This is a genomic window from Chryseobacterium gleum (assembly GCF_900636535.1).
GTDB classification, from domain to species: domain Bacteria; phylum Bacteroidota; class Bacteroidia; order Flavobacteriales; family Weeksellaceae; genus Chryseobacterium; species Chryseobacterium gleum.
In genome coordinates this window covers 5,083,530-5,198,872 of record NZ_LR134289.1, presented here as the reverse complement: position 1 = coordinate 5,198,872, position 115,343 = coordinate 5,083,530, and the positions used below count along the sequence as shown (strand labels likewise).

General features: G+C 36.6%; 103 protein-coding genes, 2 tRNA genes and 1 pseudogene (2 of these 106 cut by a window edge). 23 read left to right on the top strand and 83 right to left on the bottom strand.

Features of this window, described 5'->3' with window-relative positions; all coding sequences use genetic code 11:
- The 7 genes from EL165_RS23940 to queG all read right to left on the bottom strand — a co-directional run.
- Positions 1-2,476 carry the 5' portion of an efflux RND transporter permease subunit gene (locus EL165_RS23940; RefSeq protein ID WP_002981007.1) on the bottom strand. The gene continues 647 nt to the left of window position 1, outside the view, so only the first 2,476 of its 3,123 coding nucleotides appear in the window; its start codon is at positions 2,474-2,476; the stop codon falls past the left edge of the window.
- Between the two features lie 21 nt (positions 2,477-2,497).
- Positions 2,498-3,586 carry an efflux RND transporter periplasmic adaptor subunit gene (locus EL165_RS23935; protein WP_002981008.1) on the bottom strand — a complete coding sequence of 363 codons (1,089 nt, stop codon included), beginning with the start codon at positions 3,584-3,586 and terminating at the stop codon, positions 2,498-2,500.
- A 61-nt stretch (positions 3,587-3,647) separates the two neighbouring features.
- Positions 3,648-3,980, bottom strand: coding sequence for a hypothetical protein (locus EL165_RS23930; RefSeq protein ID WP_002981009.1), 333 nt, complete (start codon positions 3,978-3,980; stop codon positions 3,648-3,650).
- Positions 3,981-4,295: 315 nt separating this feature from the next.
- On the bottom strand, positions 4,296-4,748 hold the full coding sequence (locus EL165_RS23925) for an SRPBCC family protein (protein WP_002981010.1): 453 nt from the start codon (positions 4,746-4,748) through the stop codon (positions 4,296-4,298).
- Positions 4,749-4,799: 51 nt separating this feature from the next.
- Entirely contained in the window at positions 4,800-5,447 is a 648-nt protein-coding gene (locus EL165_RS23920; RefSeq protein WP_002981011.1) for a murein L,D-transpeptidase catalytic domain-containing protein, read from the bottom strand.
- A 3-nt stretch (positions 5,448-5,450) separates the two neighbouring features.
- Positions 5,451-6,128: a TIGR02117 family protein gene (locus EL165_RS23915; RefSeq protein ID WP_376746457.1), complete on the bottom strand. Its 678-nt coding sequence runs from the start codon at positions 6,126-6,128 to the stop codon at positions 5,451-5,453.
- A gap of 366 nt (positions 6,129-6,494) precedes the next feature.
- On the bottom strand, positions 6,495-7,433 hold the full coding sequence (queG, locus tag EL165_RS23910; RefSeq protein WP_002981013.1) for a tRNA epoxyqueuosine(34) reductase QueG: 939 nt from the start codon (positions 7,431-7,433) through the stop codon (positions 6,495-6,497).
- Positions 7,434-7,602: 169 nt separating this feature from the next.
- Between queG and EL165_RS23905 the strand changes: the two genes are divergently transcribed.
- Both EL165_RS23905 and EL165_RS23900 read left to right on the top strand, forming a co-directional pair.
- Complete coding sequence (locus EL165_RS23905; protein ID WP_002981014.1) at positions 7,603-7,902, top strand: rhodanese-like domain-containing protein; 300 nt, start codon at positions 7,603-7,605, stop codon at positions 7,900-7,902.
- Positions 7,903-7,930: 28 nt separating this feature from the next.
- Complete coding sequence (locus EL165_RS23900) at positions 7,931-8,548, top strand: HD domain-containing protein (protein WP_002981015.1); 618 nt, start codon at positions 7,931-7,933, stop codon at positions 8,546-8,548.
- Between the two features lie 79 nt (positions 8,549-8,627).
- Here the strand turns inward: EL165_RS23900 and EL165_RS23895 are convergent, their stop codons facing one another.
- The 9 genes from EL165_RS23895 to EL165_RS23855 form a co-directional block, all read right to left on the bottom strand.
- Positions 8,628-9,398, bottom strand: a complete 771-nt coding sequence (locus EL165_RS23895) for an alpha/beta fold hydrolase (RefSeq protein ID WP_002981016.1) — start codon at positions 9,396-9,398, stop codon at positions 8,628-8,630.
- Between the two features lie 15 nt (positions 9,399-9,413).
- On the bottom strand, positions 9,414-10,403 hold the full coding sequence (locus EL165_RS23890) for an NAD(P)H-dependent flavin oxidoreductase (protein ID WP_002981017.1): 990 nt from the start codon (positions 10,401-10,403) through the stop codon (positions 9,414-9,416).
- A gap of 123 nt (positions 10,404-10,526) precedes the next feature.
- Positions 10,527-11,894, bottom strand: a complete 1,368-nt coding sequence (locus EL165_RS23885; protein ID WP_002981018.1) for a peptidylprolyl isomerase — start codon at positions 11,892-11,894, stop codon at positions 10,527-10,529.
- Between the two features lie 86 nt (positions 11,895-11,980).
- Positions 11,981-12,904 carry a PfkB family carbohydrate kinase gene (locus tag EL165_RS23880; protein WP_041461541.1) on the bottom strand — a complete coding sequence of 308 codons (924 nt, stop codon included), beginning with the start codon at positions 12,902-12,904 and terminating at the stop codon, positions 11,981-11,983.
- Positions 12,905-12,932: 28 nt separating this feature from the next.
- Positions 12,933-13,490, bottom strand: a complete 558-nt coding sequence (gldD, locus tag EL165_RS23875) for a gliding motility lipoprotein GldD (RefSeq protein ID WP_002981020.1) — start codon at positions 13,488-13,490, stop codon at positions 12,933-12,935.
- 44 nt (positions 13,491-13,534) lie between these two features.
- The gene (mutY, locus tag EL165_RS23870; RefSeq protein WP_002981021.1) at positions 13,535-14,614 is read right to left on the bottom strand and encodes an A/G-specific adenine glycosylase; all 1,080 of its coding nucleotides are present in this window, start codon (positions 14,612-14,614) and stop codon (positions 13,535-13,537) included.
- Positions 14,615-14,646: 32 nt separating this feature from the next.
- Positions 14,647-15,105, bottom strand: coding sequence for a hypothetical protein (locus tag EL165_RS23865; protein ID WP_232529151.1), 459 nt, complete (start codon positions 15,103-15,105; stop codon positions 14,647-14,649).
- A gap of 79 nt (positions 15,106-15,184) precedes the next feature.
- Positions 15,185-16,546 (bottom strand): DUF5458 family protein, encoded by a 1,362-nt coding sequence (locus EL165_RS23860; protein WP_002981023.1) that lies wholly within the window; start codon positions 16,544-16,546, stop codon positions 15,185-15,187.
- Positions 16,547-16,566: 20 nt separating this feature from the next.
- On the bottom strand, positions 16,567-17,013 hold the full coding sequence (locus EL165_RS23855; RefSeq protein WP_041461881.1) for a type VI secretion system contractile sheath small subunit: 447 nt from the start codon (positions 17,011-17,013) through the stop codon (positions 16,567-16,569).
- Positions 17,014-17,365: 352 nt separating this feature from the next.
- Here EL165_RS23855 and EL165_RS23850 point away from each other — a divergent pair, with 352 nt between their 5' ends.
- On the top strand, positions 17,366-18,412 hold the full coding sequence (locus EL165_RS23850) for a hypothetical protein (protein ID WP_002981025.1): 1,047 nt from the start codon (positions 17,366-17,368) through the stop codon (positions 18,410-18,412).
- 61 nt (positions 18,413-18,473) lie between these two features.
- Here EL165_RS23850 and EL165_RS23845 read toward each other — a convergent pair whose 3' ends face one another.
- The 4 genes from EL165_RS23845 to EL165_RS23830 all read right to left on the bottom strand — a co-directional run bounded on the left by EL165_RS23845 (position 18,474) and on the right by EL165_RS23830 (position 27,815).
- Positions 18,474-20,570, bottom strand: a complete 2,097-nt coding sequence (locus tag EL165_RS23845; protein ID WP_002981026.1) for a M13 family metallopeptidase — start codon at positions 20,568-20,570, stop codon at positions 18,474-18,476.
- Between the two features lie 269 nt (positions 20,571-20,839).
- Entirely contained in the window at positions 20,840-22,897 is a 2,058-nt protein-coding gene (locus EL165_RS23840; RefSeq protein WP_002981027.1) for a M13 family metallopeptidase, read from the bottom strand.
- Between the two features lie 181 nt (positions 22,898-23,078).
- Complete coding sequence (locus EL165_RS23835; RefSeq protein WP_002981028.1) at positions 23,079-26,477, bottom strand: trifunctional glycoside hydrolase family 18/polysaccharide deacetylase/glycosyltransferase family 2 protein; 3,399 nt, start codon at positions 26,475-26,477, stop codon at positions 23,079-23,081.
- Positions 26,478-26,564: 87 nt separating this feature from the next.
- Complete coding sequence (locus EL165_RS23830) at positions 26,565-27,815, bottom strand: CinA family nicotinamide mononucleotide deamidase-related protein (protein ID WP_002981029.1); 1,251 nt, start codon at positions 27,813-27,815, stop codon at positions 26,565-26,567.
- Positions 27,816-27,929: 114 nt separating this feature from the next.
- Between EL165_RS23830 and EL165_RS23825 the strand changes: the two genes are divergently transcribed.
- The gene (locus EL165_RS23825; protein WP_002981030.1) at positions 27,930-28,403 is read left to right on the top strand and encodes a DUF7832 domain-containing protein; all 474 of its coding nucleotides are present in this window, start codon (positions 27,930-27,932) and stop codon (positions 28,401-28,403) included.
- Positions 28,404-28,493: 90 nt separating this feature from the next.
- On the opposite strand, the gene EL165_RS23820 is transcribed toward EL165_RS23825, so the two are convergent.
- Complete coding sequence (locus tag EL165_RS23820; protein WP_002981031.1) at positions 28,494-29,036, bottom strand: lipocalin family protein; 543 nt, start codon at positions 29,034-29,036, stop codon at positions 28,494-28,496.
- 72 nt (positions 29,037-29,108) lie between these two features.
- Complete coding sequence (locus EL165_RS23815) at positions 29,109-29,843, bottom strand: LytR/AlgR family response regulator transcription factor (RefSeq protein ID WP_002981032.1); 735 nt, start codon at positions 29,841-29,843, stop codon at positions 29,109-29,111.
- A 173-nt stretch (positions 29,844-30,016) separates the two neighbouring features.
- On the opposite strand from EL165_RS23815, the gene EL165_RS23810 reads away from it, so the two are divergent.
- Positions 30,017-30,370: a WG repeat-containing protein gene (locus tag EL165_RS23810; RefSeq protein ID WP_041461543.1), complete on the top strand. Its 354-nt coding sequence runs from the start codon at positions 30,017-30,019 to the stop codon at positions 30,368-30,370.
- A 25-nt stretch (positions 30,371-30,395) separates the two neighbouring features.
- Here EL165_RS23810 and EL165_RS23805 read toward each other — a convergent pair whose 3' ends face one another.
- A complete protein-coding gene (locus EL165_RS23805; protein WP_002981034.1) occupies positions 30,396-32,189 on the bottom strand; it encodes a histidine kinase in 1,794 nt (597 codons plus the stop codon).
- Between the two features lie 138 nt (positions 32,190-32,327).
- On the opposite strand from EL165_RS23805, the gene EL165_RS23800 reads away from it, so the two are divergent.
- Positions 32,328-33,002 carry an SIMPL domain-containing protein gene (locus EL165_RS23800; protein ID WP_002981035.1) on the top strand — a complete coding sequence of 225 codons (675 nt, stop codon included), beginning with the start codon at positions 32,328-32,330 and terminating at the stop codon, positions 33,000-33,002.
- Between the two features lie 199 nt (positions 33,003-33,201).
- Positions 33,202-34,392, top strand: coding sequence for a vWA domain-containing protein (locus EL165_RS23795; protein ID WP_002981037.1), 1,191 nt, complete (start codon positions 33,202-33,204; stop codon positions 34,390-34,392).
- 277 nt (positions 34,393-34,669) lie between these two features.
- Here EL165_RS23795 and EL165_RS23790 read toward each other — a convergent pair whose 3' ends face one another.
- Entirely contained in the window at positions 34,670-35,875 is a 1,206-nt protein-coding gene (locus EL165_RS23790) for an NAD(P)/FAD-dependent oxidoreductase (RefSeq protein ID WP_002981038.1), read from the bottom strand.
- A gap of 114 nt (positions 35,876-35,989) precedes the next feature.
- Between EL165_RS23790 and EL165_RS23785 the strand changes: the two genes are divergently transcribed.
- Entirely contained in the window at positions 35,990-36,370 is a 381-nt protein-coding gene (locus EL165_RS23785; protein WP_002981039.1) for a SpoIIAA family protein, read from the top strand.
- 76 nt (positions 36,371-36,446) lie between these two features.
- Here the strand turns inward: EL165_RS23785 and EL165_RS23780 are convergent, their stop codons facing one another.
- Positions 36,447-37,649: an MFS transporter gene (locus EL165_RS23780; RefSeq protein WP_002981040.1), complete on the bottom strand. Its 1,203-nt coding sequence runs from the start codon at positions 37,647-37,649 to the stop codon at positions 36,447-36,449.
- A gap of 172 nt (positions 37,650-37,821) precedes the next feature.
- Between EL165_RS23780 and EL165_RS23775 the strand changes: the two genes are divergently transcribed.
- Positions 37,822-38,721, top strand: a complete 900-nt coding sequence (locus EL165_RS23775; RefSeq protein WP_002981041.1) for an AraC family transcriptional regulator — start codon at positions 37,822-37,824, stop codon at positions 38,719-38,721.
- A 153-nt stretch (positions 38,722-38,874) separates the two neighbouring features.
- On the opposite strand, the gene lipA is transcribed toward EL165_RS23775, so the two are convergent.
- Entirely contained in the window at positions 38,875-39,741 is an 867-nt protein-coding gene (gene lipA, locus EL165_RS23770) for a lipoyl synthase (protein ID WP_002981042.1), read from the bottom strand.
- Positions 39,742-39,856: 115 nt separating this feature from the next.
- Between lipA and EL165_RS23765 the strand changes: the two genes are divergently transcribed.
- Entirely contained in the window at positions 39,857-40,489 is a 633-nt protein-coding gene (locus tag EL165_RS23765; protein WP_041461884.1) for a hypothetical protein, read from the top strand.
- Between the two features lie 107 nt (positions 40,490-40,596).
- Here the strand turns inward: EL165_RS23765 and EL165_RS23760 are convergent, their stop codons facing one another.
- Positions 40,597-41,157: an RNA polymerase sigma factor gene (locus EL165_RS23760; protein WP_002981044.1), complete on the bottom strand. Its 561-nt coding sequence runs from the start codon at positions 41,155-41,157 to the stop codon at positions 40,597-40,599.
- Positions 41,158-41,430: 273 nt separating this feature from the next.
- Between EL165_RS23760 and tyrS the strand changes: the two genes are divergently transcribed.
- Positions 41,431-42,726 carry a tyrosine--tRNA ligase gene (gene tyrS / locus EL165_RS23755; protein ID WP_002981045.1) on the top strand — a complete coding sequence of 432 codons (1,296 nt, stop codon included), beginning with the start codon at positions 41,431-41,433 and terminating at the stop codon, positions 42,724-42,726.
- Positions 42,727-42,799: 73 nt separating this feature from the next.
- Here the strand turns inward: tyrS and EL165_RS23750 are convergent, their stop codons facing one another.
- The gene (locus EL165_RS23750) at positions 42,800-43,216 is read right to left on the bottom strand and encodes a hypothetical protein (protein WP_002981046.1); all 417 of its coding nucleotides are present in this window, start codon (positions 43,214-43,216) and stop codon (positions 42,800-42,802) included.
- A gap of 198 nt (positions 43,217-43,414) precedes the next feature.
- Between EL165_RS23750 and EL165_RS23745 the strand changes: the two genes are divergently transcribed.
- Together EL165_RS23745 and EL165_RS23740 are read left to right on the top strand one after the other, a co-directional pair.
- Positions 43,415-45,388: a tetratricopeptide repeat-containing sensor histidine kinase gene (locus EL165_RS23745; RefSeq protein WP_002981047.1), complete on the top strand. Its 1,974-nt coding sequence runs from the start codon at positions 43,415-43,417 to the stop codon at positions 45,386-45,388.
- Positions 45,378-46,016, top strand: a complete 639-nt coding sequence (locus EL165_RS23740; RefSeq protein WP_002981048.1) for a response regulator transcription factor — start codon at positions 45,378-45,380, stop codon at positions 46,014-46,016. Before EL165_RS23745 ends, EL165_RS23740 begins: the two co-directional genes overlap by 11 nt.
- 46 nt (positions 46,017-46,062) lie before the next feature.
- On the opposite strand, the gene EL165_RS23735 is transcribed toward EL165_RS23740, so the two are convergent.
- Positions 46,063-46,494, bottom strand: a complete 432-nt coding sequence (locus EL165_RS23735) for a hypothetical protein (RefSeq protein ID WP_126358705.1) — start codon at positions 46,492-46,494, stop codon at positions 46,063-46,065.
- Between the two features lie 245 nt (positions 46,495-46,739).
- Here EL165_RS23735 and EL165_RS23730 point away from each other — a divergent pair, with 245 nt between their 5' ends.
- The 3 genes from EL165_RS23730 to EL165_RS23720 all read left to right on the top strand — a co-directional run bounded on the left by EL165_RS23730 (position 46,740) and on the right by EL165_RS23720 (position 49,346).
- Entirely contained in the window at positions 46,740-47,378 is a 639-nt protein-coding gene (locus EL165_RS23730) for an alpha/beta hydrolase (RefSeq protein ID WP_002981050.1), read from the top strand.
- Positions 47,379-47,494: 116 nt separating this feature from the next.
- On the top strand, positions 47,495-48,814 hold the full coding sequence (locus tag EL165_RS23725) for a PDZ domain-containing protein (RefSeq protein WP_002981051.1): 1,320 nt from the start codon (positions 47,495-47,497) through the stop codon (positions 48,812-48,814).
- A gap of 4 nt (positions 48,815-48,818) precedes the next feature.
- Positions 48,819-49,346: a hypothetical protein gene (locus EL165_RS23720; RefSeq protein ID WP_002981052.1), complete on the top strand. Its 528-nt coding sequence runs from the start codon at positions 48,819-48,821 to the stop codon at positions 49,344-49,346.
- Here the strand turns inward: EL165_RS23720 and EL165_RS23715 are convergent.
- Complete coding sequence (locus tag EL165_RS23715) at positions 49,339-50,382, bottom strand: L,D-transpeptidase (protein ID WP_126358704.1); 1,044 nt, start codon at positions 50,380-50,382, stop codon at positions 49,339-49,341. The two genes, EL165_RS23720 and EL165_RS23715, sit on opposite strands and share 8 nt — an antisense overlap.
- Positions 50,383-50,644: 262 nt before the next feature.
- Here EL165_RS23715 and EL165_RS23710 point away from each other — a divergent pair, with 262 nt between their 5' ends.
- From EL165_RS23710 to EL165_RS23700, 3 genes are all read left to right on the top strand, one after another.
- Entirely contained in the window at positions 50,645-51,691 is a 1,047-nt protein-coding gene (locus EL165_RS23710) for an AraC family transcriptional regulator (protein ID WP_041461544.1), read from the top strand.
- A 135-nt stretch (positions 51,692-51,826) separates the two neighbouring features.
- Positions 51,827-54,673, top strand: a complete 2,847-nt coding sequence (locus tag EL165_RS23705; RefSeq protein WP_002981055.1) for a TonB-dependent receptor — start codon at positions 51,827-51,829, stop codon at positions 54,671-54,673.
- 18 nt (positions 54,674-54,691) lie between these two features.
- The gene (locus EL165_RS23700) at positions 54,692-55,873 is read left to right on the top strand and encodes a phosphatidylinositol-specific phospholipase C domain-containing protein (RefSeq protein ID WP_002981056.1); all 1,182 of its coding nucleotides are present in this window, start codon (positions 54,692-54,694) and stop codon (positions 55,871-55,873) included.
- Between the two features lie 60 nt (positions 55,874-55,933).
- Here the strand turns inward: EL165_RS23700 and EL165_RS23695 are convergent.
- The 24 genes and pseudogenes from EL165_RS23695 to EL165_RS25985 all read right to left on the bottom strand — a co-directional run bounded on the left by EL165_RS23695 (position 55,934) and on the right by EL165_RS25985 (position 80,266).
- Positions 55,934-56,007, bottom strand: a tRNA-Asp gene (locus EL165_RS23695).
- 272 nt (positions 56,008-56,279) lie between these two features.
- Positions 56,280-57,441: pseudogene (locus tag EL165_RS23690) on the bottom strand (DegT/DnrJ/EryC1/StrS family aminotransferase).
- 3 nt (positions 57,442-57,444) lie between these two features.
- The gene (locus EL165_RS23685; protein ID WP_002981059.1) at positions 57,445-58,047 is read right to left on the bottom strand and encodes an acetyltransferase; all 603 of its coding nucleotides are present in this window, start codon (positions 58,045-58,047) and stop codon (positions 57,445-57,447) included.
- Positions 58,048-58,065: 18 nt separating this feature from the next.
- On the bottom strand, positions 58,066-58,671 hold the full coding sequence (locus EL165_RS23680) for a sugar transferase (RefSeq protein ID WP_002981060.1): 606 nt from the start codon (positions 58,669-58,671) through the stop codon (positions 58,066-58,068).
- Complete coding sequence (locus EL165_RS23675) at positions 58,664-59,764, bottom strand: glycosyltransferase family 4 protein (RefSeq protein WP_002981061.1); 1,101 nt, start codon at positions 59,762-59,764, stop codon at positions 58,664-58,666. Before EL165_RS23675 ends, EL165_RS23680 begins: the two co-directional genes overlap by 8 nt.
- A 452-nt stretch (positions 59,765-60,216) precedes the next feature.
- Complete coding sequence (locus EL165_RS23670) at positions 60,217-61,353, bottom strand: glycoside hydrolase family protein (protein ID WP_002981062.1); 1,137 nt, start codon at positions 61,351-61,353, stop codon at positions 60,217-60,219.
- On the bottom strand, positions 61,350-62,729 hold the full coding sequence (locus tag EL165_RS23665) for a phenylacetate--CoA ligase family protein (RefSeq protein ID WP_002981063.1): 1,380 nt from the start codon (positions 62,727-62,729) through the stop codon (positions 61,350-61,352). The genes EL165_RS23670 and EL165_RS23665 overlap by 4 nt, the downstream gene beginning before the upstream one ends.
- Positions 62,730-63,533 carry a glycosyltransferase family 2 protein gene (locus EL165_RS23660; RefSeq protein ID WP_002981064.1) on the bottom strand — a complete coding sequence of 268 codons (804 nt, stop codon included), beginning with the start codon at positions 63,531-63,533 and terminating at the stop codon, positions 62,730-62,732. It abuts the gene before it with no gap.
- Positions 63,533-64,618: an EpsG family protein gene (locus EL165_RS23655; RefSeq protein WP_002981065.1), complete on the bottom strand. Its 1,086-nt coding sequence runs from the start codon at positions 64,616-64,618 to the stop codon at positions 63,533-63,535. The genes EL165_RS23660 and EL165_RS23655 overlap by 1 nt, the downstream gene beginning before the upstream one ends.
- Positions 64,619-64,628: 10 nt before the next feature.
- Positions 64,629-65,711 (bottom strand): glycosyltransferase family protein, encoded by a 1,083-nt coding sequence (locus tag EL165_RS23650; protein ID WP_002981066.1) that lies wholly within the window; start codon positions 65,709-65,711, stop codon positions 64,629-64,631.
- Positions 65,701-66,783 carry a polysaccharide pyruvyl transferase family protein gene (locus EL165_RS23645; RefSeq protein WP_002981067.1) on the bottom strand — a complete coding sequence of 361 codons (1,083 nt, stop codon included), beginning with the start codon at positions 66,781-66,783 and terminating at the stop codon, positions 65,701-65,703. The genes EL165_RS23650 and EL165_RS23645 overlap by 11 nt, the downstream gene beginning before the upstream one ends.
- Positions 66,783-67,334, bottom strand: a complete 552-nt coding sequence (locus tag EL165_RS23640) for an acyltransferase (protein WP_002981068.1) — start codon at positions 67,332-67,334, stop codon at positions 66,783-66,785. Before EL165_RS23640 ends, EL165_RS23645 begins: the two co-directional genes overlap by 1 nt.
- Positions 67,325-68,635, bottom strand: coding sequence for a lipopolysaccharide biosynthesis protein (locus EL165_RS23635; RefSeq protein WP_002981069.1), 1,311 nt, complete (start codon positions 68,633-68,635; stop codon positions 67,325-67,327). The genes EL165_RS23640 and EL165_RS23635 overlap by 10 nt, the downstream gene beginning before the upstream one ends.
- The gene (wecB, locus tag EL165_RS23630; protein ID WP_002981070.1) at positions 68,636-69,754 is read right to left on the bottom strand and encodes a non-hydrolyzing UDP-N-acetylglucosamine 2-epimerase; all 1,119 of its coding nucleotides are present in this window, start codon (positions 69,752-69,754) and stop codon (positions 68,636-68,638) included.
- A 21-nt stretch (positions 69,755-69,775) separates the two neighbouring features.
- Positions 69,776-71,068, bottom strand: coding sequence for a nucleotide sugar dehydrogenase (locus tag EL165_RS23625; protein ID WP_041461888.1), 1,293 nt, complete (start codon positions 71,066-71,068; stop codon positions 69,776-69,778).
- A gap of 23 nt (positions 71,069-71,091) precedes the next feature.
- Positions 71,092-72,060 carry an SDR family oxidoreductase gene (locus tag EL165_RS23620; RefSeq protein WP_002981072.1) on the bottom strand — a complete coding sequence of 323 codons (969 nt, stop codon included), beginning with the start codon at positions 72,058-72,060 and terminating at the stop codon, positions 71,092-71,094.
- A 2-nt stretch (positions 72,061-72,062) separates the two neighbouring features.
- Positions 72,063-74,399 carry a GumC family protein gene (locus EL165_RS23615; protein ID WP_002981073.1) on the bottom strand — a complete coding sequence of 779 codons (2,337 nt, stop codon included), beginning with the start codon at positions 74,397-74,399 and terminating at the stop codon, positions 72,063-72,065.
- A gap of 3 nt (positions 74,400-74,402) precedes the next feature.
- On the bottom strand, positions 74,403-75,113 hold the full coding sequence (locus tag EL165_RS23610) for a polysaccharide biosynthesis/export family protein (protein ID WP_228370543.1): 711 nt from the start codon (positions 75,111-75,113) through the stop codon (positions 74,403-74,405).
- Positions 75,114-76,081: 968 nt separating this feature from the next.
- Positions 76,082-76,155: transfer RNA gene (locus EL165_RS23605), tRNA-Asp, on the bottom strand.
- A 463-nt stretch (positions 76,156-76,618) separates the two neighbouring features.
- Entirely contained in the window at positions 76,619-77,440 is an 822-nt protein-coding gene (locus EL165_RS23600; RefSeq protein ID WP_002981076.1) for an SMODS-associated NUDIX domain-containing protein, read from the bottom strand.
- A complete protein-coding gene (locus tag EL165_RS23595) occupies positions 77,437-78,321 on the bottom strand; it encodes an AAA family ATPase (protein ID WP_002981077.1) in 885 nt (294 codons plus the stop codon). Before EL165_RS23595 ends, EL165_RS23600 begins: the two co-directional genes overlap by 4 nt.
- Positions 78,322-78,323: 2 nt before the next feature.
- The gene (locus EL165_RS23590) at positions 78,324-78,833 is read right to left on the bottom strand and encodes an HORMA-1 domain-containing protein (RefSeq protein ID WP_002981078.1); all 510 of its coding nucleotides are present in this window, start codon (positions 78,831-78,833) and stop codon (positions 78,324-78,326) included.
- Between the two features lie 8 nt (positions 78,834-78,841).
- Positions 78,842-79,828, bottom strand: a complete 987-nt coding sequence (locus tag EL165_RS23585) for a CBASS oligonucleotide cyclase (RefSeq protein ID WP_002981079.1) — start codon at positions 79,826-79,828, stop codon at positions 78,842-78,844.
- A 261-nt stretch (positions 79,829-80,089) separates the two neighbouring features.
- Complete coding sequence (locus tag EL165_RS25985) at positions 80,090-80,266, bottom strand: hypothetical protein (protein ID WP_002981080.1); 177 nt, start codon at positions 80,264-80,266, stop codon at positions 80,090-80,092.
- Positions 80,267-80,432: 166 nt separating this feature from the next.
- On the opposite strand from EL165_RS25985, the gene EL165_RS23580 reads away from it, so the two are divergent.
- From EL165_RS23580 to EL165_RS23565, 4 genes are all read left to right on the top strand, one after another.
- Positions 80,433-81,128 (top strand): hypothetical protein, encoded by a 696-nt coding sequence (locus EL165_RS23580; RefSeq protein ID WP_002981081.1) that lies wholly within the window; start codon positions 80,433-80,435, stop codon positions 81,126-81,128.
- A complete protein-coding gene (locus EL165_RS23575) occupies positions 81,115-81,459 on the top strand; it encodes a hypothetical protein (RefSeq protein ID WP_002981082.1) in 345 nt (114 codons plus the stop codon). The genes EL165_RS23580 and EL165_RS23575 overlap by 14 nt, the downstream gene beginning before the upstream one ends.
- Entirely contained in the window at positions 81,452-82,252 is an 801-nt protein-coding gene (locus EL165_RS23570) for an ImmA/IrrE family metallo-endopeptidase (protein WP_002981083.1), read from the top strand. Before EL165_RS23575 ends, EL165_RS23570 begins: the two co-directional genes overlap by 8 nt.
- 354 nt (positions 82,253-82,606) lie before the next feature.
- Complete coding sequence (locus tag EL165_RS23565; protein ID WP_002981084.1) at positions 82,607-82,828, top strand: hypothetical protein; 222 nt, start codon at positions 82,607-82,609, stop codon at positions 82,826-82,828.
- A gap of 302 nt (positions 82,829-83,130) precedes the next feature.
- On the opposite strand, the gene EL165_RS23560 is transcribed toward EL165_RS23565, so the two are convergent.
- From EL165_RS23560 to EL165_RS23425, 29 genes are all read right to left on the bottom strand, one after another.
- Positions 83,131-85,401 carry a multicopper oxidase family protein gene (locus EL165_RS23560; protein WP_027374967.1) on the bottom strand — a complete coding sequence of 757 codons (2,271 nt, stop codon included), beginning with the start codon at positions 85,399-85,401 and terminating at the stop codon, positions 83,131-83,133.
- A gap of 13 nt (positions 85,402-85,414) precedes the next feature.
- Complete coding sequence (locus EL165_RS23555) at positions 85,415-85,891, bottom strand: heme-binding domain-containing protein (RefSeq protein ID WP_002981086.1); 477 nt, start codon at positions 85,889-85,891, stop codon at positions 85,415-85,417.
- Positions 85,892-85,902: 11 nt separating this feature from the next.
- The gene (locus EL165_RS23550; protein ID WP_002981087.1) at positions 85,903-87,120 is read right to left on the bottom strand and encodes an efflux RND transporter periplasmic adaptor subunit; all 1,218 of its coding nucleotides are present in this window, start codon (positions 87,118-87,120) and stop codon (positions 85,903-85,905) included.
- 3 nt (positions 87,121-87,123) lie between these two features.
- Positions 87,124-88,386: a heavy metal-binding domain-containing protein gene (locus EL165_RS23545; RefSeq protein ID WP_105603046.1), complete on the bottom strand. Its 1,263-nt coding sequence runs from the start codon at positions 88,384-88,386 to the stop codon at positions 87,124-87,126.
- Entirely contained in the window at positions 88,383-89,630 is a 1,248-nt protein-coding gene (locus tag EL165_RS23540) for a TolC family protein (RefSeq protein ID WP_108721186.1), read from the bottom strand. The genes EL165_RS23545 and EL165_RS23540 overlap by 4 nt, the downstream gene beginning before the upstream one ends.
- Before the next feature lie 16 nt (positions 89,631-89,646).
- The gene (locus EL165_RS26525) at positions 89,647-91,593 is read right to left on the bottom strand and encodes an efflux RND transporter permease subunit (RefSeq protein WP_002981090.1); all 1,947 of its coding nucleotides are present in this window, start codon (positions 91,591-91,593) and stop codon (positions 89,647-89,649) included.
- Positions 91,590-92,882: an efflux RND transporter permease subunit gene (locus EL165_RS26520; protein WP_002981091.1), complete on the bottom strand. Its 1,293-nt coding sequence runs from the start codon at positions 92,880-92,882 to the stop codon at positions 91,590-91,592. The genes EL165_RS26525 and EL165_RS26520 overlap by 4 nt, the downstream gene beginning before the upstream one ends.
- Positions 92,883-92,897: 15 nt before the next feature.
- Complete coding sequence (locus tag EL165_RS23525; protein ID WP_002981092.1) at positions 92,898-93,548, bottom strand: DUF3347 domain-containing protein; 651 nt, start codon at positions 93,546-93,548, stop codon at positions 92,898-92,900.
- A 6-nt stretch (positions 93,549-93,554) separates the two neighbouring features.
- Positions 93,555-95,654 (bottom strand): heavy metal translocating P-type ATPase, encoded by a 2,100-nt coding sequence (locus tag EL165_RS23520; RefSeq protein WP_002981093.1) that lies wholly within the window; start codon positions 95,652-95,654, stop codon positions 93,555-93,557.
- A 39-nt stretch (positions 95,655-95,693) separates the two neighbouring features.
- Positions 95,694-95,999, bottom strand: a complete 306-nt coding sequence (locus tag EL165_RS23515) for a hypothetical protein (protein WP_002981094.1) — start codon at positions 95,997-95,999, stop codon at positions 95,694-95,696.
- 14 nt (positions 96,000-96,013) lie between these two features.
- Positions 96,014-96,889: a DUF3347 domain-containing protein gene (locus EL165_RS23510; RefSeq protein WP_002981095.1), complete on the bottom strand. Its 876-nt coding sequence runs from the start codon at positions 96,887-96,889 to the stop codon at positions 96,014-96,016.
- 268 nt (positions 96,890-97,157) lie between these two features.
- A complete protein-coding gene (locus EL165_RS23505; protein ID WP_002981096.1) occupies positions 97,158-97,337 on the bottom strand; it encodes a hypothetical protein in 180 nt (59 codons plus the stop codon).
- 264 nt (positions 97,338-97,601) lie between these two features.
- The gene (locus EL165_RS23500; RefSeq protein ID WP_002981097.1) at positions 97,602-97,823 is read right to left on the bottom strand and encodes a heavy-metal-associated domain-containing protein; all 222 of its coding nucleotides are present in this window, start codon (positions 97,821-97,823) and stop codon (positions 97,602-97,604) included.
- A 99-nt stretch (positions 97,824-97,922) separates the two neighbouring features.
- Complete coding sequence (locus tag EL165_RS23495; protein ID WP_002981099.1) at positions 97,923-100,334, bottom strand: heavy metal translocating P-type ATPase; 2,412 nt, start codon at positions 100,332-100,334, stop codon at positions 97,923-97,925.
- 88 nt (positions 100,335-100,422) lie between these two features.
- Positions 100,423-100,986 (bottom strand): helix-turn-helix domain-containing protein, encoded by a 564-nt coding sequence (locus tag EL165_RS23490; protein WP_024566623.1) that lies wholly within the window; start codon positions 100,984-100,986, stop codon positions 100,423-100,425.
- A gap of 115 nt (positions 100,987-101,101) precedes the next feature.
- Complete coding sequence (locus EL165_RS23485; protein ID WP_002981101.1) at positions 101,102-101,926, bottom strand: RteC domain-containing protein; 825 nt, start codon at positions 101,924-101,926, stop codon at positions 101,102-101,104.
- A 335-nt stretch (positions 101,927-102,261) separates the two neighbouring features.
- Entirely contained in the window at positions 102,262-104,307 is a 2,046-nt protein-coding gene (locus EL165_RS23480) for a heavy metal translocating P-type ATPase (RefSeq protein WP_002981102.1), read from the bottom strand.
- A gap of 17 nt (positions 104,308-104,324) precedes the next feature.
- A complete protein-coding gene (locus EL165_RS23475; protein ID WP_002981103.1) occupies positions 104,325-105,602 on the bottom strand; it encodes an efflux RND transporter periplasmic adaptor subunit in 1,278 nt (425 codons plus the stop codon).
- A 7-nt stretch (positions 105,603-105,609) separates the two neighbouring features.
- Entirely contained in the window at positions 105,610-109,977 is a 4,368-nt protein-coding gene (locus EL165_RS23470) for a CusA/CzcA family heavy metal efflux RND transporter (protein ID WP_002981104.1), read from the bottom strand.
- A gap of 152 nt (positions 109,978-110,129) precedes the next feature.
- Entirely contained in the window at positions 110,130-110,405 is a 276-nt protein-coding gene (locus tag EL165_RS26685) for a hypothetical protein (protein ID WP_394343426.1), read from the bottom strand.
- Between the two features lie 108 nt (positions 110,406-110,513).
- Entirely contained in the window at positions 110,514-110,921 is a 408-nt protein-coding gene (locus tag EL165_RS23465) for a Fur family transcriptional regulator (protein WP_002981106.1), read from the bottom strand.
- Positions 110,922-110,927: 6 nt separating this feature from the next.
- Positions 110,928-111,266 (bottom strand): hypothetical protein, encoded by a 339-nt coding sequence (locus EL165_RS23460; RefSeq protein WP_002981107.1) that lies wholly within the window; start codon positions 111,264-111,266, stop codon positions 110,928-110,930.
- A gap of 79 nt (positions 111,267-111,345) precedes the next feature.
- Positions 111,346-111,552 (bottom strand): GDCCVxC domain-containing (seleno)protein, encoded by a 207-nt coding sequence (locus EL165_RS26410; protein WP_081457773.1) that lies wholly within the window; start codon positions 111,550-111,552, stop codon positions 111,346-111,348.
- The gene (gene merTP / locus EL165_RS23450) at positions 111,552-112,154 is read right to left on the bottom strand and encodes a mercuric transport protein MerTP (RefSeq protein WP_002981108.1); all 603 of its coding nucleotides are present in this window, start codon (positions 112,152-112,154) and stop codon (positions 111,552-111,554) included. Before merTP ends, EL165_RS26410 begins: the two co-directional genes overlap by 1 nt.
- Positions 112,151-112,525, bottom strand: coding sequence for an ArsR/SmtB family transcription factor (locus tag EL165_RS23445; protein WP_002981109.1), 375 nt, complete (start codon positions 112,523-112,525; stop codon positions 112,151-112,153). The genes merTP and EL165_RS23445 overlap by 4 nt, the downstream gene beginning before the upstream one ends.
- 263 nt (positions 112,526-112,788) lie before the next feature.
- Positions 112,789-113,067, bottom strand: a complete 279-nt coding sequence (locus tag EL165_RS23440) for a VOC family protein (protein ID WP_002981110.1) — start codon at positions 113,065-113,067, stop codon at positions 112,789-112,791.
- 89 nt (positions 113,068-113,156) lie between these two features.
- Positions 113,157-114,188: an ACR3 family arsenite efflux transporter gene (gene arsB, locus EL165_RS23435; protein WP_002981111.1), complete on the bottom strand. Its 1,032-nt coding sequence runs from the start codon at positions 114,186-114,188 to the stop codon at positions 113,157-113,159.
- 7 nt (positions 114,189-114,195) lie between these two features.
- Positions 114,196-114,573: a glycine cleavage system protein GcvH gene (gene gcvH / locus EL165_RS23430; RefSeq protein WP_002981112.1), complete on the bottom strand. Its 378-nt coding sequence runs from the start codon at positions 114,571-114,573 to the stop codon at positions 114,196-114,198.
- 17 nt (positions 114,574-114,590) lie between these two features.
- Positions 114,591-115,343, bottom strand: the 3' portion of a protein-coding gene (locus EL165_RS23425; protein ID WP_002981113.1) for a metallophosphoesterase family protein. The gene runs 21 nt beyond the window's last position; the window shows 753 of its 774 coding nt (coding positions 22-774); its start codon lies off the right edge, out of view; its stop codon occupies positions 114,591-114,593.

Below are 115,343 nucleotides of genomic sequence, written 5' to 3'. Positions count from 1 at the left end.
CATTGATCATAGCAGACATATACATATTATACCTTGTAAGTACTTCAGGGCCGTAGACCTTCTCAATAGTAATGAAAGTTGAAAAAGGTACCATTTCACCTTTGTCATTTTTTAAATATAAATTCAAAATGCTTTCAGGAGTATCCCTGTGCTCCGGACTTGCCTGCACCATCACTTTATACATCTGGCTGAAACGGATAAAATTCGTAGCGTAATAAGATCCCAGCATGGTCTGCAGCGTAGACATGGCATTGTCCACCGATACTCCTTTTTTTGCTGCCATATCATAATCTATATTGATCATATATTGCGGGAAAGTAGCATCAAAACTGGTAAAACTGTTCTGCAGTTCGGGCGCTTCATTGAGTTTTTTAACAAAATCCTTAGTGATCTTGTCTGTATTTTCAATAGTTCCTCCGGTTCTGTCCAGCAGACGCAATTCAAAACCACTGGTATTTCCGAATCCGGGAACGGTTGGTGGTGCAAAGATCTCAATCTGGGCATCTGCTATGCCCTTTGTTTTATCTGAAAGTTCTGAAATCAGATCATTTACTGAAATATTTCTTTCTTTCCAGTCTTTAAGGTTGATCATCGCCATTCCGTAAGATGAACCTGCGATCTCTGTTACGATACTGTAACCTGCAAGCGTGGTCACGTTTTCGACTCCTTTGATCTTCTTGGCGATCACTGTCACTTCGTCCAGTACTTTTTCTGTTCTTTCTACGGTTGCTCCCTGCGGAGTGGTTACACTTACATAAACCATCCCCTGGTCTTCCATCGGGATAAACCCTGTTGGCAGGAATTTACTGGTCACAAAGGTCAGTCCGATGAATAAGAACAACAGTCCGAAAGTCACTGTAGTTCTTGTAGCAAATTTTGACAAAATGCCTACATAACCATTCGTCAGTCTTTCAAATCCTGTATTGAAACTCTGGAAAGCCCTGTCAATGATTGTCTTCTTCTTATGATGGTCATGAGGTTTTAAAATAATTGCACAAAGCGCCGGAGTAAGCGTCAACGCATTCACCCCTGAAATCACAATACTGATAGCCAATGTTAATGAAAACTGACGGTAAAATACTCCAACAGGCCCATCCAGGAATGCAACAGGAATAAATACGGCAGACATTACGATCGTAATCGCTACTACGGCTCCTGCAATTTCTTTGGTGGCACTGATGGTGGCATCCAGAGCATTCATTCCTTCTTCCATTTTCACATGGACAGCTTCAACGACGACAATGGCATTGTCAACCACAATACCGATCGCAAGAACTAATGCAAACAGCGTTAAAAGATTGACAGAGAAATCAAGCATATCCATGAATGCAAATGTTCCTACCAACGCCACTGGCACAGCCAGCACAGGAATTAATGTGGAACGCCAGTCCTGCAGGAAGATAAATACCACAATTCCTACCAGAATAAAAGCTTCAATAAGGGTTGTCAATACCGCACTGATGGAAGCATCAAGGAATCGGGAAACATCATAAGCCATGTTATATTCCATTCCCGGCGGGAAGGAGGTGACTTTCAATTCTTCCATTTTTGCCTTTACACTTTCAATAACTTCAGAAGCGTTGGAACCTGGACGCTGTTTCATCATGATGGATGCAGAGGGTCTTCCGTCTGTTTTGGAAACCATCCCGTAGTTCATCGCCCCGAATTCAACTTTGGCAATATCTTTAAGCTTTAAAATGGTTCCGTCCACATCAGACCGGATCGGAACTTCTTCATATTGTTTTGGCTCAAAAAACTTTCCTTTATATTTGATAACATACTGAAGCTGGCTTGAGGTTTTACCAGAGGTTTCACCTACTTTTCCGGGTGCTGCGGAAATATTCTGCTTTTGCAGGGAAGTAATTACTTCGTCAGCTGAAATATTATAGGCAGCCATTTTCTGCGGATCCAGCCATACTCTCATCGAGTATTCTTTCTGTCCCATGATCTCTGCACGTCCTACTCCATCAATACGTTTCAACTCCTGAAGGACGTTAATATCCGTAAAGTTATAGATGAACTGCTCATCCTGGCTGGGATCTGTACTGGTGATATTAAGGTACATCAGCATACTGTTCACCTCTTTTTCAGTAGTTACTCCGGCTCTGATCACCTCTTCAGGAAGCTCATCCAGAATAGTTGTTACCCTGTTCTGAACGTTTACTGCTGCCACATCAGGATCTGTTCCTACTTCAAAGAACACCTGAATAAGGGTAAGTCCGTCATTGGAGGTTACCGTAGACATATATGTCATCCCCGGCACTCCGTTGATCGCTCGTTCCAGAGGAAGAGCTACCGCATTGGCAGACACTTCAGCGTTCGCTCCTGTATATTTTGCTGTAACGGTTACAGAAGGCGGTACAATATCGGGAAACTGGGTGATCGGCATTTTCAGCAGCGCCATGATTCCCAGCAGTACAAATAATATGGAAATAACCAACGAAAGAACCTTTCGTCTTATAAACATTTCTACCATTGATTTAAAGATTATGAAAGGTTAATACTTCTTTTTGATTTTGATAATATCACCGTCTTTCAAAGACTGTGTTCCTTCATAAATGATTAAATCTCCTTTTTTAAGACCGCTTTCCACCATATAAGAATCTCTTAAGGTAGTCCCGATCTTAATGCTGGTCATTTTCACTTTATTCTGCTTATCCACTACAAAAACATAGGTCTTATCCTGGATGGAGAAGGTAGATTTCTGTGGAATAAGGATTGCGTTATTCTGCTGTTCGGAAATAATAAGCTTTCCGGAAGTACCGTGCTTGATCAGACGGTCCGGATTCGGGAAAAGTACTTTATACCGGATAGAGCCTGTAGTTCTGTCGATTTCTCCTTCAGCTGTTTTCAAAGCACCGTTGAACTGATAATTGGCTCCATTAGGCAGTGTCAGTTCAATCTTCTGATGATTCCCGATTTTATCATTAGCCAAAAGCTCAAAATACAGATTTTCAGGAATTGAAAAATAAGCATATACTTCGTTCAATTGGGAAAGTGTGGTCAATAATGTTCCGTTTTCCACTAAACTACCGTCCTTATGGGGAATCACGTCAATTACCCCGTCAAAAGGTGCTGTGATTTTTGTAAAGCTTATTTTCTGAAGAACTGTTCTCTTTTCAGCATCCGCAAAGGCATGTTTTGCTTTTGCGGAAGACAGTTTTGCCTTTACCATTTCCAGCTCGTTATTGGCTACAAATTTCTTAGCATGAAGACTCTGAATCTGCTTCAGCTCTACTTCTGCAATACGAACGTCTGCTTCAGTCTGTTTTAATGCTGCATTGGCTTTCAGAAGTTCCATTTGCAGCTCAGCATCATTAATTTTGAATAAAGCCTGTCCCTGCTGAACAAACTGTCCCTCGTTGACATAAATATGCTGTATAATACCTCCGATTCTGGAACGTATTTCAACATTCTTTTTAGCCTGGATATCCGTGACAAACTGGTTGCTCACCAATGTATCTTTTTCTTTGATTTCCAGTACGGGAACTTCTTTTTCTTTCTGATTATTTTTTTCCTTGTCTTTACTGCATGACACAGCGAATAATGTTGCAAGAATGCAAATTATTACGTTTTTACAATACATTTTTAAATGTTTAAATTATAAGATTTCCGTTAAAAGTGATCTGGCTTTCAGAAATTTAAACTTAGTACAGCTGGAGGAGATGGAGAAAGGATTTAACCCCGCAGATAATGGAAACTGCAATTTCCGGAAGAGCAATTTTCGGAATAACTTTTAATATCCCTGAAAAGTCTGCCACTGCAGAATCATTTTTTCTAACTGAGTGTTTTACAATTTTTGAAGCAGCAGGCAGCGCATGCGTGTTCATATCTGCTTCTTCATAAACATCCAGAACGTGAATGTTTGTTACAGGAGGAACGTGAGGAATATTCTGCAACGATTTTTCTGCCCAGTTCGAATTGAAAAGGGAAAAAACCAGTATGATATAAAATAAGAAAAATGACCTCAGACCTGCCATGTCAATCAGAATACTTTAGTTTTTCAGTAAAAACGATAGTATTGCAAAAATAGAGATTTTTGTGGGAAAATCCAGTCACAGAACTGTTAAAAAAACTTAAACAATGGATGAATAATTCTACTTATTCGTATCGGGATTTTTACGGAATGACAAATAGACCGCGAAGTCTATTCATGCAGTCTGTTATTCCGAAGCAATCTAACTTCTAAAATTCCGGATGAAAATGGCATTAAGTTTCGGCTAAAGCCAATGGAATTTTGGTTATCATTTTTAAACGGGCTAAAGCCCGTTTCTATTGAATCATTAAATTGTATACTAAAACAATTTTCTGAGAACTCTGAAACGGTAATCAAAGATATATTCCAGTTTCTTTCTGACGAAAAGACGATGGGCAATCTCACCTAAAAAACCCATAGGAAGTTCATAATTTATAGTATCTCTCATCAAAACGCCTTCTTCATTAGGAATAAATTCATGATGGTGGTTCCACAGTTTATAGGGACCTTTTTTCTGAAAATCTATGAAACTTTTCTGAAAATCTACGTGGGTGATCTCAGTCTGCCATTTCATCCTGATCCCGAATAAGGGCGAAACATAATAATCGATGAGCATTCCTTCATAGATTTCATCATCTTCCATTTTCGTCAATACAATAAAGCCCATGTCTTTCGGAGTGATTTCTGAAAGATTGTTGGCTGAGGAAAAGAATTTCCACGCCGTTTCTATATCACAGTTGAGCTGTTGTTCACGGAAAAGCGTATGTTTCATAAAGCGGAATCAGTTAACCTAAGTGTTATGAAACAAAGGTATAACAAAGATTTAATTATAGATCCACATTAATACCGGTTTTCCGGATTTCTGAATCATCGGATCTATTTCCTTCATTGCCTTGTTCGATACGGTTGGACAGCCCCAGCCTTCCGGTGAGCCTTTTGGGAACACTTCTTCATCACTCATCAGATTCCAGGAATGAAAGACGATATACCTTTTTAAAGCATTGCTGTTGGTTTCTTCAAGGCCGTACATCAGGTATTTTACATTGATACCCCACTCGCTGTATCCTCTTCCTTCCAGTTTATATTTCCCCAAAGAGGACAGATGGCTTCCGTCTTCATTACTGAATCCGGGATTGGCTTTAGAATCATCTTTGCTCCATGCATTGGAACCGCAGCCATGGCCTACGAGATATTTTTTTAAAATTTTATTGTTTTTAAAATCCCAAACAAAAAAACGGTTAACCCCGGAATGAAGGCTCATATCAATCAGAATGCAGAAGTCTTTGCTGAGATTCTTTGAATCACAGAATTTCAATGCTTCTTCCGCTTTACTTTTTATTTTGGAAAGATTGGCTTCAGGCTTCTTTTCAGCAACAACAGGGGTATCAACCGTCTGTATTGTATTTCTGTTTTTTTCCTGAAAGCATGAACACATCCAAAAAACAACCAAAAACAGATAAATTCTCTTCATGAATTATTTATAGTGCTGAAAAATTCCAAAATCTGTAGGTGTCCAAAGTGCCGCTTTTTGTCCGGCAGCCTTTAAAGCGTTATTTGACCAGGTATTACAGGTGTAAAGAAAACTATAAGTTCCCTTGGCATCATAAAAGGCATCATTATCACCATATACTGCATTGGTTGGAATTAATATGAAGTTACCGTTCTGATCTCTGTCAAACTTATCTTCTACATATTTCACCAGGTTTTCATACTGCCCTCTGCTGATCATAATCATCTTGCAGTCTTCACCTTCCTTCATTGTATTATAGTAAGTACAATGCATGGCAGAATCACTTAACCAGAAGGCTGCTTTAACGGCTGTAGAAAACTTAAGGTCAGCCCAGGTAGGGGTATCCAGATAAAAACCTTTGTCTCCCCATCCTATTCCTATATACTGATAGTCTGTTTTTTTTGATTTCGTATTGGCAAAAGGAATTTTCCGGCTCCAGTCCTGAAGATCGTTTTTCACCGGCATTACTATATCTGTATGCACTCCATTGGTATAAATATAGATCGGGACTTCTTTCTTCTGTCCGTCATCTTTTGCTGAAACAGGAATATAAGGAATCAGCAGTCCAAGGATTACATAAATAATCACAATTCCCAAAATAATGCCCACCACTTTCAGGAGATACATTAAGATCATTTTCACAGTCATGTTTTTTAATAAAATTTAATCTGCAATTTTTGGTAAAAGTATTTGTTTTAATCGAAAAAATGGCTATATTTAGTTACGAAATATTCAGAAATATGCGTAAAAATACCAAATCCCAAAAAAGATTTAAAATAAGAGTAAAAACTGCTCCTAAAAGAATACAAAAAAGACGTTGATTTTCGGTGAGATCCTGATCTCCTGAAAATCAATTTTTCTTTATAGGAAAGGCTTTTCAAGAAACTTATTGATGTAAATCTTTACCTCCTTAAAGCGGAAAATTTAAGGAATGGTCGGTTATCAGCTCTGGTTTGGAAATTCAAAAAATTCCAAAGGAGGAATTGTCACCGAAAGTTCCAGGAAAAATCAGTCCGAAGACTTCTGTAAAAACTCAATATTTCTCTTGAGCCCTGCAAATTTGGTACGTTTCACGGGAGATTTTCTGAAAATTTCGGAGAAAATTTCCTGAGTAAGCTCTTTCCATTCTCCTTTTTTGAAGTTTTTCAACGCTTCGTTGGGCTGAAAGCGGCTTTGTTTATTAGGCGCTGAGAAACGGTTCCAAGGGCAAACGTCCTGGCATATATCACAGCCGAACATCCAGTCTTCCATCTTATCTTTAAAATAGTCAGGAATTTCGCTTTTGAGTTCTATGGTTGCATAAGAAATACATCGGCTTCCGTCAATAATTTTTTCAGAAACAATAGCATCCGTCGGGCATGCATCTATACATTTTCTGCAGGTTCCGCAATGGTCTGTGGTGGCATGATCCGGAATCAGTTCAAGATCACAGATAATTTCTGCCAGAAAGTAGAAAGAACCATTTTGTTTGGTAATAAGATTGGCATTTTTCCCTACCCAGCCAATTCCTGATTTTCTGGCCCAGCTTCGTTCCAACACCGGTGCAGAATCAACAAAAACCCGGAATCCAAACTCTCCTATTTCTTTCTGCAGCTCTGCTACCATCTCACGGAGAATTTCTTTGATTACTTCATGATAATCTTCTGCATAAGCATATTTTGAGATTTTATAATTCTCAAGAATTGAAATTTTCTCCTCGGGAAAGTAATTGTAAGAAAGTGAAATTACAGATCTGGATCCTTCCACCAGAAGACGCGGATCAAGTCTTTTGTCGAAATGATTTTCCATATATTTCATTTCGCCATTATAGTTATTCTTCAGCCATTTTTCAAGATGAGGAGCATCTTCTTCCAGAAAATCTGCTTTGGAAATACCACAACTCTGGAATCCAAAACTTTTTGCCTTGGATTTTATCAGTTGGGAATATTTTTCGGCACCAGCATTCATTAATTTCACAATGCAAAATTAAGATTATTTTATCAATCTGATCATTGACACCGAAGTTCGGCTTACAGTTGGCTTCCTGTCTCCTATTTTCTGAAAATTTATATTTTAATTAGGATTTTTTTCAAAAAAAAATTGCGTAATTTCGTTTCTGATTTTAAAATAAACAACTATGTCTTTAATAGAAGTAATACAATCCGGAAACTATGAATTGATCGACGTTCGTGAGCCAATGGAGCTTGAAATGGACGGCAGCATAGATGGAGCAAAGAATATTCCTCTGGGTGAAGTAGAAGATAGACAAGATGAAATTCTATCTATTGAAAAGCCGGTTATCTTATTCTGCAGAAGTGGAAACAGAAGTGGAAAAGCATTGGATTATCTTAACGCTCAAGGATTAAAGGACGGTTATAACGGCGGAGGCTGGGCAGAGCTGAAGGCTGTTCTGGAAGCAAATCAGGGAACTTTTTAAAAGTTCCTTTTTTTATATCTTTATTTCTATGAATCTGAAAACTCGATTTGAACAGCTATGTTCTCCTTTTACAGTAGACAGACAGCTAATCCACAGTCTCTGGAATGAAATTGAAACCAGGTATTCTGAAAAAGGCAGGTATTACCACAATCTCCTTCATCTTGAAAATATGTTTACGGAGCTTGAAGGTGTGAAAGGTAATATTTCAGATTTCACAGCGATTTCTTTCTCCGTATTTTATCACGATATCATCTATGATGCCACATCGAAATCCAATGAAGAAAAAAGTGCAGCTACTGCAGAAAAAAGACTTGCTGAGCTGCATCTAAGTAAAGATGATATTTCAGTGATTTCGGAACAGATTATTGCTACGAAATCCCATCAGCTGTCTGATCATAACGATACCAATTATCTTCTGGACGCTGATCTCTCGGTGCTGGGTAAAGATTTTAAAACTTATATGGAATACACCCGGAATATAAGAAAAGAGTATTCTATTTATCCTGATTTTCTTTATAAACCGGGACGAAAAAAAGTCCTTAAACATTTCCTTGAACTTGAAAGTATTTTTAAAACTGAATATTTTAAGGAAAAATATGAGGTTCAGGCAAAAGAGAATATTGAAGCTGAACTCCGGTTACTGTAACTGCAAAATGCAAGATCCCGTTTTACATAAAACAAAGACATCTTGTGATAAGATGTCTTCTTTTTATTTTGTTGGCAGATTATGAGTATTTACCGATAAATTCTGCCGCTTTTCCCAATACAAGCTCAGGAACTTCTTTATGTGGTGTATGTCCGATATTGGGAATAATGTATTTCTCAGCACTTCCACTCACCTGAGTAACGGTTTTTTTCACCTGATCCAATGTTCCGTATTCGTCTGCTTCTCCCTGGATAAATAATAACGGAGCTGTAATGTCTTTCAGGAGATATTCAATATTCCAGGTTCTGTAATCATCCCTTGTCCAGGTTTCTGTCCATGCTTTGAATAATGTTTCTACCTTATCACCATGATACTTCTGCAGCCGCTCAGGAAGATTTGTTGTTTTGTAGGCTTCCCATGCATCATAAACACCTTTTAAAGTAATGTCTTCCACAAAAATATGTCCGGCTTCACAAATAACAGCTTTTATTCTTTCCGGATATTTTGCAGCTGTGATCAGAGCTATCGTCCCACCATCACTGTGTCCGAACAGAATAACGTTAGTGATATTCATTTCAGCCAGAAGGTCATTCAGCAAATCGGCTTCCAGTTCCATATAATTTACCGGTCTTTCATGAGTCAACATGGGGTATGATTTTCCATATCCCAAACGGTCATAAGCAAGAGTATTGCACTGCACGGCTTCAGCAAGCTTTACCGGAAAATCTCTCCAAAGCTGCACGGAGCCTAATGAATCATGCAGAAAAATAATTGTTGGCTTGTCTTTAAACTGATTATTGTGTTCTATATATAATTTTTTGTCTTTTACATCAATTATTCTTCCCTCCATTGAATACAATTATATTTAAAACGTTGGCATTTTTGTTTCTTCAAATTCTTTTAAAAGATGATTGAAAACAGTTTCCACCGGAAGAATCTCATCAATTAAAGCTGAAACCTGGCCTATTTCGAGCTCTCCGTCTTCCATATCTCCTTCAAACATTCCGCGCTTTGCTCTGGCTCTTCCTAATGAAGCGATTAAAGCATCTTTGTTTCTACCGCTCTGGTAGATTTCTTCCAGCTCATTAAAGAATTTATTTTTAACCATTCTTACCGGCGCCAGTTCTTTTAGGGTAAGATGTGTATCTCCTTCCTGAAGTTCCGTGATTTTCTTTTTCCAGTTTTCATGAGCGCTCGCTTCTGTAGTGGCAGCAAAACGGGAACCGATCTGCACACCGTCTGCACCAAGAATCATTGCAGCTTTGATCTGTGAACCAAGGGCAATGCCTCCTGCGGCGATTAACGGCTTAGAAATATGTTTTTTAACATTGGGAATAAGACAGAATGTTGTTGTTTCATCTCTTCCGTTGTGACCTCCTGCTTCGAAACCTTCCGCAACAATAGCATCCACTCCGGCATCTTCACATTTTACAGCAAATTTGGTAGAGGAAACTACGTGAGCTACTTTTATTCCTTCTTTCTGAAGAGTCTCTGTATAGGTCTTAGGGTTACCGGCTGATGTAAAGACAATCTTCACTTTTTCTTCAAGAATAATCTGAATGATCTCCTCAATATTGGGATACAGCATAGGTACATTCACCCCGAAAGGTTTATCTGTTGCCTGTTTGCATTTCTGAATATTTTCTCTGAGGATATCAGGATACATACTTCCTGCTCCTATGATACCCAATCCGCCACAGTTGGAAACAGCCGAAGCAAGTCTCCATCCTGAATGCCAAATCATGCCTGCCTGGATAATCGGATATTTAATGCTAAAAAGTGTCGAAATTCTATTTTGAGTTGCCTCCATCTCATGAAGTTTTTTTGCAGCGTTGAAATCTATAAAATTGCTCATGCGTAAAAATAATAAAAACAATGGTTTTCCGGGAAATATCTGTCAATATTTTCCATGGTGGATTTTAGTCTTTATAAAGTTTAATGATAAAAAAAACCTTCAGAAATTCTGAAGGTTCTAATTTTATTTTGTCAAGGATTGTTTCTTCCAGTTAGACTTAAAGTTACAGCTATCGTAACGTCCGTCAATTGAAATAAAAGTTGTCGGTAACTTGGAGTTGACAAACTTTTCAACCATTTCGCTTTTCTTTTTATTCAGCGCCATTTGTTTGATTCTGCTGAAGTCTGTTTCCAGCGTAATCTGGTGAGAAGGAATTACATCTTCAATTTTGATGATCTTGATTTGCTTTCTCTTGTTTTCTTCGTCTTCAAAAGCAGTTGTGATATCTCCTTTGTTCAATCCAGCCAATTCATAGCTGATTGTTCCCGGGATACTTTCTCTTTCAATTTTATCAGAACCATCAGCTCCCGGAATTACTCCAGCGTTGAATTTTGTTCTTTTATCATCTGAGAATTTAAAAGCAGCATCTTTGAATGTCATTTTACCATCAATAATAAGACCTCTGATACTGTCTAATTTTGCTTTTGCTGTTTTGATCTCTTCATCTGTTGGGGTAGCTTTTAGCAAGATATGTCTTGCATCATACACTTTACCTGATCTTTTCACCAACTGAATAATGTGGAATCCGAATTCAGATTCAACAGGATCTGAAATTTCATTTTCCTGAAGGTTCAATGCTGCAGCCTCGAATGGCTTTACCATCTGTCCTTTGTTGATATTTTTATATAATCCTCCGTTAGCTGCCGATCCCTCATCTTCGGAATAAATTCTTGCCTGGCTTTCAAAAGTTTCCCCGGCAAGGATATCCTGCTTGATTTTTTTCAATCTGTTGATAAGGTCTTGTTTGTGAGCTTCTGTAAGGGATGGATAAATCATAATCTGAGCCAGAGTAACTTCGTCTTTTACCTGTGGCAGCTGTGTTTTATACATATTGTAGAAATCAGTTACCTCATTCGGGGTTACGTCTGCTTTATCGGTAACTCTCTGGTACTTTGCCTGCCCGTAATACTGGTCTGTGTCTATCTTTTCGATAGCATTTTTCATCTCATAAGCATTTCTGAACTTATAAGCGGCCAGCAATGTTTTTTCATCCGGAAATTGAGAAAGCAACTGACGGTATTTAGCATTAGCCTGTTCTTTGATGGCTGCAGAACGGTTTTCAATTAAGGTATCTTTTTTTGCTTCGTATACAAGAAGCTTATTGCTGATAAGGTTTTCCAGGAACTCACATTTGTCTGTGTTGGCAGCTCCCTGCTGTTTACCATAATTCATCTGCTCGATTACATCAGATTCCAATACAATCTCATCTCCGATAACAGCTGCAATACCATCCACCAAATCTCCTTGTTTTAGCTGGGCATTCATCATATTTGAAGAGAATATCATGATGAAAATCCCAAGAAGAAAAGTGATTTTTAGTTTATTTGTCATTTTACTATTTTAACAAGTTGCAAATTTAGAATTCTTAACGAATTTCACTCAATTTTTTATTATAAATATTTCTTAAAAAGACTTATTTACTGCAGTTCAACATCAAATGTCGTTAATTCTTTGAATAGTCTCAATCTGCTGAACATATCTGCTTCATTTACTTCTTCTATTCTTTCTGTTCCGAATTTCTCTACAGTGAATGAAGCCATTGCAGATCCTACGATAAGGGCAGACTTCATTGTTTCGAAATCAATTTTTCCTTTTTTAGCAAGATATGCTGCGAAACCTCCTGCGAAAGTATCTCCGGCTCCTGTAGGATCGAAAACATCTTCCAATGGAAGCGCAGGGATAGCAAATACTTTATTGTCATGGAAAAGTAAAGCTCCGTGCTCTCCTTTTTTGATGATAACGTATTCAGGGCCCATTGTGTGGATCTTTTTAGCTGCTTTTACTAAAGAATATTCTCCTGAAAGCTGTCTCGCCTCTTCATCATTGATGGTAATTACGTCTGTTTTTGCAATCATATCCATCAGAATATCCCACGCAGAATCCATCCAGAAATTCATGGTATCAAGGATAACCAGTTTCGGACGGTTGTTCATTTTTTCAAGTACAGATAACTGAACTCCAGGGTGTAGGTTTCCAAGTAACAAAATTTCGGCATCCTGCATTGAATCAGGGATTTTCGGATCGAAATTCTCCAACACGTTTACTTCTGTAGCCAAAGTATCTCTTGTATTCAGATCGTTGTGGTATTTTCCGGACCAGAAGAATGTTTTTCCTTCTTTTACGATTTCAATTCCTTCAATGTTTACATCTCTGTTGGTGAACATATCAAGATGTTCCTGTGGAAAGTCTCCTCCTACTACAGAAACAATTCCGGATTTAACGCCTAAAATTGATGAAGTGATCCCGATATAAGTGGCTGCACCTCCTAAAATTTTGTCCGTTTTACCAAATGGTGTTTCAATTGCATCAAATGCAACACTTCCTACAACTAAAAGTTTCATATATTTTTCAATGTATATTAAAAGTAAATTATTTTTTCCATTCAAAAGTGTCCAGCAGGTGTTTCATATCGTTTTTGATATAGTTCACTGCAGGGGCAAGAGAGTCCGGTTTCGGTCTCGTGTTAAAGTATAAGTAAGCAGTTACGAAGTGTTTCGTACTGTCTGTAATGTAGAATTGAAGATTGGAAGCACTTTGTCCTTTCAGCTCATAGAAATTCCCATATACTTTCTTTTCAGGATATTCAAAGGATTTCGTATCTATGGAACTGGCTTTGATGGTATGCTCATATACCATTTTCTCAGCTTCTTTAATATGGTCTGCGAAGTCGTTCTGTATCGGATAATAAGTAACGAAAATTTTGGCTTTCATTTTTGGATAGTTCAGGTAGAACCAGCAAGGCTTTTTGGCTGGCGCTATGGAAGCAAAGTCCGAATACTCGAAGGTATAGGCACAATCGTTTTCAAACTTCTGGTATTTCGGTGCAGGATATTCCAGACGCAGTTCTCCATAAGGTTTTGGTGAAGGGTCTTTTCCACATGAAATTAAAAGCAGCGATACAAAAATAAAAATGACTTTTTTAATCATTTTGCAAAAGTACAAATTAGATTTCAGATTTAAGAAGACAAATTTCAGTCTTTCAGAGCGTTTTGAATGTAAATTTCCAGAGGCTTCGGAAAGGATTTTTCATGAGAGCCTTCAAGATCTGTAATCAGGTATTGATTTTCAGCGATAAAATCATTCCATACTTTTTCTGAAGTGACCTCAACATTCCATATTTCAATGCTTAAATTTTTGTGGGTCAGTTTATGGGTAATGGTTTTTGAACCTGTAATAAATGGTTTCATATCAGAAGGAATAGCTGCCGGAAATTCAAACAGTTTCTTCCAGATAAAGTCGTCTGCTCTCTGACGGATCAGGAACTTGCCGTTTCTGTGTACAAAATAATAGGTCAGAGCAAGATCTCCGGCTTTTACTTTTTTTGTTTTTACCGGATAATCTGAAATTTTCTGCAGGGAAAATGCCAGGCAGTCCTCATTGAGAGGACATTCTCCACAAAGTGGATTTTTGGGCTTACAAATTTCTGAGCCTAAGTCCATCATGGCCTGATTAAAATCTCCTACATTTTCCGGCATAACCAAAGCTGCCAGCTCAGAGAAATAGGTAAACGCTCTTGAATTTGAAATATCGAAATCATCAGCAAAAATACGGCTCAGGACACGGTAGAAATTTCCGTCAACGGCAGGCATTCTTCCTCCGAAACAAATGCTTGAAACAGCTGCAGCAGTATATTTTCCTACCCCTTTCAGTTTTAAAATTTCTTCATATTGGTGAGGAAAAACTCCCTGATAATCATTCATGATCTGTTGGGCAGCCTTATGGATATTGATTGCTCTGGAATAATAGCCAAGACCTTTCCAATACAGTAAAACTTCGTTTTCGTCAGCTTCCGCCAACGTTTTTACATCGGGAAATCTTTTAATGAAATTATTGTAATGATTCAGTCCCTGATTAATCCTTGTCTGCTGAAATACAATTTCACAGATCCAGATCTTATATGGATCTTTTGTCTGTCTGAAAGGCAGATCTCTTGCATTATTCCTGTACCATTCCAAAAGCCGGTTCCCTATATGAAGAAACTCTGAAGCTGTTTTATTTTTTTCCAAAAACCAATCTTGTTTTAAATCATTGAAGAGATTGTTTCTCTTCATCTTATTTTCAGTGCTGCAAAGATAGGTTTATTTTATTTTTTCTTTACATTGTATACCGGAGCAGCTTTTAACCACTGATATTTAAGATTTCTGTCTTTGGCAATAAAGCGGTATCCTTCAAGCTTTTTCAGATAAACATACATAGAATCTGTATTTTTTATCTTTAGTTTATATTCTGATAAAAACAGCATTGGCATTTCTACAGCAGAATCTCTTACTGTTTTCAATACTTTTCCTGATTTTACTTTATAAAGAAAGAATGATTTCCCACGCCCTTTGGAGCTGTCCGAGAGCTTAACCTCTGAACTTGCAATCACCAGCTCACTGCCATCAAAGCATTCATCTTCATTCATGACATATGCTTTTCCTTCCTGGTGTTCATCTGCAAAAAGATCGTTTTCGTAATGACCCGGACTTTGGTATTTTTTTTCACAGCTCATCATAAGTACCACCAGCATAGCCGGTAAGACAAAGATCAGCTTCTTATTCATATTACATTTCATAGGTGTTGGTTGAAAAAAAACCGATGTAAAATTGCATCGGTTTTTGTTATATAAAGTAAGTTTAATTTTACTCCTGAGTATATTCTGCATCCCATTCGTTACCATCATCTCCTTTGTGTCCGTCAAGTTTAATAACGAAACTTTTTGTAGGGAAATAAGGTGTCATACGGATATCCAGCCATACTCTGTCTTTGTTTACTCTGTCCTGCTCGAAACGAACAATTTTGAATTTCTCGATCAGCTTGTCCGGTCCTTTGATATTATCCAGGAACGTTACAATCTGTCTTCTTAAATCGTCTTCGTTTTTAGCATTCCAGTTTTCGAAAGCTCTTCTGTTCAGGAAGTCAAGCAATACTTTGGTTACATAGTCGAATACACGAACCACAGAATACGTCTGAAGACCGATATTGTCTCCTGTAAACAATGTCTTCGCAGAGAAAGCCATAATTTTTCCGTATTCGTTTACCATTGGTACCAGACCCATTTTTTCCAACTGAGAAATTTCACTTTTCTTCAGTTCGAATTTTACAGCGTCTACTTCGTTGATATTACCATGTTTTTTACCTGCTGCTACCTGAGACATCAGTGTTTTATGAATTTTTCCTGCTAATGAAGTGGAAGGCGGAAGTTCTACGTTTTCCTCTTCTCCTACTTCTTCTGCTTTGCCACGTCCTACCAGCCAGTTACATGTCATGATAACGTTACTTCTGTGAAGTTCACCTCCTGTAAGGTTAGCAGAGTGGAATAAGTCTACAACGTCATCCGGTTTATCAAGGTTGGCGAAGTCTGTAACCATCATTACTTTGTTTTCGTTACAGATTTTTGCCCATTTCTCAATTACCTTATTTGATCCTAAATATCCTGGTATTGCAAGGATTGAATAGTTATCTCTAAGGTCAAGACGGTCGTAATAATTTTTGAATTCTTCTGAAATGGCATCAATGAACAAAGGATTATCCAGATCGGAAACCTGTTCAAGGCTTGCATTGACGATACTTACGTTATCCACTTTATCCAATTCTGTATTTTTATAGAATTGCGCTACTGTTCTGTAGTTGGTTTCCAGCATACGAACAGCGTCCAGTGTATTTTTTAAGTTCTTTTTTAAGTTCTGATCGGCCTGTTGTGCTTTGGTTTTGCACGTTTCAGCCATTTTATCTGCTGATTCATTACCCTCTAAAAGGCTTACCCAAAGATTGATCTTCTGAAGAAGTTCTTTTCTTTCTTCTGCTTTATTGCTGTCATTCAGGAAGATTTCTTTTCTTGCCTTTCTTGTTGGGTTCATATTGGCAATACCGTCTACAACGGATTCAACAAAGCCAAATCCTCCCATTTTATTGAGCTCTGCAAGCGGGTTGCCCTTCGGCTGCCCTGCGTGTTGCTGCTGCCCCTGCTGCTGGCTTTCTTGTGCCTGTAATTTGCTATCCATGATTTAATGTAAGTCTTTAATTATTTTTCAAGTTCTTGTGCCACTTCTTTCAATACTTCTATGAACGCCGCTCTTGTCTGATCGTTCTCCAGCATATTGCGTAGAATTTTGTTGGTTTTCAGCTGACGTACTATTTTATTGTACTGCTCCTGTTCCATGCTCAGCTGCTGCAGATAATCTGATTTCTGAGTAAGGCTTTTGGGAGTAAAGTCTCCAAGGTTTTGAAAACGGAATTCTTCTTCTACCACTCCACCATCTTCTGTTTCGTGCTGTACCGATACTGAAGGCTGGAAATGTCTGAAAACGTCTTCCACTGTTTTTAATCCTGTTACGATTTCAGGGGTATAAGACTCTTCTGTTGTAAGTTGGCTTACTATCAGTGATTTATTTTCCTGTATTTCCTGAATAGCTTCATTAGCGTCTACTTTTACCTCGTTTCCGCCAACACCATAATTAAACATTGCCATATTATTGTTATTTTGAGATTTACTATTTTGGTTTGGATCTGTCTTTGAGTAATTTACAGATGAATCGAATAAATTACCAATCCAATGTTTAAATTTAAAAAAAAACTGTAACATACAAAATTTTACTAAGATTTTTCTTGAATCATGTAAATTTATAAATATTTATTCAACATAAAATCACCACATTACGATATCACTAAGCTATGAAAAAATAAATAAACTCATTCAAGAAAAATAAAATAAAATTTCTGTCTGCTTTATTCCCTGCAAATGTACCAAATGAATATTAAAATAAGAATTCCTTAAGCTTTACAAAAAATATTCTTTATATTTAAACAAAGTGAACCGTGTCATGAAAGATGTAAAAATAGCGTTTAGAAAGCCCATATTTCCTGTTTCAGAAGCATTACATCAATATCTGGAAAAATACAACAGAACCACCAAGATCAAATTCCTGTATGAAGATCTGCTGAGGTTCAGTGACAGTGTGAACATTCTGGATAAAGACGGCAAAGATACGTTATGGCTTGGAGTAATGTATTCTGAATTTGAGTTTAAAGAAATAGAAGCCAACTTAAATAAAATTTATACCCTACTCCATTCTGACGGAGATACTGCTACGCTACCTTATCTGACAGTAGATACGATCGATTTTTGTACTTTCGGAAATTCAAAACCTTTCCGGATCCGGGTGAGAAATGTACTGAATGATAATTATACTTATTTTTATATTAAGCAGGCGGATGCCTCACGAATCTTCGGATTGGAGTTTGAAGACCTGCTTTCTCCCAACCGGATTAACTTTCTGGTGTATAAAAACACGTTGATAGAAGAACATATTTTAGGAATTCCGGGAGATGTTTTTATTCAAAAGCATTTATCCAACTGTTCCGAACTGGAAAAGGCACAGATCTCCAAAGAATTTGTGAAATTCAATGAACGCTGTCTTATCGGGCTTCTTGGTGATATGCGCTCTTATAATTATGTGGTTATTCCCATACATGATTTCGACCAGGTTATTTACAGAATCCGTCCCATTGATTTTGATCAGCAGACTTATGAAGGAAATCTGAAAGTCTATCTTCCGCAGTATTTCAAAGAAAACAATCAGATGGTGAACATGGTACTGGAAAAACTGAAGCCAAGCTCTATTGAACAGTACCGTAAAGAAGTACGTTCCCAGATCGTAAAAAGGGTGACCAGCAGCAAAACCCGGTTTGATGAACTTATTTCTATTATGAAGAAAGATAATATTGCACCTGAAGCTAATGTTATCGAGTTAAGAACAGCTTTGCAAAAGCTTACCTATGATATTAATTTCAAGTACTGTAAAACCATGGGTGACATTATGGAAACCGGAATCAAGTTTGTGCTCCGGAATTATAAAAGAGAATACTAAAAGAAAATCCATCTCAAGCAATATGAAATGGATCTTTCTTTTCTAACAATTTAAGGTAAAATTACCAGATTTTTATTCTGTCCTGAGGAGCTTTATACATTTTGTCTCCCGGTTTGATATCAAATGCTTTGATGAATGAGTCCTGGTTTACCAACGGACCGAAAGCCCTGAACATTCCCGGAGAGTGTGGATCTGTTTTCACCTGGTTGATCATATACTGATCGGTAGCTTTTGTTCTCCAAACCGTGGCCCAGCTCATGAAAAATCTCTGATCCTGTGTGAATCCGCTGATCTTCCCAGGGTTTCCATGATCTTTCAGGTACATCTGAAGCGCATCATAAGCTACAGCTACTCCTCCTAAATCTCCAATATTTTCACCACTTGTAAATTTACCGTTTACGAAACTTCCTTTTACGGGTTCGTAAGCACTGTACTGAGCTGCAAGTTGTCCTACTTTGGCATCAAAGTTTTTACGGTCTGCATCTGTCCACCAGTTATTAAGGTTACCATCTCCATCGAAACGGGAACCACTGTCGTCAAATCCGTGAGAAATCTCATGGCCGATAACAGCTCCGATTCCCCCGAAGTTCACCGCTGCATCAGCTTTAGGATTATAGAAAGGCGGCTGAAGAATAGCTGCAGGGAATACAATTTCATTGTTTGATCCACTATAGTAAGCATTCACCGTTTGCGGAGACATTCCCCATTCTGTTTTATCAACCGGTTTTCCTACTTTATCCAGACTTCTCTGATACTGCCATGCTGCCACATTCTGAAGATTAGAGTATAAAGTTGCTCCTTCTTTCGGAGATTCTACTTTCAGCTGGCTATAATCTTTCCATTTGTCCGGATAAGCAATTTTTACGGTAAACTTGGATAATTTTTCCTGAGCTTTTACTTTAGTTTCAGGAGACATCCAATCGATATTGGCGATGTGTGTTTTGAATGATTTTAAAAGGTAATCAATATAGGTTTCCATCTGCTTTTTGGCTTCAGGAGTGAAGTATTTGTCTACATACAGCTTCCCGAAAGCTTCACCAAGAACACCATTTACAAGGGTAAGCCCTCTCTTGTTCATCGGACGCTGTTCTTTTTGCCCCTGTAAATATTTCGCATAGAAATCGAATCTGATCTGCTCTAAGCTGTCATCAAGATTGCTTGCATTTCCGTTGATAATGTGGTATTTCAGATAATCTTTCAATAACGGAAGGTTTTTCTGAGTAATGAACTGATCCATATTCTGATAATATTTCAGTTCTCCGATGATTACTCTGTCTGTATTTACGCCTGCATCTTTAAGATATTTTGCAAGGTCTACATTTTTTACAAGCCCTGATAGTTCTGATACATTTTTAGGATTGTATCTTAAATTAGCATCTCTGTTCTGTTCAAGCGTTAATAAGTAATTGGCAAGCTGCTTTTCAAAGTCTACTACATTCTGCGCAGTCTGAGTATTATTTTTATATCCTAAAACACCAAACAGTTTTCCAACATAGGCCTGATATTCAGCCAGTGTTTTGGTATTGGCATCATTTACTTTCTGGTAATAATCTCTTCCCAGTCCAAGATCCGGACCGCCAAGATACACTGCATTCATGTTGGAATTCTTCATATCTGCTCCCACTCTCCATCCATAGAAAGAGTTGTCTCCTAATCTTGTGGCTTCCAGAAGGTATTTTTGAAGATCATTAAGGTTTTTAATGGCATCTACTTTAGCAAGATCCGCCTTGATAGGTGCAAGCCCTTCTGCATTTCTTTTATTGGTATCCATAAAAGACGCATATAAATTCTGGATTTTCTGTCCTTCTGATCCTGCAGGATATGATTCTGTAAGAATTTTATTTAAAATATCTAATGAAGCATCATCTACATTTTCTCTCAATGCATTGAAAGAACCCCAGTTGGCTTTATCTGAAGGGATCTGGGTAGTTTTCACCCAGTTTCCATTCACATAGCTAAAAAAGTCATCCTGTGGGCGGACACTTGTATCCATATATGATAAGGTGATTCCCTCTTCTTTCACTTCTTCTTTCACCGGCTCAGCCACTTTTGCTGTAGCTTCAGTTTTATTCTCTGTCCCTGCAGTCTTAGCTGCGCCACACGAATTGAGAAATACAATACCTGAAAGGGCAAGTATTCCAATATTTAGCTTTTTCATTAAAGATAATTTTTGATTTTACACAAACTTATCAAATATACAAACTTTAATGATATGTAATGAATGGTAATTGATAATTCAGGGTTTAATGTTTAGAACCACCCCGGCAAAAATTCTTTGAATTTTTGCTACCCCTCCGAGGGAGGGAATGATGGAAGCCGTTATGACAAAATATAAGTCAGCTGATCAACCCTAATCCCTAACTTCTATCATCTACTCCCCACCACCTTAAAAAAACAAAACCGCCCATTGCTGAGCGGTTGTTATTTTTACCAGATTTTGATTCTGTCTTCCGGAGCTTTGTATAATTTGTCTCCTTTTTTCACGTCAAATGCTTTGTAGAAAGCGTCAACGTTGATAAGCGGACCAAAACTTCTGAAATATCCAGGAGAATGCGGATCAGTTTTCACCTGATTCACCATATATTTCTCGCTTGATAATGTTCTCCAAACCGTTGCCCAGCTTAGGAAGAATCTCTGATCCTGAGTGAATCCACTGATTTTCCCTGGGTTTCCTTTGTCTTTCAGATACATTTGAAGGGCATCATAAGCGATGTTTACTCCACCTAAGTCAGCGATATTTTCTCCGTTTGTGAAAGTTCCGTTTACAAAAGTTCCTTTTACAGGCTCGTATTTATCATATTGAGAAGCAAGGGCTTTTGTTGCTTTTTCGAAGTTTGCTTTATCTTCCGGAGTCCACCAGTCTACTAAGTTACCGTCTGCATCAAACTGTGCACCTGAATCATCAAATCCGTGGCTCATTTCATGACCGATAACAGCACCGATACCTCCAAAGTTTACGGCAGCATCAGCATTCGGATTGAAGAACGGCGGCTGAAGGATCGCTGCAGGGAATACGATTTCGTTATTTACCGGGTTGTAATATGCATTAACAGTCTGTGGAGTCATTCCCCATTCTGTTTTATCAACCGGCTTGCCTATTTTAGCTAAATCTTTGTTATACTGCCATTCCGTAATATTCTGAAGGTTCTTGTAAAGACTTCCTCCTTTAGCTTCAGAAATGATATCTAATTTTGAATAATCTTTCCATTTGTCAGGATAAGCAACTTTTACAGTAAACTTGTTCAGTTTCTGCATTGCTTTTTCTTTAGTGGTAGAAGACATCCATGCTAAGTTATTGATATGAACAGCGAAACTTTTCTTTAAATAGTCAATCAGTTCCACCATCTGAGCTTTTGCTTCAGCAGGGAAATATTTCTCAACATATAGTTTTCCGAAAGCTTCTCCCAAAGTACCGTTGATCAACTCAAAACCTCTTTTGTTAAGAGCTCTCTGCTCCTGCTGACCTCTAAGGTATTTACCATAGAAAGCAAACTTCATGTTTCCTAAGTTTTCACTTAAGTAAGAAGCACTTCCATGGATCATGTGGAATTTCAGGTAATCTTTGATCACAGAAAGATCCTGAGCATTGATCAATTTATCAAAGTTTTTATAGAATCCTAATTCGCTGATAATTACCTTGTCGGTATTTACTCCTACTTTTTTAAGATATTCAGGGATATTTACTCCCTTTACCAACGCTGAAAGTTCAGCCATTGTTTTAGGATTGTACTGAAGGGTGTTGTCACGGCTCTGCTCATTGGTCAGGTATGTATTGGCGATACTTTTTTCAAAGTTAACAATACCTTTTGCAGCCTCATCAGCATTTTTATATCCTAATTCTTTTAGCATTGAAGCTACATATTTCTGATATTCAGCGATAGCTTCAGTATTTTTTTCATTTACTTTCTGATAGTAGTCTCTTCCTAAACCTAAAGTAGGATTTCCTAAATAAACAGCGTTCATTTTAGAATCTTTAAGGTCTGCGTCAACTCCCCATCCGTAAAGAATGTTTTCACCATCTTTGGTTACAGAAGTCAGGTAATTCTGAAGGTCAGCCATATTTTTAATGGCATCAATTTTATTCAGGTTATCCTGGATAGGTTTGATCCCGTCTGCATTTCTCTTCTGCATGTTCATATAAGTAGCATACAGGTCCTGAATCTTTTTACCTTCGCTTCCGTCAGCAAATTTATCTTTCAAAAGGGAGTTCAGGATGGTCATGGAATTGTTATCCGTATCCTCAGCAAGTTTGTTGAAGCTTCCCCATGTTGGTTTGTCAGATGGAATTTTGGCTGTTTTCATCCAGGTTCCACTCACATAGTTGTAAAAGTCATCCTGAGGACGAACTGAAGTGTCCATCAGGCTAAGGTCTAAGCCTTTGTCTGTGTTATTCACTGCTACTTTAGCAGCTTTAGCTTGTGCGCTCATAGTCGTTTGAGTGCAGATCCCTGCTATTAAAAACAAAGAAAGCGTTATTTTTTTCATTATGATAACAATTTATAGAATATGTATGATTTATTTTGAATTTGTTACTTTTCAGAAAAACAAATTTAAATAAATAAGTTGGAAGCCGGAGGATGGAAGCTGGAAGTTATGAAAGTCATAAAGAATAGTAATACTATCTCTACAATAACTCCCTGCTTATTCTTCTCACCTCCGGCTTTATCTAAGAAGTTGCTATCTCTTTTACATTTCCGGTTCTTTTCAAAAATCCCCAGGACTGCATTTCGCCTTTCAACGCTTTTCTTAAACTTTTAAATAATACGATATACATCAGCCATCTATACCCGAATCTCTGCGGAATAATATACAGGAGATTGATCAGTTTTTCCCGCTGCATGATGAATGCAATCAAAGCTAAGGAAGCATCCACCAAAAGGAAGATCAGATAATAGGTAAATATCTTATCTCCGTTTCCGGACAGGATTCCAAAGAACATAATCACATCTGCCAATGGCGAGAAAAATGGTATAATATATTGGAATAGTAAAATATTCGGCATTGCCCAAAGTCCCAATCCTTTATATCTGGGGTTAAGGAAAGTCTGTCTCTGTTTCCAGAACATCTGCATGATACCATATGTCCAGCGGAAACGCTGTTTTAAAAACTGTTTTACGGTTTCCGGAGCTTCGGTTACAGCAACAGCTCTGTTTTCGTTGGCTACCGTATATCCGGCTTTCAAGATTTTCACAGTAATATCACAATCTTCTGCCAGGGTATCAGATGAATAGCCTCCGGTTTCAATAACCACCGATCTTTTAAATGCCCCGATGGCTCCCGGAATCACAGTAATGGCATTGATGTTGGCATATGCCAGTCTGTCGAAATTCTGACTTGTTGTATATTCTATAGCCTGCCATTTGGTTAACCAGTTTACTCTGTTTCCAACTTTCACATTTCCTGCAACAGCTGCTATTTTTTCTTCAGGGTCTGAATTTAAAAACCTTGCAATCAGATATTTTACGGCATCCTGCTGCAGTTTGGTATCTGCATCAATACATACTACATATTCCGCATCTGTCTGTGATATCCCGAAGTTCAGAGCAGTGGCTTTTCCACCGTTTCTTTTGGTGAAAATTTTCAGTTTCGGATGATCAGGAAATGCTGCTTTTGCTTTATCATAAGTGGAATCCTTACTTCCGTCGTCCACCATAATAATATCAAAATTAGGATACGTCTGTTTCAGTAAATTCTGCAGGGAAGATACAATATTCACTTCTTCGTTATAAGCAGGGACAATAATGGAAACTTTCGGATAGGATTCAAGAACCGGAAACTCTCCCAACTTTTTTTCTTTTTTTCTTTCTTTAAATGCCCAATATGCCATCAGCAAAAGTCTGATCAAACCTAAAACAATGAAAATAGTAAATAATGCTACGAGAAAATGACTTACTCCATAAATAATGGTAGCCAGTACAAGATTCAGCTGCATGATGTAATATGATTTCGTTTTAGGAACTTCAGGCATCAGCTCATTTCTGCTTTTGTGCAAAATGCTGGTAAGGTTGGTAAAATGATAACCTTGTTTCTGAAGAGTCGGAATCAGAATCTTTAAAGCTTTTACCGTCTCTTCTCTGGTATCTCCGCCTGCATCGTGAAGAAGAATGATATTTCCTCTCTGCTGTCTGATGCCGGCCATTACACGTTTTACAATTTCATCTGCTTTAATTCCGGGCTGCCAGTCTTCGGGGTCTATATTTTCCCCGATGTCCAGATAATTCTGCTGTCTTGCCAAAGCTACCGGAATAATCTCTTCCGAAGTAGTAGGCTCTGAGTCTGCATTGTAAGGAGCTCTGAAAAGAATCGTACTGTGTCCTGTCACGCACTCTATCAGCAGCCTTGTCAGTTTCAATTCAAGCAAAGCTCTTTCCGGACTTACTTTTGCCACATTTTCATGGGTAAATGTATGGTTTCCGATTTCATGCCCTTCCCGATAAATTCTTTTCACAAGCGGAAGGTTCTTTTCTGCATTTAATCCTACCAGAAAGAATGCTGCCGGAACATGATATTTGGACAATACATCTAAAACCTGCGGTGTATAGGTTTCATCCGGACCGTCATCAAAAGTAAGCACAAGTTCTTTCTGAGGGGCACTTCCGTATTTCTTCACTTCATAAGAACTCGGATAGGTAACATAGTTTTCGTCTGTGATAATTTTCTCTTTCGGATCAATTTCCAACGCGATTTTTCCGTCGTGAGGGGTATTCAGAACATCCAGCACTTCCCCGTCACCGATGTAATCTACCATGGTCTGACCTTTTACATTCTCCAATGCTTTTAAATTAAGCTTTGAAAGACCGGCAAATGTAAGGTCTTTATCATAGAAGTTCCACACCCTGCTGTCTTCACTTCCTAATCTCCAAAGCGCAGTTCCCGCCAAAGGATATTCTGAGGAGAAACGCATTGTATTGAAAATAGAAGCTGCATCGTTGAAAAATACGGTATGGGTCAGATTTTTAGAATCGGTGTAAGAATAATTTAAATTAAACGTATTGTCATTAAAATCAATAACCGCTTTACTGGCACTGGCTTTGGTAATTGCCTGCATGTAAGTAACAGAAGTATTATCATCCGGATTGGAACTCCAGTCATAGCCATAGGCTCCAAGGCCCAGAATGATTTTTTGCGGAGAGGTTTGTTTTACAATTTTACCTGTCTGTTCTTCGATCCATTTCTGAGAAGAAACCGGACCGGCATCACTTCCTGCAGAATACTCATCATAAGCCATCAGCACAAAATAATCCACATAAGGATTCAGTCTTGGAATATTGTAATCATCATTATCCGTCATAATATCCATAGTAACCAGCAGCTGATTCTTTTTGAAGGTTTCCGAAAGTTCTTTCATAAAAGCGATCAGATTTTCATCAGAATCCAGGTTCATATCTTCAAAGTCGATATTGATTCCCTTGAAGTGATATTTTTTACATTGTCGGGTAATATTTTGAATCAGATGGGTTCTTTTTTGCGGATCATTAAGAGCTTTTGCCAATCCTTCTGAACGGAATTCCCTGTCGAAGTTATTACTCAGCATTGGCATGGCAGCCACCCCTGTTCTTTTGATCACCTTATATCCTTCCGGATCTACATTGGTTTTCAGATCACCTGTTTTGGGATCAAGAAAAAACCATTCCGGAAAAACAAGATTCACATGTCTGATATTTCTTTTCAGAGACATCAGTGACTGAGGATCCCATGCTACATAAAATGCAGAGCGGATTCCGCCCGGAAACTGAGCCCAGTTTCTGTTTTGGTTTTTGTATCTTTCTGCTCTTGCCTTCTCAATTTTATCAAGATTGGTATGGATTGTTTTTTCAGAAATAAAGTTTCTGAAACCTTTATATTCTTTAGAAATTTTATTTTCCTGAAGGTAGGGTTTATTAGCAGTAATTACAGCTTTATAGTCTTCTTTAAAAGGAATTTTAGGACTTCTGTCCAGTGTCATCATCAGACCCAAAGCTAGCAGAAGCAGTATTCCTAGAAAGATAAAAACACGGCTTCCCCATTGTACACTTTTCCAGCGTTTCTTGCTGCTGGTCTGAAAAATCTGTTTGGAATTTTCCACGATTTTGAAATTTATTGAATGGCTTTCAAAAAGTATGAAAAACTGTATTAAAATTAATTAAAAAAAAATTAAAAAACAATCTTTTATCTAGCTGTTTATAAGAAGGCTTACCAAATCCTGAATCACCTTTTGGGAAACAAAATTCATAAAGTCTACTCTTTCCAGATGGGGCATGTATAATTTTGAGGTTACCTCCTGATCATGAATTCTGATCGTGTAGTAAACCGTTCCAACATCTTTACCGTCTTCTCCTTTTCCCGGACCTGCAACACCTGTCGTAGAAAGGGAAATATGAGTATCGAATAATTGCTGACAGCCTTTGGCCATTTCCTGTGCTACCTGTTCGCTCACCACGGTAAACTGTTCTACAGTATCTTTGGAAATATTTAAAATTTTAATCTTTTTCTCCGTAGCATAGGCAACCATTCCTCCAAGGAAATATTTTGAACTACCGGAAACTGAGGTGATCATTTTTGCCAGCTCTCCTCCTGTACAGCTTTCTGCAGTAGAAATTGTCAGATTTCTTTCGGTAAGCATTTCTGCCAGGATTTTTTCAATCTTATCCTCAGATACTGCAATGACGTGTCCTTCTACCAAAGGAAGCAATTTCTGGATTTCTTCTTCTGTCTGTTGTTTCAGCAGCTCTTCATTATCACCTGAAGCTGTCAGACGAAGCTTTACGCGGGTACCAACCGGAAGATAAGACAACGCAATATTTTCCGGAAGTGCCAGCTCCCAGTTTTCAATTTTATCAGCAAGAATACTTTCAGGAATTCCGACCACAGAAACAATCCGGGTATGGATATAATGAAGCCTGAATCTTTTCTGCAGATAAGGAATAATCTGATCCTTTATAAGCGGTTTTACCTCGTAAGGAACTCCCGGAAGGCTGTAGCACAATTTCCCGTCCTGTTCCATCATCATACATGGAGCCGTACCGTAATGGTTCTGAAAAACGATGGATTTAGTCGGAACAAAAGCCTGTTCGCGGTTTCTTTCAAGAATATCTGCTCTTCCGCGACGTTCCATATAGCCTTTCAAATGGTTGAATGTCACCTCATCCAGCGCAATTTCATCATCGAAATATTCAGCCAATGCTTTTTTGGTTTTATCATCCCGGGTTGGCCCAAGTCCTCCTGTTGTAATGACTAAATCGCCAATTTCAAAGGCGTTATTCAATGCATTTTTAATCGTATCAATTTCGTCTGAGATCGTAAGAATCTGAATAACTTTTATTCCTATATTTTTAAGTTCCGAGGCAATAAAATTAGAATTGGTATCTACCGTATTTCCGGAAAGGATTTCATCACCGATAGTAATCAGAACAGCTTTTTCCATATGCTTTTTTGTTGCAAAAAATTCTATGCAAATGACGGAAAAATCTCTGGTCACAGCAATATAAATTGATTTTTTCTATTTTTGACGAAATTATCTAAAACTACAATAAGAATTATGTCTAAATATGATGACGCTTCATGGCATTATGGTGGTGACTTTCCTGAAGGACTTCCTCAGAAAAACGGAGCAACACATACAGGAATGTTCCTGAACTGGTGTATTCACAATAACCTTATTTCTGATGAACTGAAAGAAGATGCTGCAGAGGGAATAGAAAGAGTAAAACGAAGAGAAATGACTGGAGCTGAGTTTGTCATGGACTACTGTGATGGTAAATTTTCTGAATATGACCTGAATGAACTTGGAAATCTTTTTGCAAAGGATTATTATGCAGACGATACCGTTTTTGGAAACAGATACAGCTCATTTGCTGATGATTACGTTAATATTTTTGATGCTAAAGCAGAAGAAAACGACTATGAATATGAAACTTTCTATCATATTGAGGATACCTACGAAAACTATGATCTAATGAAACAGGTTATCGATCACCGTTTTGAAGAATGGAAAGAATACATTAACAGTTAAAAGGTAAAAAGGCAAAACCGTAAAACAAAATATTGATCTGCCTTTGACGGTTTTGCCCTTTCGCAATTTTGCTCTTTTGCTTACTGCTCTCTATTGATTATGCCTCACCCAGATCAGTTCATCGGTATTATACCCGATCTTTTTTGCTTTCTGAATGAAACGCTGACGTATGCTTTCCGGAATGCTGGTGGTACGGGAAAGAATCCACAGATATTTTAAACTGCTCCCGGCAACAAGGGCATACTGATAGTCTTCATCAATATCTATGACGTTGTAACCTGCCCAGATGGGTTTAAAAAATGAAACTTTGAGACGGGCTTCTTTCGGATCTTTCACAAACTTAGCTTCACCGATAGATTCATTCCATACTTTTTTAACGTAATCATAGCCTTTGTTTCTGACCTGAACAGTCCCATCCGGATTCTCAGTATATTCTGCCGTCACATTCTCCATATTTTTCTCGAATCTGTAGTCAAAACGGGCTATTTCATACCATCTGCCAAGATATTTTTTAAGATTAAAATTCTTTACAGCAGATGCTCCTCTCGGAATTCTTACAGAATAGGAATTAAAAACGATAAGCCCCAGTGCACCTAAGGAAACGGGAAGTATAATTTTATGAATAGTTTTCATGACAGGAATATTTTGGTGGTTATTATAGAACGTCAAAAATAATGCCTTTGGTCTGTTAAGATACAATAAATTCTATGAAAATACTTTCAGGAAATTATCTTTAAAGCTGCCTGAAACCTCAATTTCTGTATCGTCAGAGAGCATTACTGTTCCGCTTTTATGATATGATTTAACAAATGTTGTATTGATGATATGAGAACGGTGAACCCTCACAAAAGGATTTTCCAGAAGGTCATCAAAATGTTTCAGAAACCGGCACACCATCTTCTTTGAACCGTCTTTAAGGAATACCTGAGTAAAGTTTCCGTCTGCTTGAAGCCTCACAATATCTTCTGTTTTTACCACATCAAATCCTTGTAAAGTTGGTAAGATCAACTGCTGCTTTTCAGGTTTCAATTTCAGATTTTCAAGAAGGATTTTATTCCGGTTGAGTTCTTCTTTTTTCTCAAGACTTTCCGCGACTTTATTAACTGCAAGAATCAATTCCTGAATATCTATGGGTTTTAAAATATAATAACTTGCCGATTTGTTTAGAGCCTGCAAAGAATATTGTGAAAAAGCGGTGATGAAAATGGTTTCGTAGGGAACTTCTTTGGTAGCTTCCAGAACATCAAAAGCATTCCCAAAAGGCATTTCTACATCCAGAAAGACCAGTTGAGGCTGTTTTTCGGTAATTAATGGAACTGCTTCTTTGATATTTTCAGCTTCGCCCAAAATTTCCACCTGCGGGCAGTATTTGGTAAGATAGCTTCGCAAAACTTCTCTTGCTATGAGTTCATCATCTACAATGACAGCTTTTATTTTCATTACATCGGATATTAGGTGGCAGTAATCGGTTTCAGGTGCAAATTAGGAATATTTATCCAACCTTACAATTTGCTGATACGAGTTCTCCAGCCATACTTTTGGTCATTTTTATTGCAAGAAAGATGCAAAAGAATTATTTTAGGGATTAAAATTAATAAACCACACCAAATCATATGAAATCAAAGCTTCTTATTCTTTGCTGCATAAGTGTATTCAATTTTTCTTTTTCACAGATGAAAATCACGGAAAGAGAGGATCTCAGTAAGATCAATAAAAACTGGAGACTTACAAAAACCCATTCCGGAACGTACGGAATTTCAGATAAAAGTGGAAAAATTATTGTTCAGCCAGTGTATTCCAGGATTAACAAATTTGGTGAATACGCTGATGATCTGGCACTGGTAAAAAACATAGCGGGAACCTATGGATTTATTAACCGTTCTGGTACGGAAATCATTCCTGCTCATTATGAACTGGACTATCTGGAAAAGAATTTTTCTGTATTAAAGAAAAAATACATCCAGTAGAAATCACAGATCAATCTGGATTAAATTACTTCAGATTGATCTGAATGGTTACCATAACACCGTTGCTATTTTCCTTATCTTTTACCGAGCAGGTGATCTCTTTTTTGTATAAATCATTCAGCAAATGAATTCTTTCCAGCGTATTTTTCATTCCCCTGCCCTCCCGCGTTTTCTGGTGCTGGGTTTTCTGTTTTTTGCTTTCTTCGATTCCTATTCCGTTGTCTTCGATGAGGATTTTAAGATGTGATTCGCTTTTCTCAAAGCTTAATTTTAAAAATCCCTTATCCGTTCTGTAGCGGAGTCCATGCCAGACAGCGTTCTCAAGAAACGGCTGTATCAGCATTCCCGGAACCAGAAGGCTATGCATATTCAGATTTTCATCCACTTCAATTTCGTAATCAAATTTATCGGCAAAACGTGTTTTTTCTAAAGCAAGATAATTCTGAAGAAGGTCAAGTTCCTGCTGGAACGGAATAAAATCTTCTGTAGAGTTCTCCATCACCCCGCGCATCAGCTTAGAGAATTTGGTCAGATACTGATTGGCTTCCAGCTCATTATTGGTAGCTATAAAATGATTAACACTATTTAAACTGTTAAAAATAAAATGAGGATTCATCTCTCTGCGCAGCGACTGAAGAGCTATTTTCTTATTTTTCGTCTGAACTTTTTTCAATGTTATGAAAATGAAAATAATGAGCCCGGTGAGCAAAATCAATGCGCCAATCAGACTGTAATTAAATACATTTTTCTTTCTGATAAGTTCGTCTTTGAGTTCTTTTTCTTTTTCCAGCTGTGAAATTCTCTGTTCTGTATCTTCCAGAATTTTATTATCAACGAGGCTTCTGTCTTTGGAAACGAGATTGGGAAGTTTTCCCAAAAAGTCCCTGTACAGCTGGACTGATGCATCAATATTGCCTGAAATCGCATACAGGCTGTCCAGTTTTTTTACACTTCTTTGTGCTTCCAGTGTATGACCTTTGTCTAGGGCAATTCCGTAAGCATTTTTCAAAAGGTCTACCGCTTCCTTCGGATCATTTTTCTTAATATAGATATCTGCCAATTCCTGAATCTGATTGACTTTTTCCTGCGAGTTTTCTTTTACGAAATCTTCTTTCAGCACTTTCTTTTTGGCTTCAATAGCTTTTTCAAAGTTTTTGTTTTCCACGTACAGGTCAGCTAATTTCTGGTTGATGGCCAATGCCTGCTGAGGAGCTTCTCGCTTCGAAATTTTATAGGCTGTGTTCAGATTTTCTTCAGCGCTGGAAACATCTTTCTGTTTCAGGTTAACATCGGCCAGCTGGCTGTAGCTTTCTGCAAGATCTCCCTGCTCACTTTCTTTTTTGCTCAGATTAATATTATTCTGAATAGCTTCTGCTTTCAATTCAGGTGTAGGGGAAGAAAGCCTTGCCACATCATTAGAATTTACAGCCTTACTTTTTTCGCTGTAACTTACCTGTGCAGCCGTGCTGTAATTGCTTATGGCTGGTGTTATTTTATTCTGTTTCTCCTGTGACTGGGCTAATCTTCGGGCTGCTTTCTCAATATTAGGTTTGTCATTGAGTTTTTCATACAGCTTTTTAGCTTTGGTATAATATTCTTCACTTTTCGGAAAGTTTTTGCTGTTAAAAAATGTTTCACCAATATTATAATAAGAATCTGCCTGTACAGGTTCATTTTTAGTGTCCATTGCTTTTTTCAGCCTCTTTGTTTCAACCTGTACTTCTTCCACAGCAGTACTGCTGTTGGTAGTGGTCTGGGAAGATATGGTATTGCCCCAAAGCACCAGTAAAAAGATCATAAAGAGTGTAAGCGTTTTCATAAAACAAAGATATACATATATATAGTATGCCCAAAAATCATTCACCAAGTGAAAGCTCCATTTCACCAAGTCTTCCGTTTTTCCGCTTCTGATCTGGGTAATTTTACATCAGAATTAAAAATTTAAAAACAGGAAATTATGAAATTGAAACATTTTTTATTAATCGGAATTTTAACCCTTGGAAGCTTTGTAAATGCCCAGGAAGTAAAGAAAAATGCAATTGAAGTAACAGGTGTTGCCGAAATGGAAGTAGAACCGGATGAAATCATCTTAAGCATCGGAATAAAAGCAGATAACAAAAATGATCTGGCAGATAATGAGAAGAAGTTATTTGATATCCTGAAAAACGCAGGTGTAAAGAACGAAGATATCAAGTTCAAATCAATGTATCAGAATATCTATTCTAAAACAGCTAAGTTTTCTAAGAACTATCAGTTTAAAGCCAGCACAAAATCAAGTCTCAGCAAAATCTTTGAAGACCTTAATCAGAAATGGGTAAGCAGCCTGAATATTGCTGAGGTGAAGAATACCAAAATTGCAGATTTCAGAAAAACAGTAAAGATCAATGCTTTGAAAGCAGCCAAAGAAAAAGCAGATTATTTATTGGAAAGTATGGGTAAAAAGACAGGAAATGCGCTTGAAATTGTAGAGATAGAAGATTACACCAGCGATACGATTATGCCCGTAGCTTACAGAGGAAAAGCAAGCAATATCCAGCTGGAAATGGCTGATGCGCCGGTAGATTTCTCTTTTGATAATATTGAAAATATCAAACTGAAATACAGTATTAAAACAAAATACGAAATCCTTTAAAATAACAGATTTAAAAGACAGTTCCTTTGGGAGCTGTTTTTTATTCCATTTCTTCTTCCGAGCCCACCAAGTCGAACGGCAGCTTCACCAAGTTTCCTGATTTCAAGCTTCAAATAGGGATAATTTTACTTCAGGAATTTACAATTATAAGGATTTAAAGATTTCCGATTACAACAAATAACCAATAAAAAACAACAATATGACAACGTTAAAAATCTTAGCACTTGCAGCGGGTACAGCTTTAGTAAGCTCCGGGAAATTTCCAGAAAACCATACTGTAAACAGTAATACCGGCAATCATTTAACGGTACAAAAGACGACATTGATTCCGGTAACCTCAACTGTAAAAGACAATAAAATTCAGGTTGCCCTTCTTCTGGATACCTCCAACAGTATGGACGGATTGATTGATCAGGCAAAATCCAGACTGTGGAATATTGTGAATACGCTGACGACTCTTAAATATAATGGCAAGGCTCCCGAGATTGAAATTGCCCTTTACGAATACGGCAACGACGGAATCCGTGATGAAAATTATATTCGTCAGGTCACTCCTCTTACCCAGGATCTTGATCTTGTTTCGGAAAAGCTGTTCGCCTTAAGAACCAATGGCGGCAGTGAATATTGTGGTGCTGTGATCCGTGACGCTGCTGCCAATCTGAACTGGGACAGCAATGATAAAAGTATGAAACTGATTTATATTGCAGGAAATGAAGCATTTGATCAGGGAAAAATAAATTATAGAGAGGTTGTTTCAAAAGCAAAAAATAAAAATATTTACATCAACACTATCTTTTGTGGAAGCCGGGAAGAGGGAATCCAGACGTTCTGGCAAAACGGAGCATCATTGGGAGGTGGAAAATATTTCAATATCGACAGTGACAGAAAGGTACTCTATATTGAGACCCCTTATGATACCAGAATTTCCGAATGTAATGCAAAGCTGAATGATACTTATATCTATTACGGAAATCATGGTTCAGAATACAGACTTAAGCAGATTATACAGGATAAAAATGCAGAAATGCAGTCAGCTTCCAACCTGGTGGAAAGAGCTGTTGCCAAATCCAAAAAGAATGCTTACAAAAATGATCACTGGGATCTGGTAGATAAGGCTGAAAAAGATGCCGGATTTATTGCCACAGTAAAAGAAAGTGAACTCCCCGCAGAGTTGAAAGGAAAAAGCAAAGAAGAAATTCAAAAAATGATTGTGACGAAGGCTGCAGCCCGGGAAAAAATACAGAAAGAAATAGAGGAACTTTCCAAAAAACGCCAGACTTATATTGATTCCGAAATGAAAAAAAGAGGAACAGGTGATTCTGACGATTTGGGAAAAGCTATTGAAAGTTCTATTCTTGAACTGGCAAAAAAGAATGGGTATAGTTTGTAGTTAAAGCGGGTTTAAGCCCGCTTTTATGTTATTCAATAATTTTTGTAAAAAAAACTCTTTTATAACAGAAGTAATTTAGTTTAGATTCCTACGGAATGGCACAATTGAAATAATGATTTATCCAGGCAGTATGTCATTCCGCAGGAATCTAAATAAACCTTTATACCGGGCAGGCTCAAAAGAGCTGTCTGGTTTTTGTTTTAACCACCCCGTCAAAATTCTTTGAATTTTGCCATCCCTCCACAGGAGGGGAATTGAGCACTGTTATTAGGACAATCTATCTTCCAAACTTAAAATATCTTGATAACGGGTGCTTTTTATTCTTCATAAATAAAGAAGCCATTTCCATTCCTGTCACGGAAAAAGTAATTCCGTTTCCTCCGAAGCCCAGCACAAAATATGAATTTTTAAATTTTTTATGTTCACTGATATAGGGTAATCCGTCTTTTGTTTCTCCAAAAGTCCCTGCCCATACAAAATCAGGATAAAAGTGGTAATCCGGCTTTATTTTCTTTAATGTTTTTATGATTTTTTTCTCTTTTATATTTAAAATAGCATCACGTTTTTCTGCATTATAAAAGTCTTCATCCTCACCTCCCATCAAAAGCCTTCCGTCATCAGTCGTACGCATATAGAGATAAGGAGCATCGGTATTCCAGACCAGTGTACTGGTTATATTTTTAAACTTGCTTTTATCAATTTCCGAAACGACAGCATAAGTACTTTTCAGGGTAACAAAGTTTTCCTTCAGCAGATTTTTACTTTCATAGCCTATACAGTAAATAATCTTTTTAGCTTTGATCTGATATCCGCTGTCTACCGTAACGAGATTAAACCCTTTATGCTCTTCTACTTCTACCATTTCTGTCTTATCAAATATTTTCAACCCTTTCTTTACATTATGCTGAAAAAGCTCATGTGCAAACTGAAAAGCATCGATACTAGCTCCTTGTTTAGATAATATCCCGCCGTAAGTATTTTCAAATCCGAACTGTTCCAAAATCTGATCTTCAGAGAGCCATTTCACTTCAAATCCTGCATTTTTTCTCGCCTCAAATTCTTTTTTCAGCCATGCTACGTCTTTCTTTTTGGAAGCATAGTACAATGATTTCTTACGTTTAAAACCGGCATCAGACCGTACGAGTTTTGCCAGCTTTTCTATTATATCAATAGCGTCACTACAGGCGTTATAGCTTAAAACAGCACCTTTTTCACCAATTTGTTCTATCAGTTCATAGAGCGGAACATCTATTTCGTACTGCAGCATTGAAGTGGTGGCAGAAGTACTTCCATTACATATTTCCCGCTTATCAATAAGAATGGTGTCATATCCGTCTTCTATCATCTGATGAGCGATCAGGCTTCCCGTAATACCGCCTCCTACAATAAGAACATCACATGATTCATTTGATTTTAATGAAGGATAAGATGCTAACAATCCGTTTTTTAAAAGCCAGAAAGGTTCATTTGATTTGAGATCCATATTAATATTTTACACTGAAACTAACAACATTTATACCTTTTTTAACAATTTTCCCACAAATTATGGTGTAATTATTGTTATTCTTTTAAACTGAACCACCATAAAATATTGATTATGATAACAATTATTCCAGAAGCCCCGGAGAATGTTGCGGCATTCAATGCAACGGGAGAAGTAACAAAAGAGGATTTTGAAAAACTGGTAATTCCGCGTGTAAAAGAGAAGGTAGAGCAGTTCGGTGAGCTGAATTATTTATTGTATTTGGATACCGATCTGGATAATTTTACCATGGGTGCGTGGCTTGAAGATTTGCTGCTGGGACTGAAAAATCTTACCAACTGGAATCGTTCGGCCATTGTTACTGATAAAGAAGGAATACGTAATTTTACCAGTATCTTCAGTGTTCTGATGCCGGGAGAGTTTAAGTCTTTCCCCAAAGAAAATTTATACAATGCCCTCTATTGGTGCAAAAACGGAGATGAAGTAGAGGCATAGACTTATCTTATACAAAAGAACCTGTTTCTCTCTGAAACAGGTTCTTTTTTTATCTTCAGCTATAATAACCGTACACTTATTGATCACAGGAAACACACTCTGCAACAGTTTCCTCTTCATTTTGAGTCTGAGTTCTGTACAGATACATATATCTTATACTTACAACCAAACCAATAAAGGTCATCCCCACTCCTACCAGTGAAGGATAATTGAATGAATACCCGTATTCCAAAGGAATTCCTCCAAGAAAAGCTCCCATTGCATTCGCAATATTAAAACCGGCCTGCATAAAAGCGGCAGCCATCATTTCACTTTTCGGGGCAGCTTTCATCATCATAATATTGATGGGTGATGCGATAGACATTGATAAAGCACCGCACATAAATGTAAGTACCAAAGCAATATTTTTATACTCTGCAAGGAAGAAAACTCCTCCAAGGGAAATCATCATCAGGAAGATCAGGAGTACACAGGTCTTTTCAGGACCTAATTTATCTGAAACAACGCCTCCCACAAGATTTCCTACCACCATACCGGCTCCGGCAAGAACCATTACATAAGCCATCTGACTGCTTTTGATTCCGGCAACAATGGTCATCAGAGGGGTAATATAGCTTAACCATGTAAAAAGTCCTCCAAATCCGATTGCTGTAATAGCCAATACCAGCCACGACTGTTTATTTTTAAGGAACTTCAGTTCTTCCATGAAATGAGTATTCTGGTTGGATTCCAGATTCGGAAGCCAAAGTTTTAAAAATAGAATGGCAAAAAGTCCAATCACTGCTACAATCGCAAAGTACAGTCTCCAATGGAAGATATGTCCGATATAAGTAACCAGAGGAACCATTGCAAGATTGGCAACCGTAAGCCCGGTAAACATCATGGATATATAAAATGCCTCTTTTCCTTTTCCAGCCATTCTTGAAGCAACCACTGTTCCTACTCCGAAGAAAGCACCGTGAGGCAGTCCGGACAGAAAACGGATAGCTAACATACTGTTGTATCCAGGAGCAATTGCAGAAAGAGCGTTAAACAGTGTAAAAAGGATCATAAAAGCCATCAGGACCTTTTTAGGCGGAAATTTTACGGAATATCCGATCAGAATGGGAGCCCCGATCACCACCCCCATGGCATAAGCTGAAATCAAATGACCGGCCTGCGGTATTGTAATCTGTAGTGTTTTTGCTATATCCGGTAACAGTCCCATTACGGTAAATTCCGTAGTTCCTATTCCCAAACCACCGATAGCCAGTGGTATTATTCTTCTATCAATCTTCATTATATCTAAATCTTTTCTGAATTAATTTTTTTAATCACTTGTTCACTTCTGTTTTGAAAGTGCAAAATTCGAAAGAAATTTTGAAATTCACTTCTCTTTGAATGATAAAAATTTGCTCCATATTAACCTTTTTAATTAATTTTAAATTCAGAAATAATCAAAACAGAACAAGATGAAAATCCAGAAAGAAATTATTGAATTTGAAAAAGGGAAATCATTCAAATTGTTTGCCCCTTCCCTGAAAAACTGTTTTTTCTGGCATTATCATCCGGAAATTGAACTGGTATATGTAGAAGCAGTGAATGGCATCCGGCATGTTGGGAAAAATATTTCAGGTTTTACAGACAGTGATCTTCTGCTGATAGGCTCCAATGTTCCTCATCTTAATTTTGATTACGGTATTCAGACTGAATGCAAACAGCTTGTCGTACAGATGCGGGAAAGCTTTCTTCAGGATATTATTCTTCCTGTTCCTGAATTTGAAAATATCAAAGTGCTTTTAGAACGTTCTTATCTCGGATTATCATTCTCCGGAGAAACCAAAAATACAGTTATTGAAAAGCTGCAGATTATTAAAGATAAAAGCTCTTTTGAGTCTTTGATGGGATTGATTGAAATTTTACAGATTCTCGCAGATTCAACGGAAGTGAAAGAACTTAATAAAGAAGATACCAGAATCAAATGGTTTCTGAATGATAAAATCAGAATGGGAACCATCTACGATTATATTCACGAAAATTATGACAGAAAACCTAATGTGAATGAAATTGCAGAAATTGTGAGTCTGAGTACTCCGGCTTTCTGCCGTTATTTTAAAAAGCAGACCAACATGACATTTACAGATTTTGTTAACAATTACAGGATCAATCAGGCTAAAATATTTCTTCTGAAGGATCAGTCTGTAACAGAAGTCTGTTTTCAGGTAGGTTTTGAGAGTCTTTCGTATTTTAATAAACTATTCAAGCAGCATACAGGAGAAACACCTTCTGAGTTTAAGAAAAAGCATTTCAGACCTATTGAAATCAATGGAAAAATTGCACCTATTACCAGGGAAACAGTTTGTAATAAGTAGATTTTAGACCACCCCTCCAAAGGATGGGAATGATGACAGTGGTTATTGTAAAGATTGCCACATTCATTAGCTAATCCCAGTCACCTATAATCCGCTACCTGCTACCTGCTACTTAAAAAACAAAAAACCGCTCATTGCTGAACGGTTTATATTTTAATGAATATGTTTTTCTGCGTGGTAAGAACTTCTTACAAGAGGAGAGCTTTCAACGTGTCTGAACCCTAAACTTCTTGCAAAATCTCCGAATTCATCAAACTCTTCCGGAGTAATGAATTTTTTTACAGGAAGATGTTTTTTAGTCGGTTGCAGATATTGACCAAGTGTAATTACATCTACATTGGCATTTCTGATATCTTCAATAGTCTGGAAAACCTCATCTTTGGTTTCACCCAATCCAAGCATTACTCCTGTTTTGGTTCTTCTTTGTCCGGCTTCTTTCAGATATCTTAATACTTCAAGACTTCTTTCGTATTTTGCCTGGATTCTCACTTCTCTGGTAAGACGTTTTACTGTTTCCATATTGTGAGAGATCACTTCAGGCGCCACTTCTACGAGTCTGTCAAGGTGTTTTGTAATACCCTGGAAATCCGGAATCAGGGTTTCCATTGTGGTTCCCGGAGAAATTCTTCTGACAGCATTTACTGTTTCTCCCCAAAGAATAGAACCCATATCTTTCAGATCATCGCGGTCTACAGAAGTAAGAACGGCATGTTTGATCTTCATCAATTTGATAGATCTTGCCACTTTTTCAGGTTCATCCCAGTTGACATCGAGAGGTTTTCCTGTTTTTACACCACAGAATCCACAGCTTCTGGTACAGATATTTCCTAAAATCATGAAAGTAGCTGTACCTTCACCCCAGCATTCTCCCATATTTGGGCAGCTTCCGCTTTGGCAAATGGTATTTAATTTATATTTATCAACCAAAGTTCTCAGCTCTCTGTAATTCTTTCCGGTAGGAAGTTTTACGCGGATCCATTTTGGTTTTTGAACGGTAGTGTCTTGAACTGAATTTTCCATTTCTAAAATTGAAGTTCAAAGTTAAGGAATTTTTAATGGAAACCATCAACCGGAAATATTGATGAAACTGATCATCCGAAATTCATTTGTATATTTATGGCTCCAAAATATTCTTATGAGAACAATATTATTTCTTTTATTGATGGTATGCGGAGTATTCTGTTTTGCTCAGGAACAGCTGCAACCGGTAGGTTCTACGGTCATCGAAACGGTAGACGGAGATCTTGATGGTGACAAAATTCCTGAAAAAGTAATTGTTTACAACACCAAGGATACCACGGATATGGGAAACATGCGTGAAATTCAGATCCTGAAAAAAGTGAACGGAAAATGGACGATCCTGGAAAAATCAAGAAATGCAGTAATGGAAAGCCGTGCAGGCGGAATGATGGGAGATCCTTATGGGGAAACCAAAATTGAAAAAGGAATTCTGATCATTTCACAGAATGGAGGAAGCAGCTGGAAATGGAATGTAACAGATAAATACCGATATCAGAACGGACATTTTGAATTAATAGGAACTTCTTCCACTTCAGGAAGGCCGGGAGATTACTGGAAGGATATTGATTTTAACCTTTCTACAGGACAGCTGAACTATTCAAAAGAGGTAGAAAATACTGCTGAATATGGTAAGTCTTTAAAAGAAACTTATATTAAAAAAGGAGTAAAGATCAATCTTCAAAACAGAAATCAGGAAAAGCAACAAAAAATAGTGCTTCCAAAAACAAAAGAGGAAGTGTATTTTTAAATAAAAACCGTGGGATTTAAGTTTTGGCTAAAGCCAATTTTGAATTTTAATTTTTAGTGAACGGGCTAAAGCCCGTTCCTATTGAATAGAATTGACTTTTCTGATATTTAATTATCATCAAATTCATTATTCTTCAACAATTCAGCTAAGACTTTTTTAGCGCGCATTACCCGTACTTTGGTATTCGCTACCGAAATACCCAGTTCTTCAGCAATTTCCTTGATGCTTTTTTCTTCAAAAAATCTCAGTTTAATAATATCCTGATAATTGGCATCCAGGGATTCTATGGTTTTGATGATTTTCTTCTGTTCTTCTTCGGAAATCAGAAGTTCTTCCGGAGATTTTGCATATTGATTTTTAACTTCGTCAAGGTTTTCAACGGCATCTTCAGTGTCACGGTTCTTTTTTCTCCAGAAATCAATTACGGTATTCTGGGCAATAGTCAGCACCCAGGTTTTAAACTGAAAATGAGGATCAAACATATCCAGTTTCGAAAGTACTTTTGAAAAAACATTTACAGTAATTTCATCGGCATCATTTTCGTCTTTCACCTTCTTCATCACAAATGAGAAAACGTCCACCCAAAAAACATTAATGAGTTTAGTCTGGGCCTTCTGGTCTTTATCTTTGGCCTTCTGGATGAGCAGGAATAGCTGTTCGTCGTTCATTACTAACAAATATAGAGTATTTGGGGTGAAAAACAAAGGATGGGAAGGGTAAAGTGGTAAAAAGGCTAAAAGGCAAAACGGTAAAACAGCAAAATAGCAGATTAATCATTTATTGTATAATATTTGCATTGTTCCAATATAGCTACAAAAAATCGCTTCACAATTTACCATTAATCTTTTTTGCATTTTTGCCCTTTTGCTGTTTTGCTTTTTTCCCCTTAATACTTCTGAATTTATTATCTTTGCATCTTAAAATTTTAAAGTTAAAAATCAATGAATTCCTTTATAGAAGAACTGAAATGGCGTGGTCTTTTTGCCGATATGATGCCTGGAACCGATGAACAACTGAATAAAGAGGTAACTACTGCATATATTGGTTTTGATCCTACTGCCGATTCTTTACATATCGGAAGTCTTATCCAGATAAAAATCTTAGCTCACTTCCAGCAGCATGGCCATAAGCCTATTGCTTTGGTAGGAGGTGCTACAGGAATGATCGGAGATCCGTCAGGAAAATCAGCAGAGAGAAATCTTCTGGATGAGGAAACCCTTTTACATTATGTTGACTGTTTAAAGAACCAACTTTCAAAATTCTTAAATTTTGAAGGAAACGAGCCAAACAAAGCAGAGCTGGTTAACAACTACGACTGGATGAAGAATATTTCTTTCCTTGATTTTGCTAAAAATATCGGGAAGAATATCACTGTCAATTATATGATGGCTAAAGATTCTGTAAAGAAAAGATTCTCAGGAGAAGGCGGTGCAGACGGAATGAGTTTTACAGAATTCACTTACCAGCTCATCCAGGGGTATGATTTCCTTCATCTATACCAGAACAATAATGTAAAACTGCAGATGGGAGGTTCTGATCAGTGGGGAAATATCACAACAGGAACAGAACTGATCCGTAGAAAAGCTCAGGGTGAAGCATTTGCATTAACGGTTCCTTTGATCACAAAAGCTGATGGTTCCAAATTCGGAAAGTCTGAAAGTGGGGAAAATTACTGGCTGGATAAAAAGAAGACATCTCCTTACAAATTCTACCAATTCTGGCTGAATGCTACTGATGAAGATGCTGAAAGATTCATCAAGTTCTACACTTTCTTAGGAAAAGAAGAAATTGAAGCTTTAATTGAAGAACATAAAACAGCCCCACACGAAAGAAAGCTACAGAAGAAACTTGCAGAAGAAGTTACCGTTTGGGTACATGGGAGAGAAGAGTATGAAAAAGCATTGAAAGCTTCTGAAATTCTTTTCGGCCGTTCTACGGCTGAAGATCTGGTAAGCCTTGATGAGGAAACTTTCCTGGAAGTTTTTGACGGTGTTCCTCAAAAAGAAATTGCAAAAGCTGATGTTCTGGGAGTGAATATTGTTGATCTTCTTTCTGAAAAATCAGGCTTCTTAAAATCGAAGAGTGAGGCACAAAGAGAGATTAAAGGAAACGCCATCTCAGTCAACAAGCAAAAAGTGAATGATACTTTTACAGCTAATGAAACAGATCTTATTGATGGTAAATTCTTATTGTTACAAAAGGGCAAAAAAAGCTACTTTATTGTCAAAGTAGGCTAATCTGAAAGACCATATAAAAATCGGCGCTGAGATGAATCTCAGCGCCGATTTCATTTCCTAAATAAATTTAATATTAAAATGTATAGCTTGCAGTAGCCGACAAATACTGTCCGCTGGAAGTTCCTTCTTTCTTCAGCTCTCCGTCTACCCAGATCTGAACTTTCAAAGTTGCAGAAGCATCCGGTCCGACAGCGTTTACTCCAACAGTTGCGTTGTATGCTCCCGGTTCTGATGTTACCTCAGGGCTGCTCCATGTTGTTCCGCTAAGACTTGTTGCAGTGGTAGGGTTACCATCAATTCCGTACACCGCTACCTCAATATTACTGCCTGAAGAAGCGATTGCTTTAAAGACCACTTTATGACTTTTCCCTGCTCCATTCACATTATCATCATCATCTTTACTGCATGACGCTGTAAATCCAATCAGCATTGTTGCTATTACTGCAATGAATGCGCCTCTTAACAGCTGATTCATACTCATTTTTTTCATAATCTTTTGTTTAAATTTTAGTTACTATATTGAATATTCTATGATTCATGATTTGATATGTGCAAAGCTATGAGCCTCATCTACGTCTATCAATCCTGAAAAACAAGTAATTTTTTCTACCTAAATTCTGGTATTTTTTATGCTATTTTTTTTAATTAAATTGAGCGTTAAAAAAATATTTTTCAGAATTGATCTATAATGAAGAGATTATTTGTCCTGTTAAGCCTGTTTTTATCTTTTGCGTTACAATCCCAACAAATCATTCCGCTTAATGAAAAATCATATATAGACAGCTTACAAAACATTACAAAAGGAAACTACGCTGATATTTCAAAAGCAACGGCATCTTTCCTTTTATCCAATTATTTCCGTAACAGTGATTCTGTTTTAAGTAAGCGATACCTTTCCAACGGAAAAACCCTGGCTCGAAACCAGCCTTTTATTTCGGCCAAATATTACTATTACGAAGGACAATATAACCTGGACAGAAATAAGAAGAAAGCTGCAGCTTCCTATCAACAGGCTATCCGCTCTTTATCTAAATTTAAAAATGAAGAATCCGATTTTCTTCAGGCCCTTGCCTGGTACAGCTACGGAGTTTCACAAAAGGATAAAGAGGGTTATGTTCCTTTGGTTAAAATCATGCTTGAAAAGAGCATCCCGCTGGTTGAAAAATATAGAAACAGCAGAAACCTGGGATTTCTGTATACTCAGCTTGCAGTGATTCTTACTTATAATGCCCAGTTTAAAAAAGCTGAAGGTTACAATAATAAAGCTCTGAAAATTCTTGAAAAACAATACCCGAATTCTGCTGAGCTATTTTTTACCTATCTCAATTCTGCCAACAATTTCTGCTATCAGGCTAATGGAGATCAGGCTGAAAAGTATTTGAATAAAGCCGAAAAACTCATCAGATCATATCCTGAATCTTCATCCAATGCCTATTATTATTACAGCAAAACCCTTTTGTATATTACCCGGCAAAAGAATGAAGAAGCGCTCCCTGTAATAGAAAAAGGAATTTTTTATACCAGAAAGTACAACCAGAACCTTCTGGCTCAAATGTTTTATTTCAACAAGTTTGACATTTTAAAGAAACTTAAAAGATATAAGGAGGCTAAAACTACTCTGGAAGATGTTTTAACAGAAAAGTCTCTGGCTATTGATCTGAATAACAGAAAAACCTTTTATAAGCAGCTATCCCTGCTTAGCGAAGAATTGGGAGACACTAAAGAAGCGCTGCTGTGGGAACAGAAATATTCTAAACTTAACGATAGTTTGAATACCGAAAGTGTTAAGCTTGAAATCAATAAACTCGAAACTAAATTCAATACTGCTGAAAAAGAAAGAAAAATCGCAACCTTAAATGCTGAGAAAAATCAAAAAGATCTTGAAGTCAACAAAAAGAATTCTTATCTGTGGGGAATGGGACTTGTCCTATTGCTTGTGCTAAGTCTTCTCATCTTTTTGCTGGTTATTTTCAGAAAAAACAAAAAAATAAACGAGCAAAAACTCAATGATATTAAGCAAAAGGAAGAATTGTCATTAACCAAAGCCATTCTTGATGGTGAGGAAAGGGAAAGAGAACGTATTGCAAGGGATCTTCACGACGGTCTTGGCGGCATGCTGGCTGGTGTAAAGATCAATTTTTCAACCTGGTCTTCCAGTCATTTAAACCCGGAAAAGGATCAGGAGTTTTATAAAATTCTCGGACAGCTGGACAATTCTGTAAGTGAGCTCCGTCATGTAGCTAGAAATTTAATGCCTGAATCATTGCTTAATTTTGGTTTGGAAACAGCCATAAACGACTTGTGTGAATTTTACAGCAGAAAAAATCTCGACATTGACTTTCAGGCTATTGATATTGATAAAGCATTACCATTAAATATCCAGCTTAATATTTACCGGATTGTACAGGAGTTATTAGCCAATGCTGTAAAACATGCCGAAGCCAGCAGTATTTTGCTTCAATGCTCGCAATCCGGCGATAATTTTCTGATTACGATTGAAGATAACGGAAAAGGGTTTGATAAAAATATAGAAAACACTACCCAAAGTATGGGTCTGCGCAACCTGAAAAACAGAGTTAATTATCTGAAAGGAAAAATGGAAATCAATTCCGATGACCAGGGAACAGCAATTAATATAGAACTCAACATCCATGGAGAATGAAAAAATAAATATTGTCATTGTAGATGATCATCCCATTGTTATCGAAGGGCTGAGAATGATGCTGAACAGCCAGCCCGTTTTTAACGTAGCAGGAAGTTTTGCCTCTGGTAGGGAAACTATCAATTGTATTCAGTCTGAGATGGTGGATATTGTTCTTCTGGATATTACACTCCCTGACGCTAACGGAACAGAACTTTGCAGAGAAATAAAAAAAATATCTCCAAATACCTCGGTAATCATGTTCAGCAACCGCTCAGAAAGGAGCATTATTATGCAGTCTATACAAAACGGAGCAAGTGGTTATCTTCTTAAAAACACTTCTATTGACGAGCTCGTAATATGCATCAGAGGAGCACTTTCGGGTGACATTGTTTTCTGTAATGAAACCAAACAGATCATTAGCCGCCCTTCCCAGAATGATCTTCCTGTTGCCAGGCTGACCAAAAGGGAAAAACAAATTCTACAGCTGGTAGCACAGGGAAAAACCAGTAATATGATTGCTGAAGAACTGTTTTTAAGCCCTCTTACTGTAGATACCCATCGTAAGAACCTGCTTCAGAAATTCCATGCAAAGAACTCAACGGAATTAATCAACCGGGCTATGCAGCAAGGGATGATTGAAGAATAAAAAAGACCGCTTTAAAGGCGGTCTTTTCATATAATGTTTAAAGTAATTACGGTTCTAGGAAACTATAATCGATTGAAGCAACCAATACACCTTTACCTTTCTTCTTCACGGTTCTTGCCACTTCTCCATCAATGTACAGAGTGATTGTTAATTCAGAATTATCATCCGGCATTGAAGCATTGGCATCAAGATTCAGCTGTGCCTGGCTGGAGTTTACAAAGAATTCTCCACTTGTCCAGGGTGAATTTACCGGTGTCTGGGGAGTATTGTAAATTGTATTTTGAGTTGTACCCACCTGAGTTACAACGCTTATAATTTCTCCTCCGGCAGTTGTTTTCACTTCAAACTGAACCACATGATCTTTAAACTCTTCATCATCATCTTTTTTACAAGAACTGACAACGGTGATTACAGAAAATAATAAAACGAATAAAAAAGAAAGTCTAAGTAAACTTTTTGAATTGTAAAATTGCTTCATTTCTCCAAATAGATTTTTTAATGTTTCAAATATAAGTTTTTTATTAATATAAAAATAATTTTTATGAAAATTTTCCAATAAAGATTTCCAAATAATATCAAATCAATAAAAAGAAAAATGACCGGAAAAATTCAAAAATATAGCCCAACGGATCAATTATTATACATAAATCATCCTGCAGCTGAAGTTTATTGTATGAATAATAAAAATTAAGATTCTGGATGTAATTTAATTATATTTGCTGTATGAATTTAGATTATCTAGTAAGGGAGCCGGAAAATATTACACCCAACACCCCTATTCTTTTTATGCTTCATGGCTATGGCAGTAATGAGCAGGATCTTTTCAGTTTCAGGGAGACACTTCCCTCCGACTGGATCATTGTCAGTTTCAGAGCTCCGCATGATACTCAATTTGAAGGATATTCTTGGTATGACATCAATTTTAACGATCCTGAAAACTTTATCAATGTTTCCCAGGCAAAAGAATCTCTCAATGCGGTTCTGGAAAGTATACTGAAAATCATCAATCATTACGGACTGATGGAAAGCAAAGCTCATTTATGTGGATTCAGCCAGGGAGGTATACTATGTTATGCTTTGGCCTTACAACATCCTGAACTTTTCAACCGTGTTGCCTGCCTGAGCAGCTATCCCGAGGAAAAAATCCTTGACGGTATTGTGAAAGACAAAAAGAAGCTGGAAGGGCTTCGTTTCTTTATTTCTCATGGTACTGATGACGCTGTGATTCCATTGGAATGGGGAAGAAAGGCTGCAGACCTCCTTTATGATCTTAGCTGTTATTTCTCTTTCAGAGAATATATGAGCGGACATGGCGTGAACCAGAAAAATTATATGGATCTGATGGATTTCTTTTCCAAATAAAGAAACCGGATTTAAAAATAACAACAAAAACAGCACTTCATTGCATTTTATATAAACATTCCAGCTTTTGGAATGTTTTTTTATTATCATACCGATAAATTTGCTAAATTCAGTAAATGAAATTTAGATTGCTTTTACTGGGATTATTTCTAAGCATTTTTGTAAATGCCCAGAACTCTTTTGAGTTGGTTAATACCAAAAAAGCAGTTATTCCTTTTCAGTTTATCAACAATCTTATCTTTATCCCGATTACTGTCAACGGTGCAGAGCTCACTTTTCTGCTGGATACGGGAGTTTCAGAAGCTATTCTCTTTAGTCTGGAAAATAAGGAGCTCAAACTGAGCAATGTTGAAAAAGTTAAATTTTCCGGTCTTGGAGGCAGTGTAAGTATTGATGGTTTAAAATCCGAGCGTAATATAGGCAAAATAGGTGATGAGATTGTCAATACCTCCATGTCTCTCTATATTATCATTGATGAAGAATTTAATATTTCGCCACATGTAGGAATTCCTGTCAATGGGGTAATCGGATATCATTTTTTCAAAGACCATCCTATCTATATAGATTATACATCCAAAAAAATAACGGTGTATGAAAATGCAGATCTTTTAAAAAAGAAAATCAAAAGGTTTGAAGAATTTCCAATTACAATTGAAAAGGATAAGCCTTATTTATATGCCGGTGTAGAAATGACGAACGAAAAAAAAGATTCAAAACTGCTGATTGACCTTGGAAACAGTGATGCTATATGGCTTTTCCCTACACTTATTAAAAATTTCGTCTATAACAGACCTAATATTGATGATTTCCTTGGCCGTGGTTTCAACGGAGATATTTATGGAAAAAGAAGCCGTATTCATAATTTTTACCTTGGAGATTTTAAATTCGAAAAGCCGCTTACCGCTATGCCGGATGAATTTTCTATCCAGCATGTCAATTTAGTAGAAAACAGAAAAGGGTCTGTAGGTGGAGAAATAATGCGTCGTTTTACGGTTATTTTTGATTATCCCAATAAAAAACTGTATCTTAAGAAAAACAGAAATTTTGACGATCCTTTTCATTTTAATATGAGCGGACTGGACTTCAAACAGGACGGTCTGGAATGGCAGGAAGACAGATTAAAAATCGAAACCCAAAAATCTGCTATGGTTACAACTGAAGTGTATAAAGATGCTTTTCAATATAAATTCAGTTTAAAACCTATATTTTCCATTACAGGAGTAAGAAAAGATTCCCCGGCATATGAAGCTGGTCTGAAAAAGGACGACAAAGTTATTAGCATCAATGGAGAAAGAACAGCGGATATGACACTTGAAAAAATAGTAGAATTAATGAAATCCAATGAAGGACGGAATATTACTATGGTCATTCGAAGAAAAAATGAAGAGCTGACATTCCGCTTCATGCTTGAAGACCCAATTCCTTATCAAGAATAAAAGTATGAAAACTGAAGAAACTACCTTAGACAGAATAAGAACCAGGCCAAGATTTAAAATGTTTACTCACCTTACCAAGGAAGAGTATGCTGAAAATCTGAAAAAATATATGGAAGAGCATAAAGATGAATTTTCCGGTAATATCAATAAAGAAGTTGCCACCATTTGGGTTACAACAAAGGATGACAGCTATTGGAAACCACGGCTTGCCTTACGTGTAGAAATTGAGGATGAGCATACCGTAATACGGGGAATATTCGGTCCCAGTTCTGCGGTGTGGACATTCTTTATGTTCCTGTATTTTTCTTTTTCTATTTTCTGGATGACTTTTTTCACAATGTATTACGTGGAGAAACAAATAAAAAGCGCCGAATACCCGTGGGCATTGAGCGCTTCTTTTGTTATGTTGTTTTTTATTCTTCTTACTTATATTGCTGCGAGATTCGGGCAGCATAAAGGCAAAGAAGAAATGCTTAAGCTTCGAAGGTTTGCTGAAGAATCTACTTTACAGTTTGAAAAGAAAATTAATTAGACTGGGACTCTACAGGTTTTTCATTCTGAATTGGTACCGTCATTGCTTTTGCTGCTTTGATAGAATCTACAACTTTTTCTCTGTTGCTTTGTTCTTTCAGCATTTTCGGAACTTCAGGTTCCAGTAATTTAGTAAGTTCTTCAACAGATATATTATTGGCATTAGGGTCATCCAGCAGATTTCTCCATGGCTTTCTTCCGCCCCATTTATAATCTCCGAATACCATTACTGCGGTACCTTTTGCTTTGGTAGTCGCTCCGCCAGGATTCAGAATCCAGGTATCTGCATAAGAATACAGCCATTGGGCATCTTTCCTCAATAATCGTAAGCATGAATGCGAAGCAGGATATCCGGGAAGGGTATATTCATGCCATCCGATTCCTCCGATATTATGAATATTGAAGTTATAGGGAAGTTTCCACTCGGTGCTCACTGTAGAAATAGCCAGCTTCTTTTTCCAGTTGGCAAAAGTAAGTCCTCTTGTAGTCTGAGCGGTTTTTTTTCCCATACTGGTAGGTCCCCATTTTACAAGGCTTCCGTTGGAATAAACTGCAAAAGCCTGTATAGGATATGAGAAGATGACAAACTTTTTCACCCCGCTTAATACATCAAGCTGCATAGGAAATGGTGAATACGCCATAAGGGTTGTATCTATTTTTGCAGGAACTACCAAAGTGTCAGCATTCCATTTGCTTTTAGAATCCAATCTGTTTAAAGCTAAAATAGCGGTTCGTTCTTCTACACTATATTTCTTGCTGAATTCTGCATATACAGAATCCCGCATTTTTTTATCTTTTGGAAGAACAAAGGCATTATAGAAACCATTTTCCTGCATTACAGGAGGAACAGATTCTTTCTTTACAACAGGAACAGAGTCTTTCTTTACAGAATCTTTTTCTGCCTCCATTGCGTCCGAAGCAGAAACTGTATCTTTAAAAGTATCGCTTATTTTTTCTATTTCTTTTTTACATGAAACAAGAGAAACAGCGAATAAACATGCATAAAGAAAGGATTTTTTCACAGATATGTTTTTCATAAATAAAATCGGCCGTTTAGTTTGGCTACCCAGTACAAATATCAGACCTAAAATTGAATCATAAAAGAGATTGTTAAAAATACCGTAAAAAAACGGTGATTTCAGACATTTGATAGAATATTATTCATCTTTTTTGTTCTCTAGTACTTACCTATTATAATGCTCCCTCTTAGTAACTACTCTCCTTCTGACCTGATATTTAATAATTTGTTAAAGATCTTATCCTCATATTATCTATAATTTTGGTAAAATATCAGTTATCATGTTATACATCATTATGGTAGTTGTACTACAGGCACTTATTACTCTTACCCTGCTTATGTCCCTTATCAGAAACAGGGAGTCTGTGCTAAATATGCTGCTTCTTTATATTGGAGTGGTTACATTGGATATGGGATATGAATATTTCATTATTCAAAGGTTTGGCTATGAATCTGTTCTGTATGAAATTCCTGGAAGTCTCCGTGTTTTCAAAGGCCTTATTTTCCTATATATCACAACCTATTTAATTCATGCAAAATGGAGAGATAAACTCAAGTACCTCATTGTTCCGTTAACGCTGGTAGTTATTCATCATGCTATTGCGATCTCTGCAAAGATGCTTGGTCTTTCCTGGGCTGACCTGGCCATCAGTTCCTATAAATCTTATTTTGTTTACTACAGTTACTACTGGCTTGCCAGTCTTATTTTGTGTATTTATTTACTGACAAAATACCGGAAAAATATTACTCATCCTGCAGCAGGTAATTTTCGTTATCTGGTTGGTTATGTATTGCTGGGCGTACTGGTGTTCTGGGCAGTTTACAAACTGGGCTGGAATACTTTGATCTATCAGAAAATCTACAGCCTTCTGTTTCTTTTTCAGTTCGGATGGATTTTGTACGTTTATATTGTAACGTACCAGCACAAGCTGCAGCAGCAAAATACAACCAGTCTTTCTGTTCCCAGAGAAACCTATCAGTATAAAGACCTTTCAAAAATAGATTTTAAAGTGGTACAAAATGCCATTATTTCCTTCTATCAGGAGAGTCATGATTATCTGGATGAGGAGTTTACTTTAGACCAGCTTTCCGGCCGTCTGAAAATAAGCAAGGCAGATTTAAGCATCACCTTTAATAAGCACCTTCATTCCAATTTTCACGAATACACCAACAGACACCGTATTCAGCACTTTAAGAAAATCTTACAGGAGGATCCTTCAGCCAGCGTAACAGATCTTGCGTTTCAATGTGGTTTTAAGTCAAAATCTACCTTTTATAAATATTTTAAAATGGAGTTTGACTGCCTGCCTTCTCAGCTTGTTCATTAGTTACAATTATTTAATATTAGCAACTCACTGGTTTACAATACATTTCACCTCGAACTCAAGAGAAATAGTTGAATAAAATTTAAATGAACTAAAACTTTTGCAGGAGCCGACATCTTTGCATCAAACTTTATAAGGATGTCACGAGAAAGATTTTTTTTAACAAAAGCAGCATTTTTTCTTCTTGGGCCTTTGGCCTTTACACAAACTACCGTCCACGGGACAGTAGTAGACAGCCAGGGAAATCTTCCCAATGCCCTGGTTTATATTGAAAACAGCGGACAGAAGGTTACTTCCGATACTGATGGTTCCTTTGTTCTTAATAATGTTTATGACGGCAGTTATAAGCTTGTTATAGAATATAAAGGGTATGACAGTGTTTATATTCCTTTCACCGTAACGGATAAAAAGGAAGTGAACCTCGGATTGATTAAATTCGGAGCTAAATTTAAAGAAAACAACCTTCAGGAGGTAGTTGTCACCAGTGTATACAAAGCATCACAGGCCAGGGCGATTACCATGAAAAAAAATTCCAACACCATTACAGAAGTACTTTCTGCCGATGCCATAGGGAAACTGCCAGACCGTAATGCTGCGGATGCTGTACAGCGGATGCAGGGAGTATCTATTGAAAGAGATATGGGTGAAGGACGCTTTGTAGCAGTAAGGGGTACACCTATACAATGGACTGCTTCTACCCTGAATGGAAACAGAATGCCAAGTGCCAGCGGTGATAATGCCAATCGCGGTGTTCAGATGGATATCTTTCCTTCGGAACTTATTCAGAATGTACGTCTGTCTAAGGCTCTTACTCCGGACCTTGACGGCGATGCCATTGGCGGAAATGTGGATTTTATCACGAAAACCTCACCCAACAAAGAAACCCTTGCCATCAGTATGGCCTCGGGCTACGTCAACATGTCCAAATCCCCCACCTACAATACTTCCATCGTCTATGGAAATAAAATTACTGATAAGCTGAAATTCATTACCTCAGCAGTAATCTGGGAACGTTCTACAGCTATAGATCAGATGAGAAATATCTACAACTATGGGCTGAAAGATAAAACGGCTTCTTATTCTATTAACCAGTTTCAGCTTCGTGATTATCTGGCGAACCGTAGAACTTTAGGGTTCAATTTAGGATTGGATTATGAGATAGACAGCAGGAATAAATTATATGCAAAAGGTCTATACAGTCAATATAAAGACGGCCAGTCGGTAAGGGAAACCTATTTCAATTTTGACAGTAAAAATGTGCTGCTTCAGGCCCGCCATGCAGATTATCTTACTGATTTATATTCTATGCAGCTGGGGGGTAATCACCAGGTGGGACAGCGTATGCAGGTGGATTGGTCATTGTCTAAGGCGCGTTCGGAGTTTAAATTTAATTCTCCTGACAATCTTGATCCTTATGAAAGAGGATATCCTATGGTGAATTTCATACAGCCAATGACCTATGGAAATTTATCTGCTGACGGAAGAAAGTATATGGCAATGGATGCGCCGGATGGTATTGGGGATACCGGAAAATATACCCTGCCTTATAACCAGCAGGCTGTCTCAGCAGATAAGCTCAGACTTAACCAGATTATCCTGAGCCAGAACCGCAACAGTGAAACGGATCTCAGAGGGCAGGTTGATATTAAATATAAAATTACCAACAATTTTGAGCTAAAATTCGGAACAAAATATAACAACAAAAATAAAATTGTAAACAGTTCCCTGCTTGTCTGGATGCCTAAATCATCACTGGGAATTCCCGGGGCTCCGGTCACTTATCTGAATCAGCTTGAGCGTGAAAATTTTCCTTATAAAGGTGGTTTCATGAATCCTTTAGGCAATCCTTATAATGCTGTTATCATTGATCAGATTACAAACGGACAGATTGACCAGATGTACAATCCTGCCACACAAAACAGTTTAGGATTGATGCAGGTGAGCAGCAAGGAAAGCAACTCCAATATTACCAGCTCCTACAAAGGTACTGAAAACGTATGGGCAGCTTACCTGATGGGAACCTGGAAAATTTCCGATCAGATCCAGGTATTGGGAGGATTCAGAAATGAATATAATGATGTTACCTTCTGGGGCAAAAAAGTAGTTTCTGATAAAAACAATAAAACGGAAGATATTAAAGACACAAAAACTTACAATGTAGTCCTGCCAATGGTAAATATGAAATGGAATATCAGCAGTGACCGCATTCTGAGAGTGGCTTATACCCGATCTTTTGCAAGACCTGATTTCAATGATCTGAATCCCGGAACTATTGTGAATGATATTACCAATACCATCACCCAGGGAAATACCAAACTTGATCCTACATTTTCAAATAATTTTGATCTTATGTTTGAGAATTATTTCGGAAAACTGGATCTGATAACGGCCGGGGTATTTTATAAGGATATCACCAATCTTATCTATAAAGACCAGTCTGTGGTAGATCTTGCAGGAAGAACCTATACATTCACGGCCCCTAAAAACCTTGAAGGAGCAAAGCTTTTTGGTTTTGAATTCGGGATATCCAAACGTTTTGAAAATCTGCCCGGTTTCCTGAAAAATATTGGCTTTGAAGGAAATTATACATACATCTCTTCCAAAATGAATATGCCAGTCTATGAAAACGGACAGCAGACAGGAACCATGACGACCACTATCCCTAATCAGGCGAAGCATATTTTCAATACCATTCTCTTCTATGAAACGAGTAAGCTGATGATCCGTATAGCCGGAAATTATAAAGGAAACTATGTAAGTGAAATCAGGGCGGCTGCAGGCGCAGACCATTATCAGTATTTTGATAAAAACTTTACGGTAGATCTTTCCACCTCTTATAGCCTTACAAAGAAAGTCCGTCTTTTTATTGAGCTTAATAATATCTTCAATGAACCCAACCGCTATTATATGGGCACTAAGGACCGCGTAGAAAATATTTCTTACTCAGGAATACGCGGACAGCTGGGTTTCAATTTCAATTTTTAATCAAAAATTTTTATTCATATGAAAAAGTATATATATGGAGCTGCATTGTGTATGACAGCACTTATACAGGCACAGGATAAATGCCAGAATGTAAGAATCAACCAGCTGCAGATTTTAGGAACGCATAATTCATATGCCCAGCCAGCCGATCCCAGAGTACTGGAACTGGTGACTCCAATTATCAAAGGGATGATGCAGAAATACAGCAGTATGATGTCTGAGGAACAAAAGGCCAAGTTTAAAGAATATCATCCCTACGGAATGGATTTGAAAGAAGGGCTAAATTATAATCATCCCGATTTCACAGAGCAGCTCAATGCCAATCTGAGAGGTTTGGAAATAGATGTTTATTATGATCCGGAAGGTAACAGATTCAGCCATCCTGCAACCTATGAGATTTTAAAAGCTAAAGAAGTAAATGATCTGGCCCCATTGAATACCAAAGGCCTTGATCAGCCTGGATTCAAAGTACTGCATATGGCAGATATAGACTTCAGGACACACTACCCTACTTTAAAAGATGCCCTTATTGCTCTTAAAACATGGTCTGACCAGCATCCGGGACACACACCCGTTTTTATGATGATTGAAGCCAAAGACTCCGGTTTCCCAATTCTTGAAAACAGTACAAAAGTTCTTCCATTTGATAAAAAAGCTTATGATGAACTGGATGAAGAGATTGTAAAATATCTGGGAGAGGATAAGATTATCACTCCAAAGGAAGTGCAGGGTAATTTCAAAACACTGAAAGAAGCTGTTACCCACAACAACTGGCCAAAGCTTAATGACAGTAAGGGAAAATTCATTTTTATGCTACTTCCCGGAAGCGCCGGAACCCTTTCTTCCAAAAATAATCCTTATCTGATTGATGGCTCATTAAAGGAAAGAATTATGTTCCTTAACAGTGAACCGGATGATTCTTTTGCAGGGTTCATATTAAGAGATAATGCTATTGTGAGACAAAAAGAAATACAGGCTTTGGTAAAGCAAGGTTATATGGTAAGAACAAGATCCGATATTGAAACCTACGAAGCTAAAACTAATGATTTCACAAGGTCCAAAGCAGCTTTCAGCAGTGGAGCTCAAGTCATTTCCACCGATTTTTTCCGAGCGGGCAATACCTATGGTACCCCTTATTTTGTACAACCTCCTCAGGGAAAAGATTATTTTAATAATCCTTTAAATTCTTCCTGCAGATAATCAATATTCTGACAAATTTCTTATGACAAAAAAAGTCTTCTATTTCTAGAAGACTTTTCGCGATCCGGACGGGACTCGAACCCGCGACCTCCGCCGTGACAGGGCGGCATTCTAACCAGCTGAACTACCGGATCAATTAAAAATTAATGTTTTTAACTGGCGCAAATATATAGATTTTTTTAAATTTTCCAAAGAAACCGATTTCTTTTCTTTCAAAACTATCTGTAAAATACAGATTTTCAAAGATAAAAATTTAAGATATAACTGCTATTAAATACCCTTTTACCAAATTTCACTTAGAAATCAAGAAAGCCGATTATAAAAACACACACAAAATCAACATTCTTGTTACTTTTCATTCTAAGATGATAAGTTTCTTAGTACTATTAAGGATATTTTTTTGTTATTATCCTAAAACTGAATATTCTTTCTTACTGGGAAATACCTCTATCATAACTTTTTCAATTCTTTCTCTTTCCTCATCAGATAAATTAGATCCTGAAGGCAGACACAAGCTATTTTCGAAAAGAGTTTCGGCTACTTTTCCTCCATAGTATGGTGCTTCTTCAAATACAGGCTGCAAATGCATCGGCTTCCAGATAGGTCTGGATTCGATATTGTCTTCCAGAAATGCCAAACGTAAATCTTCGCGGGATTTTGATGTTTTTGCTCCGTCTATTGTAATAACAGATAACCAATGATTACTGTAAAAATCAGAGTTTGGCTCCGAAAGTAATTCAACTCCTTCTATTTTTTTACAAACTTCAGAGTAAAAATCGTGCATTTTTCTGCGCCCCTCTACTCTTTCTTTCAATACTTCCATTTGCCCACGTCCAATACCAGCACTGATATTACTCATTCTATAGTTATATCCGATATGCGAATGCTGATAATGTGGAGCTTCATCCCTGGCCTGTGTAGAAAGGAATACAATTTTATCCTTATCTTCCTGAGAATGGCATACTAGAGCTCCACCTCCTGATGTCGTAATTATTTTATTACCATTAAATGATAAAATACCAAAGTGCCCAAAAGTACCACATGCCTTTCCTTTATATTGAGAACCTAATGATTCTGCAGCATCCTCAATTAAGGGAATGTTATATTCTCTGGCAATTGATAAAATTTCATCCATTTTTGCCGGCATACCATATAGATTGACAACAATAATAGCTTTTGGTTTTTTACCTTTTGCAATTCTATCATCAATAGCCTCCTTCAAAGCTACAGGACACATGTTCCAGGTATCTTTTTCAGAATCTATAAAAACGGGCGTAGCTCCTAAATAAACAATAGGATTGGCAGAAGCTGAGAATGTCATAGACTGACATATTACTTCATTCACCATAACCAACATTGCACTCCACTAAAGCCAAATGTAATGCAGCAGTTCCTGAGGAAAGTGCAGCAACTTTAACTTTTTCATTTAAGAATTTTTCCAAATCCTTTTCAAAGCCATCAACATTTGGTCCTAAAGGCGCTATCCAATTGGCGTCAAACGCTTCATTAATATACTTTAATTCATTTCCTCCCATATGGGGGGAGGACAACCATACTCTTGATTTCATAATCTAAATTTTTAAACTTCTACTTTTTATTATTTTCCCTGGATTGCCTACAACAGTACAACCATCCGGTATATCACTGATAATAACTGCACCGGCACCAATAGTGCACCATTTCCCGATTGTAATTCCCTGTATTACACTTGCTCCGATTCCTATGTGGGTTCCTTCCCCTACATATACATTACCTCCCAATGCCGCATTTGGAGATATGTGTACAAAATCTTCAAGGGTACAATCATGATCAATTGAAGCATTTGTATTAATGATACAGTGTTTTCCTATTCTTACTAATGCATTAATAGTAGCACCTGGCATCACAATAGTTCCTTCCCCTATCTTTACTCTTTTGGATACAATTGCTTTAGGATGAAAAAGCGTAACATAATTGAACAGCTCTCCCTGCTCAACTATTCTTTTCCGAACCTTATTGTTTCCTATAGAAATAACGACATCAATGTCATGTGGCGGAATTTCGTTAAGAACAGGATAGTTTAATACTTTCTCTTTCATTAAATTTTCATCAATAAAAGCCTCAATATTATAACCGCTCTCTTCAGCCACTTCAGCCACAACCTTACCATGACCACTTGCTCCGTATAAATACATGCTTTGTCTACGTTTTAATTAATTATTTCCTTTAAAAGCTTCTACTGTAGCTTGATCTACCTGGTTTATTCCTTCTCTTATTATGACTTTTTTTATAGTAAGAAGGATTACCTTACAATCTACCGCCAAAGACAGATTATCTACGTACCATACGTCCAGCTCAAATTTCTTTGTCCACGAAATTGCATTTCTTCCGTTCACCTGTGCCCAACCTGTAATCCCGGGACGTACCGTATGCCTGCGTCTCTGAGTTTCGTTATATAAAGACAGATATTGTGGCAACAAAGGGCGTGGTCCTATAATCGCCATATCTCCTTTCAATACATTAATCAATTGCGGAAGCTCATCCAGGGAAGTTTTCCGTATGAAACTTCCCACAGGCGTTAAACGTTCCGCATCCGGCAAATAATTCCCATTTGTGTCTTTTTTATCATTCATAGTCTTAAACTTAATGATATTGAATATCTTCTCGTTTAATCCCGGTCTTGCCTGAACAAAAAACGGTTTACCCTGATTGGCAAAGTACAATAAGACCATTACAATTATAAATACGGGGGCCAGTATAATAAGCGCTATTAACGCTATCAAAAAATCAAAAAGTCGTTTTAAAAAAAACTTATACACGATATTCTCTTTCTTTAATCAATTTGTTGTATTCAGTTAATATAGCATTCCAGATCACAGATTGCTCAAACCTATCTTCAATCATCGGGCGGGCATTCTTTTTTAATGCTTCATAATAATCTCTGTCCGAGATCATTTTTTCCATTTCTTTTTGAAGCCTTTCACTATCTTTTACCGGAATAATTACTCCATTCTGGTTTTCTATAATAATTTCATTGCATCCGTTGATATCAGAAACAATACTGGGCAATTCCATTGCTCCGGCCTGCATGACTACATTAGGGAATCCTTCGCGATAACTAGGAAAGACCAATGCATCGGAAATCGCAAAATAAGGGCGCACATCTTTTTGAAATCCTACAGAGATGATATCCCGGTTAGTTTCAATTTCTTTTAATGTATCCGGAGATAATGGATCCAAGTCCTGTTCCAATGGACCTACCAGTAATAATTTTGAATGCTGCTCGTTTTCGTTTTTATTGAAAGCTGAAAAAGCTTTTATCAGTTCATTAATTCCCTTATCTCCTACCAAACGTCCTACAAAGACAAAAACAAAATCCGAGTCTTCTATTTTTAATTCTTTTTTCAGTAGCATCTTCTGATCTTCTGAAACTTGTAGAGGGGAAAAGAATGAAGTATCAATTCCGTTTGAGGAGCCATTTCCAATTACTCTCAGCTTATACTTATCTGTATATTTGTGTTGAATGATATAATCAGACAACCCTTTTGAGTTTGGATATATTTTAGTGGCAGAAGCATATGTTAATTTTTCAACAAAGTCCAGTACCTGGCGTTTTACACCTTTTACTTCCATCAGTGGTAAACCCGCTACAGTATGCAATCTATGAGGAACCCCTGCCATTCTCGCAGCCAGCATCCCAACAATACCAGCTTTAGGTGTATGGGTATGAACAATCTGTGGTTTTTCTTTTTTTAAAAGCTTATAGGTATTCCATAGAGATTTTATATCTTTAATGGGAGTAATCTTGCGGGACATATCAATTGCTCTTATCTCTATTCCTTCATCATTTTTAACCTCTTCCAGTTCCTTACCAGGTGATGAAACACCTATTACATCAAAGTGTTCTGACATAAATCGATGCTGCCCCTTTAATAGGACCTTTAAGGAAAGTGGCACTGTTGTAATCCGTATCAATTTAGCTTTCAACTCTTTTATATTTTATTGTTTTATTTCTATAAATCCAGAACTAACTAATATTTTTTTCATAAATAATTTGTGTATTATTAATTTCTTACTTATATTATTTAAAATCACAAATTTGTGATTTTAAATAATATAAAGCAATTCATTTTAACAATGTTAATCTATATTTATTCATGCCGAATTATATATGGATCAACATTGTCTAGTTAATTTCAATTCTGGAAAATATAAATTTTCCGATATCAATGTGTTTTTTGAGTTTAATAGCTTTTTTGTGGCAGTAACATACGAATTTTTGTTGTCAGACTTTTGCCAGCTATTTATAAATGTTGAATACTTAATAACAATTATTCATTTGATTTTAAATTAATCAACGGTTATTAATATTTTAATTTACTGTTATCTTTAACATTTTTTAAAAGTGACTGTGTAGAAGTATCAATTTTGTTATTAATGTTAAATTTATAATTGTTCATTTGAATGGTAGGATATAATCCAAACTGGTCTCTTTTTTCAAAAGGTCTTGTCACATTATTTGTAACAAAATTATCAACTTTAAAATAACCTGTCATTTCCTTGATATTAGGTTTATCCTTGTATCCCGCTATATAAATTCCGGAATTGGCATTTTCAACCGAAATATCTTTACAGGAAATAGTAACAGATTTTGATATATTCTGATTACCATATTGTGGCAAGTTCAGGTCTATACCTACATTTACATTATTTATCTTAACATTTTCAATATTAATATTTTCCAATATATTGGAACTATCATCAGGTTCAATATCAATACCTGCCATAGGATTTGTTCCATTAATATTTGCAATTAATAAATTTTTTATAATTATATCCTTACCTCCAGCAATTGTTATTCCATTTCTTCTTACATTATTAATAAATCCTCCTATAATATTAATATTTTCTGTTGGAAATATATTTTCTTTGGCAACACCCGATCTCATATTTCTCATAGTTTTTACCAAAACAATACCATCTCCCCAGCAATCAGAGATATTAGCATTATAAATTTCTATATTTCTGGAACCTCTTATATCAATACCAAATCCCCATTCTCCTTTCGAACCTAAATGCCTGTCACGATCTCCTATTAAAGTAGGGTTATAAATTTTAACATTTTCAACTGCGTGTAAACTTATAATCTGATATCTGACATCAGCTGTAGGTTTTAAAATCAAAGAAGAATTTTTTTGAAAATATATTTGTGAGTTTGATTGTGCAAAAATCCCACTTGTCATTAATGGAAAGTCGGGCATCATCACTTTACTATTACCATCAATAGCTTTTTGGATATAGGCCGTATAATCTACCGATCCATCTTTTACATAACCTTTTGGAAGTACTGTTTCGATTTTAAAAAAATCATTGGTTTGAACAGTAATTTTCTGATTTACTATTAATGAATTATCAACCGCCACTTTGTCTTTTCGCTGAGAACAACAGATTGTAGAAAATGTTGACAACCCTAGTATTAAAAATGATTTTAGAGTTTTCATAATAGACCTTTTATATTATTTTTTACTATTCTATATTTACCACTGCCCTCTACGGGAATTTCATTTACATAATTGAGCTGTATTTTCATAACATCTCCCACTCTGTCTCTCCAGTTTGTAAGGAATACTTTTTCAATCTGCTTTGAATAGATTTCCTGATCAACAACAACATATAGCTCAAGTTCATCTAATTTATTCTGTACTGCCTGAAATCTGATAATTCCTTTTGTATCTTTTAAAGTATTGGAAACATTCCCAAGATTAATTTTACCATTTTCAACTGAATAGATAAAATCATCAATTCTTCCCAAAATTTCTTTTACCAAAGGATTATTATTACCACAACTGCATTTTTTATCTGCGTCTTCAAGTGTTATAGAGTCACCGATATCATATCTTACCAACGGAGTAGCGGCCGTGGTAAATGAAGTAACCACTAACCTTCCCGACTGTGCCGGCTGATTGTTTTCATCTAAAACTTCAAAAACACCTGTTTGCAGTTCTAAATGAAGATTTCCTTTTTCGCATTCAATGATGAAAGGTGCTCCTTCGGAAGAAGCATACTGATTATAAAGTTTTGCTTTAAAAAATTTCTCGATATAATATCTTGTTTCTTCAGTAATGGTTTCTGCTGTCGGGAAAATTGCTTTAACTTTATTTTCAGGAAAATCATATCCATTGGCTATACCGTATTTGGCTATTTCCAATATAGTAGATGGAAATCCTACTAAAAACTCAGGGCCGAAAAGAATTAAATCTTCTACATAATATTTAAGATAATCATCTTTGATATGAAATGTGGAATAATAACGAACATGGTGTATAAAATCTGTTTTCCAAAATACATTTTTCTTCACGTCCCTGGCTGTCAACAGATTTTTACCAGAAAACCATGCGGTTTTTTTCCCCAGTTCATACCCGAATCTCGATCTGAAATCATCTAAAAAAGCAAATCTTTCCTGACTGTCTCTAAAAAAGAACTTTACTTCCAGTGATTTTCCTGTAGTACCTCCTGTTTTGGATTTTTCTAATTTCTCAGATGTTTTTACCGTTATGGAATCAATATTATTACGAAGTATTTCTTTATTAACGATTGGTAAACTTGAAATATTATCAATTGATTCTACATTCTCAATATTACCAATCGACTTTTTATAATACTCTGAATTTTTAATTACAAATTTGATAAACTGTGAATATCTCTTTCTCTGATATTCTTTAAGCTCTTCCAATGATAATGTGCGGTTATCTTTTTTCTCCTTTCTGAAATTTTTATACTCACCGCCATATCTTCTTTTATAGGCCTGTCTGTTATAGATATAGACCATAAAGTTCTGAAGGAAGTCAGGCAATATTTTATATATTTTCTCTTTCATTTAAAAACCCTGTTTAATCATTAACTTAATAAAGCTTGCAAAATCAATATTTTTCAACAATGAAGCATATTTCCTATAAAGTAAATTTTTCAAATATTTTTTCTCATCCGAAGATGTTACATTGGAAAAATCCAAATGGTAGACAATAGATTTAGTAATATCAGATTTTCCTCTACTATTGTTCTCAGCCTCCTGCAGATATAATTCCGTAATTACCGGTGAATAAGCAATTCCATATTCTCTGGCTAATCTGCCCCACAGATCCATATCCTCTCCTCTGGAAATCCTTTCATCAAATAATTTTGCTTTTAATAAAGCTTTTTTACTTACACAAACACAAGAAGTATGGATTAATCCTTTTTTGAGAATCACTTTGAAATAATCTTTAACAATTCCTTCTTTAAGTTCATCCTGCTTTCTATTATCAACAATTTTTTCTTCCGAATACTTTCTTGCAAAATTCGTGACAAAGACATCAGCACTACTTTTATATTTGGTTATCAGTTTATGAATTTCCTCTAAATGATTGGGTAACCATTCATCATCAGCATCCAAAAAAGCTATATATTCAAATTGAGATTTTTCAATCCCTACATTACGGGCTGAAGAAACGCCTCCATTCTCTTTATTAAACAATTTCACTCTGGAATCATCAATTTCATTGACTATTTCCGGACCTTTATCTTTACTTCCATCATTAACAATAATGATTTCAAAATTCTGATACGTCTGGTTCAGTACTTTGCGGATCGTTTCCTTAATATATTTTTCTTTGTTATACAAAGGGATTACTACTGATATCATTATTTTAAATTAAACATTAAAAACAGGAAAAAACAGATAAAAAACACGCCAAACAAATTAACAACTCCAATTTTTTTGTTAGTTTGGGTATATGGATACATCAGAAAAGGAATGAATATCCATGACAAGAAACCGAAACGGTCACTAAAAGCTGCGGAAAACATAAGAAAGAAAAAAGCAGAAGTGAGCATGTACGTTACATAAAATCTTTTATACTTTAAATATTCTTCAATACTTTCAATGCTTTTAAGCGTATAGTATCCAATCACTGCAAATATTGTATTGAATACAAAGAAGTTCACCCTAAAGCCGGTTTTGTAAGCCACCTTAGCTCCTTTGGAATAATACTGATCTAATCTTTCTTGTACTAAAATATTGATCACAGGGATCTTGCCTAAAAGTTCGCTAAGGTTAAAATTCACTAATGACAGTGCCGTAGCTGCTACATAAATAAAAAATATAACTTTCAGATTATTAATCCTGGTAGACAAAATGAAAACCATAATAGGGATAATAATGGAAGCATGGTTGAAAAATGCAACAATAAAGAAGATGATGGATAACCATTTTTTCTTATCAAAATAGGTAACTGCCAGAAAAAAGAAAGAGAAAGCAATTCCCTGTCTTGTTGTATTAATACCCATTGTTTTAAAGAAGAACATACTCACCACAATAAAGAAAATAAGAAATCTGTTTTTTTGTGTTAAGTTCCGTATCCCTATAATAATAGGTGTTACATATAAAGCTGCATTTAAAGTAAAAAACACTTTATAGTTGTCACTAATTTTACGGGCAAATAATGAAATAAAGTAAGTTCCTATATCTTTAAGTTCGCTTAGAGATCTTACAACTTTAGCTCCTGTAAAATAGATTAGGGACCTTTCTGAATCTGAGCCTACTTTTTTATCTCGTATTCCTATCAATAGGATCATTACCAATGCATAAAATAACAGTAAAAAATTCTGAACATCATCAGAATTTTTCTTCCTGTATACATATTCATTAATCAGAATGACAGCAAAAAATGCTACACTCATGTAAACAAGTGTAAATCTTAGGTCAAATGCATTTATAATAGGATCCATTTCTCTCTTTCTACAAATTCTGCATGATACGGTCTAATTCAAGATCATAATTATAGCTGGTATAAAATGATTTTGCATTTCTGGAATATTCTGTATAGTTTTCAAGAATACTCTGCAGGGTTTCAGCTACTTTATCTTCCCTCTGGAAATCAATACATTCTCCCATTCTATTGGCAACAATAGTATTAATAAGCCCTGGAATATCATTTCCAATCATAGGCATGGCAAAGTTAGAAAACTCCCATAATTTGTTGGGTGCACAAAATATATTATTCAATGAAGAATGATCATAGGTTAATATACCTATATCTGCATGGCTGGTTACATGCAAATGATATGGAGGTGCAACAAACGGAATATGGATGATGGAAGGACAGATGGCCTGCAGCTTTTTCAAATATTCTGTTTCCTTACCCATTATAATCAATGCAAAATCTTCTGACTGATTGATATAACGACATATTCCTTCCAATTCTCTTTCAGGAAAAATAACTCCCTGATAAATAATTTTCTTTTTTTCTTTTACGGGTTCTAAAAGCTTAGATAATTCATCCGTCAAAGGGAGATTTCTTTCAGACAGTTCTGAATAGGGCTTATTCAGAATAACCTCCGGCGTCTTATTCAACTTCCACCAAACGCGAAGTATATTTGCTCTGTCTAAATTTGAACAGATGACCAGCTTCGCATTTTTTGCAAATTTTTCAAGGCCTTTTATATACCTTGGTGCATAATCGAACAGCTCATATAAATTAAGCACATAATTCAGTGACAATAACTTTTTACCTAAAGCCAGTGTAGTATCTGCAGCCGGAATCCAGATCAGTTTATCCTGATACCTGTTTTCATATATAATTTTCCAAAAGGTTGTTCTGATTTTAAACCAATATGAAATCTTATTGGATGATGGTTTTATTTCGGTTAAATGAACTTTATGACAAAGACGGTTCAGCTCATCTATTAGGTTTCCTTTCTCAAAACCTAAAACAAGATGTATTTTATAACCATTTTTATTCAGATATTTTATAAAAGCCAGTAAAGGAGGGTAATCTGAAACGCAGGTTTTATGAACAATTACAATTTCTTTATTCTCCATTAAATGTACTGTTATATTTTTTTACAAATTGATTCAGCATATCGTCTGCTTTTGATCTCAGATCTGAAATAGACTTCTCATGATTGTTTTCTAACTCTGAATTGAGTAAGTGATTAAGCTTTCCGATATCGAAATGATTATCCCACAAAGCAAATGAAGGAATTTGCTCTGTCAGAATTCTTAATTTAGGCTCTATTTCAACACAGATAACCTTTTTCCCCAGCAACCCGGCAATGATTGCTCCATGGTAGCGGGCTGTAATAAATGTAGAAAATGAGTTTAAAATTTCTATAAAATCAATGATCTGCATTGTTTCGGGATGCCAGACTATGCTTTTATAGTTCTGTATTCTTTTGATCCATTTCGGATCTTTATCTTTTGCAAATACAATAAATGTAACATCCAGATGCGGATTGGAATTAACAAATTGGATCAATTGCTCCTGATAATCAGCCGGACTGTTTTTCCAGTCCCAGTCTCTCACAATAATTCCTATTTTATTGGTATCTCCAGACTTTGATACATTTTGAATATGTTTGTAGAAATAGGATGAAAAAACCACATCAGCTCCTAAGAACGATTCAATATTCCAGTCGTTACAGTAATTATAAGAAACCTGATCTCTAACTCCTATAAACAAAGATCCTTTTAACTGGTTCTTTGCAAATTCTATCGCCTGTGCATTGTTATTGAAGGGTCCTAAACCGAAACCCAGAAAAGCTTTTTTAAAGCCGGGTACTGCTACATTATCAGCAGAACTGATTTTATGAAATACCTTTTTTAATATTTTAACCGGATTTTTAGAAATATTATTCTTTATTTTGGTTGCAAGCGTAGACTTTTCTATAAAAGAAAAAAATTGAGTACCACCACCATACACCAATACATCATCTTTCTGATTATTATTATATGAAGATCCGTTTAAAAATTTTGAAACATAATTATTTTCAGCTCCTATAAAGTTCAGTGATGTATTTTTGATATTGGCTTTGATAAAATCCTCAAATACGATCATTAATAAATCATCGCCAAAATTACTATCACCATAAGCTCCTTTTATTGATATATTCATTATATTTTTGGCTTGATATTTTTTAACAGTTTATTTTTTAAATAAATGGCATCTTCAGATTTTAATCTGTAATAATGTTCAGCATCTCTTGTTTTAATAACCTGGCAAGGATTTCCTACCACAATTGAAAGTGGAGGTATCTTTCCAGAAACCACACATCCGGCACCAATGATACATCCTTCTCCAATCTGACTTCCAGGGGTAATAATTACATTTCCACCAATCCAGACATTTTCTTCAATCTTGACTTTCTTGAATTCAAAAGTTTCATCGTAAGGAATGAATTTAGAATCTCTGAACTTATGATTCGCAGAATGAATGATAAGATTAGGACCAATAATTACTCCATTATTTATTTCAACTTCTCCAAGTCCGTTTATATCCGCATTAGGGCCAATATAAACATAGGAACCAATTGAAATCCTTTCAGGATATAATAATCTTATATTGGGGTTTATATCATTCAGCTCACCAAAATGTTTTAATCTTTTTTTGGTTTTATTAAACTTGATCTGACTGAGAATTCTATTTAATTTTCCAATTAAAAACATAAGATAGCTTTTTTAATGAGTAAAATACTTAAGTAAGAAACCATCGGCAACGCTATGATGATAAAAAACTTAAAATTAAAAACGTCTTTTTTGTATATATCAATGTATCGTACTAATAAGACAACCAGAAATCCCAGTAAAAAGGAAATTGAAATACCTTGCAGCCCTATATATTGTATAAGAATAATACTTAGTACAATAGATACCACAGCACCAAGCAGTGTAGTTAACGTAATTTTTAAAGTATTTTTTTCTTTCTGATATTTTAATCCCAGAAAACCTGCAATGGCATTAAATCCTACTCCCAAGTATAAATAAGGCATGTATTGCCATGTGTCAAAATATTCTTTTGAAACCAGTATTTTGGTCATAAGAGGAGATAAAATGCCAAGAATGAAGGCCAAAGCCATTTCAAATACAATAAACTTTCCCAATAATCGGTTAAACGTAACATCATCCTGTTCTTTCAAAATCCGATCCTGCAACGGTAACAGTAAAACAGAATTAATCACCAGCAGTAAAGCCGGAAATCGACTGGCTACCGCATACAATCCGTTTCCTTCAGGTCCCATATAATGCAATATAATAAATTTACTGGCAGAAGATATAGCCCACCAGCTCATTAAGTTAGGAATCAAAGGCAGAGAATAGGATGCCATTGATTTTATTAGCTTAGGATCCCAGTATTTAAATTTAAAATATTGAATGATCCTTACTTTATATAAAATCAGAATACATGCAACAGTATATGCCAAAATATTGGCAATGAATACTCCTTCAACATTTAATTTTAGCAGGTAAATGAAAATGACATTAAAAACAACAATTAAAAAAGTTGTTAAAATCCCGTTGATTGCAAATTGTCTTGTATCGCCCTGTCCTCTTAAAATACTCTGCAGTAAAGGCAGCAGGCAGTTAAGAAAAATCAGTACTATGAAATATCCCTGATACTGAAAACTATTAAAAAAGATATAAACAGAAAAGCCAAGACAAAAAATAAGATATCCTATACATAGAGTTATGATAGAATTGGTCATAATTTTTGCTTTCTCGGTCTCACTGATATATTCTTTATCAATTAGCCATCTGTAGGTTGCATCAGAGATCTGTAAGGATACCAATGGTGCAAAAAGACTTATTGTTGTGAGTAATAAGTCATATTCTCCCAGTTCTTTTTTAGTGAGAAAATAGGTATAAAAAGGGACTAATAAAAATGAAAGAATCTTTGATCCAAAGCTTCCTATGGAATATGTTAAAGTTTCTTTAAACATCTTCTTTTTGACCAGAGAAGATATATTCATTTATTTACTTTTTATAAAATTTACAATGCGCTCACATGCAGTTCCGTCTCCATAAGGATTATGCAATTCTCTCATGGACTGGTAACGTACCTGATCATTTAATAAACTTTGTGCTTCTGAAACTATTTTATTTTTATCCGTACCCACCAGAATGACTGTACCTGCATTCACTGCTTCAGGTCTTTCTGTAGTATCACGCATTACGAGTACCGGTTTTCCAAGACTTGGAGCTTCCTCCTGAATGCCTCCGGAATCGGTAATGATCATATAAGACTGATTCATGAGCCATACAAAAGCTGGATATGCAAGAGGCTCTACCAGTATTACATTTTTAACATCAGATAAAATTTCATATACTGGTCCTTTTACATTCGGATTCAGATGTACAGGGTAGATAATCTGAATTTCAGGATTTGTGACAGCTATTTCTTTTAAAGCTTCACAAATATTGATAAATCCTTGTCCATGATTCTCCCTTCTGTGCCCTGTCACCAGTATTATTTTTTTTGATAAGTCTATACTGGTTTTAAGTTTTTCTATTTCTGCATTGTCAATATGCTCTACTTTTGCAGAACTAAAGAATAATGCATCTATAACAGTATTTCCTGTAATCAAAATATCTTCTTCCCTGGTGTTCTCAGCCAATAAGTTCTGCTTTGACTGTTCTGTAGGAGCAAAATGAAAATCCGCAATACGTCCCGCCACCTGTCTGTTAATTTCTTCCGGAAATGGAGATCTTTTATCATGAGTCCTTAATCCCGCTTCTACATGACATACTTTCGCACCGGAGTAAAAACTTGCAATACTGGTTGCCATTGTGGTTGTAGTATCTCCATGTACATATACATAGTCCGGATTAAAATCTTCCAAAACAGATTTCATTCCCGTAATAATATCAGCGGTCAGATTATATAAATTCTGACCTGGTTTCATTAGATTTAAATCGTAATCCGGCTTGATATCAAAAAAACTTAAAACCTGATCCAACATCTCTCTATGCTGAGCTGTAACGCAAACTTTAGTCTCAAATGATTCTTCTTTTTGAAATTCCTTTACCAGAGGAGCCATTTTTATAGCTTCAGGTCTTGTCCCAAAAACAATAAGATGTTTTTTCTTCATAATTTTAAGCAAATTAAATAGTTACAGTCTGGAATCACATTCTTCCAGTACTCCCTTCACATCATAAATAATTCCTCCTTCATTCAGGTAATTATTCAAATTTACTCCCATAAATTCTTTGTGGGCAACCGTAAGAATAATTGCATCAAATTTCTCTTCCGGAATTTCATTGACCACCGAAAGATTGTACTCATGCTTCACTTCTTCAGGTTTAGCCCATGGATCAAAGGTAGTAACATGTAAAGAATAATCTTCAAGAGCCTGAATAACATCTACAGCTTTTGTATTACGTACATCCGGACAATTTTCTTTAAATGTTATTCCTAAGTTCAATATTTTGGCACCATTAATTGATATCTTCTTTTTGATCATCGTTTTTACAAGCTGTGAAGCCACATATTGTCCCATAGAGTCATTAAGACGGCGTCCAGCTAATATAATCTCCGGATGATATCCGTTCTCCTGAGCTTTCTGGGCCAGGTAATATGGATCTACTCCAATACAATGACCTCCTACCAATCCCGGTTTGAATGGTAAAAAGTTCCATTTGGTTCCTGCCGCCTCCAATACCGCATGGGTATCAATTTCTAAGAGATTGAAAATTTTAGCCAGCTCATTCACAAAAGCAATATTGATATCTCTCTGTGAATTTTCAATTACTTTAGCTGCTTCTGCAATTTTGATCGTTGGAGCCAGGTGAGTTCCGGCTACAATTACAGACTTATATAAAGTATCTACTATTTTTCCGATTTCCGGTGTTGAACCTGAGGTAACTTTAAGAATTTTCTCTACCGTATGCTCCTTATCTCCCGGATTGATTCTTTCCGGTGAATATCCTGCATAGAAATCCTGATTGAATTTGAATCCTGAAACTTTTTCCAGAACAGGAATACATTCTTCTTCTGTAGCTCCCGGATATACCGTAGATTCATAGATAACAATGTCTCCTTTGGATAGTACCTTACCTACAGTTTCTGAAGATTTGTATAAAGGAGTAAGATCCGGACGGTTATGCTTATCAACAGGGGTAGGAACTGTAACGATATAGATATTGGCATCCTTAATATCATTAATGTCTGCTGAACAGTACAATCCCTTCTCTCCGCTCTGATTAAAAGGGCTTTGGTGTTTTAAAACCGCTTTCAGTACGTCGTTTTCTACTTCCAGAGTACTGTCAGTACCTGTATTTAATTCTTCAATCCTTTTCTGATTGATATCGAAACCTACAACCGGATATTTTGTTGCAAATAATCTTGCTAAAGGCAGACCTACATATCCTAATCCGATAACGGCAATTTTATATTGTTTTTCCACAAAGAATCGATTTAAACTTGTTTTTATTTTAAATTTTCCCAATACCAGCTGATAGCTTCTTTTAATCCTTTTTCTATCGTATGGCTTGGCTTATAACCTAATAATTTTTCTGCTTTTTCAACAGATGCCAAAGAGTGAGGAATATCTCCTACGCGGTTCGGACCATGAACAACTTCCACATCACCAATTTTCTCATCGAATTCACTTAAATACTTTTTAAGATACCCCACAAGATCATTCAATGTAGTACGGTCTCCTACTGCTGTATTATAAACGGTATTTATTGCTTCAGGATTTTCAGTAAGCATCGCAAGTTCATTCATCTGAATAACATTATCAATGTAGGTAAAGTCACGTGAATAATCCCCTGTCCCGTTTATCGTAGGAGATTCATGATTGATTAACTGTTTTACAAACAAAGGAATTACAGCGGCATAAGCTCCATTCGGATCCTGTCTGCGACCAAATACATTAAAATATCTTAAGCCAATACATTTTATTCCGTAAGTTTTTCCAAATACGTCAGCATATAATTCATTGACATATTTAGTGATAGCATAAGGCGATAATGGCCTTCCTATCACATCCTCTACTTTAGGTAATGATTCAGAATCTCCGTAAGTAGAAGATGATGCAGCATATACAAAACGTTTTACATTAGCATCACGGGCTGCAACCAGCATGTTCAGAAATCCTGATACATTTACATCATTACTTGTGATTGGGTCCTTAATAGATCTTGGAACTGAACCTAGTGCTGCCTGGTGCAGAATATAATCCACATTTTTTACAGCCTCCTTACAAACTTCCAAATCACGGATATCCCCTTCAATGAGTTTATAGTTCGGATTTTCAAGGAAAGGTTCAATATTATGACGGTGCCCTGTTGCAAAATTATCTAAGCACACCACATAATAGCCTTTGTTTAAAAAGTACTCCGTTAAGTTAGAGCCAATAAAGCCTGCTCCACCTGTAATTAAAATTTTATTCATTTTTATGATTTGAAAATTTTACTCCACCAACTTTTCTTGGCCTTTGTCTGACTGTAACCATAACCATAGCTATAGTTGTATCCATATCCGCCTGCTCTTTTCGAAACATCATTAATTACAAAGGATACATTGGAAAGTTTTGAATCTCTTACCAGATCGTTTGCAAAATCAATCAGGATATTTTTTGATACTCCCGATCTTACTACATATAATGTTGCATCTGCGGTATCTGCAATGCTTAATGTGTCTGAAACAAGCATCAATGGTGCAGAGTCAATAATAATATAAGTATATTGAGAAGACATCTGCTCAATAAGCTTCTGGTAACGTCCGTTGGAAAGTAGTTCCTGAGGGTTTGGAGGAATAGCTCCCGCATAGATAACATCACATGAAGGATTGGTCGTTGAAGTATGGATAAGCTCTTCAACCTTTACTGATTCATCATATAAAAACTCAGTAAGACCTTTTCTTTTAACAGGTTCGTTATCATACCTCTGAATCTGAGGATTCCTCATATCAGATCCAATAAGAAGAGCTCTTGCATTTTTATTTGCGATGGTAAGTGCGAGATTCACAGATACCAGGGTTTTTCCTTCTCCTTTCACGGAAGAAGTAACCATAATAACTTTAGCTGAATCCTTTACAGGTAATACAAATTTTAAATTGGAAACAAGAACCCTGAAAGCTTCTGCCAATTCTGAAAAATCGTTTTTCTGTACCAAATGATTCTCAGAATCTGTAAGTGAAGGGATATCTACCAATACACCAAGACCTGAACGTTCCTTAATATCCTCTCTGCTATAAATTTTATCATCCAGAAGGAATAACAGATAGAAAATACCAAATGGAATTAATATTCCCAGTAATAAAGCCGCTGGAAGAATGATCTCTTTTTTGGGCGATACTGGCGTATCGTCTGTAAATGCAGGATTTACAATTTTTGCTTTCGGAACATCTACTGACAGATTAATTGCATTCTCCTCTCTTTTTTGAAGCAGGAACAAAAATAATTGTTCCTTAAGATTTTGCTGACGTTCAATACCTCTATAAACTTTAGATTGCCCAGGAACCTTTTCAATCATATTATTATTCGTATTGATCTGGTTCTGAAGCTGAGAAATACCTGTCTGCACTGCTTGCTTCTGCTCTTGGATATTATCACGGATAACTTCTTTCAAGGAAGCAATTTCCTTGTTCATTTCTATAATAGCAGGGTTTTCATTAGTAGCCTGTTTAAGGGTTTTATTTCTACTGATGATCAATGAATTATATTGAGAAATAGCTTGTTCAAGCGAAGGATTCAAACCAAGATTTGATGGCATAAGCTGATTATTGCCTTTCGAAGCTTCTCCTGAAAGTGAATTAAGGAGATCAAGTTGAGCCTGTTGCTGAAGAAGAAGCTTGGTGTTTTCACTTGTATTCTGTAGTGCCAGTTCAGCCTGTGCCTGAAGGTCTACAATACGGTTACGGTTCTGAAAATCTTCTTTTTGGTTTTCTACCCCTGAAAGGTCTTTGGTTATTACTTCCAGTCTTTTATCAATAAATTCCTGTGTATTCTGAGCTTGTAAATTTTTATCCCTCTGTCCATCAAGGTTATACTGCTTAGTAACCTCATTAAGAATAGCTTCAGACTTTTCAGGAAGAGACCCTGTAAGACTAATATCCATCAGCATTGCTTTTTCATCAGGAATATTGGTCTGTATGGTTTTTTCAAGCTTTTTTATTTTCTCTAGCGGACTTGAGAAAACAATTTTATAGTTTGATTTAACGGCAAAGCCTGGATTTCTTTGAAATACTACAGTTCCGAAATCAAGCTTTATAGAGGTATTGAATCTCCCCGTAATATCTTTTTTCTTAGGGCTTTGAAGCGTAAACTGATCGCCTTTTACGTTTGTTAAGATATATTCAACTTTTACAAATTTTTCTTTAGTATAGTTTAATACCTTTGCAGTAATAGGAGTTTTACCGAACAATTGCGAATCTTTAATATCTCCTGCATTGAAATACTCTACAGTAAGGTTAAGATTTTTCACAACCTGCATTAACAAAGGCCGCGAATTGACAATTGCGGCTTCCCCTTTAAGCTCATCAGAATTACCCAAACCAATACCAAGATTATCAAGATCAGCAAGAGCTGAAGTAAGATCGTTTTGTTTTTTATCGAATTTTAGGGTAGTTTTTGACTGATATTTTGGAATACTATATCTTAAATAAATAAAAGCGACTGCTACACAGATTATAATGGAGGCCACAAACCATGGCCATTTATAAAGATATTTGGAGATGGCTTTCTTTAAGTTTAATTTTTCTTCCTTTGGTTGAAGTTCTATCTGCTGCATATTTTATCGTCGTGTTAAAGCAATAATAAGTGTACCAGCTGTCAGTAAAGCACCAATGATCTGGAAAGTAAGGGCTCTGTTAGGGTTCGAGTTGGCCTGGACTTGTTTATTTTTATCAGGCTGTACATATAATATATCATTCTGTTTCATATAATAGTACGGCGAACTTACAATATCAGATCTCGTAAGGTCAACATTAACAATCTGATCGGTTCCATCCTCCCCTGTACGGATAAGTTTCACATTAGTACGATCTCCGAAGTCCGTCATATCACCAGCAAGACCAAGCGCCTGAAAAATATTGATTTTCTGAGAAACACTTTCTTTCTGTCCCGGTTCTTTCACTTCACCTAAAATACTTACATTAAAATTTTTCAAGGTAATAGTCACCAATGGATCTGTAAGGTATCTCTTAAGACGGGATTCAAGTTCCTGTTTTAACTGTACCTGGGTCATACCTTTTGCATACACATTTCCTAAAACCGGAAAAGAGATATAGCCTTCTTCATTCACAAGATACTCACTTGGCTGGGAATATTGATTAGTCCCTGTACTTGATACACTCCCTACCTTATTTACAGTATTAAGATTAAAAGGTTTTACAGCAATTTCATCGAGTGCAGATACAAGAATCAGAAGAACATCTCCTTCCTGAATATGTAAGCCCTGAAACTTGGCTTTTGCAACCTCCTCTTCCATATTATGCTTTGACATATATATCATATTCTGCTTCGGTCTGCATGATAATAAAGTAACCGATAACAGTACTATATATGCAATAATAGTTTTATTCATATGTTATTATTCTTATCTACTTGTGTTATTATTTAGGTTTACCTAACTGATTTCAATCTTATTTAAATATATTGCAACAAAAGCTTACTATATCATTTAAATACTTTAAAGCGTACTTTAAATCCTCATTTCAAAATCAATTCTTTCTCTAGCAATTTTCATTCCGTTTAAAAACAAAACGGCGAAATTATTGTTTTAATATTATCTTTTTTATTTCTATAATTCTCTAATTTTAACTATATGCTTCATTTTCAGATATTCTGTTATTGCATGTTAATTTAAATGGCTCCAATTATTTTTTATCATTCATCAGTTCAATTTCCTCAATCCAGGTATGATCTGATCATTTTCTTATAACGGAGATTCTTCTCACAAATTTTCTCTTTAAAAAATTCAGCTGTCAGTTTGAAAATAATATCAGAAAAGCAATGAAAAATGAGAACAAGCGGAATAGCAAACTTTATCACTGAAAATACACTTTCATTTTGAAGCCTAATCAAATCACTTTGTATATCCAGGCTAGAAAGGGAAAAATATAAAAAAAAGGTAAGAAGGAAACTAACTGAAATACTGATGAGAAAAGCCTGCCACCTGGACATATACCGTAAGACTTTGATTTTAAAAATACTCCCCATATACAATAAATCTAAAACTCCCTTTCCATTAATTCAACAACCAGTGGCTTTTATTATTGAACGAAGGTAACAATTATTATTAATATTTTTAATACTATATATTAATTTTATTTAAAATATGAGTGCAATATCGGAATGTTGTGAATTAAGTTTTTGAAAAGTTTTTATTTCGAGATGCTGAAAACCTATAACAAAAAAAATACTGCAAAATTATATTTTACAGTATTTTATACTACTTTGATATCGCAGCTGCGATCCGGACGGGACTCGAACCCGCGACCTCCGCCGTGACAGGGCGGCATTCTAACCAGCTGAACTACCGGATCAATTTTTTAATAAGAAATTGAGAAAACTTCCGCGATCCGGACGGGACTTGTTCTTATTTGAAAAACTCCCTATCCATAAGCTTTATATCGTTCTCTTATTTTTAGGTCACCGAATAGGTCACTTTTTTAAATAAGTTTAAGATTGTTTGTTTTTACTGGTGCAAATATATGTCTTTTTTTAGTTTTTCCAAATAAAAGACCATTTTTGATCACTAATTTTTACTAAAACACAGACTTTCAAAGACAAAAAATTCCTCTCCATATTTTTCACTCTTAAAATAATAATCATGATAACAAAATTGTCAATTATATATTTGAATAAACGACATTAAAAAACTACGAAATTACTTTTGTGCTAATCTGGTTTATATTTGATAAATTGTAAAATTTTAATAAAGTAAATTCAATGCAAATTATCTCCTAATGATAACGTACTATGTCATAAAAATCAACAATTGATGTTTTATTTACTCCATTTTAAGTTTTGTGCATACTTTGTATGTGGTCCAATTTCATGTGGAAAAGATTTCGAACCGGTCTCATGACCTAATGTTTGAATAACTTCATCCGTAACCCAGATGTAATTTTCAGATGTTTTATTCTTTAAATCTTTAAGTAATGGCATTTGCTCATCATTAATTACTAAATCAAAAACTTCATAAATAAAAAGACCTTTACCTCCCATATCCAAATCAATTATAGGTGATTGAATTTTTTTCTTAAATCTATAGTCGATGTATCTAAAAGGCCGCCAGGTTAAAATTTCTGTTGCAATTAATTCTTCACAAAATTCTCTCCAAGGCGAAATCTCACGATCCTCCTTTGAATCAAACCATTTAAGAAATTCAATTAGATTTTTACCTTTTACATGAACACGCAGATCATTTTTTGCAATTCCCTTTTCAGTTTCAAATTTTCTATCAGGTCTAACATCTAATTCTTCGAATTTTCTTTCACAGCCAGGTAATGTTTTATAACAACCACCCACAGGCTGAAAATATTTTCTTGTTCTGCTTTTAACAAGCAAGTATTCATTTTCAACTTTTATTCTATACAGATATGAAATAGAAACACGAACATCAGTATTTTTTAACAAAACCTTTGACTGGAAATAAAACCCAAGTCTATTGTAGTTTTCATATACAAAAGTTACAATGAAGGTAAGTAATGTGATATATCCCGTAGTGGAATATTTAGATTCTGTCCAGTTTCCTTTTTCGATGTATCCTCCAACGATTAGAATAACAGACAGAATTATTTGTAGAAAGATAGGTCCTTTTTTCATACAATTTTAGGGCTTGGATTAAGTTTTTTAATTGTCTCGGCGACAGTTTCAAAATCTAAAGCTTTATCCGGGAAACATTTTGCAACAGCTTCTGGCAATATTCTTAATCTTATATCTGAAAAAGAAAAAGAAAGTCCATTGTTCGATTCCTCTCCTGACAGGTTAGCCAATTCCTCTAACTGCTTATCTGTAATTTCAACACCAGCGAGAGAGGTTTTAAAAAGAAGCACTCTTTCCTCAAAGGTGGGACGCTCAAATTCTAAAATAATTGCCGCCCTTCTCACAATAGCTTCATCAAGAAAATGCAATCTGTTTGTCGACATAAACAATATTGCTCGCCCATTTAGTTCACGAATTTCATCAATTTTTTGAATTAATGTATTTACAGCTGCTTTTTCTTCCTGATGCATCTGCATGGTAGATCTTGTCGAAGCAATTGCATCAGCTTCGTCAATTAGTAAAAATGCTATTCGTTTCTTACCTGCTTGAGTTTTTAGTTCAGCAAATGCATCATTTACTAAATTCCCCATTTGACCATGAAGACCTTCTCCTCTAACTCTTGTACTCAGTTTTAGAAAAAAACCTTCCTTTTTTAATTCCCTAAGCATTCTGTCCGCAATGGCCTCGGCAGAAACAGTTTTGCCTGTTCCTGCGTCACCTGCCAATATAATTAATGGATATTTTTCTTTCAGTTGTGAAATTACTGGAAGTTCTGTTTTATGAAATTTTTTGCTCCACTCAACAAGACCTTCTTGATCCAGCAAGAGCTTTAAGTTCGAAAGTATCCTATTATATTTGTTTTCAAAACCAATTAAGTGTTTAGCTCTTTCGGCAATTTCTCTACTAGGAAGTTCTGTTATATTATCAAAAATTGTACTCATATTTATTTAAAATTCTTTTTTTGTAATTCATATCCATTACTTGCATACAACTGTGCATCTGACTGTTGCAGATGCGGAAAATTAGTATTAATATCTGTACTACCCCAACTGAGTTTTAATTCCTTTTGAAAATTTGTTTTCTCTTCAGAAGTTAGGTTCCTCCATTTCTGAGTATGAGATAATATAATTGATAGTGAAGTGTTATCAGTATCTGGCCAATCATTATTTTTCCCAGCGCGTTCGCTGTCGGTTGCATCACCTAAATCATTTACAATAAATTTAGCTGCTTTCACTGGCAAACCCGTATTGGTATTGATCAAGGTTATGCTTACTGATTGTAAATAATATTTTTCTGCATATTTGAGCACATCATGGAAAACCTTATCTACGTATTCCATTGTCCACTTATTAGTGCGTCTGGCAATTGTTCTGATATCTGCCTCACAGCTTTCAAATGTTTTTCTTATATCAAGGACCGTATAAGTATTTGTTTTTGTATTTGTTCCGTACATAGTTTAATTTATTTAATGTTAAAGGTTGGACCGAAAACACTTTTCCATTCTTGTATAGTATCTCCTTCATTATTTCTTGCTTGAGCAAAGTTCAAAGTATCAAATGCCTCTTCAGCCTCTTCAATAATTTCGGCCCATCTTGGTTTGGTCATTCTCTTTGCAACATTATTTTCTTTATTAGTATTGTCAGCAACATAGATTGCTGAATCGTACTGTGTCGGAACACTACGAATGGAATCTTGAAAAATAATTTCTGGAAATTCAGTAGAACTTACAAATTCAAAAAAACGAATGATTCCTTCTTCGATATTTGTTTGGATTCCTTTATTTATGTCAAGATAGGCAACAATCAATTCAATCGTAAAAGAAGATAATCCTGGTTCATTATCAGAAGGTTTTAATTCTTTGTAATTTCTCCACCATTTTATAGCTCTTACAATTGAAGTGTAAGCAGAATTTTCTTGTCTTCTGTTAAGTGAAAAACTTAACTGCTTGGAAATACTGGTAATATACTTTTTACCATTTCCATGTCTGCTGGGTTGCCATACATAATCCTTTGGTGTGCTTAATGGGACTACAGGAACAATATCAACGCTTAGTCCGGAACCTGAAAAATAAATGGTTACCGACTTTGTGTTTCCAGCAGCATCCACATCTTTAGAAATGTCTTTTTGTGGATAAATTTCTTCCAAATATTCTACAATAAAATCAAAAAGCTTCCCAATGTCATTATGAATATCTTCATCACCAGTAACAAAAAGTACAAGATCAATATCTATGGGATGGTCTCCCGTAGGTTTCAAAATCGTATGTTTTTTCCACGAACCAGCGAGAAGATATTTCTCAACCTTTAATCCATGTCTGTCATCTTCAGCAATTTTTTTGTCTAATTTTTCTTTCAGGTTGTTTACCTGATCTCTATACTTGCCCATGTTTTCAGGCTGCAGTTTGATTTTACTAATAAAAAACTGTAAATCTTTGTCTGATAATTTCATTTTTTTTGTTTATTAAATTTATTACATCAAACTTTTCTCCTACAATAGCAGTAATGACAAACTGTCATAAAAGTCTGATTTTAATATAAATAGAGCCAAATGTAATTTTATTTTTCAAAAATATATTACGGAAATCCGTAAGCATATTATAATCTTTTAAAGAACCTCAAAAAACTACTAGCTCTTTCTCATTTATATAATGATATTAAAAATTGGTAAACTCCAAGTATCATTTTTAGGATACCTGGAGTTTAAATGGAGTTACTTTTCCTTGGTAACTCCTTTGAAGGGAGTGTTACTAGAAGTTTTTACATCCATAAATCTACCTGTAGCAGTATCGCGTTTCACCCAAGAATCTGTTTGTGGATTGTAGGTTTGTGAACGCCCTTTAACTGCTCCATTTCTGTGACCGTCTCCAGTCGGTTTGTTAGTTGCCATAATTAGTAAGCATTTTTTCCTTTAACATTCTAGGCCATAAAGGAATTGACCATTGAACAAACTTCAATCATATACTAATTCCATTAGAAAGATTTTTTTAACTTTGAAGTATATGAGCCTATCCACTCATATACTAATTCCATTAGTAATGCATTTTGGTATATAGATGAATGTAGAACAAAAAAAAACCGATGAAATAGTTTTTGAGACATTACCCAGTGATGAGCTTATAGATTATATTTCTTTTAAAGAAGAATATCCTGAAGAAGCTGCTGCAGCGTTTACCGAGTTTTGTAGTAGGTTTGAAAGAGATATTTTGCAAAAAGCAGAAATATATTGTAATAAATTTAATTACAGTGAGGTTGTTGCACTTGAAATAGCAACTTGTGCTTTTGCCCGCGTTTGGAAATATCACTCTTTTAATAAAAGTAAAGCCAAGTATCCGGATGATATTGATCGGTCGATTTTGTTATGGCTTTATCCAATAGTATATACTCAATTGGTAAAATATGGAGATTTAAATACCTGTGCGGAACCTGATGAAGACGATTTATCAATTGTAGAGAATATTGATGATCTAATTTCGTTAACAGTAGGAGACGATGATATACAAAAGAAAAGAGAGCTGAAAATTAGATTAGAAATCATTGAGAGAGCTATGCTTGGTCTATCTGAAAAACATAAGATTGTGTATCTTACATATAAAGCTTACGAAAATACCGGAAAAAAAAATATACCAAGGTCAGTGGGTAAAAAATTGAGAGACAGATTGAATTTAGTTCAAAATTCAATTCAGGTTTATAAAAAAGAAGCTAATGATCACATTAATAACTATCTAAAAGCTTTCAATGGGAATAGATAAAAAATATATAGGAAAGGTTACAGAGACTAACCTTGATGATTGGTTACATTCAACAGGTTTTTTATTTCCTCAGAATAAAACTCAGATAGAGAGGTTTAATAAACTTTATGAAGATTATGATTTTAAGTTGAAAAACACAGGTATTAATGTCAAATCAATTATTGATGGTTCTTTTTGCGTTGAAAAAGAATCAAAAATTATATCAATTGACACAAACTTAAGTCATGAAATAGAAAGTTTGAAAATGGTCGCCAGAAAAGGGCAAAGCAATATTTCTCAAAGCGTCTTTGACAAAATGAAACAGAATCAGAAAAAGAAGAAAGGTGATTGATAGCAGTTCCTTATCAAAAATTAAAAAGCTTGCTGGATCCATTAGTGGAAATTTCAATACTGAAAAAATAATTCCATTACATCTTATTGCAGAATCTGAGGACATTGAGGTATTTTATGATCATTATGACAAAGGGACTTTTGATGGAATGACTGTTTATGATGATAATGAATTTTATATTCATATTAATATAGATAATCATAATAGGTTTAATTCTCCGCGTTCTAGATTTACACTAGCCCACGAACTTGGGCACTATTTTATAGACACACATCGCGTTGGACTCAAACTGGGAATTTTAGAACCTCATCCCTCGAAAATTGACAGGGTTCAATTCGATAAAATTGAAAGAGAAGCAGATTATTTTGCGGCTTGTCTCTTAATGCCAGAAGAATCTTTTCAACGAAATTTATGGAAGAGAAAAAAATTTAGTTTTAAAGTGATTGATGAGTTAAGCAAGGAATATAATGTGAGTAAAACTTCATGTGCACTCAGATTTGCAGAAATAGGAAATCATCCTATCAAAATAGTTTATGCTGAGAATGGATTTGTGAAATGGCAAAAAAACAGTCAGGGCTTCCCTTTCTGGAACTTACTTAATGATAAAAAAGTTCCTGAAGGTTTAGCTATGGCTGATTATTTTAAAAATGTAAAAACTTCAATTGAAAATCCAGAAGAAATTTTTGCTATTGATTGCTTTGAAAATGTAAAATCCGAAGACTCCAGAAGAATTTTCTATGAACATTGTATAGTGTATGAAAATTGTGCACTAAGTATTATTTGGGAAGATTAAATATTCCTTAAATTGAAAAATCTAATCTAAATATGCTTTATACATTATGGTAAATATTCAAAATTTTAATCTAAAGTAAATTGAGTGACCTATATATTTGGAAGTAAAATATTATATTTTAATAAAAATCAACTCAATCATTTTTATAGAATTAAACTGGATAGAGTATAATAATATTTGGCGACTACATCCAAGTATATAACAACCTTATTTCAATTATCTAACGATGCTGTGTAAAAACTTCCCTTTCCCTTTTGATTTTAATGGTTTTATATATGATTAGAAAAATAAAAAGGAAAATAGGTATTTTGATATCTTAACAAGAGAAAAAATAATTAAAATATCTGATTTACTATGAGCGAAATGTCCGATTTTAAAAAGAATTATTTTAAGCATCTTGAAGAAGAAGTCACAGCAATATTAAAGGAAAATCAAAATATTGTATCTGTATTTATCAACTTTGCACAATTAAAGAATATTAATTTGATTGAACAGGAATTGAAATATGCTCAAATGTCAGGAATAACAGTTAACTCAAAAGATTTATTTTTAAAACTTAACGAGGATATTCTGTAGTGTATAAAACGAGAAATGGATATTTTACCTCTCTTAGTAGTACAACACTCCAAATCAATAGTTGATAATCGTGAATTCATTACAGATTACTATAAAATTATCAAGATATGCAATCCTTAAAATCAGATTTCATCTCCTTTTAAGGACTTTTTGTTTTAAAGGCAGATAGGTTGCTTCTTTTCGTAAAATATAGTTAATAAACAAATACAGATATGAATACATATCTGTATTTGTTTGAAAAGAATCAAGATGAATCGTGTATACTTCTTTAAACCTCTGATAGGGTTGTTGAATTTATAATTTTAATAATTAAGAGATAAGCCAACACCAAATCCCATATCACTATCATAATGGGTACGTATACCCACATTTTTATTAATGATATATCTGAGTTCAGTCATATATTCCATATCGGTGTTGACCATAAACCCTGCTCTCAATCGTTTTGTAATAGGAATATCTTCTCGCATTAAAGAAAGGCGTACAATACCATCATGATATACTTCTGCCTGGAAATTTACTAACATTGGCAATGTGTACATAAAACCTAAGCTAATTGCCCTACGTGTATCTTTTTCATTTCTCTGTCCGAATAAATTGGTTTCGTGTTCATCTATTCCCATTTTTCGGTAACGCCAATCAAAACCGATGAAGGGCATAAACCATTGCATCTTTCCGATGTATCTTCCCAAATGAGTTTCTACTTCGTAGCCGTGCATATCGTTGTAGCCTAAACGCCACTCTGTACCCAAACTCCATCTCGCATTTTGAAACATTGCATCCCCATCGTTACCATTGGTTGCAAAATCGTTCTGTGCCATAAAGTGCGACATATTGCTCTCTCTTTGCAATTTATTGTAGGCTTGCTTTTTATTGGGTAAATATGGATTTTGGTAGTCATCAACTGCAAAAACCCTGTTCATACCAGACATCATATGATAGAGGATATGACAATGAAAAAACCAATCTCCTTCCTCGTTCGCTAAAAACTCAATGGTATCGGTTTCCATTGGCATTATATCCAACACATTCTTCAATGGTGATTTTTCTCCTTTACCATTGATTACTCTGAAATCAAAGCCGTGCAAATGCATTGGATGGCGCATCATTGAGTTATTGTAAATGGTAATGCGCAAAATTTCCCCTTTCTTTACAGGTATTTTATCGGTTTCAGAAAGTATTTTATTATCCATACTCCACACGTAGCGGTTCATATTTCCGGTAAGGGTAAACTTTAATTCTTTTACAGGTGCGTCTTTAGGAAGTGTGGTATTGTATGGGGATTGTAACATAGCATAATTCAATGTTTTGATATCGCCTAAAGCATTTGCATTGTAACGATTGGGGTCATTATCCATATTCATATTGTGCTGACTGTGGTCTTGCTTTTGCTTAGCATCTCCAGTAATTTCAGGATACATTACCACATTCATGTCCATTTGGTTCAGGCTCATTTTCATTCCCATATCATCTAAATCACCATTCATTTTCATCATATCGTTCATCATTTTCATTCCTTCAAAATATTTCAATTTTGGAAGTGGAGAAATAAGTTGCTTGATACCATTACCTACAAAATAACTTGCAGATTGTGTTCTGTCTTCGGTAGTTGCTAAAAATTCGTAAGAAACACCATCTTCAGGAATGGTTACTACAATATCGTAAGTTTCGGAAACTGCAATGATTAACCTATCAACTTCTACAGGTTCTACATCATTACCATCATTGGCTACTACAGTAATTTTACCGCCTGCATATCGTAACCAAAAATAGGATGAAGCTCCACCGTTTGACACTCTTAATCTTACTTTATCTCCCGCTTTTAGTGTTTTGCCATCAACTGATTTTAAATCTGTGGTATGATTGCCGTTGATTAATATTTTGTCATAATATACATCGCTTACATCCATCGCCAACATTCGTTTCCATTCGTTTTTAATCTTTGTTTTAAAGTAACCTTCCTTGATGGCTTCTGCATAAGATTGGGTAGCATTTTTTTTGATGGCTGCCCAATCATTCGCATTATGCAACATTCTGTTAATGTTATCAGGGTTAAGGTTTGTCCATTCGCTTAAAATGATGGGTACGGTTGGTAAATCATCAATTCCTTTTCTAAATGTTCTATCGTTATCGCGCTTTTTCATTACAAAGCTGCCATACATTCCAATCTGCTCCTGCAATCCTGAGTGGGAATGGTACCAGTGCGTACCATGCTGGATAATCGGAAAACGGTAGGTGTAGGTTGTGCCCGGTGCGATGGGTTTTTGTGTAAGCCAGGGCACACCGTCTTCTTTATTGGGCAGGAACACACCATGCCAGTGAAGTGATGTGCTTTCTTTCAATTGGTTGTGCACCACTATTTCGGCAGTGTCGCCCTCGGTAAAGGTAAGGGTGGGCATGGGGATTTGCCCGTTTACGGCAATCGCCCGCTTTTGCTTACCTGCATAGTTGACAAGGGTATCTTTTACATACAGGTCGTAATGCACTACTTTCTGTGCAAACAACGTTTGGGTGCAAAGCAGTATCAGCACTGTTTGCAGTATTCTTATGGGTATTTTTTTATATCTGTTCATTCGTTGAAAAATTTTATTTAATGCTGTCTTCCATTGTGCCAAACCACGCCATCAAAACCTGCTTATCCTCCGGTGATAATACTGCATTGCGATGGATGAGTGTGTATGACGACAAAGGCATTTCCCCGTCCTTGACCTGCCCCGCCATAGCCCTGAACTTGTTACGCTGCCTGCGGGCAGAATATTCGCCAAATTCGCTAAAGTTGAGTTCCTCTTTCCCCTTTTTTATATGCTCTGCCATGTACCATGCTCCGGGCTGGATACGACTGTACCACGGATAGCGGGTATTGTTGCTATGGCAGTCGTAGCAGGACTGGGCAAGGATAGTCTTTACATTTTGGGGTACGGTGTACACCCTTTCAATATGGGTGGCTGGCACTACATCTGATTGGTTACGTAACGGCTGGATAAACTGGATACAGATTGAAATAATTATCAATATCCCAACAGCTATATTGAACGGTTTTAGTTTTCTTAATTTATTATTCATTTGAATTAGTTTTACATACTGCTCATGTCGTGTCCTGCCATCGGGTCTGCTCCATTCCTAAAAATGTATTCGCTGTTTAAAAGATAAGCACCTGAAACAACTACAATATCTCCATCTACTAATCCTGAAACGATTTCTATTCTGTTATCTATTTCCGTTCCCGTTTTTACCATTCTACTTTTAAATGTCTTTTCTCCTGTTTGTACCCATACGGTTTCACTTTTACCATTTCTTATTACAGCATCTACCGGCATGGTTATGCCTTTAGTCTTCGGCGTTTCAAGAAAAACATATACAGGCATTCCGGGCTTCAAATCTTTATTTGGATTAGGTACTGTAATTCGTATCAAATTAATTCTTGAAGACGGATTAAGCTCGGGGTTGCTAAAGTCTATTTTGCCAGTAATAACTTTGTTATTCAGGTCAGGAATTTGTACTGTTGCTGTTTTTGTTTGGTTGATAAGTGACATTTGGGAGGAATAAGCCTGTGCTTCTGCCCAAATTGTAGATAGGTCAGCCAAGTCTACTATCGTGCCGCCTTCTGCCACATAACCGCCCTCTACAACCTGCAAACTTGTGATGTAACCCGAAGCCGTACTATAAAATGTAGTTGTTGCCGAAATTTTGCCAGCACTTTGTAAAGCCCTAACCTGATTATCCGTCATACCCCACAATAACAATTTGTTCTTTGAACTTTGTATAAGCTGGTCAAAATCTATTGAATTAATATTTCCAAAAGTTTTCTTCTTTTCCAGTGCCAGTAAATATTCCTGTTTTGCATTGTTCAGTTCTTCACTATATATTTCCATTAACGGGGAACCTTTGGTTACAAAGTCACCAACGTTTTTATAATGCAGTTTTTCTACCCGTCCCATAACTCTGGAGCTTACGGATTGCATATTGTACTGATTGAAATTTAATACACCTGTAAGTATTACTCTATCCCCCAAAAGACCATCTTTTAAGGTGTCTGTTTTTATGTTGCCCAACTTAATCTGTTCGCTATTCAGTTGAATGGTATTGGGGTCTGCTTGTTTGCTTTTCTCAACCCGAACAAGCTCCATGTGACATATAGGACAGTGACCGGGTTTGTCTGATACAACCTGTGGGTGCATGGAACAGGTATAGTAACTACCATCATTATTACCTGCATGGTCATGTTTATTGTCTTTACAAGACAACAAAACCGACATAAGGAGGGCAATTGTTATGACTAAATAATATTTCATATTCTAATTATTTTTTGTTCTTACAAAACTTTCACTATCCATAAGGTACTGTGCGTTTCCTGCAATCTCTTCCACGGGTAACAGCCCCTGCAATACTTCTATATATCCGTTCGCTTCATTACCTGTTTCAATTTTATTCACGATAAACCCTCTATCTACTTTTTTCAAAATGACTTTGGTTAATCCAAGGGAAATGACAGCTTCTTTAGGTATCCAATTGCCGGAAATTCCAGCCGTTGATATTTCAGATTTAACCTGACTTCCGATTGGTAACTGCATACGGTTATTATCAAAATAGACACGCACGGATAACGTTTTACTTCCGGGTCTGAAAAATGGTTCTATAAACCCAATAGTTCCTATAAATTTCTTCTCCGGAGCTACTTCCGGTATAATACTTACTGTTTGACCTGTCTTTACAAGCGGTACATCCTCGGGGAAAATATTTAACAACACCCACGATTTTCCCGGGTTAAATACATTAAAAATAGTTTGTCCTTTTTGAACATACATACCTTCTTTCAGGCTAAGTTCAGAAGATGTTTCAGATATTTCTCCCATCGAATTTGAGGGTGATGTACTACTGCCCATTGACCCGGCTGTGCCGGTTTCGTGAATATGTCCGGCATAGTTACTGTAAACAGATACGGATAAATCAGGCTTTCCTTTTTGGATGATACTCTGCAATTGGTTTTCGCTCATTCCAAGTAATAGCAATTTTTGCTTAGCCGCATTTATCATCATATTGTTCGTAGCATCATTTTTTAATAGAAACAATAAATTCACTTGCGCTTCCATCAGTTCGGGGCTATAAATATCCATCACTTTCTGCCCCTTTGCTATTTTTTGGAATTTATAACGTATATAAAGCTTTTCAATCCTGCCGGATATTCTGGCGGATATATTTCCCGTTTGTCGGGTATCATAAGCAATATTTCCAAGAGCCTGTACGGTTATGTCTTTATGCTCTGACTGCATCCTAATAGTAGGAATGTCTGATATAACAAATTCATTAGTCGGCTTAAGCAGTGTATTCAACTCAATACTTTCCGTTTCATTTGTATTTACTGTTTTTTGCACCAATTCCATTCCGCACTTGGGGCATTTACCGGGCTTGTTGCTGGTAACTTCGGGGTGCATGGGGCAGGTATATGTCGGGCTATTTTTAGCAGTGTGACTGTTGTCGGGATGACTGGTCTTGTCTGTATTGTTGTTACAACTATACAGTACAAGAATAATCATCAAAAAACAAATTATATATTTCATTTTCTTTCAATTAAACGGTCTATTGTTATTTGCATCTCAAATGCTTTTGATAAAATATCGAGGTATTCCAGTTGTGTCATGTTCAGTTTTTCCCATGCATCATACAGCATAAATAATTCCTCGGTATTTTGCTCGTAACCGAGCTGCATTGTTTTGAAATTATTTTTCAAAGCCGGAATGATGTCATCCCTATAAAGACTAAGCTGATTTTTTTTGAGGTCGAACTCATTTCTCATGCCATATGCCATACCACTGTATTCATTTATCATCATGTTTTTTTGAGAACTAAGGGCATCTGCTTTCCACTTCAAACTTGCAATATTAGCTTTGCTCATCTTTGAAGCCCAATTGACAAAAGGCAGTTTTACCATTGCCATTGCTGTGTATTGCATGGGCTGTCCTCCAAAGCCATACATATTTTCAAATCGAACACCAAATTCAGGTTTCAGGCTTTGTCGCTCTGTTTCCTGTTTCAGAGTTGTTAACCGTATCTGCTGGTCTAATGATTTCAGGTCACTCCGGTTTTTGTTGAACAGTGCAGTATCAAATACCATATCCGAATAATCGTTGAATGAAAATATTGTATCAATTTCAAAAGGAGCCATAGGGTTTCGCCCCATAAGGGTATTTAATCTGATGCGTTTTTCCTTGATATCATTTTCATACATAATCTGCATATTATGGGTGCTTCCGAGCGCTGCTTTAGCTTTATAATATGCACCTATTTTACCTACTCCGTTCTTATACCGTATTTCTGCATTCTTAATCATGAAGTTGAGCATCTTTTCGTTTTCGGCAACTACATCCAGTCGTTTCAGTAACACAATCCATTCGGAGTATAAGAGTTTGGCATCCTGTATAATTTCATTTATGCCCGCTCCTTTATTTTCTTTTTCTACGGATGACATTGCGTTCATATATGCTTCTTCAGCATCCAACTTTTTCTTATTGGGTATCATCTGTTCTATCGACAGCATAGCCGAACCCATTCCTTTCATCTCACCATCTCTTTTCCAAAGGTTCACGTTGTAAGGTGTCATAAACTGTCCAACACCAATTGTTGGCGGCATCCAGCTTCGTGCGCCTTTTGCTGCTTCATCCATAGAACGAATTTCATTGTCGTACATCTTCACAATGGGATGATTGGTTTGTATGCTGTCTATAACATTTTGGAGGCTTATAACCTGTGCATTTATATTGGTAAAAAGACATACTATAAATGCTGTAAAAATTATCTTTTTCATTTCTGATTTTTTGATTTTAATGTGCTGCATCTAATACGTCAATCTTTCCGAATTTTTTCAGCTCATATTCTTTTTGCATCAGGAAGATAATTGGTGTAACCAGCAGAATATGGATTGCTGAAGTAAATACGCCTCCAACCATCGGCAATACGATTGGTTTCATCATATCACTGCCTACGCCGGTACTCCATAATATGGGAACCAGCCCGAACAGGGTTACACACACGGTCATTATTTTTGGACGTAAGCGTTTTGCCGCACCGTGTATTACGTATTCTCTAAGGTCTTCGTTTGTAATGGTTTCACGACTATTTCCTTTTAATAGCACCAATTGTTGCATGGCATCATTGAGGTAGATGACCATAACAATTCCTGTTTCGACAGCAAGGCCAAACAGGGCAATAAATCCAACAGCTACAGCTACAGAAAGGTTTACACCCCATAGACTAATCATAAATACTCCTCCAATCAGAGCGAATGGAATACTGATGAGATTGAAGAAAGCCTCTCTCATAGAATGAAAAGCAAAATACATAGACAGAAATATGATAACTAATACAATGGGCATAATCCATTTCAGTGTTTGTTCGCCCCTTATAAGGTTTTCATATTGTCCACTCCACTCTAAAAAATATCCCTGAGGCATTTTAAGCATCATATTATTCAGCTTGGCTTTAGCTTCTTCTACTGTGCTGCCAAGGTCTCTTTCCCTAACGTTGAACAGAACTGTACCTCTTAACATTGCATTTTCAGAGTTAATCATTGGAGCCCCCTCTGATAGCTTAACTTCTGCAACACTTCCTAATGGAATAGAGCCAAAATCCATTGTTTGAACGGGCAGGCGTTTAAGTGCTTCAATATTATTTCTGAAATCCTGTCCGTAACGGGCATTTACAGAGAAGCGCTGCCTTCCCTCAATGGTAGTGGTCAATTTCATACCGCCCAACGCGCTTTCAACCAAATTGTTTACATCGTCTATGCTTATATTGTATCGGGCAATTTCATCTCGGTTTATAACAATATCAACATATTTACCTCCCGTTATTGGTTCTACATACATATCTTTAATACCTGCCACGCCATCAAGCTCCGTTTTAATTTTTTGCGATAATGAATAGATGCTATCGAGATTTTGACCATAAACTTTTATGCCGACATCGGTACGGATGCCGGTTGATAACATATTGATGCGGTTTATAATGGGCATTGTCCAACCATTTGTTACTCCGGGCATTTGAAGTTTCGCATTTAGTTCATTAATGATGTCATTCTTTTTTATTCCGTCCCGCCATTCATTTTGTGGTTTTAACAAAATGATAGTTTCAATCATACTGATTGGAGAATTATCTGTAGCAGTATTCGCCCTGCCAGCTTTACCTAAAACGTGCGCTACTTCCGGTACAGATTTAATAATCTTATCCTGAACCTGCAATATTCGTTTGGCTTCTGAATTAGAAACATCGGGTAATGTAACGGGCATAAATAACAATGAACCCTCATCGAGTGGTGGCATAAATTCCCTCCCAAGATTTAATATCATTGGAATACTTATAATAAGTGCAGCGATGTTGATACCCAATACGGTTTTTCGCCATTTTACACACCATTTTATAACAGGCTCATACAGCTTTTCCAAGCCCCGGTTTATTGGGTTTGAATGCTCACTTTTAAACTTGCCTTTCATAAAGAAAGAAATCAGCACCGGCGCAAGCGTAAGTACCAATAAAGCATCCACGACCAATATAAACGTTTTGGTATAAGCAAGCGGATGGAAAAGTTTGCCTTCCTGCCCTGTGAGTAGGAATACAGGTAAAAATGAAGTTACAATGATAATCGTTGAAAAAAATACGCCTCTTGAAACCTGCTTGCATGATTTCTCAATGATACTAAGTCGTACTTCCTCTGGAATTTTTTCGTAGCCAACATTTTTATTGGCTTTCTTTTTAAACCATTTTATTTTCATGATGGGTCGGATGTTTTTTGTTTACGCTCATTTTGCCAAACGGAAAGATTTCTATAAGAGTTCTCTGACATTATAATTCCGTTATCTACAATTACCCCGATTGCCAGCGCAATTCCGGTAAGGGACATAATATTGGATGATAACCCAAAAGCGTTCAATATGATAAAACTGATGGCAACGGTAACTGGAATTTGAATAATGATACTTAATGCACTCCGCCAGTGGAACAGGAAAAGAATTACAATAAAGGCGACTGCAATAATTTCCTCTGCGAGCTTATGTTTGATATTTTCGATAGCTGCTTCGATTAATGTACTTCTGTCATAAGAAGTTTTTAATGTTACGCCAGCCGGTAAACCTTTTTCAACATCTTTGATTTTTTCTTTAACGGCTTTTATCACTTGGTCTGCATTTTCGCCATAGCGCATTACTACAATTCCTCCCACAACTTCTCCTTCTCCATTTTGGTCAAATATACCCAGCCGCAAATCTCCGCCCATTTGTACGCTTCCGATGTCTTTTACTCTTACCGGAATGCCATTATAGTTGCCTACTGCAATTTTTTCAATATCAGCAGTATTCTTTATATACCCCAAACCTCGTATAATGTAAGCCATATCTGCCATTTCAAATTTGCGACCACCAACATCATTGTTGTTTGCTTTTACTTTATTCATTACATCCATAAGGGAGATATTGTAATACTGGAGCTTTACGGGGTCAACGACTAACTGATATTGTTTTTCATATCCTCCAAAGGAGGCTACTTCTGCAACACCTGGTACAGTTTGCAGTGCTAACTTGATATACCAATCCTGCAATGCGCGCTGCTCTCCAAGTTCCATCTGCGGTGCATCCAAATGATACCAGTATATATGACCAACGCCTGTCCCATCAGGACCAAGCGTTGGTACAACCTCCTGTGGCAATAGCCTTTGAGCATAATTAAGTCTTTCCATGACTCGTGTACGAGCCCAATAAACATCAACATCGTCATCGAAGATGATATACACGAAACTCATTCCGAACATTGATGTGCCTCTTACGTTCTTTACTTTGGGTATTCCCTGTAAGTTGCTTACTAAAGGGTAGGTTACTTGGTCTTCGATAGTCTGTGGACTGCGTCCCATCCATTCAGTGAAAACTATTACTTGGTTTTCACTTAGGTCAGGAATTGCATCTATCGGATTTTTCTTAACTGCTGAAATGCCCCAAACAAGTAAACCGGCTGCTATAAGCAGCACGATATACCTGTTTTTCAAGGACAGTTCTATTATTTTTTGTACCATGATTTATTTTTCATTTTAATACTGCTTTTTTACAGAACCACAGCTAATCATTTTTGAACCGTAGTAAGGGTTTTTGATTTCCTTGTTTTCGCTGAACCAAACAGCACCCTTACCGTCATTGAACATCGGACAATGGTCCTGATACAATGTTTGCGATGTACCGAACAAATCAATCAGGTCTTTCAAATCTTCGCCAAGCGAGGCCAAATGTTCCCGCTGGTGGTGGATGTTGCCGACATTTTCCCCGATATGTTCTGCTTGTTCTTTAGCATCGTCCGCTATGTCCATGTACTTTTTGTGCTTATCGGCAGGAACGGCTTTCATGTCCACTTTATTCAGGGTAGCTAACAGCTTTTTCCCTGAACTGGCGGCGGCTTTGTCATCGTCCGAAACAAGGGCGTTCTTTAAGGACAGATAATCGGTAACTATGGGCGCAATAGAAAAGTTTTTTGCTTCTTCTTTTCCTTTTGCTTCCTGACCGCTCGGTGTTTCGCTCACAGCGGGCGCAGCTACCGTATCATCCTCTTTTGGTTGGGAAGCTGGCTGTTCTTGTGATACAACAGCAGTATCATTTGAAGACTGCTCGTTTTTGTTGGATGCCTGATTGCATGATACTGTTACAAATGCCATGATAACAGCAATGATTGATAATGTTAGATTTTTCATTTTTATTTATTTTTTGATTTTTAATAAACTTGCGTTAATAGCCACTACAATGGTGCTTACACTCATCAGCACAGCACCCATAGCGGGACTTAGAATAAAATTCGGATAGAGTACGCCCGCCGCAAGCGGTATTGCCACTACGTTGTAGCCAACCGCCCATATCAGGTTCTGTACCATCTTTTTGTAGGTAAGTTTGCCGAAGTCAATCAGTTTGACCACATCCCTCGGGTCGCTGTCTACCAATATGATATCCGCTGTTTCGGCAGCCACGTCCGTACCGGAACCCACGGCAATGCCCACATCTGCCTGTGCCAGTGCAGGTGCATCATTTACACCATCACCAGTCATTGCTACGATTTCGCCTTTTGCCTGAAACTCCTTTACTTTCTCCTGCTTGTTGTGCGGAAGCACATTAGCCAAATACCCGTCCATACCCAATTTTCCGGCTACGGCAGCAGCAATCCTGTCGTTGTCCCCGGTGAGCAGAAAGGACTTGATGCCCATTTTTTTGAGTTCCTCAATCGCCTGTGCCGAACCCTCACGGATGCTGTCTGCCAAAGTAATGATGCCGATTACCCGGTCATCAATGAGGACAAAGTTGACCGTTTCGGCCTCTTGATTGATTTCGTTTGGAATTTCCGGCAGGGAAAGGTGGTTTTCGGTGAAATAATTCGGGCCGCCAGCTACGACATTTTTCCCGTTCACAACACCTTTAACACCTATGCCCTGCATATAGCTGAAGTTTTCAGACTTCCATAAGGCAAGGCTCTTTTCTTTCAATGTAGCCATAATGCCTTTGGCGATATGGTGTTCCGAATTTTGCTGTACTGCGGCAGCATACTGGATAACCTCATCGGCATTATATTCATCCGTTAAGGGAATAACCTTTTCTACCGCATGGGAACCTTTGGTGAGCGTTCCGGTCTTATCAAAAATGACAGTGGAAAGTTTTCGGGTGGTTTCAAATGCCGTACGGTTGCGGATGAGCAGGCCATTGGTCGCCGAAAGCGTTGTGGAAATGGCGACTACCAACGGGATAGCCACGCCCAATGCGTGCGGGCAGGCCGTTACCATTACCGTCACCATTCTTTCAAGCGCAAAGGCAATATCTCCACTGCTTGCATACCAATAGGCAAATGTGCCTATGCCCACGGCAATGGCGATAAAGGTGAGCCATTTGGCAACTTTGTCCGCAAGGTTTTGCGTATTGGACTTAGTAGCTTGTGCCTCCTGCACAAGATTGATAACCCTGTTCAGGTAGCTGTCTTTTCCAACGGCTGTTACCTTAACTTTCAGCGCACCATCACCATTGATAGAGCCTGCGATGACCTTTCCGTCCTTTTCCTTTTTTACGGGAACACTTTCTCCGGTAAGCATACTCTCGTTGATATATGAAAGCCCATCCAGAACCAATCCGTCGGCTGGAATTTTTTCACCCGGTTTTATGATAGCCGTTTCACCGCTTTGCAGGTCTTCTAGCTTTATCTTTACAGCTTCTCCGCCTCGTTCCACGGTAACATCGTTGGGCAGTAACGCTACCAATGACTGTAATGCCCGTGAAGCAGCCATTTGGGAACGCATTTCCAGCCAATGCCCTAACAGCATGATGTCAATTAGGGTTGCCAGTTCCCAAAAGAAATCCATACCCTGCAAGCCAAATACAACGGCTACGGAATAGACATAGGCTACGGATATGGCGATAGCAACAAGTGTCATCATCCCTATGGCTTTGGCTTTCACCTCGCCAATCATTCCCTTTAGGAATGGTAAGCCTCCATAGCAATAAATCACCGTACCCAATGCCAGCAACACATATTTATCGCCATTGAAAGCAAGCGAGAAACCTAACCATTGCTGTATCATGTGCGACAGGAGCAGTATAGGGATTGTAATGACAAGGCTTATCCAAAAACGAGTGAGGAAATCACCTGTATGATGTCCCTCATGTTTATTAAAGTTTTCGTCAGCATGGCCATGTTGAGAATGCCCGGAATGCCCATGTCCTGATTTTTGTACATGAGAAACTGAGCTACCGCCAACGGGAACCAGTGCCATGCCACAAAGCGGGCATTTGCCTGGTTCGTCTTTTAGCACCTGCGGGTGCATGGGACACGTGTATTTTTTCATAATAAGGGGTTTTAAAAGTTATGTTGCACTTAATTTTTTTGCCATCTCATGGGTCATTTCTTCGGCATAAGCACCATAGGCATCCACAAGTACGCCTTTATTCTTACCATCATTGGACGATATGGCATAAATCACGGCATTGTTATCAGGACTGCTGTCGAGGCTTTCAAACCTATGGGTTTCCGTAACCGTAAAATCCTCCGGTTTTAGTTTCAGGCTCCTTGACGCACAGTACAGGCAGTCCGGCAACAGACTAAAGTCCATACTGTATCCACGCTGTCTTAGGTCTTTAAGCGCCTGCACCATGTCATTGTACTGTACCATAGCTTTCAGACCTGTTATTTAATGGTTTCGACCGTACTGCCGCAGGTAAGCATCTGTGAGCCGTAATATGGGTTTTTAACAGCATTCTCTTTACTTAGCCAATTGGCTCCCTTACCTCCATTGTACATAGGGCAGTGCTGGTAATAAACGGGAGTATCCTGTTTAGACACTTTGGCCAGTGTGTAGATGCTTCCCGAAAGTGCCGCAAAAGCACTTCTTTGTTTTGCAACATCTTTTGATTTTGAAATGCTTTCCGCATTGGCCGTCAAGTCCTGCATCACTTTCATCCAAGCCGTATGTTCCTCTGCCGATAGCTTATTCATATCGACTGCTTTAAGGGATGCAGCCAATTCAGCGGCTTTGGCAGATGCGGTCGCCGCATCGGTTTTTATCAAAGCATCTTTCACTGAAAAGTAGTTGTCAAATACAGCCTTTAGCTGTGATTGGTTTTGGGCTGCATCTTTGTTAGCTGCCATTTGACTATGGTCGTGATTGCCATGTCCGGCATTCATGTCCATTCCCGCCTCCTTGTTTTTGGCAACCGTCTTCACGGGTCTATCATACTGGCAGCAACCAGCCAGTTTAGCATATACGTCATCCGGCGCACGGAACTTCTCACTGTCATAACCAGCCAAAGCAATACGTTTCAGGATTTCATCCTGATTTGTTTTGTCGCCGTCATAGGTGAGCGTAGCCATCTTGGTATCTTTGTTCCAGTCCACGCTGGCTACCTTTTTTACGTTACCTGCTTTTTCGATGGTGGTTTTGCACATACCACAATTGCCGTAAATCTTTACGGTTTCTGTTTTCGCATTCTTGATTTGTGCGAAGCCGTTTATTGATGATAGTAACACGGCGATTACCATCACTATTTTTGATAATGATTTCATAATAATTACATTTTGAGAAACGGGGGATAGATAAACCCGTTTCTGTTTTAAATTTTAAGTAAATGATACAAATAGGGGATTTGCAAAAGCCGGAACAGCTTCTGACAGGACACACCTATGGCTATCAGGCCATAGTTTTAGCTTATTTTAGGCGGTAGCCAAATGGAGAAAAAGCCCGAAGAATAGTAGGCTTCTTTGAAACCGAATTTTTGCTTTTTAGCTGCTGCTAAGTGATTTTTTGCCTTTAATTCGATTATGGTTGGGACATTTAGGGAAGTGGTTGAAGCACCGCACCTGCAAGAGTTGTGTGAACAGCCGCCCCCGCATTTGTCACTTTTGCATTTTTTACAGGATTTGCCCTTGCAACCTTTTTTATGTTCTGATTTTTTGGATTTCTCCTTTGAGCAGGAAGACTGCTCGGTCTTTGTTGAATTTTTGGAACAGGCATAGCTCTGACTTGGCATCATAAAGAAAACCAAACAGAACAATGTCAAAATGCCTATATGTATTCTATAATTTTTCAACGCAACAAAGTTACAAATTAGATTGGTTTTTTATATCGTTTTACGTTTTTTTTTGCTATATGGACAAAAAAATGCCATATACGCAATAACCTATCGCCTTTTTTCAGAATTGATAAAATGCCCTTTTTCAGCAACCCAACCTCATAGAAAATTCGGTCGGAAAAAGGGCATTTCAAAAAGTTGTTGGCTTAGGCGTCCAAAGGTTCAATTTTGAAGCCTGCCTTTTGCACGGTCGATATTACTTCCTGCTCGGTAATGCCCTCGGACTTCACTGTAAGTACCTTGTCCTTGTTGGCAGTGTCCACTTCCCAATGGCAGATACCCTCTGCCTTGTCCAAGTGCGGTTTTACAGATGCGATACAACCTCCGCAATTGATGTTCGTCTTGAATTGAAATTGTTTATTTTCCATTGTTAATAAATTTTAGAGTTATCTGATAATGCAAATTTCCGTACTATTCAGTTCAGTATTGTTGTGTAATTTCTTGTTTGATTTGTGAGATTTACTGTTTTATTTCTTCCACTTCAACCGCAGGCTGTTACTGACCACGCTCACGCTGCTCAATGCCATTGCCGCACCCGCAATCATCGGGTTGAGCAGGAAGCCGTTAACAGGGTAAAGGATGCCTGCCGCTACCGGAATGCCGATTACGTTGTAGATAAACGCCCAGAACAGGTTTTGCTTGATGGTGGCTACGGTCTGTTTGGACAAGCGTATTGCCTGCGGTATCTTGGTCAGGTCGGACGAAATGATGGTCATCTTGGCTACGTCCATTGCGATGTCGCTGCCTTTGCCCATTGCGATACTTACATCGGCTGTTGCCAATGCGGTGCTGTCGTTGATACCATCGCCCACCATTGCCACTACCTTTCCTTTACTTTGCAGTTCTTTCACAAAGTCGGCTTTATGCTGTGGCAAAACTTCGGCTTTGTAATGCTTGATGCCTGTCTGCTCCGCAATGGCTTTAGCGGTAGCTTCATTATCTCCGGTCAGCATATACAGGTCAATGCCCATTTCCTGCATTTCCCGGATAGCCTGCACCGATGTTTCCTTAATCTTATCGGCGATAGCGATTACAGCAAGAGCCTTTTTGCTGTTTGCAAACCAGATAACGGTTTTAGACTGTTTGCCCCATTCTTCGGCTTGGTCTTGTAATTCTCCGGCAATGGCAATGTTATTTTCTGCCAATAGCTTTTTGTTGCCTACATAATAGGTTTCGTTGTCATGGTCTGCTTTTGCGCCTTTGCCCGTAATGCTGTCGAACATGGATAAAGAGGTGGTCGCTACATCGCCAAGATGCTTCACTACGGCTTCTGCCAATGGATGCTCGGATTGCTTTTCGATGCTCAAAAGGATTTCTTTTGCAGTGTCCTCATTGTTCAGCCATTTAATGCCCGTTACCTGTGGTCTTCCCTCGGTGATGGTTCCGGTTTTGTCCAAAACGATGGCATTTACTTTTTTGGCCAGTTCCAAACTTTCGGCATCCTTTATCAAAATGCCATTTTCAGCACCTTTACCAACGCCTACCATAATAGCGGTGGGTGTCGCTAAGCCTAAAGCACAGGGGCAGGCAATGACCAATACCGTAACGGCTGCCAACAGACCTTGAACAACCCCGTTTTCGCCTCCCAAAATCAACCATAGCGTAAATGTCAGGATGGCAATACCTATCACTGTGGGAACAAAGATGCCCGCAATCCTATCGACCAGTTTCTGTACGGGTGCTTTGCTTCCCTGTGCATCCTGCACCATTTTGATGATGTGGGCAAGCATGGTTTCTTTGCCCACTTTTACCGCCCTGAACCGGAAGCTGCCTTTTTGGTTAATCGTTCCTGCAAATACTTTTTCTTTTTCTTTTTTCAATACAGGTACAGGCTCACCGCTTAACATGCTTTCGTCCACATACGAATTGCCCGATATGACCATGCCGTCTACCGCAATCTTTTCACCGGGCTTTACGAGTATCACATCGCCTGCGCTTACGTCTTCGATAGCGGTCTGCTTTTCCGTTCCGTCCGCCTGTACCACGATGACCGTTTTTGGCTGCAAGCCCATCAGCTTCTTAATGGCTGAAGAGGTGTTGCCTTTGGCTCTTTCTTCCAGCAGTTTTCCCAAGAGGATGAATGCGATAATAACGGCAGCCGCTTCAAAATATACGTGAGCATGCAGTCCCCGTTGATGCCAAAAGTCGGCAAACAGCATATTGAAAACACTGAACAGGTAGGCAATACCTGTACTCAATGCCACCAGCGTATCCATATTGGCGGAACGGTGCTTTGCCTGCTTCCAAGCGTTTACAAAAAAATCCCTGCCCAACCATATTACAACGGGCGTGGAAAAGAGCCACATTATCGGGTCTGCATAGGGCATATCCATAAAGAACATTCCTATGATTACCACGGGCAGGGAAAGGATAATTGCCCAAATGGTCTTGTTTTTCAAGGTTCGGAATTTCTTTTCGTGGATGGCTTCGAGCGTTTCCTGCTGCTTGGTTTCGTCTTCAATCAATAGGTCGTAACCTACTCCCTGAACCGCTTTTTGCAGGGTGGAGGCATCGGTCATATTGGGCAGATATTCCACGGTAAGATTGCCCGTTGCAAAGTTCACGGAAGCATTAACTACTCCCGGTTGGTATTTCACAATGCTTTCGGCACTGCCCGCACAGGATGCACAGGTCATGCCCAATACCGGAAAAGCACTTTTAACCGTAGGAACTCCGTAACCTAAATCTTTAATTGCCTTAACAGCCTCGCCTACGGTTTCATTGCTATCTACTGTAATCGCTGCCCTTCGGTTGTTCAGCTCTACTTTATGGGTTTCTACGCCTTTTACCTGTGCCAATCCCTTTTCAACGATTAATGCACAGTGTTCGCTTTCTACATCCTCCAATGGAATGTATATATTTTCTCTGTTTGTCGCCATATTTGCCTGCTTTAATTTACAATACAAAATTGGCTATTATATTTATGGGTACTGTTGTGAAATTTTGGATTTGATTTGTAAGATTTACTTACACTTTATCCAACGGTTTTCTTTTATCCTCTTTAATCTGTTTGAAATGGCTTGGTGTTAGCCCGGTAACTTTTTTAAACTGGTTACTCAAATATGCCACGCTCGAATAATTTAGGCGGTTCGCAATCTCACTTAATGACAACTCATCATACACCAACAATTCTTTGACTTTCTCCACCTTTTGGGCGATAAAGTATTTTTCAATGGTTGTACCCTCTACCTCTGAAAACAGATTGGACAGGTAATTGTAATCGTGATGCAATTTGTCACTCAATACATCGGAAAGGTTGGTTTTTACATCACTATCCTGATGGTGTACCAGGTCAATGATAATGTTCTTTATCTTTTCTATTATCCTGCCTTTTTTATCGTCAATTACTTCAAATCCTAATGGCTCTAAAGTTTTGGACAAATTCTCTTTTTCCAGAGATGTTATTTCTTTGGAAAGAATAACTTCGCCCAGTTTTATATTTTTAGCATCTAATCCCAGTTTTTCCAATTCGTTTTGTACCACCATAATGCAACGGTCGCAAACCATATTTTTAATAAAGATTGTATTCATATTTATTTACTGACTACGTTTAGTATTTAATACATAAGCAATAAACAAATTTACAATTTAAGTTTAATTACTCTGACTTCTTGCCAAGAGGAATAAAGCCTGTGTACATATATACTTACTGTTTTTCATCTTGTTCGTCCATTTTCTTTATCAGTGCTTCACACAGCCTGTCGAGGAATTTCGTTCGGTTTATTTTGCGGGCTTTAAGTTCCATAAACGTATGGTAAAAGTCGCCTAACTCAATATTGAAGGCATCTTCAAACGTTTTGGCTATCAATTTTATTTCTGTATTCCCATTGTTAAATGCACCGTGGGAGTACAGTGCATAAATGAGTTCCGTGAGTGCAGTTTTGCTTGCTGTCCATATCAACGAATTATCTGAAACCTTTTTAACGTTGATGTTATTTAACCTGTCTTCCAAATATACCTGTATCAGGTCATTAGCAATTATCTTGGCAACCTTATAATCGTGCGAAGTAGAAAAGCGATGGTCTGCCTCAAAATAAAAAGTGTCTAACCATAGTCTTATATCGTGCTTGCCACGTACAAAAAATTGTTCGTCAAAGAAAGAATTATTGCTACGGTAATACTTATAAAAATCAAGGTTATTTTCAAAGAACCTTTTTAGCTTTTTCAGTTCTTTGACAAAATATTTCTTGGTACGCTTATTTCCATACGGTCTTCTCGTTTCGATTTTATAGATGGCATTATAATAGATGAGCTTTGAAACGATAATTGGCTTTTGATATTTAAAAAAGCGAATTTCTTCATCAACATTCTTAAATCCTCTTTTTAAAATATATTTTTTTACGTCGAATAAACATTTGATAATAAGTTGTATAACTGCTTCAATGCGTTCTATCGAACAGTCTGCTTCAATCTCAAATTCTTTGATTTCGTTTTCCAGCTTAGCCAGCGTTTCGTTATAAAATTTATCCATCCGTTATCCTAAATCTATTTTTTAAACAATAATAGAGAAGCCCAAATACTGTCATATTTGAAAGAAATTTGCATTTTCGGGTTTCTCTTTTGGAACTTTGGTTTTTGCTCGATACAGAACTAATAAGTCCATTTTTAGTGATAGGGATAGATATAATAGTGTCTAATTTTATGTATATCAAAGCAATAAGACACAGAGCTAAAAAATATCCCAAAAAGTATCATAAAGAGCGAAGGTCTTTTCTTCTTCTTCTTCTCCTTCGACAAATTGACATTTGATAACTTTTGCCTTTCTTACGAATTGTCTGTTTTATTCATCATTAGGATGTTCTAATCTTAAAATTTCATCCGCTGTATCCTTACTGCGTTTAGTATAGCTAATAAGGCAACCCCAACATCTGCAAAAACAGCTTCCCACATAGTCGCTAAGCCCCCAGCTCCCAAAACTAGTACAATAGCTTTTACTCCGAATGCTAAAGCTATATTTTGCCAAACGATTTTCTTTGTCTGCTTGCCTATATTGATTGCCATAGGTATTTTACTCGGTTTGTCGTCTTGTATTACCACATCTGCCGTTTCAATGGTCGCATCGCTTCCCAAACCGCCCATTGCAATACCCGCATCGCTCAAAGCCACAACAGGCGCATCGTTTACACCGTCGCCAACAAAAGCAACGCTTCCGCCTTTGGCTTTAATTTCTTTAACTCTGTTTACTTTATCTTCAGGCAATAAATCTCCGAAAGCATTATCTATCCCCAACTGTTCCGCTACATACTTTACAACCGTACTTTTATCTCCGCTAAGCATAGTAGCTTTAACATTGAGCTTATGCAATAGATTTATGGTTTCCTGTGCGTCTTCTTTTATGCTGTCCGCAATGGTAATGTAACCAACAAACTTTCTATCATAAGCCACTGCGATTACCGTGTAGACAATGCTGTTCGGGTCTATGTCATAAGTAATAGAAAATTTATCCATCAGCTTAAAATTCCCTACCAATAATTCTTTCCCATTTACATTAGCCTTTAGTCCGTGTCCTGCAATTTCCTCTATATTTTCTAATGGGATATTGTGGTTTACATCGCCTACATATTCTTGAATGGCAGTTGCTACGGGGTGGCTACTATGGCTTTCCAAAGCATTGACCATTTCTAAAATTTCTTTCTCATCAAATGCCTTGTCAAATACAACTTCCTGAACTTTAAATACGCCCTCCGTCATTGTACCTGTCTTATCCATTACTACATTTTGTATGCTGGCAAGAACATCCAAAAAGTTGCTTCCCTTAACCAATATTCCATTTTTACTCGCTGCCCCAATTCCGCCAAAGTAGCCTAAAGGAATACTTATTACCAATGCACAAGGGCAAGAGATAACAAGGAATACCAAAGCACGATACAACCATTGGCTGAACACATAATTTTCTACAAAGAAGTAGGGCAATGCTGTAATTAGAATAGCTAACAGCACTACAATTGGTGTATATACTTTTGCAAATTTTCTGATGAATAATTCTGTAGGAGCTTTTTGAGAAGTAGCGTTTTGTACCAGTTCTAAAATTTTACTTAGTTTACTATCCGTATAGGCGGTTGTCACTTTTACCTGTGAAACGGTATTTAAGTTTATCATCCCTGCCAGTACCGTTTCACCTTTTGATTTAGTGTCAGGCTTGCTCTCACCCGTAAGAGCTGCTGTATTGAAAGATGCAGCTTCGGACAATAATTCTCCGTCCAATCCTAACTTTTCTCCAGGCTTCAATTGTATTATCTCTCCAATAGTAACTGTTTCAGCTTTTACAACTTTTGTTTGAGTGCCTTGTAAAATGGTTACTTCATCAGGACGTTGGTCGAGTAAAGATTTGATATTTGTTTTAGCTCTCTTTACTGCTAATGACTGAAAGACTTCACCAACAGCATAAAACAGCATTACAGCAACACCCTCGGGGTATTCACCAATGGTAAAGGCTCCAATAGTAGCAATACTCATCAGCAAAAATTCTGAAAAAACATCGCCTTTACCAATACTTTCAAAAGCTTCTTTAATTACAGGAAATCCGACTGGTGCATAAGCTATTATATACCAAACAGTTCTTACCCAACCTTGAAACCATTCAGGTTTCAAGACATTGTCTAAGTAAATAGCAATTAGCAATAGTACCAAAGAAATAATTCCTGGTAAAAACATTTTTATAACGCTGTTTTTATCAACAGCTTCACTTCGTTCATTGCTCTTTTGATTAACTTTTTCATCCGTTGAGCAACAAACATTATCAGTACTCTGCCCTGTATTTGTTTGGGCATCGTTTTTGTTTTCCTCCGTGCAGCAGAGTTGCTTGCCCTGCGCATCATAAATATGCTTGTGATTTTTATCTGTATTTATCATCGTTTAGTTATTATTGGTTAATCTTCGTCTTCTCCTGCATTAGATAATTTTGCATTTACAAAAAATGCTCCTTTTACAACGATTTTTGGATTGGCAGGAACTTGTTTGATAAAAGTAATTGCGGTATACCCCATATCAGATACCCCTTTCAATATTTCTATTTTTTCAAAATTTATACTTGCCTTATCTTCCTTTTCATTTTTATCAGCATCTTTATGATTTTCTTCTTCTTTACCTTCTTCGTGATGCTCTTCTGCTTTTTTATCGGTTTGTACGAAAATATAATATTTACCATCAGTATTTACGATGGCATCATTGGGAACAGCAGGTGTAGTTACATTGCTTAAGCTTACAACCCCTGTTATGTTCATTCCATCAATTAAACCAATTTTACTACCTTTTATACGACAACGTACAGCAATAGTTTTACTCTCGTTTTGAAAAGATGAACCGATATTGAAAACCGTAGCCTCATATTCTGTGGTTGGATTATTTGTCAATCTAAAATGAATAGTTTGCCCGATTTTTATTTGTGGTAAATCTTTTTCGAATACTTGTAAATCCAAATGTAATGAGCTGTTATCTACTATTTCAATTACCGGCGAAGAAACATCTACATAACTTCCAATTTTAGCGTAAACATTACTTACTGTGCCATTTAAAGGACTAATTACTGTCAGAGCAGATTTCAAATTACTGTTTGATAAGGTGCTGGGATTGATGCCCATTAATTGTAGTTGTTGATGTAAAGACGCTTTTCGAGTACGAAGGCTGTTCAATTCGGCTGTTGCACTTTGTAAATTTTTCTTTGCGCCAGCATTTCCTTCATTTAACTCTTTTTGTCTTGATAGCTCTTGCTCTGCAAAAGTTATCTTACTTACTACACTCAAATATTCTTCCTGTAATTGTATAAACTGCGGATTGGCAATAGTTGCTATTATTTCACCCTTTCTAACATAATCCCCAATTTGAACTTTCAATGTTCTTATCACTCCACCATATAAAGTTGTAGCGTTGGCTTTGTTGTTATTAGGAACATTCAGATTTCCATTTGCTTTGATAGTTGCAGACAGCTCTCTTTGTTCTATTGTGCCTATTTTTATTCCAACTATCTTTAATTGTTCCTCTGAAAGAGTGGCAATGGTTGGTACTTCTTCCTCGGCTTCTTCTCTTTGAATTTCTTTTGCTTCCTGGTTCTGCCCATTTCCATCTTTCTGATTATTGCAAGCGGAAAATGCAAATATTAAAACAGTTATCACTGTTACAATTGTGATTTTATTTATGTTGAATTTCATTTTTTACTTATTGATTAATGAGAGAATAAATATTGATTACAGACTGGTTTACCTGCTGAATACTTTTCAGATAATTTAATTGAATGTCGGTTGCGGTTTGCAATGCAAAAAGATATTCCACATAGCTAATTTCTCCTGTTTTATACCCTAATTGTGCCGCTGATACTATTTCTTTGGCATTAGGCAATGCTTCTTGCTGAAAATAATTAAACTGTTGCATATCCTGTTGGTATTGCTGCAAAGCATTTTGTAATTGTGTTGTTAATGCTTGCTGCTGCTGCTGAGCATTGGCTTCGGAAGCCTGTTTTCTGAAGTCCAAAGATTTTATCCTTGCTTTGGTAGCACCATAAGTGATAGGAATTGCAATGCCAATATTTACAGAATTGAAACGGTTACCAGAATTAAAATATTTTTCCATACCATTTACTGTGTGAAAACCTATTAAAGATTGATTTGTAAAACCAATTGTAAAATCAGGTAAACCTTGGGAACGTTCTACCTTTTTGGTCTGTTCTGCAATAACAGCATCCTGATACAAGGATTGAATGGCGGGATGACTTGCTACTACATCATTATCCAATAAATTGCTGATTTGTAAAGGTTGAAAAATTCCATTTTCTGCAATGAGAAAATCCTCTCTTGTATTCATCAAAGTTTTCAGACTGGCAACAGCATTATTTAAAAACACTTTATTCTGTTTTAACAATAAATTGATTTCCCCTTTCTTAGCTTCTGCCGTACTGATGTCCACTTTTTTTGTATCGCCGGTTTTATAACGAAGCTGTGCTATTTCTATAAAATCGCTGTACAGACTATCTAACTGTTGTAATTGCTTTTGGTTATGTTGCAAATATAGGATTTGATAATAGTAAGTTCTGACCTGCGTTTTTAACTCTAGTACGGTAAGATTTTTCTGTAATTCTTTCCCTTTTATTTCGGCATTAATCAATTGTTTTTTTGCTCCGAATAATGTAGGAAAAGGAATAGTTTGTGCCACTTCAAAAGACTGGTCGAATTTTGTACTGTTGTACTGCCCCAATTGTGCATTAAAACCTAATTTTGGTAATTCTCCGGCAGTTTTTTTCAAGGCTTTACTTGCATCAATTTCTAAATCTGAAGCCTTTATGGTTTGATTATTTTTCAGCGCGATGTTTATTGCTTCATCAACACTGGATAAATCTTTCGTTTGTGCGTTTGCTGTAAAACCTACCAATGATAGCAGTAACACAACGATAGTTGTAATGGGTTTCACTTTAAATTTTCTTTTTAAATTAATTTTTGAATTGAAGATGATATACAATAGAGGCAGTACGAATAGGGTAAGGAATGTTGCAGTTACCAAACCACCGATAACAACTGTAGCCAATGGTTTTTGTACCTCTGCGCCTGCACTACTGCTCAAAGCCATTGGCAGAAATCCTAAACTGGCTACTGTTGCAGTCATCAAAACTGGTCTCAAACGGATTTTAGTTCCTTCGATTACCCGTTTCAATACATCTTTTTCTCCTTCTTTTTCTAATTGATTGAAAATACCTATCAGTACAATTCCGTTTAGGACAGCAACGCCAAACAATGCAATAAATCCAATACCTGCGCTGATGCTAAAAGGCATTCCTCGAAGTAACAAAGCTAGTATTCCTCCAATTGCACTCATTGGGATGGCTGTAAAAATTAATCCTGCCTGTTTAAAGGAACTGAAAGTAAAGTAAAGCAGTACAAATATCAATATTAAAGAAACTGGAACAGCTATCAGTAATCTATTGCTTGCTTCCTGTAAATTTTCAAACTGTCCTCCATAAGTGAAATAATACCCTGATGGTAATTTTACTTGGTTGTTCAACTTTTTTTGAATTTCTTCTACCACACTTTGTACATCTCTGCCTGCAACATTAAAACCAATTACAATTCTTCTCTTTCCAGCTTCACGGCTTATCTGCGCAGGTCCTAATTTATAGTCAATTGTAGCCACCTGTGATAGAGGAATTTGACTGCCTGTGCTAGTTGGTATCATCATATTGTTTACATCTTCAATACTACCTCTATAGGTACTATCTAAACGCACAACTAAATCAAATCGCCTTTCATTCTCAAAAACCACACCTGCACTTTTTCCTGCAAAAGCAGTACTTACAACATTATTTACATCTTCTACATTTACTCCATAATTGGCTAAACGAGTTCGGTCGTATTCAATATTAATTTGAGGTAACCCGCTTACCAGTTCTACCTGAGGCACTGTAACTCCCTTTACTGTTTGTATAACTTTGCTAACCTTATCGGCATTTAACGCTAGTGTGTCTAAATTTTCTCCGAAAATCTTAATTGCAACATCTTGTTTTACCCCTGTCATAAGTTCGTTAAAGCGCATTTGAATGGGTTGGCTTTTTTCGACAATAATGCCAGGTATTACGGCTATTTTTTCTTCTATTGCATCGCCTAATTCATCGTATGTCCTTCCGGATTTCCATTCACTTTCAGGCTTAAGAATAATTATTAAATCTGTTGCACTTGGAGGCATTGGGTCAGTAGGTACTTCACCAGCTCCAGTTCTACCTACCACCATTTTTACTTCATCAAATTGTTTGGCAATTCTCGAAGCAAGCATCGAAGTTTCTATACTTTGTGATAATGAGGTTTCAATAGGCATTTTAAATTCAAACGCATATTCTCCTTCTTGTAGTTGGGGTATAAATTCTCCTCCCATTCGGCTAAACAAGAAAATACTAATTGCAAATATGGCAATGGCGATACCAACGAACCAATACTTTATGCTAATCGCTTTTTCAAGCAAAGGCTGATATTTTCTTTGTAACCAATTCATCATTCTATCGGAAAAGGTTTCTTTATGTGAAGGCTTTTTGGATAAGAACAAAGCACACATCATAGGTATGTATGTTAAGGATAAAATCAAAGCTCCAAAAATGGCAAAACCTACAGTCTGTGCCATCGGACGGAACATTTTGCCTTCTACGCCCACTAACGTAAGAATAGGAATGTAAACAATTAGTATAATGATTTCACCAAATGCTGCACTACTACGAATTTTGGAGGCAGACAGAAAAACTTCCTCATCCATTTCAGTTTGTGTAAGCCTTTGTTTAGATTTTCGTAAGCCTAAATGATGCAATGTGGCTTCCACAACAATTACTGCCCCATCTACAATCAACCCAAAATCTATGGCTCCCAAACTCATTAAGTTGGCGCTTACACCAAACACATTCATCATCGCCAAGGCAAACAGCATTGCTAAGGGAATAGCGGAAGCTACAATTAATCCTGCTCTAAAATTTCCTAAAAAAAGTACCAATACAAAGATTACAATCAATGCACCTTCTATCAGGTTTTTTTCTACGGTACTCATTGCCTTGTCAACTAAAACTGAACGGTCTATATAGGGCTCAATAATAATATCATCAGGTAATGACTTTTGTATAGTAGGAAGCTTTTCTTTTATTTTTTCAATTACATTATTGGCGTTTTCGCCTTTTAACATCATCACAACACCACCTACTGCATCAACATCTCCATTATATGTCATTGCTCCATATCTTACAGCATTACCAAATCGTACATCCGCCACATCTTTTATAAAAATTGGAACACTGCCAGGATTATTCTTTACACTAATGTTTTTTATATCATCTAATGATGTAACCATACCAATACCTCTAACAAAATAAGCACTTGGTTTCTTATCAATATATGCTCCCCCTGTATTTTGGTTGTTTCTTTCAAGAGCGTTGAAAATATCGGTAATACTTACATCCATAGCCTTTAAGCGACTAGGATTAACAGCTACTTCATATTGTTTTAGCTCGCCGCCAAAACTATTTACTTCTGCAATTCCGGGAGTACCATACAGTTGCCTTGCTACAATCCAGTCCTGCATTGTACGTAGGTCTTTGGCATTGTATTTATTTTCACTTCCCTTTTTGGGATGTATTATATATTCGTATATCTGACCAAGTCCTGTACTTACCGGAGCCAGTTCCGGCGTTCCTATTCCATTCGGAATTTTTTCTTCTGCTTCTTTCAGTTTTTCGTTAATGAGCTGTCGGGCAAAATAAATATCTACTTTTTCCTTGAATACAACTGTAATTACGGACAAACCAAACCTCGAAATACTTCTGGTTTCTTCTAAATCGGGAATATTAGCAATGCTTTGCTCTATGGGAAAGGTAACTAATTGTTCTACTTCCTGAGCTGCCAATGTTGGGCAAACCGTAATTATTTGTACCTGATTATTTGTAATATCGGGTACGGCATCAATGGGTAATTTTGTGGCACTCCACACTCCCCAAATAATGAGTAACAATGTCATTATTCCGATGACAAGTTTGTTCTTTATACTAAATTTTATGATACTGTCTAACACAATTCATATGATTAAAGATTAATAAATAGTGGATATAAATTCTTCCACTCCATATATGTGAAATGAATAGCTAAATGCTCGACTGAGGGGGTACGTTATTTAATAGTGAATGGATGCCCATACACCGACAATAAAATACAGTCGCTAAAAATTTAGGCATTAATCTTTGGCGGCTGCCAAATATTTCCGTGGTAGTTGGAATTGAACCCGAAATCCCAAAGTGGGAATTTTTGTATTTTGTCGAAACTAGACTTAGCTTCGCCTATTTTGAAAGTTTGAAATGTAAAAACAGCAACAGTGTGACAAGTGGCACAGGAGCAAAAAGGGCTACATACGTCAATGCTATTTTCTTGACCATCACCCGCTTGTATAAATTCTGATTTTGTAGTATTGTTTATGCTAATATCGCACGCATCAGTACACGGCATTACCGATAATGCCATAAAGTATATACTGAATAGGATTACAAATATTTTCATCAGACTACAAATGTAAAATATAATTAGTGCAATTGAATTGCAAAGTTTAAAGGTGTATTAACTACAGCTTGAGCATTTCCCCTTGAGAACCAAATTAGCTCCTTCTAATTTAAAGTTTTGAGGAATTTTGATGTTTGGAATTTCAGTTTCCGTAAGACAAAAGGTATGTTTGCAGTCGGTGCAATAAAAATGTGTGTGTAGTTCTGATAAATTGCAATTACATCCAGATTGACATAGTGCGTATTTTACAACTCCACTTCCATCATCAATGGTGTGGATGAGTTTGTGTTCCAGAAATATTTTGAGTGTTCTGAATAAGGTAACACTATCTGCTTTCTCAAACTGTTCTGCCAGCTCTTTATGGCTTACTGCGTATTGTTGTTTTAATAGCTTTTCTACCACCAACAAACGCATAGCGGTAGGCTTTATGCCTTTTTGGTTTAAAATTTTTTCTAATTCTGTCATTCTAATTCAAATTTCTTTTGTCCAATCATTGTTATCATCTTCGTTAACTGCTATTTGCTCTATGATGCTATTTGCTACACTGTCGGAGTACGTGCCATAGCCATTTACGAAAATACCTTTTGCTCCGTCTTTTTGGTTTCTCATTGCATACAAGATAGCTTCATCTTCCAAGTCATTCAGCCCTGTAAAACGATAAATTTTATCAATAACTATGTCACTTAAATTGACCTTTTCACCTCCTGTTTTATATGAGATATTTTCTTCCAATAGGTTAAAATCTTCAGTATAACCTCTTAGTCTTAATATTTCAATTACCTCTGATAATGTTTTTTCTGTTGATGCCATAAGTTATTCTTACAATTGTTTAAAAATAATTAGTAAAACCTACCGATTTTTTATGTGATTTATATAAAATGCGTTCTATTTAGCAACATTTTTTTTCTTTTTGTATTGGTGGACAAGGAACACTGGCATAACTACAATACACACAGCAGTCGCCTTGTAGTGGTTTTAACCTTGTTTTGCAATTTTTACATTCATAAAAATACTGACAAGTATCAGTTGGCATTGTTTCCTCTTTTTTGTGCCCACATTTTGGGCAAGTTATTATTGATTGTAATTTAATTTCCATTATGATATAACTTTACTTTTTAGTGATTTATAACCTGTCGAATTGATAGCTTTTTCGATTTCAGCAATACTGGTTTGCTTATTATCAAACTTGACAATAGCGTTGCTTTTCTCATAGGAAACGACAACTTCGATAATTCCTTTTAGTTTGCTAATCTCTGTTTTAATATGATGTTCACAACCTGAACAAGTCATTCCTTTAATTGTAAACTCAACTTTCTGAATTTTGGAACTTTGGGTAATAATTGTTTTGTTTTCGGGCTTTGGAAAAAAGATGTGAGCGTAAATTGGAAATGATAAAAGTAAAGCCGCCATAACGGTAATAATTCCTAAAAATGATTTTGTTTGCATAAAATTGGGTTTTTCAGTTATTTTACATTTACAGTCAATTTGCTTTTTGGGTTTCAACTTTTGAAACCAAGTAAAACCAAGCACTAAAATTGTCAAGCCAATAAAATATGGTCGGAAAGGTTCGAGCCAAGAAAATGTTGAAGCAACCCCGCTTGTTCCTACTATGAGAGCCAAAACAGGTGTAATGCAACATAATGAAGCAGCAATTGCCGTAAAAAGACCAGTACCGATTAGTTTGTTGTCCGTTTTCATATAGTTTCTAAAATTTTATTATCATTAAGTATTTCAAAAAATGGGGTCAGCATTTTTTCATACTCTTTTGTTAATGAATAAAAAATAGTTTGTGCTTTTCTTTCAGTTTCAATTAGTTTACGGTCTTTGAGTTTTCGTAAATGTTGAGAAATTGCAGAAATTGTCATACCGAGAATATCGCTTAAATCACAAACGCAAAGTTTTCGTTCTTCATAAATAAGAAACAGGATTTTCAGTCTTACATTGTTTCCCGCCAATTCCAGTCCGTTAGATAAATAGTCAAACGAACCTTGGAGTTCCGAAACTCGTTCTTTACAGCGATTGATTTGTTTAATGTCTGCCTGTTGTCTAATGCAAGAAATACTATCCATGGTGCAAATATAGCTAATTTGTTTATTTTAGCGTTTGCTTAAATAAACAATTTAACTTTCATTGTCTTGTTCTTTACAGTTTTAACAAGGCTCTTTTATACACTAACTCTTTCTATAATTATTTTTCACGCTATATCATATCCTCATAAAAAGTTATCAAATTCCTATACAAGTCTAATGTTGCAAATTCTCTTGTACCATAATATGTGCTTTTTATTTTCGTTTTTGTGTAAAACTTCTTTTTCTTTTAGTTCTTTATACAGTTAGTCAATGCCTTTTACTTCAATCCTGCAACTGTGTGTACCTGCCAAAAAACTTTCTGCTCCGCTACTAATCGGTTTTAGAAATAAAAAAACACTTTTCCATTTCCAACTGTAATTACAGGAAGCCCACAAATGCAGCTCTATACCACCCCTAACTAATATTGCAAAAGTTTCTTCCTGATGTCTGCATTCAAAACCAAATCGAGCTTTATAAAACTTAACTGCCTTATTAATTTTCCGTACAAGAAATGCGGGAATGGGTTTAATTAGTTCTATCATTTTGTACGCTTGTTTTAATTATTGAACCCTATATTTTTTGCACATCGGTTGAAATCCTATTGTCGTTTCATAACTTCTATTACTTATTTCTAACTGTAATATTTTTTCTTCAACCACAAACTTGCACGTACTAAAAGTATCAGTACCGGAACTTCTACTAAAGGTCCAATAACGCCTACAAATGCCTGTGGGGAATGAATACCGAAAACTGCTATAGCAACAGCGATTGCCAATTCAAAGTTGTTTCCTGTTGCTGTAAATGCGATGGATGCGTTTTTGTCGTAAGGTACTTTTAGAGATTTATTGATAAAGAAGCTGACAAAAAACATCAGTACAAAATAGATGATTAATGGTATGGCTACTTTTACTACATCCATTGGCAACTCTAATATTTTATCACCTTTCAGGCTGAACATTAAAACTATCGTAAACAGTAAAGCGTACAATGTAATGGGCGATATTTTGGGTACAAATTTTCGATTATACCATTCTGTACCTTTTGATTTAATAAGGAAGTAACGGCTAACGAATCCTGCTAAGAATGGAATACCTAAGTATATCAATACGCTTTCTGTAACATCTTTCATTGATACGCTTACATTGAAATTAGCTAATCCTAATTTTGAAGGTAAAACATTGATAAATAACCAAACTAAGAAACTGTAAGAAAGTACCTGGAAGATGCTGTTTAACGCAACCAACATAGCTGTATATTCTCTGTTTGCTTTAGCTAAATCGGTCCATACGATTACCATTGCTATACATCTTGCCAAACCTATCAGTATTAACCCTGTCATATAATCGGGTTCATTGCGTAAAAACAAAACGGCTAATCCGAACATCAATAAAGTACCAATGACCCAATTCAGCAATAATGACAGACCGATTACTTTTTTATCCTTAAATGCTTGGGGCAATAATGAATAATCAACCTTTGCCAATGGTGGGTACATCATTAATATTAAACCTATAGCCAATGGAATATTTGTAGTTCCAATGGATAAAGTATTTGTAATTTTTGATATTCCCGGAAAGAAATGTCCTAAACCTATACCTATTGCCATTGCAAGGAATATCCATAAGGTTAGGTAACGGTCAAGAAATTTTAGTTTTGGCTGCATTGTGTGTCTAATTTGTAAGTTCTCTATATTGGTTTGATGTCAATAATTTTTCTAATTCTGTAATATCTTTGATTTCAATTTTTATCAGCCAACCGTTTCCAAAAGATTCTGAATTGATTAGTGTTGGCTCTTCTAATAAGAGTTGGTTCGTTTCAATGATTTTACCCGATACTGGCATAAATAAATCACTGACCGTTTTAACCGCTTCAACAGAACCGAATACTTCGTCCTGCTGAAAACTATATCCAATGTTTGGTAAATTTGCATATACGATTTCGCCCAATTCACTTTGTGCAAATTCTGTGATACCTATTGTACCTGTGTTGTCCTGTATGCTTATCCACGTATGTTCTTTTGAATATTTTAAATCATTTGGAAATTCCATTTTTTAGATTTTTTAGATTAATAGCCACGTCTTAGATTCTCTGCGTACTCGTTTGGAAGAGGGCTGTCTTCCACAGCCTTTGCAGCTTTTTCAAAGTCATAGTCGAAACGGATAAATTCTACACTGATGCTTTCTTTGTTCAAAACAGAACTGTTTTCATTAATTGTCAACATCGCATAACCACCTCTTATATCGTTGTCTTTTGGCTTACCAACGGAACCGATATTCACTGCGTGGCGGAAATGATTTTCACCATCAACACCCGAATTTAAAACTCTGTGATAGGGCTTGTGCGTATGTCCGAAACACATAATGTCGGCATCGGCTTGTTCCATAATACGAAGCATACTTTTTTCCTCACGGTCTTCGAAGAGATATTCGTTTATTTTTCTCGGACTCCCGTGTACCAAAAGCAGGTTTAGTTTATCTTCGTTCAATTTGAATTCTACTTTTATATGTGCTGGAAGTGTGCGCAGGTAAGCCCTCTCATCATCTCTCATCAATGAATTGGTAAAAGATATAGAAATGTTTCCGTTGTCCTTCTCAGCCTCCGTTTTGTAGGCGCAACCACATTCATTGCTCATTCTCCCAATGCCAAAATCGTAGTTGCCTGCAATAGTTGGTATTTTTCTTTTACGAATTTCATTGACCACTTCGTTTGGCCAGATATTGTAACCTACTAAATCTCCCAAGCAATAAATGCTGTCGGGATTTCTTTTTTCAACATCTGCAAAGAATGCTTCTAATGCTGGGAGATTAGCGTGAATGTC

Bases quoted from the DNA above. Each gene is read 5' to 3' on its own strand.
- EL165_RS23525 (WP_002981092.1), bottom strand. From the start codon at position 93,548: ATGAAAAATCTAACATTATCAATCATTGCTGTTATCATGGCATTTGTA.
- EL165_RS26685 (WP_394343426.1), bottom strand. From the start codon at position 110,405: ATGCCGTGTACTGATGCGTGCGATATTAGCATAAACAATACTACAAAA.
- EL165_RS23845 (WP_002981026.1), bottom strand. From the start codon at position 20,570: ATGAAAAAGCTAAATATTGGAATACTTGCCCTTTCAGGTATTGTATTT.
- EL165_RS23715 (WP_126358704.1), bottom strand. From the start codon at position 50,382: ATGAAAAACATATCTGTGAAAAAATCCTTTCTTTATGCATGTTTATTC.
- EL165_RS23895 (WP_002981016.1), bottom strand. From the start codon at position 9,398: ATGGAGGGAAGAATAATTGATGTAAAAGACAAAAAATTATATATAGAA.
- EL165_RS23785 (WP_002981039.1), top strand. From the start codon at position 35,990: ATGATAACAATTATTCCAGAAGCCCCGGAGAATGTTGCGGCATTCAAT.
- EL165_RS23665 (WP_002981063.1), bottom strand. From the start codon at position 62,729: ATGAAAGAGAAAATATATAAAATATTGCCTGACTTCCTTCAGAACTTT.
- EL165_RS23710 (WP_041461544.1), top strand. From the start codon at position 50,645: ATGTTATACATCATTATGGTAGTTGTACTACAGGCACTTATTACTCTT.
- EL165_RS25985 (WP_002981080.1), bottom strand. From the start codon at position 80,266: ATGGCAACTAACAAACCGACTGGAGACGGTCACAGAAATGGAGCAGTT.
- EL165_RS23810 (WP_041461543.1), top strand. From the start codon at position 30,017: ATGAAATCAAAGCTTCTTATTCTTTGCTGCATAAGTGTATTCAATTTT.
- EL165_RS23885 (WP_002981018.1), bottom strand. From the start codon at position 11,894: ATGACAAATAAACTAAAAATCACTTTTCTTCTTGGGATTTTCATCATG.
- EL165_RS23555 (WP_002981086.1), bottom strand. From the start codon at position 85,891: ATGAATAATAAATTAAGAAAACTAAAACCGTTCAATATAGCTGTTGGG.
- EL165_RS23705 (WP_002981055.1), top strand. From the start codon at position 51,827: ATGTCACGAGAAAGATTTTTTTTAACAAAAGCAGCATTTTTTCTTCTT.
- EL165_RS23650 (WP_002981066.1), bottom strand. From the start codon at position 65,711: ATGGAGAATAAAGAAATTGTAATTGTTCATAAAACCTGCGTTTCAGAT.
- EL165_RS23925 (WP_002981010.1), bottom strand. From the start codon at position 4,748: ATGAAACATACGCTTTTCCGTGAACAACAGCTCAACTGTGATATAGAA.
- EL165_RS23480 (WP_002981102.1), bottom strand. From the start codon at position 104,307: ATGATAAATACAGATAAAAATCACAAGCATATTTATGATGCGCAGGGC.
- EL165_RS23575 (WP_002981082.1), top strand. From the start codon at position 81,115: ATGGGAATAGATAAAAAATATATAGGAAAGGTTACAGAGACTAACCTT.
- EL165_RS23640 (WP_002981068.1), bottom strand. From the start codon at position 67,334: ATGTTTTTAATTGGAAAATTAAATAGAATTCTCAGTCAGATCAAGTTT.
- EL165_RS23500 (WP_002981097.1), bottom strand. From the start codon at position 97,823: ATGGAAAATAAACAATTTCAATTCAAGACGAACATCAATTGCGGAGGT.
- EL165_RS23860 (WP_002981023.1), bottom strand. From the start codon at position 16,546: ATGGATAGCAAATTACAGGCACAAGAAAGCCAGCAGCAGGGGCAGCAG.
- arsB (WP_002981111.1), bottom strand. From the start codon at position 114,188: ATGCAGCCAAAACTAAAATTTCTTGACCGTTACCTAACCTTATGGATA.
- EL165_RS23580 (WP_002981081.1), top strand. From the start codon at position 80,433: ATGAATGTAGAACAAAAAAAAACCGATGAAATAGTTTTTGAGACATTA.
- EL165_RS23905 (WP_002981014.1), top strand. From the start codon at position 7,603: ATGTCTTTAATAGAAGTAATACAATCCGGAAACTATGAATTGATCGAC.
- EL165_RS23505 (WP_002981096.1), bottom strand. From the start codon at position 97,337: ATGCCTGTTCCAAAAATTCAACAAAGACCGAGCAGTCTTCCTGCTCAA.
- EL165_RS23445 (WP_002981109.1), bottom strand. From the start codon at position 112,525: ATGGATAGTATTTCTTGCATTAGACAACAGGCAGACATTAAACAAATC.
- EL165_RS23485 (WP_002981101.1), bottom strand. From the start codon at position 101,926: ATGGATAAATTTTATAACGAAACGCTGGCTAAGCTGGAAAACGAAATC.
- EL165_RS23720 (WP_002981052.1), top strand. From the start codon at position 48,819: ATGAAAACTGAAGAAACTACCTTAGACAGAATAAGAACCAGGCCAAGA.
- EL165_RS23890 (WP_002981017.1), bottom strand. From the start codon at position 10,403: ATGAGCAATTTTATAGATTTCAACGCTGCAAAAAAACTTCATGAGATG.
- EL165_RS23740 (WP_002981048.1), top strand. From the start codon at position 45,378: ATGGAGAATGAAAAAATAAATATTGTCATTGTAGATGATCATCCCATT.
- EL165_RS23595 (WP_002981077.1), bottom strand. From the start codon at position 78,321: ATGAGTACAATTTTTGATAATATAACAGAACTTCCTAGTAGAGAAATT.
- EL165_RS23585 (WP_002981079.1), bottom strand. From the start codon at position 79,828: ATGAAATTATCAGACAAAGATTTACAGTTTTTTATTAGTAAAATCAAA.
- EL165_RS23460 (WP_002981107.1), bottom strand. From the start codon at position 111,266: ATGGCATCAACAGAAAAAACATTATCAGAGGTAATTGAAATATTAAGA.
- EL165_RS23930 (WP_002981009.1), bottom strand. From the start codon at position 3,980: ATGGCAGGTCTGAGGTCATTTTTCTTATTTTATATCATACTGGTTTTT.
- EL165_RS23610 (WP_228370543.1), bottom strand. From the start codon at position 75,113: ATGTCAAAGCATAATATGGAAGAGGAGGTTGCAAAAGCCAAGTTTCAG.
- EL165_RS23465 (WP_002981106.1), bottom strand. From the start codon at position 110,921: ATGACAGAATTAGAAAAAATTTTAAACCAAAAAGGCATAAAGCCTACC.
- EL165_RS23725 (WP_002981051.1), top strand. From the start codon at position 47,495: ATGAAATTTAGATTGCTTTTACTGGGATTATTTCTAAGCATTTTTGTA.
- EL165_RS23670 (WP_002981062.1), bottom strand. From the start codon at position 61,353: ATGAAAACTCTAAAATCATTTTTAATACTAGGGTTGTCAACATTTTCT.
- EL165_RS23855 (WP_041461881.1), bottom strand. From the start codon at position 17,013: ATGGCAATGTTTAATTATGGTGTTGGCGGAAACGAGGTAAAAGTAGAC.
- EL165_RS23750 (WP_002981046.1), bottom strand. From the start codon at position 43,216: ATGAAAAAAATGAGTATGAATCAGCTGTTAAGAGGCGCATTCATTGCA.
- EL165_RS23550 (WP_002981087.1), bottom strand. From the start codon at position 87,120: ATGAAATATTATTTAGTCATAACAATTGCCCTCCTTATGTCGGTTTTG.
- EL165_RS23655 (WP_002981065.1), bottom strand. From the start codon at position 64,618: ATGGATCCTATTATAAATGCATTTGACCTAAGATTTACACTTGTTTAC.
- EL165_RS23700 (WP_002981056.1), top strand. From the start codon at position 54,692: ATGAAAAAGTATATATATGGAGCTGCATTGTGTATGACAGCACTTATA.
- EL165_RS23490 (WP_024566623.1), bottom strand. From the start codon at position 100,986: ATGAATACAATCTTTATTAAAAATATGGTTTGCGACCGTTGCATTATG.
- EL165_RS26525 (WP_002981090.1), bottom strand. From the start codon at position 91,593: ATGAAAATAAAATGGTTTAAAAAGAAAGCCAATAAAAATGTTGGCTAC.
- EL165_RS23540 (WP_108721186.1), bottom strand. From the start codon at position 89,630: ATGAAAAAGATAATTTTTACAGCATTTATAGTATGTCTTTTTACCAAT.
- EL165_RS23660 (WP_002981064.1), bottom strand. From the start codon at position 63,533: ATGATATCAGTAGTAATCCCTTTGTATAACAAAGAAAAATATATTAAG.
- EL165_RS23675 (WP_002981061.1), bottom strand. From the start codon at position 59,764: ATGTCAGAACACTTTGATGTAATAGGTGTTTCATCACCTGGTAAGGAA.
- wecB (WP_002981070.1), bottom strand. From the start codon at position 69,754: ATGAAGAAAAAACATCTTATTGTTTTTGGGACAAGACCTGAAGCTATA.
- EL165_RS23615 (WP_002981073.1), bottom strand. From the start codon at position 74,399: ATGCAGCAGATAGAACTTCAACCAAAGGAAGAAAAATTAAACTTAAAG.
- EL165_RS23920 (WP_002981011.1), bottom strand. From the start codon at position 5,447: ATGAAGAGAATTTATCTGTTTTTGGTTGTTTTTTGGATGTGTTCATGC.
- gldD (WP_002981020.1), bottom strand. From the start codon at position 13,490: ATGATTAAAAAAGTCATTTTTATTTTTGTATCGCTGCTTTTAATTTCA.
- tyrS (WP_002981045.1), top strand. From the start codon at position 41,431: ATGAATTCCTTTATAGAAGAACTGAAATGGCGTGGTCTTTTTGCCGAT.
- EL165_RS23475 (WP_002981103.1), bottom strand. From the start codon at position 105,602: ATGAAATTCAACATAAATAAAATCACAATTGTAACAGTGATAACTGTT.
- EL165_RS23790 (WP_002981038.1), bottom strand. From the start codon at position 35,875: ATGGATCTCAAATCAAATGAACCTTTCTGGCTTTTAAAAAACGGATTG.
- EL165_RS23560 (WP_027374967.1), bottom strand. From the start codon at position 85,401: ATGAACAGATATAAAAAAATACCCATAAGAATACTGCAAACAGTGCTG.
- EL165_RS23645 (WP_002981067.1), bottom strand. From the start codon at position 66,783: ATGAATATATCAATAAAAGGAGCTTATGGTGATAGTAATTTTGGCGAT.
- EL165_RS23515 (WP_002981094.1), bottom strand. From the start codon at position 95,999: ATGGTACAGTACAATGACATGGTGCAGGCGCTTAAAGACCTAAGACAG.
- EL165_RS23520 (WP_002981093.1), bottom strand. From the start codon at position 95,654: ATGCACCCGCAGGTGCTAAAAGACGAACCAGGCAAATGCCCGCTTTGT.
- EL165_RS23565 (WP_002981084.1), top strand. From the start codon at position 82,607: ATGAGCGAAATGTCCGATTTTAAAAAGAATTATTTTAAGCATCTTGAA.
- EL165_RS26410 (WP_081457773.1), bottom strand. From the start codon at position 111,552: ATGGAAATTAAATTACAATCAATAATAACTTGCCCAAAATGTGGGCAC.
- EL165_RS23495 (WP_002981099.1), bottom strand. From the start codon at position 100,334: ATGGCGACAAACAGAGAAAATATATACATTCCATTGGAGGATGTAGAA.
- EL165_RS23800 (WP_002981035.1), top strand. From the start codon at position 32,328: ATGAAATTGAAACATTTTTTATTAATCGGAATTTTAACCCTTGGAAGC.
- EL165_RS23590 (WP_002981078.1), bottom strand. From the start codon at position 78,833: ATGTACGGAACAAATACAAAAACAAATACTTATACGGTCCTTGATATA.
- merTP (WP_002981108.1), bottom strand. From the start codon at position 112,154: ATGAAAACGGACAACAAACTAATCGGTACTGGTCTTTTTACGGCAATT.
- EL165_RS23745 (WP_002981047.1), top strand. From the start codon at position 43,415: ATGAAGAGATTATTTGTCCTGTTAAGCCTGTTTTTATCTTTTGCGTTA.
- EL165_RS23440 (WP_002981110.1), bottom strand. From the start codon at position 113,067: ATGATAGAACTAATTAAACCCATTCCCGCATTTCTTGTACGGAAAATT.
- EL165_RS23815 (WP_002981032.1), bottom strand. From the start codon at position 29,843: ATGAAAATAAAAGCTGTCATTGTAGATGATGAACTCATAGCAAGAGAA.
- EL165_RS26520 (WP_002981091.1), bottom strand. From the start codon at position 92,882: ATGGTACAAAAAATAATAGAACTGTCCTTGAAAAACAGGTATATCGTG.
- EL165_RS23825 (WP_002981030.1), top strand. From the start codon at position 27,930: ATGTCTAAATATGATGACGCTTCATGGCATTATGGTGGTGACTTTCCT.
- EL165_RS23635 (WP_002981069.1), bottom strand. From the start codon at position 68,635: ATGAATATATCTTCTCTGGTCAAAAAGAAGATGTTTAAAGAAACTTTA.
- mutY (WP_002981021.1), bottom strand. From the start codon at position 14,614: ATGAAGAGAAACAATCTCTTCAATGATTTAAAACAAGATTGGTTTTTG.
- EL165_RS23735 (WP_126358705.1), bottom strand. From the start codon at position 46,494: ATGAAGCAATTTTACAATTCAAAAAGTTTACTTAGACTTTCTTTTTTA.
- queG (WP_002981013.1), bottom strand. From the start codon at position 7,433: ATGAATGCTGGTGCCGAAAAATATTCCCAACTGATAAAATCCAAGGCA.
- EL165_RS23830 (WP_002981029.1), bottom strand. From the start codon at position 27,815: ATGGAAAAAGCTGTTCTGATTACTATCGGTGATGAAATCCTTTCCGGA.
- gcvH (WP_002981112.1), bottom strand. From the start codon at position 114,573: ATGGAATTTCCAAATGATTTAAAATATTCAAAAGAACATACGTGGATA.
- EL165_RS23510 (WP_002981095.1), bottom strand. From the start codon at position 96,889: ATGAAATCATTATCAAAAATAGTGATGGTAATCGCCGTGTTACTATCA.
- EL165_RS23880 (WP_041461541.1), bottom strand. From the start codon at position 12,904: ATGAAACTTTTAGTTGTAGGAAGTGTTGCATTTGATGCAATTGAAACA.
- EL165_RS23805 (WP_002981034.1), bottom strand. From the start codon at position 32,189: ATGAAAACGCTTACACTCTTTATGATCTTTTTACTGGTGCTTTGGGGC.
- EL165_RS23780 (WP_002981040.1), bottom strand. From the start codon at position 37,649: ATGAAGATTGATAGAAGAATAATACCACTGGCTATCGGTGGTTTGGGA.
- lipA (WP_002981042.1), bottom strand. From the start codon at position 39,741: ATGGAAAATTCAGTTCAAGACACTACCGTTCAAAAACCAAAATGGATC.
- EL165_RS23865 (WP_232529151.1), bottom strand. From the start codon at position 15,105: ATGAATAAGAAGCTGATCTTTGTCTTACCGGCTATGCTGGTGGTACTT.
- EL165_RS23775 (WP_002981041.1), top strand. From the start codon at position 37,822: ATGAAAATCCAGAAAGAAATTATTGAATTTGAAAAAGGGAAATCATTC.
- EL165_RS23935 (WP_002981008.1), bottom strand. From the start codon at position 3,586: ATGTATTGTAAAAACGTAATAATTTGCATTCTTGCAACATTATTCGCT.
- EL165_RS23730 (WP_002981050.1), top strand. From the start codon at position 46,740: ATGAATTTAGATTATCTAGTAAGGGAGCCGGAAAATATTACACCCAAC.
- EL165_RS23795 (WP_002981037.1), top strand. From the start codon at position 33,202: ATGACAACGTTAAAAATCTTAGCACTTGCAGCGGGTACAGCTTTAGTA.
- EL165_RS23820 (WP_002981031.1), bottom strand. From the start codon at position 29,036: ATGAAAACTATTCATAAAATTATACTTCCCGTTTCCTTAGGTGCACTG.
- EL165_RS23850 (WP_002981025.1), top strand. From the start codon at position 17,366: ATGAAAGATGTAAAAATAGCGTTTAGAAAGCCCATATTTCCTGTTTCA.
- EL165_RS23685 (WP_002981059.1), bottom strand. From the start codon at position 58,047: ATGTATTTATACGGAGCAAGTGGTCATGGTAAGGTTGTGGCTGAAGTG.
- EL165_RS23840 (WP_002981027.1), bottom strand. From the start codon at position 22,897: ATGAAAAAAATAACGCTTTCTTTGTTTTTAATAGCAGGGATCTGCACT.
- EL165_RS23760 (WP_002981044.1), bottom strand. From the start codon at position 41,157: ATGAACGACGAACAGCTATTCCTGCTCATCCAGAAGGCCAAAGATAAA.
- EL165_RS23620 (WP_002981072.1), bottom strand. From the start codon at position 72,060: ATGAATAAAATTTTAATTACAGGTGGAGCAGGCTTTATTGGCTCTAAC.
- EL165_RS23765 (WP_041461884.1), top strand. From the start codon at position 39,857: ATGAGAACAATATTATTTCTTTTATTGATGGTATGCGGAGTATTCTGT.
- EL165_RS23900 (WP_002981015.1), top strand. From the start codon at position 7,931: ATGAATCTGAAAACTCGATTTGAACAGCTATGTTCTCCTTTTACAGTA.
- EL165_RS23600 (WP_002981076.1), bottom strand. From the start codon at position 77,440: ATGAAAAAAGGACCTATCTTTCTACAAATAATTCTGTCTGTTATTCTA.
- EL165_RS23545 (WP_105603046.1), bottom strand. From the start codon at position 88,386: ATGAAATATATAATTTGTTTTTTGATGATTATTCTTGTACTGTATAGT.